An 88014-nucleotide genomic window follows, 5' to 3' on the forward strand; every position below is an offset into this window, starting at 1 on the left:
TAAAAATTAATAAAACTAAATGCCAATCTAACCATTTAATCTTCTTCCGGCTTCCAACTCTTGATTCCTGGCTCTTCTTGCACCAAAGTTTGAACAAAATTTCTATTGTACGGGCAGTAAGGGCCTATAATACTCTGCATTGTAACCAGCAGCCCGCAAATGTGTCAACGGAAAAGGACAAAGTTAACTCTCTCCATTCATCCATCCGGATATCCCTATCTTTGAAATATTCTCCAAATTCATCATTATCTTCTCCCCTCCAAGTAGTGCTCCTCAAATTAATTCACTTGAAATTAAACCAATTGTTAACTATAATAGCGTCTTATATATATGTAAGGTCTTAAAAATGAAGGGGATAGTTAATGGACTGTAAGTTTATATTTGTCACTGGCGGAGTCGTCTCGTCGTTAGGCAAGGGACTGGCGGCAGCCTCGATCGGCTGCCTGCTGGAAGGGCGGGGGTTGAAGGTCACTTTACTCAAATTTGATCCGTACATCAATGTGGATCCGGGAACCATGAGCCCTTTTCAGCATGGGGAAGTTTACGTCACCGATGATGGGGCGGAAACAGATCTCGATCTGGGGCATTACGAGCGGTTTACCAGGACAAATATGAGGAAGGCGAATAACGTCACTGCGGGCAGGATTTATTACTCGGTGATTACCAAGGAACGAAGGGGGGACTATCTGGGAGGAACTGTGCAGGTGGTTCCGCACATCACCAACGAAATCAAGGATTCGATCCTGCGGGTGGTCGATGGTGCGGATGTGGTCATTTGCGAGATCGGAGGTACGGTGGGAGATATCGAAAGCCTCCCGTTCCTGGAAGCGATCCGGCAGTTCAGAAAGGATCGGGGGCCGGAAAATGTTATCTTCATTCATGTGACCCTGGTTCCCCATATCGCGGCTGCCGATGAATTAAAGACCAAGCCCACCCAGCACAGTGTCAAGGAACTGCGGGAGATCGGAATCCAGCCTGATATCCTGCTCTGCCGCACCGACCGGTTCCTGCCGGATAATATTAAATCCAAGATCTCCCTCTTTTGCAATGTGGACAAGCGGGCCGTTATCACGGCCAAGGATGTGGATCTGATCTATGAGGTTCCTCTGGTTTTCCGCAAGGAGGGGCTGGACGATATAATCCTTGAGTTACTGCATGTACGGGACCCCCAGGATATCGACCTTTCGGATTGGAAAGAGATTGTCGAGCGGCTGCAGAATCCTGAGCAGGAGGTCAATATCGGCATTGTCGGCAAGTATATTAACCTCCAGGATTCCTACAAGAGCCTCGGAGAGGCTCTGGTGCATGGAGGGATCAAGAACCGGGCCGCGGTTCATCTGCACTGGATAAGCACCCAGGAGGTCGAAGAGACCGGACCGCAAAAGTGTCTGGCTGATTTTGACGGCATCCTGATCCCCGGCGGATTCGGCGACCGGGGGATAGAGGGCAAAATCGAATCGATCGCTTATGCACGGAAAGCCAATATCCCATTTTTGGGAATCTGCCTGGGCATGCAGTGCGCAGTTATCGAATTTGCCCGGAACGTCCTTGGTCTTCCTGAAGCCAACAGTGCTGAATTTGATCCGGATACCCCGCATCCGGTGATCGGCCTGTTGGAGGAGCAAAAGCACATTGCGGGGCTTGGAGGGACCATGCGGCTGGGGGGATATCCCTGCCGGTTGAAGGCAGGGTCCCGGGTTTTTCAGGCCTATGGTCAGGAAGATGTCGTCGAGAGGCACCGCCACCGGTTTGAATTCAATAATACCTATCGCTCGGCTTTTGAGGAGCGGGGGCTGACCATGAGCGGGCTTTCCCCTGACCAGAGCCTGGTTGAGGTCATCGAAATACCGGATCACCGCTGGTTTGTGGCCTGTCAGTTTCATCCGGAGTTTAAATCCCGGCCACGGGCACCTCATCCTTTATTTACGGCCTTTATCGAGGCTGCCGGCCGGTTCAGGAAAGAGCGGGAACAGGGATGCTGAGCCGAAAGATCGATGTTGGTGAGGTGAAGATCGGGGGGCAGGCTCCCCTGGCACTGATCGCCGGGCCCTGTGTCATCGAGTCCGAAGATCATGTCCTTCGGATGGCCGGACTGCTGAAAGATATGGCTGTACGGTTATCTCTTCCCTTGATATTCAAGGCTTCCTTCGACAAGGCCAACCGCAGTTCATCCGCTTCCTTTCGGGGGCCCGGTCTGCGGGATGGTTTGAGGGTGCTGCACAGGGTGCGGGAGGAAATCCGGGTTCCTGTTCTGTCCGATGTTCATGAGGCGGGGCAGGTCGATGAAGTGGCTCAGGTCGTGGATGTCCTCCAGATCCCGGCTTTTTTATGCCGCCAGACAGACCTGGTGATGGCGGCGGCAAAGACCCTCAAGCCGCTGAATATTAAAAAAGGGCAATTTCTCTCCCCCTGGGAGGCTGGTAACATCATCGACAAGGTCACATCCTGCGGGAATGACAATCTGATGATCACCGAGCGGGGGGTATGCTTCGGGTATAACAACCTTGTGGTGGATATGAGATCGCTGCCGATCCTGCGGACATTCGGTTATCCGGTAGTATTCGATGCTACCCACAGTGTGCAGTTACCCGGCAAAGGCGGCCATTGTTCAGCCGGAGAGCGGGAATATGTGCCGATACTGGCACGGGCTGCCGTGGCGGCCGGCTGTGATGCCCTCTTTATGGAGGTCCATGACCAGCCGGATCAGGCACTCTGTGATGCCCCCAATATGCTTTCCCTGGAAGCGCTGGCTTCCCTGATGCCGGTTTTGCAGCAGATTGATACTATTGTAAAATCTTAACAGCAGGAGTGAATACAAGAACTATGGTTGATCGAGATGCTATTTTGAAGCAGGGCAAGGAAGTGCTGAGAAAGGAGGCTGCCTCGATTCTGAAGGTCGAGGAGCAGCTTGGGGAGGAATTTGTTCAGGCCGTGGATATTCTCTATCAGTGCAGCGGCCGGGTGGTAACCACCGGCATCGGCAAGTCCGGCCTGATTTGCAAGAAAATTGCCGCCACCCTTTCGAGTACCGGGACTCCTTCTTTTTTCATGCATCCTGCTGATGCGATTCACGGAGACCTGGGCATGATCGTTCCGGGGGATGTGGTGGTGGCCATTTCCAATAGCGGGGAAACGAGTGAAATCAAGCAGTTGATCCCCTTTATCCAGCGGTTCATGATTAAATTGATTTCCATTACCGGCAATCCCAACTCCACGCTGGCCCGCTTCAGTGATGTTGTTTTGCGGGCCGAAGTCGAGGAGGAGGCATGTCCCCTGAATCTTGCCCCCACGACCAGCACCACGGTGGCTCTGGTCATTGGCGATGCCCTGGCCATGTCGCTGATCCGCAAGCGGGGATTTCGGGCAGAGGAATTCGCCCAGTTTCACCCGGGGGGAAAGCTGGGCAGGCGGCTGTTAAAGGTCAAGGACCTGATGCATTCCGGCAGTCAGATGCCCATAGTGGGGGAGTGGCAGCCCATGAAGGAAGCCATCTACGAGATCTCCGGCAAGCGCCTGGGGATGACCTGCGTGGTCAATCAGCAGGGTGAAGTGACCGGGATTGTTACTGATGGAGACATCCGGCGGTTGCTGGAGAAAGACATCAGCTTTCTCACCAAACCCGTAGGCCAGTGCATGAGCCTTCATCCCAAAATGATCGATCCTGATTCTCTTGCCGAGCATGCAGTCCAGGTCATGGAGACGCATTCCATTACCTCCCTCCTGATTACGGACCAGGGGAAAAAGCCGATGGGGGTCATTCACCTGCACGATCTTCTCAAAGCGGGGGTAGTCTGATGCCGGACCCTGCTTCGGGCAATGAACTGGCGGTCAGAGGTCAGCGGATCCGCCTGATAGTCATGGACGTGGATGGAGTTTTGGCTGAAAGCAGGCTTATCTATACCGACCGGGAAGGAGAGGTCCGCGCCTTCAGCGTCAAGGATGGCATGGGCATAACCCTGGCCCGGCAGGCCGGGTTGAAAATAGCCCTGATCAGTGGCCGGGAATCGGCAGTGGTAGCCCGCAGGGCTGCCGAGCTGCAGGTTCCGGATGTATACCAGGGCGTTATCAGAAAGCACGAGCCGTTTTGCCATCTCCTGCAAAAATATGGCCTTGACCGGGAACAGGTCTGCTATATCGGTGATGACGTCAATGACCTGCCCGTCCTGCGAGATGCCGGTTTGGCTGTTGCTGTGGCCGATGCGGTGGAAGAGGTCAAGCGGATCGCTCATTATGTGACTTTAGCACGGGGTGGAAATGGCGCTGTCCGTGAGATCATTGACCATATTTTGCATCTTCAGGACCTTTATGAGGAGGCAATACAGGCCTTCTGCTGAAAGCACCTGGTATCGAACCATGAAAAATGTTAATTTTTCTCCAACAGCACGGCATCGAGCCGGCAATTACCGCTGGGGAAAGAAGTTTGTCCTGGCCGGCATGCTGCTCCTTCTGTGTCTGGGGGGGGCGGCGTTGTGGTATGATTACCGATATCTGCCATATCATCGGTACGATCATGCCGTCAGGATGATGGCTGAAAAGTTTGAAAATCTCAGGAAGAAGGCTGAAGGAATTCAAAAAGGAGGGATTCCCTCATCCGAGGACCAAACGGTGAATAACGATCAGCCAGTCACTGAAAAGAAAGATCAGCCTGAGAGGAGCGATCAAACGGATTCTCCCGTCTCCCCGGCAGAAGAAACCCTAGCGGTCGAAAATGTACCGCTGGAAACTCCTGCTGCTGTCCCGGAGAGCCCTTCCCGGCAGGCTGTCTCTCCCCAGGCTGTTGAGGAAAACAGCCCGGAGAAGATAACCATTCAGGTCGATAAGGAGACCGAGGAGCAATTTGCAGGATATTTCGTGAAAGTATATTCCAGCATAATGAAGAATGAAGCGGAAAAAGCAGCCGCTCGCCTTGCCCGGATGAACTATTTGCCGAGAATCGTTCGAGAGCCGGGCTTTGAGGTCATGAAAAATGTCTATCTGGTTACGGATTCTTCGAACATTCAGGAGATATCTGACCGCCTGACCAGGGACGGATTTTCGGTCTACCTCCAGGAAGATCAGAAAAATCAATATACTATCAGGGTCGGATCATGTTATTATCTGGAAAGTGCAAAAAGTCTTCTAAAAAGTTTGAAACATAAAGGATATTCTGGTAATATAGTACAGGAAAAAACTGCGGTGAAATTTTACTCCGTCTTTGTAGGGAGATATTCCCGGTTTGAGGCAGCCCAGGAAGATCAGAGGCAGTTGAGCATGAAAGGGTTTCCCATGGCCACCGTAACTGCGGGAATTCCTGCTTCGGACGATCAGTGAAATGGTGACCTTGAGGCGGGAAACCGGTGGAGCTGACGGAAAGATGAAGGAAGAAGTTCCGGGGAAAACCGGACAGAAGAGGGAATTCCCGGAGAAAATGTTTTATAGGATCGGCGAAGTCAGCCAGATTCTTGAGGTAAAGCCTTTTGTAATTCGCTATTGGGAATCGGAATTCAAACAGCTGCGGCCTGCCAAGAATGAAACGGGGCAGCGTGTTTACCGGAAAAAAGATGTTCTGATCCTGCTCAGGATCAAGGAATTATTATATGAGGAGCTTTATACGATTCCCGGAGCCAGAAAACGGCTGGAGCGGGACCGCCTTGAAGCCAGAAAACCGAAATCTCCCGATGAAGAATACGGGCAGATTCGGGAAATATTACAGAAGCATAAAAGAAAATTGATAGAAGTCAAACACTTCCTGGAAAGCTATCCAGGTTAAGGAGTGAGAATTCAGGAGTAAGGAGTCAGGAATAGACAGATTCCTGATGAGGCAAGTGACCAGATAATTCCGGGGCGTAGCGCAGCCTGGTAGCGCACTGGCATGGGGTGTCAGTGGTCGGAGGTTCAAATCCTCTCGCCCCGATCAGCTTGATCAGTTATTCGAACGGGAAGGGACATGAATCATGTCCCTTCTGTGTTTTAGCAGGCAGGAGATATGCATAAAGCTAATACTGAGGGTGGTGAGCGGTGCTGTGAATGTCCCTCTGATGCCGAAAGGCAATGAGCACAAAAAGTATGATGTTATTATCGTCGGTACTGGACCGGCGGCAATCTTTACCGCCCTTGAACTGGCCGATAGCCGGGCTAAGGTTTTAATGCTGGAGCAGGGCAAGGATATCGGCCAGCGGCAATGTCTGGCTGCCGAGCAGAAGATCACCTGTAACCGGTGTCAACCCTGCTCTTTGCTCTCCGGGTGGGGTGGAGCCGGGGCTTACAGCGATGGGAAATTGACGCTCTCCTCCGAGGTTGGAGGATTTCTGGATGAGTATTTGTCCCCGCAGGAGCACAAAGAGCTGATTGACTATGTTGACCAGCTCTACTGCCGGTTCGGCGCTCCGGATTACGTCTACGGCACCGATACTGAAGCCATTGTTCAACTTCAGCGAAAGGCGACGCTCCACGATCTGACATTGATCCCATCCCGCATCAGGCATATGGGCACTGACCAGTGCCTGGAAATTCTGAAGACTTTCCGGCAGCATCTTGATTCCAGAATAGATATGCTTTTTTCCACATCCGTTCAGGAAATCATGGTCCGGGAGGAATCCGCCGTGGGGGTTCGTACTACAGGCGGGCAGGAATTTTTTTCGGACTTCGTTGTCGTGGCCCCGGGACGGGTGGGAGCGAACTGGCTGAAACGGGAGGCCGATCGGCTGCATCTTGCCACCCTGAAAAATCCGGTGGACATCGGGGTGCGGGTGGAGGTTCCGGCGGCAGTGCTGGAGCCGCTCACCCAGATTACCTATGAGCCGAAGCTCATTTTCCACAGCCGGCGGTTTGATGACCGGGTGCGGACCTTTTGTATGAATCCCTATGGAAAGGTGGTTATTGAGTACTGCCAGGGGGTTCATCTGGTCAACGGCCACAGTTATGCCAGAAGCAAGACGGAAAATACGAACTTCGCTCTTTTAGTGAGCACGAAATTTACCGAACCCTTCGATCGTCCGATATCGTATGGCCGCTACCTGGCCCGTCTGGCCAATTTTTTAAGCGGCGGAATCATTGTCCAGCGCCTTGGGGACCTTGTAATGGGCAGACGTTCGACTCCAGATCGAATACGAAGGAATGTGATTGTGCCTTCTCTGCCGGAGGCAACGCCGGGAGACCTGAGCTTCGCCCTGCCGTATCGGTATCTGTCAAACATCATCGAGATGCTGGAGGCCATGAGCAATCTTGCCCCGGGCATCAATTCACGGCATACACTGCTCTACGGCCTTGAGGTCAAGTTTTATTCCCTGCGCCTGCAGCTTACAAGCTCGTTTGAAACACCTATTCACAACCTGTATGCTATCGGTGACGGAGCTGGATTGACCCGCGGGCTGATGCAGGCTTCCATCTCGGGAGTAGTGGCAGCGCGAAGCATTCGGCAAAGGATGACGGGAACCGGCTGAAAATGCCAGGCAATACCTGAAATCGATTCGCTCATATGGGATAGATGGCACACATCCGATGGTACGTATTAAGGATGGAAGAATGCTCTCCCGCAGAGACGCAGAGGCGCAGAGAATGACTGAAAATCATATCCTCGGCGTCTCAGCGTCTCTGCGGGAGAAATACACCACTGCCGTGTCGTCTTTCCCATAAGAGCTAATCGATATTATGGAGAATGGAAAAGCTGTGGATTATCAGATTCAGCGGGAGAGGATGGTTCAGGAGCAGTTGATAGCCAGGGGGATCAAGGATAAGGATGTCCTGCAGGCCATGCGGAAAATACCACGGCATCTTTTCGTAGAGGATGCATTTGCCCTGCGTGCCTATGGAGACCACCCCCTGCCCATTGGTGAAAAACAGACCATTTCCCAGCCCTATATGGTTGGTTACATGGCCGAAGCCCTGGCAGTGAATAAAAAATCCCGGGTGCTGGAAATTGGCACCGGCTCAGGGTATCAGACCGCGGTCCTTGCGGAAATCTGCCAGAAGGTTTATTCCGTCGAGCGGATCAAGAGCCTGGCGCAAAAAGCCCAAAAGCTTCTGGAGCAGCTAGGGTATCATAACTTTCAAATCCTGGTCGATGACGGCAGCAGGGGGTGGCTGGAAAAGGCCCCTTTTCAGGGAATCATTATTTCAGCCTCGGCGCCCAGTGTCCCTCTCTCCCTGTGTGAGCAGCTCGAAGAGGGTGGACGGATGGTAGTTCCTGTCGGTACGGAAAAGTCCCAGATATTACGCATAGTCCATAAAAAGAACGGCCGGATCATTGAGGAGGAAAAACTCCATTGCTCATTCGTAAAGCTTATCGGTGAATACGGATGGAGTGAGTAGGAAAAAGGCAGCAGCCAGGAGACAGAAGTCAGGAGCCAGGAGAAAAAAGGTATTTATTCTGGCTTCTGACTCCTGAATTCTGACTTGTGGCATTAATTATACTTGAGAAAATTTTCAATTTCTGGTAGGCTTTAGTATCTATCCGCCATTAAAATCGGGGCGTAGCGCAGCCTGGTTAGCGCGCCTGCTTCGGGAGTAGGAGGTCGGAGGTTCAAATCCTCTCGCCCCGATTTACCATATAGTCAGTGAAATTATCTTCCTGCGTTTGAGAATTCTAAGCATTTAATCCGATCTCTTGCCTGCCCCAGTCGATAATACTATTAAGGAAGCAGATTTTCATCCGATTGTTCAACTGGAAGAAGGATACTATAGTGGAAAAGTTCTTTGCTGGTGATTTGGATGAGGATACCCTGCCTGAATTCGATGACGAGGGACTGCTCACCGGGCGCGGAGAATCTTCTGGTTATGAGGAAGATTCGGAACAGCAGGAGCAGGAGGGGAGGAGAGGCAAAAGAAAGGCCTGTTTTGATCCTGTCCAGAAATATTTCAGTGATGTCAGCCGGTTGAGTGTTTTGACTGCGGAAGAAGAGTTTCTCCTGGCCAAGAGGGCCTGCCAGGGTGAATTTGAAGCCCGTGCAGAGATGATCAAGGGGAACCTTCGGCTGGTCATCAGTATTGCCAAGAGGTATGTGAACCGGGGACTCCCGCTGCTGGACCTGATCGAAGAGGGAAACTTAGGGTTAATTAAAGCCGTCGAGCGATACGATCCGGATAAGGGGTATCGGTTCAGTACCTATGCCACCTGGTGGATCAAACAATCCATTATCCGGTCTCTGGCCAAACATTCGGGTACGATCCGCCTGCCGATCAATGTTGCCGAAACGGTTAACCGTTTTGTTCACGTACTGCGGAGCATGGCTCAAAAACTGGGCAGGGATCCGACCTGTTTAGAGCTGGCTCAGGTAATGGATATGCCTCTCGGTAAGATAAAGGAACTTCAGGACTTGCTGCAGAAGAGCATATCGCTGGACTCCCTTTCGGAAAGCAGGGGAAATACTCCCATCAGGGATTTTCTTGAGGATACATCCACTCTTCCGCCGGACGAATCGATTGATGTGTTTGAGCAAAAAAAATATATTTCCATCCTGCTCAGTCTGCTGAACGAAAATGAAAATGAAATCATGCGGTTGCGCTTTGGACTCGATGGAGGAGGCGGAATGACCCTGGAGCAGATTGGTCAGATCTACGGAGTAACGCGGGAAAGGATCAGGCAGATTGAGGGGGCTGCCGTGCGAAAATTACGGAAATTTTTGCGAAGGGAAGAATAAAAGGCTTGACAGATGCGGCCGGGATGGATATACTATATCTCGGAAATCAAATCCGCAAGATGTAGGATATCTCCACCTACCCAAAGGAACTTTTATCTAACCCAACAAAACTAATTTTAAGGTTTACTTATCCACGATAAAATTTGCTGAAAAAATACGTGATAAAGAGTAATTACCACACACTTTAGGTAATTTATGGAAGTTACAGGGTTTTACGAGGTTGATGGTCGAGTAGAGCCGGTCTTCACAATTAATCGGAAACCCTGAAAGAAGTCGTTATCAGATTTTCTGCCGATAAGAATAGTGTAGTGATTTTCGGATAGTATTTTGCCTTCCTAGACGCAGTAAAAAATCGAAGTAACTATCAGAAATACTTTTGTTATTTCATGTTCGGCAGGAGGGTGAAACCAAGGGTGAGGCAAAGGTGGGGCGATTCACAGCCATTTATGGAAAGGAAGGTACTATTTTTTCAGGAAGACTATTTATAAGGGATGAGCGCTAATGAATATCGCTGAGCTTAAACAGAAAAACATGGGCGAATTGAGTGATGTGGCTAAGGAGTTAGGAGTATCATCAATCAGCAACTTACGCAAGTCGGAGCTGATTTTTAAAATTTTACAGACCCAGACAGAAAAAAACGGGCTCATTTTTGGTGAGGGGGTTTTGGAAACCCTGCCGGACGGTTTTGGTTTCCTGCGTGCTCCGGATTATAATTATCTTCCGGGGCCTGACGATATCTATATTTCTCCATCACAAATCCGTAAATTTGACTTACAGACCGGTGATACGGTTTCCGGCCAGATACGGCCTCCCAAAGATAACGAGAAGTATTTTGCTCTTCTGAAGGTGGAAGCGGTCAACCGTGAAAACCCGGACATGGCCAAGCAGAAGATACTCTTTGACAATTTGACCCCTCTTTATCCTAACAAGCGCCTCTGTCTGGAAACATCCTCCACCGAACTGTCAGGCCGGATAATGGATTTACTGACTCCTATCGGCAAGGGGCAGAGAGGTCTGATCGTATCACCTCCCAGGACCGGGAAAACCATGCTTCTTCAATCAATTGCCAACAGCATTACTCAGAACCATCCGGAAGTGTTTCTCATTGTGCTCCTGATCGATGAGCGCCCGGAGGAGGTGACCGATATGCAGCGTTCCGTCAAGGGAGAGGTTGTCAGCTCAACCTTTGACGAACCGCCGGAGCGGCATATCCAGGTTGCACAGATGGTCATTGAAAAGGCCAAACGGCTTGTGGAATACAAGAACGATGTCGTTATTCTGCTCGACAGTATCACCCGGTTAGCCCGGGCCTATAACGCCATTATTCCTTCCAGCGGGAAGATTCTTTCCGGCGGTATCGACGCCAACGCCCTTCAGTGGCCAAAGCGGTTTTTCGGTACAGCCAGAAACATCGAGGAGGGAGGAAGCCTGACTATTATTGCCACGGCCCTGGTTGATACGGGGAGCCGGATGGATGACGTAATTTTTGAAGAGTTTAAGGGCACGGGAAATATGGAGATTCATCTGGATAGAAAGCTCGTGGATAAGAGAGTCTTTCCTGCACTTGATATCGATCGTTCGGGAACTCGAAAGGAAGAGCTGCTGCTGAGCCAGAATCAGTTGAATCGGGTGTGGATACTCAGAAAGATTCTTTCCCCTCTGAGCGTGGTTGAAAAAATGGAATTCTTGCAGGAGAAACTGCGGCAAACCAAGAGTAATGAAGAATTCCTGAACTTTATGAACAAGATGGAAGACTAATCCAAAAAATTTTTATTTGACCTCCCTCTTTTCCCCTTGCCTAACGTGTAATATTAGATTACAATCTAAAGTCTTGTCGAAGTATCTACGGCTAAACTTATTTGCAGGAGAGAAAAGGAGTTAGACAATGAAGAAGGGAATTCATCCTCAATACCAGGATGCTGTTATTACCTGTGCCTGTGGCGAGGTTATTCATATCCGCTCGACCAGGCCGCAGATGCATGTTGAAATCTGTTCCAAGTGTCATCCTTTTTATACGGGAGCCGGTGAACAAAGATTGGTTGACACTGCCGGTCGAATTGAAAAATTCCGGCAGCGGTATGAAAAAAGTCAGAAGAAAGAGAAATAATCTGGCGGGAAACCGGGCGGCACATCATAAAAATTCAGGCGGAAGGCAGCAGAGGTATCAAGATGGCCTCGGGCAGGGAGTAAGAGCAGAAGATGTTTCATAAGTTGGCTGAAGTAGAAAAGAAATTCAACGAGTTGAACAGGAGGCTCAGCGATCCCAAAGTGATTTCGGACCAGGAGACCTTTCGCGACTACTCAAAGCAGCATGCGGAAATCGCCGGCATCGTTTCCAAATATCAGGAATACCAAAAGATATGTGCGGATATGGAAGAGGCCAGGGAGATTATCAACCGCAGCAAGGATGAGGAACTGCGGGAGCTGGCCAAGCTTGAGATGGAAGAATATCTGGGCCGCAAGGAGCTCCTTGAACAGGAGCTTCGTATCCTGCTGCTGCCAAAAGATCCAAACGATGAAAAAAATATCATCCTGGAAATCCGGGCAGGCACCGGAGGTGAGGAGGCTGCCCTTTTTGCTGGAGATCTGCTGCGGATGTATCTCAAATACGTGGAAATTCAGGGATGGAAAGCGGAGATCCTTGATACCCACACAACAGGGGTCGGCGGATACAAAGAAGTGATCATTGGCATCCGGGGTGAGAAGGTGTACAGTCAGTTGAAGTTCGAGAGCGGTGTGCATAGGGTTCAGAGAGTGCCGGTTACGGAAGCTTCGGGAAGAATTCATACCTCTACGGTAACTGTGGCCGTATTGCCGGAGGCGGAGGAAATTGATATCGATATCGATCCCAATGAGATCCGGGTGGATATCTTCCGCTCCTCAGGTCCGGGCGGGCAAAGTGTGAATACTACCGATTCTGCGGTCCGAATTACCCATATCCCGACGGGTATTGTTGTTTCCTGCCAGGATGAGAAGTCCCAGCATAAAAATAAGGCCAAGGCCCTGCGGGTTCTTCGCTCCCGGCTGCTGGACAAGCTGCAGAAAGAGCAGCAAAGCGAAATTTCGCAGAACCGGCGTCTCCAGGTTGGGTCGGGAGAGCGAAGTGAGAAAATCCGCACCTATAACTTCCCGCAAAACCGAATCACCGACCATCGAATCGGGCTGACCCTCTACAAACTGGACTCGATTCTTGCCGGGAACCTTCAGGAAATCATCGACCATCTTATTACCTCGGCTCAGGCGGAAGAGCTTAAGCGGGTCGCCTGAAGCTGATTAACTTGCCTTATGAAATCTTCCCTTTTCAGGCCGGATATACCGGGAAAACCTGACGTCCGGCGGTCTCTCCCTGCAATCCTGGAGGAGGCTGCACGTCAACTTGATAGAGCCGGAATCGAGAATTCCCGGTTAGAGGCTGAAGTCCTTCTGGCTCATCTTCTCAAAATCAGCCGTATCGAGCTTTACACCCGGTGGGATGAAGAGCTCCCGGAATCCGTAAGCCGGGAATTGCAGACACTGCTCTCCAGACGAATTGGCCGCGAGCCGCTGGCCTATATCATTGGCCGGAAGGAGTTCTGGTCGCTGTGCTTTATGGTGGCCCCCGGTGTGCTGATTCCCCGTCCGGAGACGGAATTTGTAATCGAGGCGGCGCTGCGGCATGCTCAAGACGCAGTCAGGATCATCGATGTCGGCACCGGAAGCGGAAATATCGCTGTCTGCCTGGCTCAAGAGCTTCCCAATGCCCGTATCTATGCGGTAGACATTTCCGAAGCAGCGCTGCGGGTGGCTCGCCGGAATGCGGCTTATCACCAGGTAATTGAGAGAATCATCTTTCTTCAGGCAGATATGCTCTCGGCCTTCGCGCCTGACATCCCCTCAGGATTTATTGATTGCATTGTTTCAAACCCCCCCTATATTTCATCAGCGGAAATATCCACGCTGGCCCCGGAAGTCAGGGTTTTCGAACCCCGGGTCGCTCTGGAAGGCGGAATTGACGGCTTGGGCTGCTACCGCCGGTTGATCCATGAGAGCACGGCGATTTTGAAAGCCGGAGGCAGGATTATTCTGGAAATGGGCTATGGACAAAAAGATGCCCTGGTCCGAGAGCTTCAGAGTCAGGGGTATGAGGTGCAGGAGATCGTGGTCGATTATGCAGGTATCGATCGGGTGATTGCAGCCAGGTTGGGATGAATACTTAAAAAATAAAGGAGGAACCATGAAAATTCTTACCACGCAGCAGGGCAATTTTGCCGGGGAGATAAACCGACTGATCGACCGCTTCTCACTGGCGGCTGAAGGGATAGAGGAAAAGGTCAGGGGCATTATTCAGAGAGTGCGGCAGGAAGGTGATCAGGCACTGCTCGATTACAGCCGGGAGTTTGACGGTGTATCCTTGAGCCGGGAGGACCTTCTGGTGAAGGAGACTGAAATTGAGGATGCCTACAAGCTGGTGAATGATGCTGAAATTTCATCGATGAAATTAAGCATCGTAAGGATTCGCGAATTTCACCGTCATCAGAAGAGTAAATCCTGGTTTTACTCTGAAGAAAACGGTACCGTATTGGGTCAGCTCATCACGCCGATCGAGAAGGCAGGCATTTACGTACCGGGCGGCAAGGCTGCCTATCCGTCATCGGTGATCATGGGTGTGGTACCTGCTCAGATTGCGGGCGTTAAGGATATTTTCATTGCCTCTCCCCCTGGTAAGGATAAGAAATTGTCTCCGTATACCCTGGTTGCCTGCGATCTTCTGGGAATTAAAAAAATCGGGAAAGTTGGCGGCGCTCAAGCCGTTGCAGCCCTTGCTTATGGTACCGAGAGTATACCCAGAGTGCAAAAAATTGTTGGTCCGGGTAACATTTATGTAACAATGGCCAAAAAGCAGGTTTTCGGGCTGGTAGACATTGACATGCTGGCTGGCCCCAGTGAGGTATTGATCCTGGCTGACAAGACTGCTCATCCGGTATACATTGCTGCTGATCTGCTTTCCCAGGCGGAGCATGACGAGCGGGCCGTGACGATGGTTGTGAGTCCGGAGGATTCGATCATTCAGGAGGTCGAGCGTCAGGTTGCAGCCCAGGTGGAGCAGTTGTCCAGAAAAGAGATCGCCGGACGTTCCCTGCAGGATTATGGTTATCTCATCCGCACCGGTGACATGGAGGAGGCCATCGGTCTGGTCAACCATCTGGCTGCCGAGCACTTGATACTGGCAGTAGATAACCCTTTTGCCCTTCTGCCCAGGATACAAAATGCAGGCTCTATATTTTTAGGCCATTTTACCCCGGAAACCATGGGAGATTATCTGGCGGGACCAAACCATGTCCTGCCGACTTCCGGAACAGCGCGATTTTTCTCTTCCCTTGGGGTGGATACTTTTTGTAAACGATCCGGTTTTATGCACTGGACCCGCAGCGGTTTGGAAGAACTGGGTCCCCAGGCGATAATATTGGCAGAAATCGAGGGGCTGACAGCCCATGCCGGGGCTATCCGGCGAAGGTTGTCTCAAGATTAGGGGCAGAGATTTGGTTAGGGAGAGAGGGTTTTTGAGGTTATATTCAATCCGGCTATTCATCCCCGTATGCTTATTATTGCAGGTCCAATTTAGTGAGAGCCTTCTCCTGCCATTTTTTCAAAAATAATATATTATTCAATTATATTATCTATTTACCCAGGTAGTTTGACAATACTAATTTATAAGTGTTATAATTTATTTACATCTCTCGGCAATATACGATATCTCTGCTTCGAAGTAGCCTGGATGGAATAAGCAGGGTATGAGAGAAAGTGTATTCTCAGTGATTTGGATACGGAAAATCAAAAACTCAGCATCAAGTTAGGTAATCATTTGCATATTATGAACAGATATGCACACTCTTTTTTCTTTGATATAGGGGAAAATGGGAAATATCGGATAAAAGAGAAGGTGTGGGTAAAGGAGAGGGACGGAATTATTAAGAGAACAGGCAGGAAGTTAGGGTATCTTTCTATTACCGGATCAAATGGCATCTGATTTGCTTATAATTCAATCCAAGGTGTAATTTATTTTTTCAGGGGGGTAGAGGTATAGCATTGATAAGCATAGCCTTTTTGGATGAAAAATCTTTCAGAAATTTAAGCGGTTTTTTTTGTGTTTGGCGAAAGGGGGTCCTCATTTATGGAATTTATTAAAAGCAGCAGGATAACCTGCCTTTTTCTCCTGGTAGGCATGATCTTTCTTTCAGCATCCGGCTGGGCTTTGGAGCCAACCGTCACCGATGTAACTACCCGGTCTTTCAGTGTAGTTTGGACGGAAAGCACCGGCGGTTTAGGTAGTTGCAGCCTCCAGGTCAAAAAAAGCGGTGGCGGATTCGTGGACAGCAGTCAGATTCTTCTCGAATCTGATGAGGATGCGCTGGCCCGCGGGGTGATAAAGTTTGAAGTCGTCGGATTGGATTACGGCGCTACCTATACCTATTCGGGAACCAGAAGAAATGGAAGTAGTTTTAACGGTTCAAAATCAGTAACTACTGCTCTCTTTAAGGGACTGGTCTCGCTTGATCCGGAGGCCAACGATATTGTAACCAATGATATTTTTCATGTGGCTGTTTACAATGCCGATGGGAAAACACCGGCTCTGGGTGCTCTGGTGATGGGTGAAATTTATGCGGATGCAAGCTGCACGACCCTGAAAAGCGCTTACCCTCTGACCGGCTGGGTTGGATCCGGCATGCCGGGAAATCCCCTGACTGCGGATTATGCGGGTAAGACATTCGATCCCAATAATGTTTCGTATAAAGAATATGCAGCCTTAAATTTGAACAACCTGTTTGCGGATGATCCGAAAACATCGGCAGTGGACCTCTTTCCCCTTCAGTTAACCGGCGATGATCCGGTTACGAGCACTGTAGTGGAAGGTGATTATATCAAGGTGACGGTGATTCCAGGCCTGACTGCCACAGCCGGAGATGCGGTACAGATCATGCCGGTTCCGGGCATCACCAGGGTGGGAACCCAGGAAATCAGCTCAGCCAAGGCAGCCGTGAAGGTCATTTTACAGGCTGGAATGAATACCTTCTCCTATCCGTTTGAAGTGCCTGCCGGCTATACCATTAAAAAGCTGGTGGAAGCGATTTACGCAGCAGGAGGGAAAGTCAAGCAGGTCAAACGCTATGACAAGGGCAGTTGGCCGGTGGCAAGCGTTGTGTATCTTTCCAGTGGACCCAAGATCAATCCTGCGGCGAGCGGGGAGGTTGCGATCATGCCTGGCGAGGGATATCTGGTCATTATGGATGGTACCGCCTTACCACAAAATTTTTATATTAGCGGTTCTCCAACGCCGACCACAATCACTCTTCGTGGTGGCATGAATGTTGTTAATTTCACCCAGATTCCAAGCTTCTATAAAATTGTCGACCTGGTCAAGGCAATTTCTGCAGCCGGAGGGAAGGTCAAGCAGATTAAACGCTATGATAAGGGCAGTTGGCCGGTGGCAAGTGTTGTTTATCTTTCCAGTGGCCCCAAGATTAACCCTGCGGCGAGCGGGGAGGCTCTCATTGAAAGAGGAAAAGCCTATTTAGTCATTATGGACTCAGCTACTCAAGGTACATTAACAGTTGATCCGCTTGTAACCAAGTGAAAAAAAAGAGAAGATTGGACTTTGCATAATACTAAAGATGTATATAGCGAAAGGAGGAGCTTGACATGCCCAAGTTTTTAAAACGGTTTTTATTGACTTCCTTATCCATTGGGTTTTTTAGCCTTTTCTGGTTAATAGCACCTCAGTTTGCCGGTGCATTTTCCATAAACGGAGATGCTGTTACCTATGATGTAACCTTTAGTTCTTTTTGTGTGGTTTGGGAAGGCAAAATTGACGGAACGATATCGTCCTATGAAGTCATAGTTTATAACGATCAGGCTGGAAGCAGCCGAAGTGAAGGTTTCGTGTCGAATCCGATCGGTCTGAAAGATAACGGAGTTATGGCGGTTCAGGTGACCGGACTGGCCGCTCAACAGACATACTACTACCAGATTAAGGTTGTGGAAAATGGCACTGAGTATTACTATCCCTCCACGCCGCCCTTGAAAGAAGTTACAACCCAGTTTGATGAAGGAGCAGCAGGTAATACCCCTCCTCCCAACCCTTCAGTAATTTTTCGCGTATATTTAGGGGACGGAGCGACCCCGGCTGGAGGAGCTTTTGTTTATATGGAAGTGGCTGGCGCAAGCTACCCCGTTGCCGGCAGTACGGATTCCGGTTGGGTTGATGCTGAATATGGCGATGGAACGATTAGCCTGGGTGGTGGAACACTTTTCAGTCAAAGTACCAAGAAATATTTAACCCTGAATGGTGGTGAATCCATTACTGTCAAGTGCCTGGGTGGAAGTTATGGCAGCAAGGCAGCAACAATCGCAAGCTTTGATCCCAGCCTGATGTGTCAGGTTGGATTTGAATGTGTCGATGAATATGCAAACAAGATCGTATTAGCCCTCAATTCACCACCGAAGATCGACTCTCTTGCCAAAGCTTCCGGCTCTGATATCCGAGAGGCTAATGGTAAATATGTGATTAAACCCGGCCAGCAGTTTACCCTGGATGTTTCAGGCTCCGATCCGGATGAGGGAGAGAGCATAAGCTCATGGGCCCTGAAAAATGCTCCGGATAACAATATGGTAATTACCAGAGATGCAGGAGATTCAAATAAGGCCAAAATAACCTGGAGCCCGGTAAGCAGTACTCTCGGTGAAACTACGGTCACTATCGAAGCCAGCAACGACAAGACCGGGTCAAGAACCTTCATCGTTCTGGTTACCGATGGAAAACCCAGCGCCCCGACGTCGGTTTCCGTGGCACCGGCCAGTCCCAAGACCGCTGATGACCTTACCTGTACGGTTACCGGCGGCGTCGATCCTCTTGGAGACAATGTAACTTACGTTTACACCTGGTCGAAAAATGGATCAGTACAGAGTGATCTTACCGGAAGCAGCGTACCAAGCAGCCGCACCGCCAAGGGAGAGACCTGGTCCTGTTCGGTTACAGTCAAAGATACTCCCTTTGATGGCGAGAGTGCACCCAAGGCTTCAAATACGGTAACTATCGCCAACACCCCGGCCACAGGGACTCCGAGCGTGAGCATCAGTCCTGCCAATCCGGCCGCAGGTACCAACCTGGTTGCTACCGTGAGCACCACAGGATGCACGGATGCGGATGGCGACACTTTGGGTTATAGCCTTAAGTGGTTTAAAAATGGTCAGGAAACCAGTAACACTGATCTGACGCTGCCCGGCAGTCAGACCAGGAAGGGCGAGAGCTGGGTATGCAAAGCCACCCTGACTGAAGGTGGTGTCAGCACCAGTAACATCGGTACATCCAATTCCCTGACTATCGCCAACACGCCGCCTTCTGCTCCCGGCAACATTTCGATAGAGAAAGTTGCCAATGGCATCAAGTGTACTGTGGGACAGCAGGCCACTGATTCTGATACCAATGACACGGTACAATATATCTATAAATGGATATGCACTATAAATGGCGCTATTCAGCCTGCGGTGACCCAGGGGCCTACTGCCGAGCGCAACCAGATATTATCTTCTGGATTGGCCAAGAATCAGACCTGGCACTGTGAGGTTGCTGCTACTGATGGTACGGCCACAACGGATTATGTGCGAAGCCCTGCTTCCCAGGATTATACCATTGTCAATAATCCACCGACCAAGCCGGTCGCTTCGACGACTCCTGCCAGCCCTTACAGGGACGAGTCCCTGGTGTGCGCTGTGACCACCCAAAGCACCGATCCGGACGGCGATACGGTACGCTACACCTATGAATGGTTCAAGGATGGACAGGCAATCCCCGGCAGCAGTACGACGAATACCTCCGCACTCAGCTCTACGCTGCCTTCAAGCGCAGGCCTGGTGCAGGGATCTCAGTACACCTGCAAGGTTACTCCTTCCGATGGACAGACCGATGGACCGGCCCATACGACAGCAGCCGTAACTATTGGCAACCGTCCTCCTACCATTGTCATTAAAAGGGGCGGGCAGACAATCGCGGCAGATGTGGTCAGCGTTAATGAAGCCGAGCCTGTTACCCTTGAAATCGTTGGCAGTGATGCGGATAATAACGGGTTGACCTGCTCCGCAATCACGCTCCCGGATAGTTCAGCTACCTTTGCCAACAATATCTTAAGCTGGACTCCTGCGGTAGGGGCCTCGGGTGTAAACCAGGGCATGTATCCGGCTACTTTTAAGGTTGAGGAAACCGATGGTAAACCGACGAACCTGTCTGTTACCAAGAGCATCCAGATTCAGGTAATTTATCCTTCCCAAATGGTCGAAGACTTTGAGTATTTAGCGAGCAGTCCAACGCCGGAGCAGAATGGATGGTTCCGCCTGCAAGGCCAGGGGCAGATGAGCGTGTTAGAGGAAGCACTTGATGACAAGACCAATCACTACCTGAAGACGGTTACCTCGCATGCGGATCCTAACTCCATAACAGCTACAGCGCAACTTCAATATATTGTTACCAAGTGGCTCAGCAATTTTCTCGATACCCAGGACTTTCCTGAACTGCAATTCAAGATTGCAGACCGCAACACCTATTATGTAGAGGTATGTATTCATGCAATCGATAACAGCGGGCAGGGCAGGAATTACTTCCTGCGCTACATTCCTCAGGATCCAGTGAACAATAAGGAATTTGAAGTCAAGGGACTCTATATCACCTGGTCCATCGGCAGGCAATATATCAATCCAGATGGGGTTCAGATTACCCGGAATATGGAAAAAGACCTTAACCTGGCCATTGCTGCCACGCAGCAGGAGCAGGTCCACTATGATTACCTGATGGGTATTGTTCTGCGTGGGGATATCGACTATTTAGACGATATTTCCGTGGCTAAAGGGACTCCTGATTTCACACCTCCCAAGGATGTTCAAAACCTGACCGCTATTGCCAAAGATAAGGCGGTTGTCCTCTCCTGGACTATCCCCGCTGATCAGACGAGCGATACCATAGGCTACCTGATTGAGACCGCAGATGCTCCAAGCAAGGTTGTTAAGGTACCATCTCCGGCCACATCCTATACGATTACCGGATTAACCAATGGCAAAAATTACACATTCACGGTTAAAGCCTATGACAATGCCCCGGTAAAGGACAAAACCGGCAAGGAAATAATCGGTAACCTCAGCAGCGGTGTTTCCACTTCCATTCAGCCTCAGAGGGATACTATTGCTCCGGTTTGGCCGGCCAATGCCCTTACCGCTACATCACAGAATAAGGCGGTTCTGTTGAGCTGGACTCGTCCGAGCGATGCTGATCTGGATTTCTTTGAGATTTTCCAGGATGGGAGCTCCATCAAGGTAGTGGATAAAACCGTTACCAGCTACCGGGTCGCTAATCTGGAGAATGATAGGCCCTACAGCTTTACCGTAAAGGCATATGACAATGCAACACCTTCAAATGCCTCAACGGTTTCAGCCACAGCAATTCCAGCACCACCGATCGAGATCATGGTGGATGGTTTTGATTATTCCGGTACAGAGAAACCAACGGACCACGGCTGGTTCCGTTTGCAGGGTACCGGCAGTATCAACCGTGTAACTCAAGGTGGAGACAGCTATATGAACCTGGCCACAACGGCCAGCAATAAGCTGAACTTCATCGTTACCAAGTGGATGGATAATCCCGAGGAATGCAACAATCCGGAGCTTCATTTCGACCTGAGGTCCAGCGGGCAGTGCCGTGTCGAATTTTACATCCTGGCAAGCGATAATAATAAATATTTTCTGAGTTACCAGCCGGATGTCACGAAGGAGTCTGATTATTGTGAGACTCCGGATAAGGTTCGACAAGGGCTCTATATTACTCACTATCTTGGATGGAAGGGGAGAAATGCAAATAGTGACTGGCGCACCATAATCAGGAACCTGAGCAAGGATATTCAGGATGCCCAGGGCCTTGAGAATGTAACCTTTAAGTATCTTCTGGGAATCATCATCCGGGGTGAATGTGATATCAACAATATCCGGTTGGAAAAAGCCATTCCTGATGTCGATAATCTGATAGCCAGGCCGGACAGCGGTTCGGTAGAGTTGAGCTGGAGCAGTCAGAACCCGGACGAAGTTAAAGAATTCCATCTCTCTGTTGATGGAGGGGCAGTGGTTGTTATTCCGAATCAACCTAATGCTGGTACAACCAACGAGTACAGTTACCAGGCAACTGGCTTGACTAATGGCATTCCCTCAACCTTCACCCTTACCCAGGTCATGGACGATGGGCTGGAAAGCAACGGAGTTGAAATTTCAGCCGTACCACGGCAGTTCACCTATCATGACGAGTGCAACAATGTGAATAGCTGGGATGACAATGTCGCTGAACTGGGAGATATCGCCACGATCTATGATCCCCAGGTTCATAGTGATGTTATCTCTATTGTTCCAAACGCCGATTTGGCTTCTCCTGCCCGCTACATGGCGACAACAAGTATTGATACTGCAGGCAAGATTGTAACTTTGCGTGTCAAGTCTGATGGCGAGTTTATACTCTGGTTCAAAGTAAGGGATAGTTTCTACGTTGAGTATAACTTCCTCTATGCTACCGGCGGAGCAGTAAATACCGGAGCTTCAATTGGAACCTGGGCTTATAGTTATCTGGGCCAATCCTACACGGATGGCAAATGGCATACGCTGACATTGAATCTGGAAGACCTCATGCAGGTATACTACGGCGATGTTGAGCTCACCGGTATTGACGGTGTGGTCATCGGCGGGAATGTTTTGATCGATGATATAATGGTTTATTAATAACGCCAATAGATAGTAATAAGCCAGGCTTACGCTTGCTGTTGAAGGGGTGATAAGGTCAAATGACCTTATCACCCCTTTTCATTTTTTTATTTTACTGAATTATACTGCCTGATAAAGGATGCATTGAGCATTAGCTCGTTACATCTTGAGAATAAGGTTCCTTCTCCGGCGTTTTAGCATAATCCTTGACAGAAATCACAAAGTCAAATATCATTTTTATAGTAAAGTGTGGATTATTCATGAGTGCATTTCGGGATTCTGGAAAATATTATGTGGGTAAATCCCAATCGCTCATATATGGTAGCCATCACACTGTTTGGATCTGATGCCTTTAGCGAAGTGAAAATCCTATAGAGGGGATTTCCCGCAGAGACGCAGAGGCGCAGAGGTAAAAAAGACAAATTATTTTCTCTGCGCCTCTGCGTCTCTGCGGGAGAAATATTACTGTGTTGTCTTACCAATATGAGCGATCCCAATAACAGAAAGGATAAAAAAATGTTAAAAGTTGATGAAATCAAGACAGCCATTGAATCTCTTCCTGATGTTGATTTCGTCCAACTCCGAAAGTGGTTCTTAGGAAAGGACTGGGAAAAATGGGACAAACAAATTGAGGCTGACTCAGAGTTAGGGAAATTAGACTTTCTAATCAAAGAGGCGCGTGATGAGAAAAGCAAGGGGAGTTTGAAGGATCTATAAATGCATCGGACAACCACTCGTTTCTGGAAATGTTTTGAGAAGCTGCCGGAAGCAGTTCAAAGAATTTCGCGGGAAAACTTTCACCTCTTGAAAATGGACCCTTGGCATCCATCACTTCATTTTAAGAAGATAGGTAAACTGTGGTCAGTCAGGGTTGGGTTAAACTACAGAGCTCTTGCAGTCGAAGATAATGGGGATTTCATCTGGGTTTGGATTGGCACCCATGACGAATATGAACAAATGATCAGACAAGTAAGTTAATCTTTGCTACGGCCAAGTTTATTTTTGCATTGGATATTGGATATAGGTTACGCAGACATACATTAGAATCCATCATCAAAAAGAGGCCTCCACAAAATTTTGTGGAGGCCTCTTTTCGTGTGCTTATGGCGCCATAAGCAGGCAATCTCGCACAACGCCTGGTCTTGGCGTAAGGTTACATATAATGCTTACGGCATTGGTGCGGGTGGTACCATAGGAGGAGCGGATGGGCTTGCCGTATTGACCAGCTTCATATTTTTGGTGATGGTGGCCTTGGATTTTAGCTGCTCGATATATCCGGTGATTTTTTGCTCCCGTTTTTTATACAGCAGGGTGGGTTCGATGATATCTTTGAGATCCTCAAACTTGTTTGCACCAGCCGCTTTTTTATCGGTAACGGAGATAATATCATAGAGCTTCCCCTGTCCACCGCCAAAGTTATTTCTCTCAACTTTTTTTACTTCTCCAACTTTGGTGGAAAAAGCCGCCTCTTCGAAAGCATGGTCCATCCTGCCACGCTGTATATACCCAATGTCACCGCCCTTCTCGGCCGAGAACTGGTCGATTGAATGCTGTTTTGCCAGGGCAGCAAACTTTTCACCTTTTTTCAAACGGGCTATAATATCGTCGGCCACTTTACCATCACTGACCAGAATATGACTGACCCTGACCCGTTCGGGAATATTCTTGAATTGAGGATCGTCCTTATGTTCATTATAGTAAGCGCGGTATTCATCATCTGAGGCCTTAATGTCTTTGCAGAGCACATCCATGGCAAACTTATTGGCCAGAATACCATCAGCAAAGATTTGTGTCCGTCTCACGAATTCAGGATCCTTATCCATGCCGATACGTTTGGCTTCCATGACGAAAAGCATGTTTTTAATCTTGTCTTCAACCATGTTCTTCAGGAAGGAAGGGTTCTTCAGGAGCGGGCTGTCAAGAGGATTACCGTAGTTGGCCTGCCCGCCGACAAGGTCATTCAGAATTATCGGGGTGCCGTTTACTTCTGCAACCTGGATTTTCAGCAGGCTTTCATCCCTGGTCTTTGCTTCTTCAATTTTCGTCAGATTTTTATCAAGTATCTTGACATTAGCCTTGGAGCGCAAACTCTCGAGCAATGAACTGGTAATTTGATCGGTTTTCTCTTTAGCCATTTTAAACTGGAGATAGTTCTTCTTGCTTTCCAGTTCCTTGCTGGTCAGCTCTTTCCTCTCAATAGCTTTAAAGAGAGCGTATCCTTCCCGTGTTTTAATGGGCTCACTGACCTGGCCGTCTTTCAATTTGAAAATGACCGCTTCAACCTCTTCCGGAAAAACATTGGTATTGATGATGACAAAGTCGATATCTCCGCCCTTGTCGGCATTTCTGCCTATGGACTTTTCCTTGGCCATTTTTTCAAAACTGGCTCCCTGCTTTATCTGCTTGAGAATGTTTGCAGCTTCTTCCTTGGTTTGGGTAACGATCTGCTGGAACCTGACCTTTTGCCGTTCATTGGGAGGTATCAGATTATTCAGTTCCTTGTCAGACAGTTTCGTCTTATCAGTAACCTTTTTCTGATAAAAAAACAGAGCCAGTTGCTGTTCATTGATCAGCTTGAGCTGTTGCTGGACCATGGGGTCTTTATCCAGATTCTGCTTTCTCGCTTCCTGAGCGAGCAGCATGCTGGCGATTATCTGTTGAAGTAAAGTTTCACGGTCTGTCCGGCCCTGTGCAATCTCGTTGAATTCGGCAAGTGTGATTTTTGTCCCGTTTACTTCAGCAACGGTCTGCTGGGAATCATCAGCCCAGGACTGATGAGTACTCAAAAGGCATAGAGAGCAAAGGACAACAAACATAGCGGTAATTCTTTTCATTTTTTCCTCCTTAGAGAGATTATAAACAAAAAAAACACATAGATTGTAGGGCCACAGCCTCTGTGTTAAGGCGAAGAGAGATTTTTGACAGGTTTGCTGTTAAATATACAGAATTACTTGCCGGATGTCAACTTTCTCCTCTCCAATTTTTAGAAAAATACAGACATTTTCCTGCTTGCGTCATGAGTTGTTTCCTGGTATTTTCCGATTATTGCTCTTTTTGAGCTATTTCATTAATGAGGTTAGTTAACTTTATTTTTCATCGGCAGGTAAAATTGTTGGCATCGTAAGCTTTGCGGCCTGTGGAATCGATCAGCAGGCAGGGAGAGGGAATTCGATGAGATTTTCGTATACCTGAACACAGGGAACGAAGAGAAGAAAAGAGCATGCGATGAGGGAAAATATGATTGTCATTGGAATAACCGGAAGTATCGGTTCTGGAAAAAGCACTGTCAGCAGGATGTTTCAGGAACTGGGAGCCAGTGTCATTGATGCAGACAGAGTCGCCCGGCAGGTTATGGCTCCATTCGAGGCCGGCTGGTGGGCAGTTTACGAATATTTTGGTCAGGGCATAATCTGTCCGGCTACATCTGAAATTAACCGGGCCAAGCTTGGCGAGCTCGTTTTTGAAGATGCTTTTTTGTTACGGAAGCTGAACTCTCTGATTCATCCGTCAATTATCACCAGGATACAGGATTGCCTGCGGCAACTTTCTGGTCAGGGGGTGAAAATAGCCATCGTTGACGCTCCCCTGCTGATTGAGGCCGGGCTGCATCGTGATGTTGACCTGGTTGTGGTTGTCTCTGTAGAGCAGGATATCCAGATAGCCAGGCTGCAAAGCCGGGATTCGGGATTAACGAGGTCGAAAATTTTACAGCGGATTGCCAGCCAGATGAGCCTGGAGGACAAAAAGAAATATGCTGACTATGTGATCGATAATAATCAATGCCTTGAAAAAACCCGTCAGCAGGTGTATTTGATCTTTCGGGAGGCGGTTAAAAAGGAAGGGCGATCGAGAGAATAGTTGATTTCAATGATTGATTATGCTATTATTTTAAAATCTGAACTCTGGTAAGACGAGGATACTTATTGAATTTGCGTACTTTTGATCATATTTTGGTAACAGAAGCATTTCAACCATACTATTTACGAAATAAAGCTTTCATGGGAGGAAAACAGTTGATTTATTATGAAACATTACTGATTATCAACCCAAACCTGTCTGAAGAGGAAGTGGAGACTCTGGCCCAAAAAATAAAAAAAATCATGGAGGACCTGGGGGCGTCGATAATCCAGGCGGAAAACTGGGGTAAAAGACGTTTGGCCTACGAAGTAAAAAAGTTTAAAAAGGGATATTACCTGGCTTATGATTATAAGGTCGAAGCAAGTGATATGTTAAAAAAGCTGGATGCCGCTCTCCGATATGACGAGCAGGTTTTGAAATATATGACCGTCAATATGAAGGAATCCAATATTGGCAAAGGAACTCCAATGGCCACAGCCAAGGAAGGTTTCCGGGAATCGGGGGTGGCGGAGGGTATTGAGTAATGGCTTCTTATAATAAAGTTATTTTAATGGGAAATCTGACAAAAGATCCTGAGCTGCGCTACACCTCAAACGGCCTGGCCGTAGCCCATCTGAGCCTGGCGGTAAACCGCAGATTTACCGCCAAGGAGGGAGAAAAAAAAGAAGAGGTGGACTTTTTCGATATCGAAACCTGGGATAAACAGGCAGAGCTGTGCAGTGAATATCTCAATAAGGGAAGCGGCGTCCTGATCGAGGGGCGGCTGAAACAGGACCGGTGGGAAGACGAGACCGGCAGCAAGCGGTCCAAAATCAAGATTGTGGCGACAGCAATCCAGTTCCTGCCCAAGCGGTCTGGTGAGGAAATCGGAGGAGTGAGTGATGGAGGTGATTTCCCGGACAGTGGAAGCGGATTTGAGGGGAAGAACAACGCTCCATTCTAGGATTCAAACAGAGGGGGTTTGCCGGCAAGTGGGCGGGCACAGTGCTCAATAGTTTATTGAACCATTCTTGTTGAATGGGTATTTTTTCCATGGAGAGTTTATGAAAGCAAAAATGCTGACTCGATTTAGAAGAAGAAAAATTTGCAAGTTCTGTGAAGGGAAAATGGATTTTATCGATTTCAAAGACACGAGAAGGCTTCGCAGCTTTATGACGGAAAGAGGCAAGATCATTCCCCGCCGGATCTCGGGAAATTGCGCCAAGCATCAAAGAGAATTGACCCAGGCGATCAAGAGAGCCAGGAACATCGCACTTTTGCCATTTCTGGCTGAATAGTTTTCCCAATTCCCTCACAGTCATCATCCGTAAAGATGCTTTGAGGGCTGCCTGATACCAGATGTGCTCAATGTGCAGACCAGGGAGTTGAAGATTCCTTGAGCAGTAACCAAGAAAGACATGACGATGGCAGTAATTCGAAAGATTATCATGCTCTCAAGAAGACCCCTGCTATTTTGGGATCTATCCTCTTGATTATAGGCCTGTTCCTCATATCTCAGCTTTTTCTGATCGCTTTAGTGCCCATTCCCTTGACCTTCATTATCCTGCGGCGGGGAAAGATTCAATGGGTAATTGGCGCTTTCCTCCTGGCAGGAACGGTCGCAGTTTTTGCCAAGCCGGATGTGAATCCGTTGTATCATGCTCTGATTATCCTGGGCTGGCTGAGTTTTGTCTTTGCGGAGCTTTTTGAACGGGGATTGTCGAGCGAGCGGATCATTCTGACAGGTTCAGCGGTCTCGATCATTCTGCTCTTTTTTTTCCTGGGATTGTATTCCTTCAGAGCTTCCACGGCCCCCGATGCGTTCTTACGCCATGAAATAGACCAATCGATGAGTAAAATCATCGACATCTACGAACAAGGGGGGATGGAACCTGACCAGGTAGCGATGCTGAAAAAAACATCGCCGCAGATAGAAGAAAGCCTGATCAGTGTATTCCCGGCTATTCTTATTGTCATCCTCATTTCGGTTGTGCTGATCAATTATTTCCTGCTCCGGCGATGGCTGCAATTTATGGAATTTCCGGTTGAAGACCGAAGGCCGTTTTGGCAATGGATCGTGCCGGACTGGTGGGTCTGGCTATTTATTGTATCGGGAATACTCTGGTATTTCCTCAAAGTGCCGCTTCCATCCAGGATTGGTTTGAACTTTCTGGTTGTGGCCAGTTATTTATACCTGATTCAAGGAGTGGCGATTATCATCTATTTTTTTCAAAAGGGTCGGATACCTTCATTTTTCAGGTATTTGGGATTAGTGGTGGTCCTTTTCATTCCAGGCAGTTACATCTTCCTGACTCTTGGGGGACTGTTTGACAACTGGATTGATTTCCGAAAGCTCCGGGTCAGGTCTCAGGAAACCGGTGCCTGAAGTACGAGCGCTCTGATTTGCCAGGATTTGAGTGAAAAATTACAAGGAGAAAACGTATGGAAATAATTCTTCAAAAAGATGTGCATAACTTGGGACTAATCGGTCAGGTAGTTAATGTATCTCCCGGTTATGCCCGCAACTACCTGATTCCGAATAAATTGGCTATCAAGGCAACACCCAAAAACCTTGCTCTGATGAAGAAGCAGGAGTCCCTCATCAAGGCTGCTCAGGAAAAGGCCAGAAAGGAATATGCTGACCTGGCGGTGCAGTTGGAAAAACTCTCTTTCACCTTTGCCAGAAAATCGGGAGAAAACGACAGGCTTTTTGGCTCGGTCACCAATGCTGACATTGCTGAAGCTTTAAAAGGCGAGGGGTTTGAGATTGACAAGAAAAGAATCATCCTTGAGGAACCTATTAAAGCCCTGGGAATCTTCAAGGTCCCGGTGAAGCTCCACCCGGAAATCATTGCCCAGCTCAAAGTATGGGTAGTAAAAGATGAGCCGGTGATTAAGAAGGAGACCCCTGCTGAACAGGAGGAAGATACTTCTTCGCAGGAGTAATCCGGGGGGATGGTAGGATACTATCATTTTAGAGTATGGGGGCTGGAAAAAAAGCAGGTTGCAGTATGAAACCGGAAAGCCATTCGGGAGAGGGGATAGCATTACGGCAGCCGCCGCAGGATCGCGATGCGGAGCGGGCTGTTCTGGGGGCAATCTGTCTTGAACCGGAATCTATTACTAAAATTATTGATATCATTCAACCGGACAGATTTTACGATCCGGCGCATCGCAAGATTTTCACCTCGATGCTCGACCTGCACAATCGCGGAATACTCCCTGATTCGGTGACACTCAAGGATGAGTTGATCAGCCGCAACGAGCTGGATGAAGTCGGCGGAGTAAGCTATCTGATGACTCTGATGGATTCAACGCCGACAGCAGCCAACATCAAATCCTATGCCCAGATCCTGCATAAAAAATTTCTGGCCCGGCAGTTGATCGCCGCAGCCACGCAAATAGCTCAGCGGGGATATGAGGAGCAGAAGGAAATCGAAAACCTTTTGGATGATGCCGAGAGATTGATTTTCAATATCTCGGAGACCAGGGCACATCAGGGCGTCCAGTCCATCCGGTCCATCATCTCCAACAGTTTTCAGTTGATCGAAAAGCTCTATGAGTCCAAAACACGGGTAACCGGCCTGCCGACCGGCTTTGTCGATTTCGATAGCATGACCTCCGGGCTGCAAAATACGGATCTGGTTATTATTGCAGCCCGGCCATCGATGGGAAAGACCAGCCTGTGTCTGAATATTGCTCAGCATGTGGCCATAGAAGCGGGAGTTACGGTGCTGATATTCAGTCTGGAGACAGCGAAAGAGCAGATGGTGCTGCGGATGCTGTGCTCTGAGGCTGAAGTCAGTGGACACAAGCTGCGGACAGGCTACATGGGAGAGCGGGACTGGGAGCGGATGGTGGCGGCTGCGGCTAAATTATCTGAAGCCAATATCTACATCGATGACTCTGCCTCCATAACCGTCATGGAAATGAGGGCCAGAGCCCGTCGGCTCAGGAAAGAGGCGGGGCTTGGCCTGATCATTGTGGACTACCTGCAACTGGTCCAGGGACATGGCAGGCAGGAAAGCCGGCAGCAGGAAATTTCCGGGATCTCCCGCAGCCTGAAAGGCCTGGCCAAAGAGATGAATATTCCGGTGATTGCCCTGTCGCAATTGAGCCGGGCAGTTGAGACCCGCGATAAAAAAGATAAACGCCCCATACTTTCGGACTTGCGGGAATCAGGGGCCATTGAGCAGGATGGCGATGTGATCGCCTTTCTCTACCGGCCTGAGCTTTACAATCCGGAAGATGATCCCGGCGTGGCCGAGCTGATCATCAGAAAGCAGCGTAATGGCCCTATCGGGACAGTGAAATTGGCCTTTCTCAAAGATTATACGAAATTCAAAAACCTGGCCAGGGAAGATGGTTTCTTTTAGATGACCTCTGATTACCGGCCTACCATTGCAGAAATACATCTCGATGCCATTCGAGCAAATATCCGTCAGATCCGGAAAATGGTCGGCCCGACAAGAAAAATAATGCCTATCGTCAAATCAAACGCTTATGGGCATGGAGCGCTTCCGGTGGCCAGGGCCCTTGAGCCGGAGATCGACGCTTTGGGGGTGGCCTTTGTCTATGAGGGGATTGAGCTGCGAAGAGGGGGAATCCGCTGTCCTATCCTGGTTCTGGGCGGGGGGCAGGATGAGTGCCTGAAACCCGCTCTGGAGGAAAATCTGACCCTGGCTGTAGGGAGCATGGACATGGCCCAGACCCTTTCGCAGGCAGCCCGGCAGGAAGGGCGGGAAGAAAGGGTGGCCAGGATTCATATTGAAGTCGATACCGGCATGGGAAGGCTGGGAATATCCTGGCGTGATGCAGCCGGGGAAATCGCCCGGATAAAGGAATTGCCGAATGTTGAGGTTGAAGGGATATTCAGCCATCTGGCTACTTCCGATCTCCGGCAGGATGCCTTCACCTTTGTGCAACTGGAGCGGTTTGAACATGTCCTGACGGAGCTGGACCGGCACAACATTCACATTCCCATCAGGCATTTGGCCAACAGCGGCGCCATCCTGCAATATCCGCAGACCTGGTTCGACATGGTGCGGCCAGGGCTTATGACCTATGGCCTGTATCCGGCAAAACACCTGATGGATGTTATCCCCTTGCAGTTCCCGCTGGCCGTGAAAACCCGCATCCTGCAAATTCACGAGCTGATGGAAGGAGACAGCATCAGCTACGGGAGGACCTACATCTGCCGGGAACCCAGGCGAATTGCCGCCATTCCGGTCGGATATGCGGACGGTCTTGGCCGGGTTTGTTCCAATAAAGCGGATTTCCTGGTCAGGGGACACAAGGTGCGGGTTGTGGGCACGATCTGCATGGACCTGTGCATGATCGATATCACCCAGGTTCCGGGGGCTGAAGTCGGAGACGAGGTGATTTTACTGGGAGGCGAGGAAGGCCAGGCATCGGTGGAACAACTGGCCGGGCTGATGGGCACTATTTCCTATGAGGTTTTATGCTCCTTTGGCCGAAGGGCCAGGCGGGAATATATCGACCGGGAGGCAGGGGAGAACCCTGGAGATGAGAAAAATTCTCGATAAAATAGGGAGAAAAGTTACCGGTATTTTTACAGAGGCGGGGAGGTTGAGCATTCTCTTTGTCCAGGCATTGATCGGTATCTTTCATCCTCCTTTTCGCCTTGACCAGAGCCTGAGTCAGATGGAAGAGGTGGGGGTCAATTCGGTTTCGGTCACCCTGATTACGGCTGCCTTTACCGGAATGGTGCTGGCCTTGCAAAGCCACATAGGATTCAAGCGCTTCAATGCCGAGTCCCTGGTTGGAACAGTCGTTGCCCTGTCCGTGACGCGGGAGCTTGGTCCGGTTTTGACCGGGCTGGTAGTTGCGGCCCGCGCCGGATCTTCGATAGCTGCCGAACTGGGAACAATGCGGGTCACCGAGCAGATTGATGCTCTGACCACTCTGGCGGTCAATCCGATCGAGTATCTCGTTTCTCCCCGCCTTCTGGCCGGATTGCTCATGCTTCCCCTTTTAACCGCCCTGGCTGATATTGTGGGCATTCTGGGCGGATATCTGGTCAGCGTTTTTATTTTAGGAGCCAATTCAGTGGTATATATCCGGCGTACTTTTGACTATCTGGTGCTTCAGGATATCTACAGCGGCATCTTTAAGGCAGCCGTGTTCGGCGTCATCATCACCGTGGTTGGATGTTACAAGGGGTTTTATGCCGAAGGAGGCGCTCATGGAGTCGGGAATGCGACCACCGGTGCCGTGGTCATGGCGTACATGCTTATTATCGTTTCCAACTATATCATGACAGCCCTGTTCTTTTGACTATGATTCAGCTCGTTGATATCCATAAATCATTTCGAAACAAACAGGTTCTGAAAGGTGTCAACCTTCAGATCCGGCAAGGGGAATCGATGGTGGTCATCGGCGGGAGCGGGTGTGGAAAAAGTGTGCTGATGAAGCATGTCATGGGCCTGATATGGCCTGACCGGGGCCGGGTTTTGGTCCAGGACCGGGATCTGGCCTCATGTTCCCGCAGAGAGCTGAACGATATCCGGAAAAAGTTTGGCATGCTGTTTCAGGGAGCGGCACTGTTCGATTCCATGACTGTCGGACAGAATGTCGGCTTTGGCTTGAAGGAGCATACCTCGTTGTCGAAAGAAAAGATCAGGGAAAAAGTGCGGGAAAAACTTCAGATGGTGGGGCTGCCCGGTATTGAAGACCTCAGACCGGATGAGCTCAGCGGCGGAATGAAAAAGAGGGTGGGTCTGGCCAGAGCCATAGCCATGGAGCCTGAGATATTGCTCTATGATGAGCCGACAACGGGCCTTGATCCGATTATGGCCGATGTTATCAATGATCTGATCATCAGGATGAAAGAAGTCTACAAGGTTACTTCACTGGCCATTACCCATGATATGAAAAGCGCTTATAAAATTGCCGACCGGATCGGCATGCTGTATGATGGCCGGATTATCGAGGTAGGCACTCCCGAAGAGATCCAGAATACCCAAAATCCCGTGGTTCGCCAGTTCATTACCGGCAGTGCCAGGGGGCCGATTATGGAAGGGGCGTGTGTGTGACATGAAGCTCTTTGCACGGGAAGAAAAAGTCGGGCTGTTTGTGATTTTAGCCCTGGCATCATTGGCTTACCTGACTGTTAAGGCCGGGAATCTCTCGCTGGGGAAGAAAAAGGGGATGCTGCTCTATGTGAGCTTCAGTAATACCAGGGGACTGGATGAAGGGGCTCAGGTCAGGGTTTCCGGCGTTGAAGCAGGAAGGGTCGAGGATGTGTCCCTGATCGAGGGAATTCCCCGGATGACGCTCCTGATTTTTCCCGGAATCAAGATCCATCAGGATGCTGTGGCCAGCATCGAGTCGCAGGGGTTTATGGGGGAAAAGTATGTCGAAATTTCGCCCGGAACACCGAATACCCCATATCTTGAAAGCGGCGGCACTATCCGGACCGGTGAGGTAAGCAAGGACTTCGAGCAGGTAGCTCAGCAGATATCCCTCGTGGCCCAGGATTTAAAGAAGATAACCGAAGCTATCAGAGAAACCATTGCCACGCCTGAAGGAAAGCTGGCCATGAAGCAGAGCCTGGCAAATCTCCAGGCAATAACCGACCAATTCAAGAATCTTCTGGAGCAAAACGCGGAGCAGATTCATGCCACCGTGAGTAATTTTCAGCAGCTTTCCAGCAACCTCAACAGGGTGATAGTCAGGAATGAGGCTGAAATCTCCCAAATTATTCATGAATTTCGGTTATTCGCTGAGGTTTTGCGCAAGGAAAGCCCGCAACTGGCCGAGCGGTTTCAATCAGTGGCTCGAAACCTCGATGAGATTATTGCCGAAAACCGTGACAGCCTCCATCAGGGAGTGGTGAATGCCAATCAGCTCGTTGTGAAACTCCAGGGCGCCACGGATAAGGTCGACAGCCTGCTGACTACCGTGAATGAGGGAAAGGGAACGATCGGCAAGTTAGTCAAGGATGATACCCTGTACCGTGATGCACAGGAAACCCTGTCCGGCCTCAAAACCACCCTGGCCAAGGCGGATGCCTTTCATCTGTACCTGGGCTACCGGGGCGAATATCATACCCGCTTTGATAGGTCGAAGAGCTATATATCCCTGAAGCTCCAGCCGCGGCAGGATAAGTATTATCTGGTCGAGCTGATAGATGATTTTCAGGGTATCACCACCACCAAGGAAACCAGCACCTATACTGATGGCAGCGGGCCGGTTAACGAACGGGAGGAAACTACTGAAGAGCAGTTTAAATTCAGTGTCCAGATTGCCAAACGGTTTCAGGATGTTGTCTTGCGGGGAGGGCTGCTCGAATCGCAGGGAGGAGTGGGGGTTGATTACCTGTCCTTGAATGACAAACTTCAACTGCATTTTGATGCCTGGGATTTTGCGGCCGATAAGCCGCATCTTAAGCTTAATGCGGATTATCATTTTGGCAAATATTTTTTAGTTAATACCGGCGTTGATCATCTGGCGGATGATGATCGCCTGAGCTATTTCCTGGGGGCAGGATTCTCCTTTGAGGACGAGGACCTTAAATACCTTCTGGGGAAGATCCCGATCCCGGGGTTATAATAAAAATTATGAAAACAGCATTTTATTGTGAATCATGTGGCTTTTATTCACCCAAGTGGCTGGGAAGATGTCCGGAATGCCAGGAATGGAATTCCCTGGTCGAAGTCAAAGAGGAAGATACCAAAAAAAATTCCGGACGCTCGATCGGGACAAGCACAGCGCCCATTCCCCTGAGCCGTATTGAGACTGCCCAGACGACGAGGATCCGGGCTGGCATCGAGGAATTTGACCGTGTGCTCGGAGGAGGGATTGTCCCTGGATCAGTGGTTTTGATCTGCGGTGATCCGGGCATCGGAAAATCCACACTGCTTTTGCAGATCTGCCAGCAACTGGCCCAGACCAGCAAGGGGATTCTCTATGTATCCGGTGAGGAATCCATTCATCAGATCAAGGACCGGGGAATGCGGATTGGTTCGAATTCCGAAAATATCTATCTGGTATCAGAATCTCATCTTGAGAATATCGAGCAGCACATTCAGGAGGTCCAGCCGCAGATTTTCATTCTGGATTCCATTCAGACTACCTATACCTCACTGATGCAGGGGCTGCCGGGAAGTGTGGGGCAGATCCGTGAAGTGGCTTCACGGCTCATGGTCAGGGCCAAAAGCCAGAACATTTCCACGTTTCTCGTTGGTCATGTTACCAAAGATGGCTCGATCGCCGGGCCGCGGGTGCTTGAGCATATTGTAGACACCGTTCTCTATCTGGAAGGAGAGCGGTATCATACCTATCGAATCCTGCGGACGATCAAGAACCGGTTCGGTCCGACCAACGAGATCGGTGTTTTTGAAATCAAGGAAGGCGGGCTGCAGGAGGTTGCCAACCCATCGGCCCTTTTTTTGACCGAGCAGACGCTGGGAGTGTCAGGATCGATAGTCGTCTCCAGCCTTGAAGGGACCAGGCCGATTCTTTCCGAGCTCCAGGCACTGGTTACCCCTGGCAGCATCGGTTTTGCCCGCAGGACAGCGATCGGCGTCGATCCCCAGCGGGTGTCTTTGCTGTTGGCTGTTCTGGAGAAGCGGATCGGGCTCCGGTTTCAGGATCAGGATGTCTATGTCAATGTAGCAGGCGGATTGAAGCTGAACGAGCCGGCCATAGACCTTGGCATTACCATGGCTATTGTTTCCAGTCTGTGGGAGAAGGTCATTAACAAGAACATGGTCATTTTCGGGGAAGTCGGTCTTTCCGGAGAGGTCCGGGGAGTAAATCAGCCGGAATTGCGGATCCGCGAGGCCCTGAAATTGGGTTTTGACCACTGTGTTCTTCCAGCCAGTAATATCAAATTACTCGATTCCAGGCTGCAAAAGAATTGCTGTGGGGTTCGGCGTGTTCAGGAGGCGATCGATCTTTTGTTTGCGTAGGGAGAGCAGAGAGGGCGAGGGAGATGGAGGGAGAAAATTTGACTTGAAGTTCAAAGTATAGTATAATGGATTCTATTTCTTGGAGGATCAGATATGTTTGAGGTGGGAGATAAAGTTGTTTATCCACTTCAAGGGGTTGGTGAGGTTTTGGCCATCGAGGCTAAAATTATCCTCGGAGTAGAGCAACGATATTATATCTTAAGGATCCTCAGCAACGGCACAACCATCATGGTTCCTATCGATAATGCCGATGATGTCGGCCTGCGGGAATTGATCGGCCTGGATGAGGTAGAAAAGGTGGTTGATGTTCTCCGGGGGAAAGGAGATCCGATGTCCCCCAAATGGAGCAAACGATACAAAGATAACATGGATCGTTTGAAAACCGGATCGATTTTTCAATTGGCCTCCGTGCTGCGAAATCTGGTTTTGATGAATCGGAAAAAAGAGCTCAGCTTCGGTGAGAAGAAAATGCTGGACAGTGTCAAGTCGCTGATTGTGGATGAAATTTCTTATGTCCTGAATGTTCCCAATTCCAGTGTCGAAGCAGAGCTGGTCCAGATTTTCAGTGAAGCAAGACAATAGAGCATAATAGGGTAGGGCAGCATGAAGACCATAGCCTTGGTGGCAGCCGCAGGTGTTGGAATCCGGTTGGGGGATGGATGCCCCAAGCCATACCGCTGCATTGGACAGCATCCGATGATTTCTTACACTTTACGGGCGATGGACAATTGCCCCGAGATTGACCGGGTGGTCGTCATCGCGTCTTGCGAAGAGCGGCAATTGTGTGAGCGGGAGATCGTGCCAGCCTGCTGCCTCCACAAGCCATATCAGGTGATAGTTGGCGGAGAGGAGCGCCAGCAGTCGGTATTTCAGGGGCTTTTGGCCGTCAGGGGGGAAGCGCAGATTGTCGTCATCCATGATGCAGCCCGTCCGTTTGTATCCTGGCAATTAGTGCAGCAGTCCATCCACGAGGCGAAAAAGTACGGTTCAGCCATTGCCGGTATTCCGGTGCGGGATACCCTGAAGAGGGTCAATGCCGAGGGACTGGTAGCGGAAACGGTTCCCCGGACGGGGCTCTTTCTGGCTCAAACTCCGCAGGCTTTTCAATTCGATCTTCTCTGGGCAGCCCATCAACAGGCCCTGGAGGATGGATTTCAGGGGACGGATGATTCCGTTCTGGTCGAGCGTATCGGAATAGCCGTGAGAATGATCCAAGGCTCCCTCATGAATATCAAAATCACCTATCCTGAAGATCTGGAACTGGCTGAAAAGTGGCTGGCTGGCGGTTGAGATGAGGGTTGGTCTGGGATTTGATGTACATCCTCTGGTGTCGGGAAGAAAGCTGATTCTTGGCGGAGTCGAGATTCCTCATGCACTCGGACTGCTGGGGCATTCAGATGCGGATGTTCTTATTCATGCCCTGTGTGATGCGCTTTTGGGTGCCCTGGGTGAGGGAGATATCGGCGAGCATTTTCCCGATACGGATGCCCGCTATAAGGATATTCCCAGTACCCGGCTGCTGCAATCGGTTCTGGCCTTAATGCGGTCACGGAAGTACCGCATCATGAATTGTGATCTGGTTATTATCGCTAATCATCCCAGATTGTCTCCCTATAAAGAAGATATAAAAAAGTCGCTGGCCCGGGAGTTGGGGGTTACGGAATTCCAGGTAAATATCAAGGCCTCGACAACCAATGGATTACCCTTGTGGGGCAGCCAGGAGGGAATAGCGGCCTATAGTGTGGTTTTATTGGAAGAGTATTTGGAAAAGGAACCCTAGTGGAAAAGATACGAGTAAGATTTGCACCCAGTCCAACCGGGTATCTGCATATCGGCAATGCCAGAACCGCTCTGTTCAATTGGCTGTTTGCCCGGCATTCCGGAGGGACATTCATTCTGAGGATTGAAGATACCGATACTGACCGGCACGTGGCCGAAGCCGAAGGACTGATCCTCCAGGACCTGGCATGGCTGGGGCTGGACTGGGATGAAGGCCCGGACAAGGGAGGAGAGTACGGCCCTTACCGGCAATCGGACCGGCTGAAAATTTATCAGGATTATGCACGAAAGCTCGTGGACTCAGGACGGGCGTACCATTGCTACTGCACACCGCAGGAGCTTGAAGATTCACGGCAGGCGATGCTCAGCCAGGGCCAGACGCCGCGATATGACGGCAGGTGCCTGCACCTTTCCGAGGAGCAGAAAAGATCTTTTGAGCAGGAGGGCAGGCGGCCTTCGGTGCGGTTTCGGGTGCTTGAGGATACGGTGGTGGTCAAAGACCTGATTCGCGGTGAGGTGTCGTTCGACGGCCAGACGATCGGGGATTTTATTATCCTGCGCTCGGATGGCCGGGCAGCGTACAACTTTGCGGTGGTCATCGATGATATCCTGATGAAGATTACCCATGTTTTGCGCGGTGAGGATCATCTGTCCAATACCCCCCGGCAGGTATTGATTTATCAGGCCCTTGGAGCGGTCCCACCGCAATTCGGGCATATGCCGATGATTCTTGGGCCTGACCGTACGCGCCTGAGCAAGCGGCATGGGGCAACGTCGGTCATCAGCTACCGGGAAAAAGGGTACCTTCCGGAAGCAATCAGTAACTACCTGACTCTTCTGGGATGGTCCTCCCCTGACGAAAAGGAAATCCTTCCGAAAGAGGAATTGATCCGTAAATTTACGGCTGACCGGATTAACAAAAGTGCAGCTATCTTTGACCTGACCAAGCTCAACTGGATGAACGGATGCTATATCCGGGAAGCTGAACCGGGTCGGATTACCCGGCTGAGCATCCCCTTCTTGCAGGAGCGGGGCTATGTGGCACAGAATCCATCGCCGGAGGATATGCCCCGCATCAGGGAGATTGTGGCTTCGCTCCAGAGCAAGATGTCATATCTTGCGGAAGTGGCTGACCTTGCGGCTGTGTATTTCGAGGATAAGCCTTCCGTTGATAAGGAGAGCCAAATCTGGCTGAAAACCCCTGAGTCGATCGCAGTTATCCAGGCACTGGCGGAAGTGCTTGAGAACTCCTCGATCGAGGAATCGGCAGATGGCCATGCGGTAATCGAAAAAGTCCAGAAGAAAACCGGCCAGAAGGGGAAAAAGCTGTATATGCCCATCCGGGTTGCATTGACAGGGAAAACCGGAGGGCCGGAGATGGTGGCAATTTTTTCTCTTGTAGGGCGAGACCGCTGCCTGCGCAGGGTCAGGCACGTTCTATCGCTGGTGGAGCAAGTGACAAGTCATGAGTGAAATTCGGATCTATAATACCTTAACCGGCCAGAAAGAAAAATTCCATCCCCTGGTTCCGGGAAAGATCGGGATGTATGTCTGCGGAGTAACGGTCTACGATCATTGCCACATCGGCCATGCACGTGGAGCAATGATCTTTGACGTTATCCGGCGTTATCTGGAGTACCGGGGATTTGCCGTAAACTACATCCGCAACATTACCGATATCGACGACAAGATCATCAAGCGGGCTCAGGAAGAGGGATGCACGGCCCAGGAGATAGCCCAGAAGTACACTGCCGATTACTGCCAGGATATGGAGTATTTGGGAGTCAGGCCAGCGAGCAGGGAGCCGAAGGCTACTGAGCACATCACGGACATCGTCGATTTGATCAGGCGTCTTGAGGAGCGGGGATATGCTTATCGGGTCGAGGGTGATGTGTACTTTGACATCAGAAAGTTTTCCGATTATGGCAGGCTCTCCAAGAGAAGCCTGGACAGTATGCAGGCCGGGGCCAGGGTAGAGGTCGATACCCGGAAGAAAGACCCGCTCGATTTTGCCCTCTGGAAGAGTGCCAAAGAGGGTGAGCCTGCCTGGGAAAGCCCCTGGGGACCGGGGCGTCCGGGGTGGCACATCGAGTGCTCGGCCATGTCGATGAAGCATCTTGGTGAAACCTTCGACCTTCACGGCGGAGGGGAGGATCTGATCTTTCCCCACCACGAGAATGAAATCGCCCAGTCTGAGGCTGCTACGGGAAAGCCCTTTGTCCGCTATTGGCTGCATAATGGCTTTGTGAACATTAACCAGGAGAAGATGTCAAAATCCCTGAAGAATTTTTTCACCATCAAGGAAGTCCTGGCCCGGTACAGCAGTGAAGCCCTGCGCTTGTTTCTGCTGTCCACCCACTACCGCAGCCCGATCAATTTCACCGATGCAGGGCTGACCGATGCGGCCAGAGCGCTTGAGCGGGTTTATAATACCTTTGACACGGTGGAGCAGCTTTTGAAGGGCAGGAGTCAGGAGTCAGGAGTCAGGAGCCAGGAGCCGGGAGTGATGAACAACCTGAGATCCTCCTTTGAAAGCGCGATGGACGACGATTTTAATACGGCTGAAGCCATTGGCAGACTATTTGAGGGAGTGAAGGAAGTGAATATCTTTATCCAGGATCACCCCTCGATGGATGATGACCAAAGGCGCTGTTTGCGGGAGATGGTGGATATTATCAAAGAACTGGGTGGTGTCCTGGGACTTTTCCAGCAATCCGAAGCTCTAACCAAATCAGCCGATGATGATAACATGGTTAATGATTTAATGAAAATTATCCTGGAGATTCGCAATACCTGCCGGGCTAAAAAAGAATGGGCTTTGGCTGATCAGATCCGCTCGCTGTTGCAGGAAAAAGGAATTACGATTGAGGACCGCAAGGAAGGAACGGTTTGGAAGAGGAAATAAAGAAGCATACAAAAAGATGGCCTGATCAAGTACTCATAGGAATTGCATGGCCGATACCCTGATCTACGGAAGAAATAGTGTTCTGGAAGCTCTGCTGGCAGGAAATCGGAAAATCACCGGCCTGGTAGTATCCGAAACCGCTGGCAGCCGGAAAATAGAAGAAATAAAAAAGCTCGCCTCCCGGCAGGGAATCGCGGTTCAGTACCGAACGCGCAGGGAGATGGATGAGCTGTGCGGCAGCGGGCAGCATCAGGGAGTGGCAGTATTTATCGAGCAGATGCGAGAGTCCGACCTTGACGACATCCTCGATCATGCCGCCCGCAAAAGGGAAGCACCCTTCCTGCTGGTGCTCGACCGGGTGGAGGATCCGCGAAATCTGGGGTCGCTGATCCGCACGGGTGAGGCTGCGGGGCTGCACGGGGTGATTATTTCAAAGCACGAGAGCTGCGGGCTGACACCTGCCGTAGCCAAGGCGGCCAGTGGTGCGCTTGAGTATGTGCCGGTTGTTCAGGTATCGAACCTGGCCATGACCTGTGAAAAATTAAAGAAAATGGGTGTCTGGCTTTTTGGGGCCAAAGCACAGGAAGGGCGCTCCTGGAGTCAGGCTGATTTTACCCTGCCTCTTGCCCTCCTTTTGGGGAGTGAAGGAAAAGGTTTAAAAAACATACTGGAAAAAAAATGTGATTTTTTTGTCTCTTTGCCCATGAGAGGGCACATTTCTTCACTGAATGTTTCGGTAGCTGGTGCGATTCTCATGTATGAAGTTGTAAGGCAAAGAAATTGGCAGAAATTGGTAGGTTGACAAAGATTATCATTTATAGTACAATCAAATCTACGCTCAATAGCGCTTATTTGTCTTAATTCAGCATTGACTTATAAGTGTTTAATGAATAGTATGTTCGTTCATTGTCGCTGGCGTAGCTCAGTCGGTAGAGCGGCTGATTTGTAATCAGCAAGTCGGGGGTTCAAGTCCCTTCGCCAGCTTCTCTTGACAAGAATCAAAAATGGTGGGGTTCCCGAGCGGCCAAAGGGATCAGACTGTAAATCTGACGGCGATGCCTTCGGAGGTTCGAATCCTCCCCCCACCACTTTTGTTAAATATGAGCGGGAATAGCTCAGTTGGCTAGAGCATCAGCCTTCCAAGTTGAGGGTCGCGGGTTCGAATCCCGTTTCCCGCTCCAGATTTTCAGTTACTGCCTGGCCCACGTAGCTCAGTCGGCGGAGCACTTCCTTGGTAAGGAAGAGGTCACCGGTTCAAATCCGGTCGTGGGCTCTAAAGAAAGGAGCGATTGGAGGAAATAAGGAATGGCAAAAGAGAAGTATGAAAGGACGAAGCCGCACGTAAATATAGGGACAATCGGGCACGTAGATCATGGGAAGACCACCCTGACCTCTGCCATAACCAAGGTATTGGCCAATAAGGGTCTGGCAGAGTATCGGGCCTTTGATCAGATTGACAATGCCCCCGAGGAAAGAGAGCGGGGGATCACCATTGCCACGGCCCATGTGGAGTATCAGACCGAGAGCCGCCACTATGCTCATGTTGACTGTCCCGGTCATGCAGACTATGTGAAGAACATGATCACTGGAGCAGCCCAGATGGATGGGGCCATTCTGGTGGTTTCAGCCGCGGACGGGCCCATGCCTCAGACCAGAGAGCATATTTTGCTGGCCAGACAGGTTGGTGTGCCCTATATCGTTGTTTTCCTCAACAAAGTGGACATGGTCGATGATGAAGAGCTGCTTGAGCTGGTAGAGCTTGAGGTCAGAGAGCTGCTGAGCCAGTATGAGTTTCCCGGAGACGAGATTCCGGTAGTCAGAGGCTCTGCTCTGAAGGCGGGAGAGTGTGGCTGCGGCAAAGATGGCTGCCCCAATTGCAAGGTGGTCTATGACCTGATGAAGGCAGTGGATGAGTATATCCCCCTTCCCAAGCGGGATATCGATAAACCCTTCCTGATGCCGGTAGAGGATGTGTTCAGCATTTCGGGGCGTGGAACTGTGGCTACCGGCAGAGTAGAGCGGGGCGTTATCAGAGTGGGCGAGGAAGTGGAAATCGTCGGCATCAAGGAAACGCAAAAGACGGTGGCCACCGGGGTTGAGATGTTCAGAAAGCTGCTGGACGAGGGGCAGGCTGGAGACAACATCGGGGTTCTGCTGCGGGGCAAGAAGCGGGAAGAAATCGAGCGGGGAATGGTTTTGGCCAAACCGGGCAGCATCACTCCGCATACCAAATTCAAAGCCCAGGTGTACGTACTGTCCAAAGAAGAAGGCGGAAGGCATACCCCGTTTTTTAATGGTTATCGGCCTCAGTTTTTTGTGCGGACAACGGATGTGACCGGAACCGTTCAATTGCCGGAAGGTGTGGAAATGGTTATGCCGGGCGATAATGTTGTGATCGTCGGCGAGCTGATTACTCCGATCGCCCTGGAAAAAGAGATGCGCTTTGCCATCCGGGAAGGCGGCAGGACCGTGGGTGCCGGCGTTGTCAGTGAGATCATCGAATAAATTTTAAGCAGGTGAAATCGTGGAATCGCAACGAAGCTGATTCTCAACCACAAGGGACAGGATAAGGAATGAGAGATATCGTAATTTTGGCTTGTTCGGAGTGCAAACACAGAAATTATAACACCACCAGGAATAAGAAAAAGACTCCGAATAAACTTGAGATAAAGAAGTATTGTCGATTCTGTCGATCCCATACTGTTCATCGAGAAACGAAGTAGGCCAGTAGCTCTAACGGCTAGAGCACCGGACTCCAAATCCGGGGGTTGGGGGTTCGAATCCCTCCTGGCCTGCTGAGTCATTTCTCAGATGACGTCAAGAGAGATAACCATTGCCGTATGAATGAGAACTGATAAGAGCAGGTAGCGCACGATGATTGGAAAAGCGATTCAGTTTATCAGAGAAGTAAGATTAGAGATGAAGAAAGTCACCTGGCCGAGTAAAGCCGAGGTAACAAGCTCAACGACTGTGGTTCTGGTGACGACAACAATTATTACTGTTTTTTTATACCTTTGTGACGTAGGGCTGGCACGGGTTATCAGTACGCTGATTAAATAGAACCTGAGCAGCTCCGTTTTCTAGGATACCTGGCTTAAGGCAGATTGAAAGTCATGGGATCGAAGAGTTCACGGAAAAGAATCCATGATAGGTTGAAAGGTTGAGCAAGGGCTAAACATGGCAAAGGCTTGGTATGTAATACATACCTATTCGGGCTACGAAAATAAAGTCAAGACAAGCATCGAACAGCGGTTGCACCATCTTGGGATGGGTGAAGTGGTATCTCAGATTCTCATACCAACCGAAGATGTTTTTGAGCTGAAAAAGGGTCAAAAACACGTCACCAGTAAAAAGTTCTTTCCGGGGTATATTCTGGCAGAGATGGAGATGAACGATGATATCTGGTACATCATCAAGAATACCCCAAAGGTGACTGGCTTTGTCGGAGCAGGATCAAGGCCGACCCCGATGAGTGAGAGAGAGGTTGAGACCATCCTGGAGCAGATGCGGACCGGGGCTACACGACCCAAGGCTGAGGTCCTGTTCGGGAAAGGGGAACGGGTCAAAATCATTGACGGACCGTTTACCAGTTTCACCGGGCAGGTTGATGAGATTAACGAAGACCGGGAAAAGGTACGGGTTCTGGTAAGCATTTTTGGTCGGTCTACCCCGGTAGAGCTCGATTTTGCACAGGTTGAGAAGATATAAGATTGCACAGATAGGGAGCATGCATTTATGGCAAAGAAAATAGTTGGCTATGTAAAGCTTCAGGTTCCGGCAGGGAAAGCGACTCCATCTCCTCCGGTAGGGCCGGCTTTGGGTCAGCATGGTGTGAACATTATGGAGTTTTGCAAAAATTTCAATGAGCAGACGAGGGGGCGGGAAGGTCTGATTATTCCGGTAGTGGTAACAGTGTATGCGGATCATTCCTTCACTTTTGTCACGAAAACACCTCCGGCCGCTGTACTGTTAAAACGGGCTGCTGGAATTGCCAAAGGTTCAGGGACGCCGAATAAAGAGAAAATTGGCAAGGTTACTAAAGAACAGATTAAAGAGATTGCCACGACCAAAATGCCTGACTTGAACGCGATTGATATCGATAGTGCCATCAGGATTGTAGAGGGAACGGCCAGAAGCATGGGTATCGAGGTCGTAGGATGATGGAGGGGCAATGAACGCGGGAAAGAACTATACCAATGCGGCAAAAAAGATTGATCCATCTAAACGGTACGATCTGGACGAGGCAATGGTAGCTGTTAAGGAAGCTGCTTTTGCCAAGTTTGACGAGACCGTAGATATGGCTGTCAGACTTGGGGTAAACCCGAAAAAGTCTGATCAGATGGTAAGAGGATCGGTCGTATTGCCCTACGGCACAGGCAAGAAGGTAAAGATACTGGTTTTCGCTAAGGGAGAGAAGGAAAAGGAGGCACAAGAGGCAGGGGCAGACTATGTAGGAGGAGATGAGCTGGTTGAGAAGATCAAAGGGGGATGGATGGATTTCGAGCGTGTGGTTGCCACGCCGGATATGATGGGGAGTGTTGGAAAGGTAGGCAAGATTCTCGGTCCCCGGGGATTGATGCCCAATCCAAAAACCGGGACTGTTACCTTTGACGTTGCCCAGGTAGTAGGTGATATCAAAAAAGGTAAAGTTGATTTTCGGGTTGAAAAGGCCGGTATTGTCCATGTACCGATCGGCAAGGTTTCGTTCAGCCCGCAGCAGCTTAAGGATAATGCTTCCGCCTTCCTCGAGACTTTAGTCCGTCTCAAACCTCCTGCTAGCAAAGGCCAGTATCTCAAGGGCATTGCCATTTCCTCAACTATGGGGCCGGGAATACGTTTGGATGCAGCCAAAATCCGAAATGCATTCAGAAGGTAATTGAATAAATCCATCAGCCCCTGTAAAGTCAGCAGTCGGGTCGTACACATTTTCACAAAATAATCGCTTTATGTATCTTTACTATTATAAAGAGGGGTGTGTCAGTCATTGATCAGGACGGAAAAAGAAAAGCAGGTAGATGAAATAGGAGAAAAACTTCAAAGGGCAAAGGCCGCCGTATTCAGTGACTTTTGTGGTCTGAAGGTCAAGAATATGGAGGAGCTGAGGCATCGGCTTCGGGAGCAGAAGGTTGAATTTAAAGTATTTAAGAATACTTTAATTCGAAAAGCTTTCAAAGGACAGGAGGGGATAGATGACTTCCTGCGGAATCCTACAGCTTTGGCCTTTGGTTACGTTGACCCGGCGGCAGTGGCTAAAATTTTAATCACCTATGCCAAGGATAATCCTGCCTTAAAGATCAAGGGTGGAGTTGTTGAAGGCAAGGTTATGAATGTTGCCCAGATCACTTCATTGGCTGAGCTTCCGCCGAGAGAGGTTCTTCTGGCGAAGGTGGTCATGGGCATCCAGTCGCCATTGCGCGGTTTTATGAACGTGCTGAATGGTCCGCTAACTCAATTGGTGATGGTATTAAAAGCGATTGAAGAGAAGAAAAAGAGTCAATAGCTTACTAAAATAATAGATGAAGGGAGATTTTTAACATGCCAGAGATTACCAGAGAAGCAGTAATTGATTACATAGCCAATATGACGGTTTTGGAGCTTTCGGAGTTGGTAAAAGAGTTAGAGGGGAAATTCGGTGTTTCCGCGGCTATGGCCCCGATGGGTGTGATGGCTGGCGCGGCTGCTCCGGCAGCGGCAGAAGCAAAACAGGAAGAGCAGACTGAATTCACTGTTACTCTGCTCAACGCGGGTGACAAGAAAATTCAGGTCATCAAAGTAGTCCGGGCTTTGACCGGCCTTGGATTGAAAGAGGCTAAAGACCTCGTTGACGGCGCTCCCAAACCGGTTAAAGAGCATATTCCAAAGGAAGAAGCTGAAAAAATCAAGGCCGAACTGGAAAAAGAGGGTGCCAAAGTCGAGATTAAATAATTAGTTGAAACATTATTCACGATTTATAGTTAGTACCATTGTTTATAGGAAATTTTATGGATAACCATAAGAATAGACCCTTAAGAAGGATACGAAAGGATTTTGCTCGAATCCCTCAAATCATGGAGGTTCCGAATCTCATTGAGATTCAGAGGAAATCCTACGAACAGTTCCTGCAGGCTGATGTTCCTCCTGAAGCGCGAAAGGATGAAGGCCTCCAAGGTGTATTTACCAGCATCTTTCCAATCACTGACTTTGGAGATAACTGCTCGCTGGAGTTTGTCTCCTACAGCCTGGGGGAGGCGAAATATACCGTAAATGAGTGCCGGCAGCGAGGGATGACCCATGCAGCCGCTCTGAAGGTTGTGGTCAGGCTGATTGTCTGGCAGAAGAACAAGGAACGGCAGACAAAGACCATCAGGGACATTAAAGAGCAGGAAATTTATTTGGGAGAGATACCCCTGATGACCGAGCATGGAACATTTATTATCAATGGTACGGAAAGAACCATTGTCAGCCAGATGCACCGGTCGCCTGGTGTCTTTTTCAGCCATGATAAAGGCAAAACCTATTCGAGCCAAAAGATATTATACATTGCCAGAATCATACCGTATCGCGGATCATGGATTGAATTTGAAGTCTGTACCAAGGATGCATTGTATCTGCGGATTGATCGGCGAAGGAAGATTCTGGCTACGGTTCTTCTTCGTGCCCTGGGTTTTAAAGAAGATGAGGAAATCCTGAAGGCATTCTATGCTACCGAGAAAATTATCCTGGAAGGGGAGGGATATAAGCTCCTTAATCCTGACGTTCACGGAGGCGAAAGAGTACCGAAGGATATTATAGACCCCGCGAGCGGCCAGATTCTGGTCAAAGCTGGAAGCAAGCTTAACCGTGGTATTCTGAAGCGGATGGAAGAAAGTGGAATCAATCGGCTTCCGATCGTGATGGAACAGATCGTGGGCAGATATGTTGCCAGGGATGTTATTGATGTCGAGAGCGGCGAAGTTCTCCTGGAATGCAATCAAATAATCACCGAGGAGAAACTGACGATTCTCCGGGAGAAAAAAATCCCTTCCATTGAGCTTTTGATTATCGAGGAAAGCAATATTGGTTCGTCCCTGCGTGACACGCTGGAAAAGGATCCTATCAAGACTCAGGAGGATGCCTTAGTTGAGATATATAAAAGGATGCGCCCTGGGGATCCGCCAACCCTGGAGAGCGCCAAGGCTCTTTTTCACAGCCTGTTTTATGACTCCAAGCGGTATGACTTGACCAAGGTCGGACGGTTGATTATCAACCGCAGGCTGGGGCTCGATATCGATATAGAAAACCGGCTCTTGCAGAAAGAAGATTTTGTTGCTGTTATCCGGTATCTCCTCCAGTTGACAAACGGGGTCGGATACGTGGATGACATCGACCACCTGGGAAATCGCAGGGTCCGGGCGGTAGGAGAGCTTCTGGAGAATCAGTTCCGGGTAGGCCTTGTCAGGATGGAACGGGCCATTAAAGAACGGATGAGCATCCAGGATATGGAAACCGTGATGCCGCATGATATTGTGAATTCCAAACCGGTGTCGGCGGTAATCAAGGAATTCTTCGGCAGCAGTCAGCTCTCTCAGTTTCTGGATCAGACGAATCCTCTGTCCGAATTAACCCATAAGCGCAGGCTGAGTGCTCTGGGGCCGGGAAGCTTGAGTCGGGAAAGAGCGGGTTTTGAGGTGCGCGACGTGCATCCTACCCATTACGGACGCATCTGTCCTATCGAGACACCGGAAGGCCCCAACATCGGTCTTATCGCTTCACTTTCGACCTATGCGCGGGTCAATGATTTCGGTTTTATCGAAACCCCGTATCGGAAAGTTGTCGATGGCCAGGTTACCGACGAGATAGAATATCTGACCGCATCTCAGGAAGAGCAGTATTCCGTGGCTCAGGCTAATGCACGGGTTGACGAAGAAGGGCGGTTTATTGATTCTCGAATAGCAGCCAGGACCGGCGGTGAGCCCCGTAAGGTTCTTCCTGAACAAATCAACTATATGGATGTTTCTCCCAAGCAACTGGTCAGTGTCTCCGCCTCGCTGATTCCCTTTCTGGAGCACGATGATGCCAACCGCGCCTTGATGGGGTCCAACATGCAGCGGCAAGCCGTTCCTCTACTGCGGCCCAATGCGCCGTTGGTCGGTACCGGAATGGAATCCGTTGTGGCTCGAGATTCAGGAGCGGTAATCCTGGCTAAAAGAGATGGCGTGGTTGAACGGGTTGATGCCACGAAAATCATTGTCCGGGTGGATAATGGAAGCGATCTGAAAGGTGAAGAGCCTATCATCGATGTTTATGAACTGGTAAAATTCCAGCGAACCAATCAAAACACCTGCCAGAATCAGCGTCCAATTGTCAGACCGGGCATGCAGGTAAAAAAAGGTGATATCATAGCCGATGGCTCCTCGACAGAGTTAGGCGAACTGGCCCTGGGCCAGAATGTCCTGGTGGCTTTTATGCCCTGGGGCGGATACAACTTTGAGGATGCTATCCTGATGAGTGAGCGCGTGGTCAAGGAGGACCGGTTTACCTCCATCCATATTGAAGAATTTGAAATCGAGGCCCGGGATACGAAGCTGGGCCGGGAAGAGATCACCCGTGATATACCGAATGTCGGCGAAGATACTCTGCGCAACCTCGATGACAGCGGTATTATTCGAATCGGTGCGGAGGTCAAGCCGGGTGATGTTCTGGTCGGCAAGGTGACACCAAAGGGTGAAACGCAACTGACACCGGAGGAAAAGCTTCTGCGGGCCATTTTTGGAGAAAAAGCCGCTGATGTCCGGGATGCCTCTCTGGTTGCTCCTCCGGGAGTTGAGGGGATTGTAGTTGATGTCAAGGTCTTCTCCCGCAAGGGAGTCGAAAAAGACAAACGGACCACGGAAATTGAAGAGGACGAAATCGGAAAGCTGAAGAAGGATTTCGAAGATGAAACCAAGATCGTCGAAGAGTCCAAGCAACGAAAAATCCTGGAACTGATTAAGGACGGGCATGTGGAAGAGATCGAGCCTGAAGAGCTGGAAGATAATGCGGTCATGGATAAAATCATTGGCGATCCTCTTCTTGAGCCTCAGATCGATGAAATTACCGATTGGGCTGAGCGGCAGAAAGAAGAGCTGCAACTGGAATTTGAAGATAAGATCTCCCGTTTGGAAAGGGGAGGGGAGCTTCCGCCGGGAGTTATCAAACTGGTAAAGGTTTACATCGCTATCAAGCGGAAATTGTCTGTTGGCGATAAGATGGCCGGACGGCATGGAAATAAGGGAGTTGTCTCCAAGATACTTGCCGAAGAGGATATGCCGTATCTCTCTGATGGAACACCGGTGGATATCGTTCTCAATCCTCTCGGTGTACCTTCCCGAATGAATGTCGGCCAGATTCTGGAAACTCATCTTGGCTGGGCAGCTAAAGCGCTGGGACTGCATGTATCAACACCGGTATTCGATGGCGCCACTGAAGCTCAGATCCGGGCAGAGCTCAAGAAGGCAGGGCTTCCTGAAGCGGGGAAAACCACGTTACGGGATGGCCGTACCGGTGATCCGTTCCGCCAGGATGTCACTGTCGGCTATATCTACATGCTCAAGCTGGCCCACCTGGTTGATGACAAGATTCATGCCCGGTCAATCGGTCCCTATTCGCTGGTAACTCAGCAGCCGCTGGGAGGAAAAGCCCAATTTGGCGGTCAGCGATTCGGAGAAATGGAGGTATGGGCACTGGAGGCCTATGGGGCCGCTTATACCTTACAGGAGGTCCTGACAGTAAAATCTGATGATGTAACCGGAAGAACCGATGTCTATGAGGCAATCGTCAAAGGTGAAAACCTGAACGAACCGGGAATTCCGGAATCGTTCAATGTTCTGGTCAAAGAGCTCCAAAGCCTGTGCCTGGATATTGAACTGGTAAAAAGCAGTAACTAAAAAGTAATATTTTTATAATATCAATACTCTAAAGGAGGGGACTCCTTGAGGACCTTTAGAAGCTTTACTGAAAGAAAATCTGAACGGGTTGAATTTGACTATTTGAAAATCGGCATTGCCTCACCGGATAAAATCAGGTCATGGTCTCATGGTGAGGTCAAGAAGCCGGAGACGATTAATTATCGGACCTTCAAACCCGAAAAAGATGGTTTATTCTGCGCCAAGATCTTTGGGCCAACCAAAGATTGGGAGTGTAATTGCGGTAAATATAAACGCATGAAGCACCGGGGGGTGGTGTGCGATAAATGCGGCGTTGAAGTAATTCAATCCAAGGTGCGACGGGAGCGCCTGGGCCATATAGAGCTTGCCTGTCCGGTATCCCATGTCTGGTTTTTCAAGGGATTGCCGAGCCGGATCGGTCATCTTCTCGATATGACCCTGCGCGAATTGGAAAAAATACTCTATTTTGAAGCCTATGTAGTCATTGATCCGGGTGATACGCCGCTGCAAATGCATGAATTGTTGACCGAAGAAAAATACCGTCGGTGTGTTGAGGAATTCGGGGACAGGTTTAATGCCGGTATGGGAGCAGAGGCCATTAAGGAGCTGCTTAAACGGCTCGATCTTGAAAAGCTTGCCGGGGACCTTCGAGAAGAAATGAAAGCCACCAGCTCAGCCCAGCAGCAGAAGAAGGTGGCCAAACGGCTCAGAGTTATCGAGGCATTCCTGCATTCTGGAAATAAGCCGGAGTGGATGATCCTGGACGTTATTCCGGTCATTCCTCCGGAGCTTCGCCCACTGGTGCCTTTGGATGGCGGGCGGTTTGCGACCTCCGACCTGAATGATCTGTACCGCCGGGTGATTAACCGGAATAACCGCCTCAAGCGCTTACAGGAGCTTCGGGCTCCGGAAGTCATTATCAGGAATGAAAAAAGAATGCTTCAGGAATCGGTGGACGCGCTGTTTGACAATGGACGCAGAGGCCGGGTGCTCAGGGGACCGAACAATCGCCCCCTGAAATCCTTGAGTGACATGTTGAAAGGCAAGCAGGGGCGGTTCCGCCAGAACCTTCTCGGCAAACGGGTCGATTATTCGGGCCGTTCAGTTATCGTGGTTGATCCGCAGCTGAAGCTTCATCAGTGCGGATTACCCAAGAAAATGGCTCTTGAGCTGTTCAAGCCGTTCATTTATCACCGGCTGGAAGAAAAAGGCTATGTAACCACTATCAAGAGTGCCAAGAAGATGGTGGAAAAGGAAAAGGATGAAATCTGGGAAATTCTGGAAGAGGTGGTCTCGGAGCATCCCGTTCTGTTAAACCGGGCACCGACACTTCACCGATTGGGAATCCAGGCGTTCGAGCCGCTGCTGGTTGAGGGGAAGGCAATCCGGATTCACCCGCTGGTTTGTGCAGCCTTCAATGCTGATTTTGATGGAGACCAGATGGCTGTACACATTCCCCTGTCGGTGGAAGCCCAGACCGAAGCCCGGATATTAATGATGTCAAGCAATAATATCCTCTCACCGGCCAATGGTGAACCTCTCACGGTCCCTACCCAGGATATTGTCTTGGGTTGTTATTATCTTACCAAGGAGGGAAGAAGACAGCGGGAGGAAAAGCGGATATTTTCCAATAGTAATGAAGCCATCATGGCTTATGAATGTGGTCAGGTCGATTTACAGGAAAAGATAAAGCTGCGATTGAATAAAAAAATTATCGAGACGACCGTGGGAAGAGTAATATTCAATGAGATACTTCCCTCCAATATTCCTTATACGAATAAGGTTCTGAGCAAGAAGGAATTGACAAAACTCATCGGCATCTGCGTACGGCAGTGCGAGCATGATGAAGTCCTTCGCCTGCTGGATGATCTGAAAGAGCTTGGCTTTCGGTATGCAACCAAAGCCGGCATATCGATCTCGATTGATGATATGAAAATTCCGTCGCGGAAAGATGAGCTGATCCGGAAAGCTGAAAAAGAAGTTATTGAAGTTGAGCAGCAATACCTTGATGGAATTATCACCGATGGTGAGCGGTACAATAAAGTGGTCGATATCTGGTCCAGGGTCACCGAGCAGGTTTCCGATGAGATGTTCATGGAGCTCGAAGCCGAGCATGCCCTGGAACAGGCAGGAAAATCGGCAGGCAATGAATTCAATCCTATCTACATGATGGCTGATTCAGGGGCCAGAGGAAGCAAGCAGCAGATCCGGCAGCTGGCCGGAATGCGAGGACTGATGGCCAAGCCATCGGGAGAGATTATCGAAACTCCGATTACGGCCAATTTCCGTGAGGGATTGACTGTTTTACAATACTTTATCTCTACTCATGGTGCCCGGAAAGGGTTAGCTGATACAGCCCTGAAAACCGCCGATTCGGGTTATCTCACCAGACGGTTGGTCGATGTTGCCCAGGATGTCATTATTACTGAAGAGGATTGCCGGACCATTGACGGTATCATGGTTACGCCGATCGTTGAAGGTGGAGAGCTTATTGCTTCGATCAGAGACCGTATCCTTGGCAGGGTAGCACTGGAGGAGATCAGAGATCCAATTACCAACGAGTTACTGGTTGATGCCAATGTGGAGATTACCGAGGAAATTGCGGCTGAAATTGAAAATTCCGGCATTAAGAAGGTTAAGATTCGATCGGTGTTGACGTGCGAGGCCAAACGCGGAGTGTGTGCCAAGTGCTATGGCCGTAATCTGTCTACCGGACAATTGGTTGAACTGGGAGAGGCAGTTGGAGTCATAGCCGCTCAATCCATCGGTGAACCCGGAACGCAGCTCACCATGAGAACCTTCCATATCGGTGGTACGGCCAGCAGGATTGTCGAGCAAACAACCCTGAAAGCCAAAAATGCAGGTACTATTCAGTTTCACAATATCAATACGGTCCGGAATAAAGAGGGCTTTCTGGTGGTCATGAACCGCAACGGCAGTATCGGCATTCAGGATGAATCGGGAAGGGAGCGGGAACGGTATCCGGTCGTGTATGGAGCCACCCTGAAAATTGTCGAAGGCCAGAAGGTTGAAAGTGATCAGAGCCTGGTCGAATGGGATCCGTATACCATCCCCATCCTGACTGAAGTGGAAGGAAGGCTTCAATATCGAGATGTGGTTGAGGGAATTACCATGAGTGAGGAGGTCGATGAGGTAACGGGTCTTTCTCAAAAGGTCATTATCGAGCATCAGGATGAAAAGCGCCAGCCCCGTGTCCATATTAAGGATGAGGCTTCCAATAAAGTATTGGCCACCTATCTTTTGCCTGCTCAGGCCCACCTGATGGCTGTTGATTCGGCTAAGGTTTTCCCGGGCGATTTGATTGCCAAGATTCCCCGCGAAACCACCAAAACCAAGGACATCACCGGAGGCTTACCCAGGGTGGCTGAGCTGTTTGAAGCTCGAAAACCGAAAGAGCATGCCACGATTGCTGAAATTGATGGAGAAGTTCGCCTTGGTGGTGTAGTCAAGGGGATGCGCAAAGTATATGTGAAGAACGATATGGGGGTTGAAGAGGAATATCTGATTCCCCGCGGAAAGCATATCAATGTGCATGATGGTGACAGGGTCAAGGCCGGGGAGCCGCTCATGGATGGATCGCCCAATCCGCATGATATTCTGCGGGTTTTGGGAGACAAAGAGCTGCAAAAATACCTCGTCAATGAGGTGCAGGAAGTTTATCGGCTTCAGGGTGTCAATATCAATGACAAGCATATCGAGGTCATTGTCCGGCAGATGCTTCGATGGGTCAAGATAGAAGATGTCGGGGACACGGACTTCATTATCGGAGAGCAGGTTGACCGTTTCCGTTTTCTTGAGGAAAATGAGCGGGTCAAGGCTAAAGGCCTGCGGCCCAGTACCGGCAAACCGTTGCTGCTTGGCATCACCAAGGCTTCCCTGAGTACGGAAAGCTTTATTTCGGCCGCTTCGTTCCAGGAGATGACCAGAGTACTTACTGAAGCCAGTGTTTGTGGCAAAGTTGATGAGCTCCGAGGGCTCAAAGAGAATGTTATTGTCGGGCGATTAATCCCGGCTGGTACCGGTTTACGGAGTTACCGGCAAATTAATGTTATTCCTGAAAAGCAGGTTCCGGAGAAAGGGAGCGTGATCGAGGAGCTGGAGCTCGAGGAGAAAAAGGTATTGACAACTGGTTAACAGTATAGTATATTCGGAACTCTTTTGCATATAACTATGGTAAGAAAGGGAAAGGAAGAATGCCAACTATTAATCAACTGGTGAGAAAGGGTCGAAAAAAGGTCTTCAAGAAGAAATCGGCTCCTGCATTGGATTCTTGTCCGCAAAAGCGCGGGGTTTGCTTAAGGGTGTATACGGTTACTCCGAAAAAGCCAAACTCGGCACTCCGGAAAGTGGCGAGGATCAGGTTAACCAGTGGAAAAGAAGTCACCGGCTACATACCCGGGGTGGGACATAATTTACAGGAACACTCGATTATTCTGCTTCGAGGAGGCAGAGTAAAGGATTTGCCTGGTGTTCGCTATCACATTGTCCGAGGAGCGCTGGATACGGTCGGGGTTCAGGACAGGAAAAAAAGCCGGTCACGATACGGGGCCAAGACACCGAAATAGGGAGTTTGATTTATATGCCGAGAAGAGGGATCGTATCCAAAAGAGAATCAATACCAGATATCAGGTATAATGAGGTCATAGTCACCAAGTTTATTAATACTCTGATGAAGCAGGGTAAAAAAAGCACTGCTGAGAGTATTTTCTATGGGGCGATGGATATTATTCAGCAAAAGACCGGCCAGGAGCCTTTGCAGACTTTCAAGCAGGCCCTGAGCAATGTCAAGCCAATTATCGAAGTAAAATCCAGGCGGGTCGGAGGATCAACGTATCAGGTGCCGGTGGAAATTCGGTCCGAGCGTCGGATCAGTCTGGCCATTCGCTGGATTGTGGACTTCGCCAAGAAGCGGAACGAAAAAAATATGCGGGAAGCTCTGGCAGGTGAATTATTGGATGCAGCCGGCGGCAAGGGCTCTTCGGTAAAGAAGCGGGAAGATACGCATAAGATGGCTGAAGCTAATAAGGCTTTCGCGCATTACAAATGGTAGGTGTGGAGAGTGTCTAAAAAGTTTCCTCTCTCCAAAATACGGAATATCGGAATTATGGCTCACATTGATGCCGGAAAGACAACGACCACTGAACGGATCCTCTATTATACGGGAATTACCTATAAGATGGGCGATGTGGATGAAGGCTCTACAGAAATGGACTGGATGGAACAGGAAAGGGAGAGGGGAATAACCATTACATCTGCGGCCACTACCTGCTACTGGCGTGATCATCGGATAAACATTATTGATACGCCAGGTCATGTGGATTTTACTGCCGAAGTTGAACGTTCTCTGCGAGTATTGGATGGAGCGATTACCGTAGTTTGCGGAGTAAGCGGGGTTCAGCCTCAAACGGAAACTGTCTGGCATCAGGCCGAACGGTATCATGTACCCCGGATTGTGCTGGTTAATAAGATGGATAGAATCGGAGCGGATTTTTTTGCCAGCACAGAGTCAATCGAAAAAAAACTGCATACCAAAACTGCTCTCTTACAAATACCTCTCGGAAAAGAGAGTGATTTTCGGGGGGTAATAGATCTGATCACAATGCGAGCCATTATCTACGATACTGATGAGCTTGGCGCAACCTATCGAGATGATGTAATTCCTGATGAATTCATCAGCCTGGCCCAGGAATACCGGAGCAGGCTGCTTGAAGTGGTAGCTGAAGAAGACGAATACCTTACGGAAAAATATCTTGAATCAGGAGAATTAAGTGAATCGGAGCTGCGGGGAGGAATTAGAAAGGGAACCTTAAGCCTGGCTTTTGTGCCGGTTTTGTGCGGTTCAGCTTTTAAAAATAAGGGAATTCAACCCTTGCTTGATGCTGTTGTCGATTATCTGCCAGCACCGACCGATGTTCCGGCAATAGAAGGAATTAATCGGAAAACAAATCAGAAAGAAAAACGAGAGGCTTCCGAGAAGGGACCTTTGGCAGCACTTGCCTTTAAAATCTGGAATGATCCCTTTGTCGGGCAACTGACTTTCTTTCGGATATATTCAGGAAGCCTGCACAGCGGGGCATATGTTTACAACGCCAGTAAGGATTACCGTGAACGGATCAGCCGGCTGCTGCATGTGCATGCTAATAAATGGGAGGATATTCCTCAAGTTTCTGCGGGAGATATTGCCGCTGCGGTAGGTTTCCGCAAGACAGGAACGGGAGATACCCTCTGTGATGAGCAAAAGCCCATTATTCTGGAAAGAATGGAATTTCCCGATCCGGTCATCTATGTCGCCATCGAGCCGAAGACCAAAGCCGATCAGGAGAAACTGTCTTCGACGCTGTATAAGCTGGCGCAGGAGGATCCGACATTCAAAATACATATTGACAATGACACCGGCCAGACAATCATTTCAGGGATGGGCGAGCTTCATCTTGAAATCATTACCGAACGAATGCTTCGGGAATTCAAGGTGCAGGCCAATATTGGTAAACCTCAGGTAGCTTACAAGGAAACGATACGGAAAAAGCATGAAGGCGAGGCAAAATTTATCCGGCAGACCGGAGGCCGTGGACAATATGGGCATGTTAAATTGATGGTCGAGCCTCGTGAGCGCGGAAGCGGCTTCGAATTCGAGAATGCCCTGGCAGGTGGAATTATTCCCAAAGAGTTTATTCCGGCAATCAGGGAAGGGATAACCCAGGCAATGGAGACAGGGATTCTGGCTGGATATCCGATGCTGGATATTAAGGCAACCCTCATTGATGGATCTTTCCATGAGGTTGATTCTTCGGACATCGCCTTCAAAATCGCGGGTCTCATGGCCTTTCAGGACGCTGTCAAGCAGGCAGAGGCAATATTGCTTGAGCCGGTTATGGAAGTTGAAATCGTCGTCCCAGATGAATTTATGGGAGAGGTAATTGGAGATGTCAATGCCCGCCGGGGCAGAATAGAAAATCTGAGCTCAAAGAGTGGTGTTCAGATAATTATGGCCAAGGTCCCTCTGGCTGAGATGTTTGGTTATTCAACCAGCCTCCGGTCAATGAGTCAGGGAAGAGGCACTTTTACCATGGAATTTCGGGAATACGATGAAGTCCCTAATACCATCTCTGAACAGTTACTGGCCAGGATCTATGGGCACTGATTTGCAGGGGCCATAGGTTGACTGATTGAGAGCTCCGTTGGTGACGTAAATTAAAAAGGAAAAATCGGGAGGAAATAAGGAATGGCAAAAGAGAAGTATGAAAGGACGAAGCCGCACGTAAATATAGGGACAATCGGGCACGTAGATCATGGGAAGACCACCCTGACCTCTGCCATAACCAAGGTATTGGCCAATAAGGGTCTGGCAGAGTATCGGGCCTTTGATCAGATTGACAATGCCCCCGAGGAAAGAGAGCGGGGGATCACCATTGCCACGGCCCATGTGGAGTATCAGACCGAGAGCCGCCACTATGCTCATGTTGACTGTCCCGGTCATGCAGACTATGTGAAGAACATGATCACTGGAGCAGCCCAGATGGATGGGGCCATTCTGGTGGTTTCAGCCGCGGACGGGCCCATGCCTCAGACCAGAGAGCATATTTTGCTGGCCAGACAGGTTGGTGTGCCCTATATCGTTGTTTTCCTCAACAAAGTGGACATGGTCGATGATGAAGAGCTGCTTGAGCTGGTAGAGCTTGAGGTCAGAGAGCTGCTGAGCCAGTATGAGTTTCCCGGAGACGAGATTCCGGTAGTCAGAGGCTCTGCTCTGAAGGCGGGAGAGTGTGGCTGCGGCAAAGATGGCTGCCCCAATTGCAAGGTGGTCTATGACCTGATGAAGGCAGTGGATGAGTATATCCCCCTTCCCAAGCGGGATATCGATAAACCCTTCCTGATGCCGGTAGAGGATGTGTTCAGCATTTCGGGGCGTGGAACTGTGGCTACCGGCAGAGTAGAGCGGGGCGTTATCAGAGTGGGCGAGGAAGTGGAAATCGTCGGCATCAAGGAAACGCAAAAGACGGTGGCCACCGGGGTTGAGATGTTCAGAAAGCTGCTGGACGAGGGGCAGGCTGGAGACAACATCGGGGTTCTGCTGCGGGGCAAGAAGCGGGAAGAAATCGAGCGGGGAATGGTTTTGGCCAAACCGGGCAGCATCACTCCGCATACCAAATTCAAAGCCCAGGTGTACGTACTGTCCAAAGAAGAAGGCGGAAGGCATACCCCGTTTTTTAATGGTTATCGGCCTCAGTTTTTTGTGCGGACAACGGATGTGACCGGAACCGTTCAATTGCCGGAAGGTGTGGAAATGGTTATGCCGGGCGATAATGTTGTGATCGTCGGCGAGCTGATTACTCCGATCGCCCTGGAAAAAGAGATGCGCTTTGCCATCCGGGAAGGCGGCAGGACCGTGGGTGCCGGCGTTGTCAGTGAGATCATCGAATAACCAGCAATCTCAGAAAGCGGCTTTTATTCACAATCTCTGAAGCGGTAAAAGCTATGGAGAGGACAACCCCTATACGGTGGTTGAGCCAGCGAGGAAGTGATGGAAGGTCAAAGGATAAGAATTAAATTATGTGCATATGATCATCAGATTTTAGACCAGTCAGCCGGTGAGATTGTCGAAACGGTGAAGCGGACGGGGGCAAAGGTATCAGGTCCGATACCTTTTCCAACCCGAAAAAACCGCTATACTGTGCTCAGATCCCCGCATATTGATAAAAAGTCCAGAGAGCAATTCGAGATCCGGACTCACAAACGGATTTTGGATATTCTGGAACCGACACCGCAGACCGTGGACGCTTTAATGCGCTTGGATCTTCCCTCCGGCGTTGATGTAGAGATTAAGCTATAACCTTGGATGTAAGATACAAGAAAAAGTTGCGTGAAAAGAGATGATAAGCTTAGATATCTATAACACTAATAACGAGAAGATCGAACAGATGGAAGTACCGGAATCAGTATTTGATGTACCGGTCAAGGAGCATCTTTTGCATGATGTTGTCTGTTATCAGCAGGCTAAGAGAAGGAAAGGGAATGCCAGTACCAAGACCCGCGCCGATGTGTCGGGAAGCGGGACAAAGCCCTGGAGGCAAAAGGGGACTGGGAGAGCCCGGGCAGGATGCAAAAGATCGCCCTTGTGGATAGGAGGAGGCGTTGTCTTCGGACCTCATCCGAGAAGCTACGAGTTCAAGGTAAACAAAAAGGTTTTAAACTATGCTCTTCGGTCAGCATTATCAATGAAACGGAAAGAAGGAGATTTACTGGTCCTGAAGGAGTTTGATCTTGAGCAACCGAAGACACGACTGGTAAAGGATATTCTTGACCGCCTGGAGATTCGGGAAAAAGTTTTACTCGTAATTGATGGTGAGCAGCATGCAAATTTGAGATTAGCTGCCAGGAACCTTGCACAAGTAAAGGTCATTGACACCGATGGGTTAAATGTATATGATATCCTCCTATTCAAAAAACTGATCCTGTTACGGTCAGCAGCTCAAAAGATCGAGGAGAAATTAAGCATATGAAGTCTGCATATGAGATCATTAAAGGGCCCATGATTACGGAGAAGAGCACTGCTCAAAAGAAACTGTTCAATAAAGTCTCCTTTGAGGTCGACAAGCTGGCCAACAAGATTGAAATCAAGCAGGCTGTTCAGGATATTTTTAACGTTAAGGTAGATAAGATATCGGTCATTCATCTCATGGGCAAAAAAAGGCGGCTTGGTGTACATCAGGGTAAGAGAGCGGACCGGAAAAAGGCAATTGTAACTCTTGCCGAGGGAGAAACCATCGAGCTTCTGGAAGGGCCTTAACGTCACGGGATAATCACGGCAAAGGTAAAGGATTATTATGGGGATAAAGGATTATAAGCCAGTTACACCGAGTTTACGAACCCAGACCGTCTCTACTTTTGAAGAGATTACCAAGGAGGAGCCTGAGAAATCGCTTCTGAGGAAGATGACTAAAACCGGCGGCCGGAATAATGTCGGTCGGCTGACTTCCCGGCATCGGGGTGGTGGTCACAAAAGACGGTACAGGATTATTGATTTCAAGAGGGATAAATTTTCGATTCCGGCCAAGGTTGTCAGCATCGAGTATGATCCCAATAGAAGTGCCCGCATTGCGCTTTTACATTATGCAGATGGTGAAAAGCGTTATATTCTGGCTCCGAACTCACTGGAAGTGGGAGCAAAAGTAATGTCAGGGCCTGAGGCTGAGATTCAGGCAGGAAATGCTCTTCCCTTGAAAAATATTCCGGTTGGAAGTGTTATTCATAATATCGAGTTAAAAAAAGGCAAGGGAGGACAACTGGTTCGCAGCGCGGGCACCAGTGCACAACTGTTGGCCAAAGAGGGCAGCTATGGACACGTACGGTTAACCTCCGGTGAAGTCCGGCTCGTTCATCTGGATTGCCTGGCAACTATCGGCCAGATAGGGAACATGGATCATGAAAATATCTCTCTCGGCAAGGCAGGTCGAACAACCTGGCTTGGCAGGAGAAGCAAGGTCCGGGGAGTGGCCATGAATCCTATTGATCATCCTATGGGTGGTGGCGAAGGTAAATCTTCCGGCGGGAGACACCCCTGTACTCCGTGGGGAAAGCCGACCAAGGGATATAAAACCAGAAGTAATAAACAAACCACCAAGTATATTATCAAAGGCAGAAAGAAGGGGAAATAGGAGGAAATCGTGGCACGGTCAATAAAAAAAGGGCCATATATTGATCATAATCTTTGGGAAAAGGTTGATAAGATGAATAAGGCCTTGGAAAAAAAAGTAATTAAAACCTGGGCACGGAACTCAACTATTTTCCCTGAGATGGTAGGGCACACTATCGTGGTGCATAATGGACGAAAATTTATCCCGGTATACATTACGGAAAATATGGTTGGACATAAGTTAGGCGAATTCGCACCTACTCGGACATTTCGTGGACATGGGTCCAAGAGCGAAAAATCAACTAGGGTAAAGTAGACAATGAAAGTAAAAGCTGTTACCAAACATTTACCGACAACTGCGCGCAAGGCCAAGCTTGTAGTTGACCTTATCCGGGGAAAGGGTCTTGAGGAGGCGATTAACATTCTAAAGTTTACTCCGAGGGCCGCATCTCCCATGATCGAGAAGGTTCTGCGGTCGGCCATGGCTAATGCCAAACAGAACAATGAGATTAAAGACGTCGATAAGCTTTATGTGTCTGAAATCAGCGCTCAACAGGGGCCGACTCTGAAACGATTCCAGCCAAGGGCCCGTGGACGGGCATTTCGGATTAAAAAAAGGACCAGTCATATCTCAATAGTACTGGATGAGAGATTGTAGGAGGAATAGGTATTGGGACAAAAAGTACACCCTCTTGGATTCAGATTAGGATATACCAAAACCTGGGAATCAAAATGGTATTCAAAGAAGGAATACCGGAAAAACCTGCTTGAAGATTTGCATATTCGGGCATTTGTCAGAGAAAAACTCAAAAACGCCGGGGTTTCCCGCGTTGAAATCGAAAGAGCCTCTGACAGGGTAAAAATTAATATCCATACCGCACGACCCGGTATCATCATCGGGAAAAAGGGAACGGAAGTTGACAAATTAAAAGATGAAATTCAGGCCCTTACCCATAAGCAAATCTACATTAATATTCACGAGATACGGAAAGCGGAGATTGATGCCCAGTTAATAGCTGAAAATGTAGCTATGCAATTGGAACGAAGAGTCGCTTTCCGAAGAGCGATGAAAAAGAGGGTTACTGCTGCCCTGCGCTTCGGGGCTGAAGGAATTCGAATCTCCTGTTCAGGAAGATTGGGAGGCGCTGAAATGGCGCGTCGTGAATGGTATCGGGAAGGCAGGGTTCCGCTTCATACCTTACGTGCTGATATCGATTATGGAACGACGATTGCACGAACTACCTATGGGGTAATAGGAGTGAAGGTATGGGTTTTTAAAGGTGAGGTCCTGTCAAAAGAGAAACCAGAGGGAGAGCAGTTAGACAGCGTCACCTATAACGTTTGAGAAAACAAGCTGGAGTAATAAGTCATGTTAATGCCGAATAAAGTAAGGTACCGGAAAGTCCAAAGGGGCAGAATGACCGGGAAAGCCTATCGTGGTTCAAGACTGGTTTTTGGTGATTATGGTTTAAAGGCCCTGGAGCCGGGGTGGATCACCAATCGGCAGATAGAGGCGGCTCGAATCGCGATCACCCGCTATGTGAAGAGAGGTGGAAAAGTCTGGATCAATGTTTTTCCCAGCAAACCGGTCAGCAAGAAACCTGCCGAAACAAGGATGGGAAAAGGAAAGGGTGCTCCGGAATTTTGGGTCGCGGTCATAAAGCCTGGTAAAATTCTCTACGAAATGGAAGGGGTGGCACCTGAAGTAGCCCGTGAAGCTATGAGATTAGCTGCCCATAAGCTGCCAATTAGAACACGGTTTGTAGCCAGATAGGTTTTAGGACTATGAAAGCAAAAGAACTGAGAGATTATAGTGATGAAGAATTAGGACAAAAAGAGGCTGATTTACGTGAAGAGCTTTTTAAGCTCCGGTTTCAAGCCGCTTCCGGTCAATTAGAAAACTATATGAGAATCCGTCAGGTCAGGAAAGATATTTCCAGAGTGTTGACTGTATACCGGGAAAGATTGGCCAACAGGGAGAAACAGGGTGCAGGGGAATAGTTCCATGAAGAGCAGGGGACAAAGGAAAAAAAGAACTGGTACCGTTGTCAGCGATAAAATGGATAAGACGGTAGTTGTAGAAGTCAAAAGAACTATCATTGATCCTACGTATAAAAAGGTTGTTCAGAAACGAAAACGGTATAAAGCGCATGATGAGGAAAACAAGTATAAAGTCGGCGATAAGGTTGTAATTATGGAAACGAGGCCATTGAGCAAAGATAAGCGGTGGCGGGTGGTAGCACCGTTATCCTCGAATTGAATATCAGGGGAATTGAGGGTATAATATTATGGTTCAACTTCAAACAATGCTTGATGTAGCGGACAATACGGGAGCCAAAAGGGTGATGTGTATCAAGGTGCTGGGTGGATCCCGGAAACGATATGCTACGATCGGTGATGTCATTGTCGTTACCGTGAAAGAGGCTGCACCCACCTCGGCAGTGAAAAAAGGAACGGTCAATAAGGCTGTTCTGGTACGAACAGCCAAAGAAGTACGCCGTCCCGATGGCTCGTATATAAAATTTGATCAAAATGCTGCAGTACTCATTAATAACCAGGGAGAGCCGATAGGGACACGAATTTTCGGACCGGTAGGCAGGGAATTGCGTGGCAAGAATTTTTCAAAGATCGTTTCCCTGGCTCCAGAGGTTCTATAAGGAAGCATGACTGATGAATCCGAAGATGAGCAAAGAAAAAAACAAGGGACGGTCAAATAAAATTCGAAAGGATGATCTAGTCACCGTAATTGCCGGAAAAGCAAAAGGAAAGACAGGTCGGGTGCTTGGCGTTTTGCCGGAGAAACATCGGGTGATTGTTGAGAAACTGGTGATAGTGAAAAGGCATACTAAACCGAGTCAACAGCAGCAGCAGGGTGGGATTATTGAGAAAGAGGGCACGATTAACATCAGCAATGTCATGGTGAAATGTGGCAAGTGTAATCATCCTACCCGTGTTGGCTTCATTCGTCTTGAGAATGGAGAAAAAGCCAGGATATGCAAAAAGTGCAAAGAGGTAATGGGCTGAAAACTGTCTGCCTCTGGTAATGGATAGGAAAAGGGCTATGGTTCGTTTAAAACAAAAGTACCAAGAAGAAATTTTACCTGCTCTCTGTCAGGAATTTGAATATAAAAATGTGCTCCAGGCTCCCAAGGTAATCAAGATTGTTATTAATATGGGTGTAGGAGAGGCGATTCAGAATGCCAAGGTTCTCGACTTTGCCTGTGAAGATCTTGCAAAAATCACGGGGCAAAAACCCATGGTTACCCGGGCCAAGAAATCTATTGCCGGCTTCAAATTGCGGGAAGGAATGCCCATCGGCTGTCGGGTGACTTTGAGGGGGGCAAGAATGTATGAGTTTCTGGATAGACTGTTATCTGTAGCTCTGCCACGAATCAGAGACTTTAAAGGAATGCCCGACAAATCTTTTGACGGACAGGGAAATTATAATTTTGGGCTTTCCGAGCAGGTAATATTTCCTGAGATCGATTATGATAAGGTTGATAAGGTCAGGGGTATGAATATCACGGTTGTAACGAGTGCCAAGACTGATAAAGAGGCACAGTCGTTACTCAGAAGGTTTGGGCTCCCGTTTCGGGGGGAGCGGGCAGAATAAAAAAGACTAGAGAGATGAGGTAGAGTCTTGGCAAGAAAGTCAATGATTATCAAAGCAAATCGAAAACCGAAGTTTTCCGTACGGAAATATCACCGGTGTGGAGTATGTGGGCGGCCGCGAGCTTACATGAGACGGTTTGGTATCTGTAGAATCTGTTTTCGTCAGCTCGCCTTGCGGGGAGAAATACCAGGCGTTATAAAGTCAAGCTGGTAAGATTGAAAGGAAGAATCATGGCCTTAACGGATCCTATTGCTGATATGCTAACAAGGATTAGAAATGCTAGCATGGCAAAATTCCAGGCAGTAGATATTCCATCCTCACGCTTGAAGCAGGAAATTATCCGTATCTTCAAAGAGGAGGGGTATATCAGAGCTTACAAGATAATCGAGGACCAAAAGCAGGGAACAATCCGGGTATACTTGAAATATAGTGAAGATAATCGACCGGTTATCAGCAACCTTCAGAGGATCAGCAAACCCAGTCGAAGGGTATATGTAAAAAAGGATGAGATTCCCAAAGTTTTGGGTGGCATGGGGATAGCTGTCCTCTCTACCTCTCAGGGAATCATGACGGATAAAACCACCCGGCGGGCAGGATTGGGTGGCGAGGTTCTGTGCTACGTTTGGTAAAAAGGATGATCCATGTCGAGAATAGGAAAACAGCCAATAGTTATACCCAAAGGGATCAACGTTCAAATTGATAAAAATATTCTGTCAGTAAAAGGCCCCAAAGGACTGACCGAGCTTAACCTGCATCCCCATGTCAATGTCGAGATGGAGGGAGAGGAGATCAGAGTGAAGCCAAGATTGCAGACCAAGGCGGCACGGTCAATTTATGGCTTAACCAGAGCTTTGATATTCAACATGGTCCAGGGGGTTAAAAATGGTTTTGAAAAGAAGCTTGAGATTGTAGGTATCGGATATAAAGCGAATGTTTCGGGGAAAAATTTAGTTCTGAACCTCGGCTATTCACACCCGATTGAATATCCTATCCCGGATGGCATTGAAATACAGGTTGATAAGCAAATCAATATTGTTGTCAGAGGAATCGACAAGCAGAAGGTTGGACAGGTTTGCGCTGAAATCCGGAATTTCAAGCCGCCAGAACCATATAAGGGTAAAGGTATCCGTTATGAGGGTGAGGCGGTGAGAAGAAAGGTCGGAAAAACCGGAGCATAGGATCAATTGAAGGAGAAAAATCCGTGAAAGGAAATGAAAGTCAGATATCGAGATCAATCCGCCATGCGAGAGTGCGGAAAAAGATTCAGGGGAGATCAGACCGGCCCCGCCTTGTCGTTTTTAAATCTTCCAAGCATACGTATGCTCAAGTGATCGATGACGTGCAGGGGAATACGTTAGCTTCAATATCGACTCTGTCTTCGAAGTTTCGGGAAAGACAACGGTATGGGGGAAATATCTCTGCTGCCAGGGTAATTGGTGAATTAATTGCCAAGGAATCTCTTCATAAGGGAATCAAGAAGGTAGTTTTCGATCGTGGCGGGTATCAATACCACGGAAGAGTCAAGGCCTTGGCAGAAAGTGCCAGAGAAGGGGGATTGGAGTTCTAGCATGATGGAGGGAAGCGTTTGGCCAAGGTAAATCCAGATCAATTTGAATTAGTGGATAAGGTAGTCCATATTAATCGGGTTGCCAAAGTTGTCAAAGGGGGACGAAGGTTCGGGTTCAGTGCTCTGGTAGTGGTTGGAAATGCTGATGGCTACGTTGGAATCGGATTGGGTAAGGCCAATGAGGTCCCGGAAGCCATCCGCAAAGGAGTAGAGAGGGCAAAGAAGAACCTGGTGAAAATTCCGGTTACCAAAGGAACCATCCCGTATATGGTCATGGGACACTATGGCGCAAGCAAGGTTATGTTGAAACCGGCTTCTGAAGGGACCGGGGTTATTGCCGGAGGAACGGTGAGAGCGGTCATGGAGGCGGTCGGTGTAAAAAATATCCTTACCAAGTCGATTGGATCCAGTAATCCCCACAATGTTATCAAGGCAACCATGGCCGGATTGATGAGCCTTCGAAATCCGGAAGAAATCATCAGAAATCGTGGTTTAATACGAGAAGAGGCAGGGTGAAAATGGGAAGTCAGATCAAAATCACGCTGATAAAAAGCGGGATCAGCAGATCCTGGAAGCATCGGGAAATATTAAAGGGGCTGGGTCTGACCAAGTTAAACAAGACAGTTTACCGGCCCAATAACCCTGCAATCATGGGAATGGTAAAGAAGGTCGAATACCTGCTAGACTATCAGATTACAGAAGGATAGATGGATGAATTTAAGTCAATTAAAACCCGCGGAAGGTTCAAAAAAATATCGGAAACGAGTGGGTAGAGGGTCCGGGTCAGGGCACGGCAAGACGAGCTGCCGGGGGCACAAGGGCCAGAACGCACGAGCTGGCGGTGGTGTACGCCGGGGATTTGAGGGTGGTCAAATGCCTTTGCAGCGAAGGCTGCCGAAGCGGGGATTTCACAACCTCTTCGGAAAGGAATATGCTCTGGTTAATGTATCAGCTCTCGAAGGCTTTGAGCAGGGAACAACCATCACGCCGGCAGAGTTAATACAGAAAGGCCTGGTTAAAAAGATCCTGAATGGAGTCAAGATACTGGGAGATGGCGAGTTACACAAGTCATTAAAAGTCAAAGCCCATAAATTTTCAAAAACCGCTATTGAAAAGATCCGCACCGCAGGTGGAGAGGTCGAGGTGATTAGCCCTTGATTGAAAGTTTCCAAAATATCTTTAAAGTACCTGAATTAAAAAAGAGAATTCTATTTACCTTTGGTCTTTTGGCTGTCTTTAGAATCGGGGCTCACATTCCAACTCCAGGAATTGATGGCGCAGCTTTGAGCGCTTTTTTTTCTCATGCGAAGGGAACTCTTCTGGGATTTTTTGACATGTTTTCTGGAGGAGCGTTATCCAAACTGACGGTTTTTGCCCTTGGAATTATGCCCTACATCGATGCTGCTATTATTCTGGAGCTGTTGACAGTAGTCATTCCCCATCTGGAGCGGCTTTCAAAAGAAGGTGAACAGGGAAGAAAGAAAATCACCCAGTACACCCGGTATGGAACGATTCTGATTGCAGTCATACAATCTCTGGGGATAGGCTTTGGTCTGGAATCCATGAGGAGTCCGACCGGGGCACCTATTGTTCCATTTCCCGGCTGGCCATTCCGACTGCTGACCGTAATTACCCTTACGGCAGGAACTGTGTTCCTGATGTGGCTCGGTGAGCAGATAACCGAACGGGGAATCGGAAACGGGATTTCTCTCCTTATCTTCGCTGGTATTGTCGTTCGAGGGCCAGCGGCGGTAATTAATACTGTGCGGCTTTTGCGAACGGGAGAAATGTCGTTTATCCTGATGGCCCTTATCGCTGTATTTATGGTGGCGGTATGCGCCTTTATTGTTTTTGTTGAGACTGGAGAACGAAAGATTCCGGTGCAATATGCCAAACGCATGGTTGGAAGAAGGATGTATGGAGGGCAGAGTACCTACATCCCCTTGCGGGTAAATACTGCCGGAGTTATTCCAATCATTTTCGCTGCATCGATTATCATGTTTCCGGCAACCATAGCCAGGTTTATTAATCATCCATGGATGATTCATATTGCCGATGCTCTGGCCCCGGGTGCGCCACTGAATACGATTCTCTATATTGTTTTAATTGTGTTTTTCTGTTATTTTTACACAGCTATTATTTTCAATCCGGTTGACGTTGCTGATAATATGAAGAAGTATGGAGGTTTTATTCCGGGAATTCGGCCTGGTAAAAATACTGCTGAATATATCGATAAAATCCTGTCGAGAATCACCCTGGTCGGAGCAATCTACCTGTCTCTTATTTCTATTTTACCTACGTATTTGATTAAATTCTTTAATGTTCCTTTTTATTTTGGCGGTATAGCACTCATAATCATCATTGAGGTTGGCCTGGATACGGTTCGCCAGATAGAATCTCATTTAATCATGAGAAACTATGAAGGCTTTATTAAGAAATCGAAGGTCAGTAGGCAAAGGATCGGATAAATCGGATAAAAAGGATAGGCAAGGGATGAATCTCATACTTTTAGGGGCACCGGGAGTAGGAAAAGGAACACAGGCTAAGTTACTGATGAAAAGATACCAGATTCCTCAGATATCGACAGGCGATATTCTGCGGGAAGCGGTACGTGAGCATACTCCGCTCGGCCTCAGGGCACAGGAGTTCATGAACAAGGGACTTTTGGTACCCGATGAAATTGTTATTGGTATCATCGAGGATAGACTGAAAGGTCAGGACTGTAGTCATGGCTTTATTCTCGATGGATTTCCCAGAACCATACCGCAGGCTGAAAGTCTCGGTGAAGTCATAAATAAACTGAGCATGAAACTTGATCATGTCATCAATTTTGAGCTGGATGAAGAGACTCTGATCAAAAGGCTGGCTGGAAGACAGACTTGTCAAGGTTGCGGAAATATGTATAATATATATTTTAATCCTCCGCGAAAGGAGGGGATCTGCGACCAATGCGGTGAAAAACTCTTTCAACGGAAAGATGATAACCCCACAACAATACAGGAAAGGTTATCTGTTTATCGGGCTCAAACAATGCCGCTCATTGGATACTATCAGGCTCAGAGCAAACTGGTTACGATAACGTTAAGTAATAGCGAAGGACCGGATCAGATTTTCGATCGCCTTCGTATGATGTTGGAAAGTTAGATATTGTGGTTATCCTGAAATCTCCTGATGAAATAGAGAGGATGAGAATTTCCGGACATATTGTGGCCGAAGTGCTTGAATATCTGAAAGAGTTGGTACAACCGGGTATTACCACTCTGGAGCTTGATCGGGAGGCGGAAAGGGAAATATACCGCAGAGGCGGAGAACCAACCTTTAAGGGATACAAACGATTTCCTCATGATTCTCCTTTTCCGGGGTGTATTTGCGTCTCTATCAATGAAGAAGTTATCCACGGGATACCTTCACAGAGAAAATTACTCCGAGGAGACATAATCAGTATTGACATTGGGGTCAGGGCAGAAGGATTTTGCTCTGATTCAGCCATTACGGTTGGGGTAGAGAGCATCAGTAAGGAAGCTGAGAAATTGCTCAGTACTACCGAAGAATCTTTGTACCGGGGAATTGGAAAGGCTTATCCGGGAAACAGGCTTCAGGATATCTCGTATGCAGTTCAGCAGCTTGTTGAAGAGCGGGGATATTCTGTAGTGCGTGATTTTGTCGGACATGGAATCGGACGATCTCCCCACGAAGATCCCCAGGTTCCCAATTTCGGAAAGCCTGGGCGGGGAAGACGATTAGAAGCAGGAATGGTTCTGGCCATCGAGCCGATGGTTGTCATGGGCAGTTATAATGTTGATGTGCTGGAAAATGGGTGGACAGCAGTGGCTGTCGATCATAGTCTGTCGGCTCATTTCGAGCATACGGTAGCCATCACTGGCAGCGGGCCGGAAATCCTAAGCAGGATTGAATGAGGAGATAATAACTTATGTCAAAGGAAGGGGCGATCGAGGTAGAGGGGGTAGTCGTAGAGCCCCTCCCCAACGCTATGTTCCGGGTTGAGCTGGAAAATGGCCACAGAGTTCTCGCCCATATTTCTGGAAAAATGAGAAAAAATTTTATAAGGATCCTTCGTGGTGACAGGGTGCTGGTAGAGCTTTCTTCTTATGACTTAACCAAGGGTAGAATCATTTATCGATTCAAGTAAAGGTCAATAAATCTATGAAGGTGAGAAGTTCCGTAAAGGCAATTTGTAAAAAATGCAAGATTATTCGGCGAAGGGGTATCATCCGGGTTATTTGTGAAAATCCTCGGCATAAGCAGAGACAGGGCTAAAAGGCCGGTATTTTTGCCGAAACGGGATGATCACATGGTAAGTGATATGGGTAGAGAATTTCATGATAAAATTTTAATTTTATTCCAGGGAGGAGTGTCTTGGCACGTATTGCGGGTGTAGACTTACCAAAAAATAAAAGAGCCGAGATCGGACTCACATACATCTATGGAATCGGAAGGTCACGATCCCAACTCATTCTTGAAAAGGCACAGGTATCGAAGGATACAAAGATTGGAAAGCTTACTGAGGAGGAAATCACCCGGATACGGGATCAGATCGCCAATTTCAAGGTTGAAGGAGATTTGAGAAGAGAGATTTCCATGAATATCAAAAGACTCATGGACATCGGATCTTATCGCGGCATGCGTCATCGTCGATCAATGCCGGTAAGAGGGCAGCGAACCCATACCAATGCGAGAACGAGAAAGGGTCCGAAGCGAGCCACAGTCGGTGGAAAGAAAAAAGCAACCAAGAAATAAATCATAAGCTGGAAATCGAGCCGATGGTTATTATTCCGGTAAAGGAGGTAGCATAACATGGCCCAAGTTAAGAAGAGAGGCCAAAAAAAAGAAAAAAAGAATATCCCGGTTGGCGTAGCTCATATTCAGTCAACCTTTAACAATACCGTTATCACTATTACTACCGTTGAGGGGGACGTATTGTCTTGGTCCAGCGCAGGAAGCCTGGGGTTCAAGGGTTCTCGGAAAAGTACACCATTCGCTGCGCAAATGGCTGCTGAAGCTTGTGCCAAGAAAGCTATGGAGCAGGGCATGCGACAATTGGAAGTCAATGTCAAAGGTCCTGGTGCTGGAAGAGAGGCAGCTATTAGAGCCTTGCAGGCAGTTGGCCTTGAAATAAGCTCGATAAAAGATGTTACCCCGATTCCGCATAATGGGTGCAGACCTCCCAAAAGGCGGAGAGTGTAGAAAGGAGAAATTGGAAATTGGCTAGATATCGAGGCCCTGTTTGTCGTTTATGCCGTCGTGAAGGCATGAAACTGTTTCTCAAGGGAGACAGGTGCTATACTGATAAATGTGCGATTGAAAGAAGAAATTATCCACCTGGGCAGCATGGACAGGCAAGACCCAAAAGCTCCGGGTATGGATTACAATTAAGAGAAAAACAGAAAGCTAAAAGAATATATAGCATACTTGAAAGTCAATTCAGAAGTTATTTTCATAAGGCAGAAAGGAAGCCGGGTGTCACCGGCAAGTACCTTCTAACCTTATTAGAAACGCGGTTGGATAATGTTATCTATCGGCTTGGATTTGCTTCCTCCAGAAATGGAGCCCGGCAATTGATCACTCATGGTCATTTTACGGTCAATGGCCGAAAAGTGAATATTACCTCCTATCAACTAAAGCAGGGAGACACCATTGAGCTCATCGAAAAGAGCAGGAAAATCGAATGGATTAAAGAATCGATGGACTCGGCGGCACATCGCGGCATCCCTCAATGGCTGGAGGTCAACCCTGAAAAATTTATTGGAATAGTAAAAAGTCTTCCAAGCCGAGATGATATTACACTGCCAATTCAGGAGCAGTTAATCGTAGAATTATATTCAAAATAAAGCTACGGAGGGCAAGACTTAATGCTGCAGTTTAAAGGTTTACAAAAACCAAAAAGGCTAGAGTGTGATTTAAGCACACTAACAAACACTTATGGTGAATTTTCTGCAGAACCCTTCGAGCGGGGATTTGGCGTAACCATTGGGAACTCTTTACGAAGAGTACTATTGTCCAGCATTCAGGGTTCTGCGGTGACAGCGGTCAGAATCGAAGGAGCCCTGCATGAATTTTCTTCGTTATCGGGGGTTATCGAAGATGTCACCGAAATTATTTTAAACATCAAAGAGCTTCGAATAAAGTGTCATGTCGATCGTCCAAAAACGATTACTATTCGAAAAATCGGCCCCCACGAAGTGACTGCTGCTGACATCGACCATGATGCAGATGTTGAAATCCTGAATCCTGAGCTTCACATCGCTGATCTCGATAAAGATGGCGTTTTGAACATGGAACTATTTGTTAAACAGGGAATCGGTTATTTCCCGGCAGAGAGAAATAAAGAGGAAAATCAGCCGGTAGGAGTTATTCCCATAGATGCCATCTTTTCACCGGTAAGGAAGGTTAACTTTCAGGTCGTGAATACTCGTTTAGGACAGTCTACTGAATACGAGAAACTGAAGCTGCAAGTCTGGACTGACGGAAGTATCGCTCCTGCCGATGCTGTCGCTCATGCCGCAAAAATATTGAAGGATCATTACAGTATCTTTGTTAACTTCGAAGATAAAGAGGAAGAAATTTCCAAACCCGAGGAAGAAGTCAAAGCCAAGGAAGAGCCCAAGTTCAATGAAAATCTCCTGAAGAGTGTAGATGAGCTGGAACTTTCAGTAAGGGCTTATAATTGTCTCAAAAATGCTAATATTCGGACAATTGGGGAATTGGTGCAGCGGACTGAAAGTGAAATGCTGAAAACCAAGAATTTTGGAAGGAAATCACTTAACTCCATCAAGGGAATTCTCGCGGACATGGGATTGCACCTGGGCATGAAACTGGATAATTTCCCGCCTGTCGAGAGCAAAGAGGAAAAAGTTGATAAAAGTGAAGAGACTGAAGTCGAATCATCCTGATAACAGGAAATAGCAGAGGATCTGAAGATATGCGGCATAAGCTTGATAAAAGGAAACTGAATCGTGATTCCAGTGCCCGTAAGGCAATGCTCAAGAATCTCGTTACCTCGCTCCTTGATCACAATCGGATCGTGACTACGGAAGCCCGGGCCAAGGAAACGCGAAGAATTGCAGAAAAAATTATTACTACCGCTAAAAGCGATACCTTGCATGCCCGCAGGATGATCCTGCGGTTTGTTACCAAAAAGGAAGTCGTGAAGAAACTGTTTAAAGAGATTGCTCCCTATTACCGGGAAAAAGCTGGTGGATATGTCCGTCTGATTAAAATCGGGCCAAGAAAGGGCGATGGCGCGTTTATGGCTATGGTCGATCTCCTTGGCCTGGGTGGAAAAGAACAGGCGGAAAAGAAGGAAACCGAGGCCTAATAAGACTGGAAAGCCAGCAATCAGCCCTGCACGTTTGATACAAGGTGAATAAACAAAAAAAGCAGGATATTCCTGCTTTTTTTGTTCACCAGATACTGCTTATCATGATTTTTCTCATCACCTTCCAGCCATGATTTGTCTTCGCCAGGTAAATCACTCTTATGCCGGGCCGATGGGTCAAAAAACCCTGGCTCTCGAAGATATCAATCTGGCTATCCCGACGGGAAGCTTTACCGCCATTGTCGGGCCGAACAATTCAGGTAAAAGTACCCTGGGGCAGATCATATCCGGGCTGTTAACCCCATCGTCAGGTCAGGTTTTAATCGAGGGATTGAATCTTGTTCACTGGGACCACAAACTGCTGACCAGGACGATCGGTTTGATCTTTTCCAATCCCGAAGATCAAATAATTTTCCCAACCGTGGAAGAAGACCTTACGTTCAGTCTGGAAAGTTTACCGATCGATGCTTTTCAGATTGAAAAAGAAGTTGCGGATATTCTGGAATTTTTGGAAATGAAGGACTACCGGCAGTTTCCCATCCATCATTTGTCCGGCGGCCAGAAACAAAAAATAGCCCTGGCGGCGATGATAATCCGGGGTCTGCGGTATCTGGTTGTGGATGAGCCGATCTCTTATCTTGATGCTCAGGGGAAGAGGGAAGTATTAACCCTGATCCATCGCCTCCACCAGGCGGGTACGACTATTATATATCTTGCTCAAGGCTTCGAAGAGCTTACCATAGCCGAGCGGATTGTAGCCTTATCTGCTGGAAGAGTTATCTGGCAGGGTTCCTTTGTGGAGCTCTTGCAGAGGCCGGATGATGCAGCTCAATGGGGTATTGAAGTTCCCCCGGTTGTCAGACTGGTAAAGGTGTTGCAGGAGGAAGGTATTGCGATTGCCCATCCGGTTTATACGGTTGACCAGTTACTTCAGGCTCTGAAAAAGATAAAAAATGAAAGTTGAGGCACGTGGCTGTTCCTACCGGTATCAGCATTGCCTGAAAGGGCACGAATACGCACTTTCCGGTATTTGCTTAGAGGTTTTGCCATCTCAAATTTCGGGTATTGTGGGTGTAAACGGGGCGGGAAAATCTACTCTGGCCAATCTATTGGCCGGATTATCGAAGCCTTCTGAGGGAACTATCCTGGCTGATGGAAAAAATATATACGCTTCCAAAACGGTCCTGGCAGCCTATCGAAAAGCTGTGGCTCTGGTCCCCCAGTTTCCTGAAGATCAGTTTTTTACCGGCTCTCTGTACCAGGAATTATCATTCGGCTTGGAAAGATGCGGAATTGACAGGGAAATAATACACCGGAAGATCGGAGATACAATCAGGGAACTGGGATTGAACCTGGATGAAGAAAGCCTTGTCCATCGATCTCCCTTTGAATTGGGAGGAGGAGAAAAACGACTGATAAGTCTGGCTGCGGCTTTGATAATGGAGCCGAAAATCCTCATTCTGGATGAGCCGACAGCCGGACTGGATATCATGGCAAGTCAGAGGATCTGGAATCTCATTCATGGGCTTCGGCAGCGATTCAAGCTCAGCATTATTGTCATCTCGCACGAGGTGGAAAAGTTAGCTCTCCTGGTAGATAGGCTGATTGTTGTGCATCAGGGAAAGATCGCTTGTCAGGGCACTCCCTATGAGGTTTTTGCCAAGCCGACGGATCTGTTGTCCTTTGGCCTGGAATTGCCTCAGATAACGGTTTTGGGTTATAACCTGGAACTGCTGGGAATCAAACCTGATCATCGGCCAATTTTCGAAGTTGACGAAGCTGCGGCCTTGATAAAAAAATGGTTCACAGGAACTATGAAAGCTCATTGACAAAAAATGAATAGTTCAATACAATAATCAGATTATTTAAGAGATATCTCTGTAAGATGACTGGAACAAGCTGCGCTTGATGGAAAACCTGGTGCTTGAGAGTTAGCTTTGATTGTAAAACCAATGAGGGTTGCCTTTATTCTTTCCCTGTGCCTCCATGCGGCCTTGGCTGGAATGAGTTCACTTTTAAAACCGAAAGCGAAGATGCGACGTCCAACCTTCTACGCCGTAGCTCTCATTCAACAGAAAGCGCCGGCAGGAAGCAGGAAGGTGCACCCTGACGAGATAAAAGTGAAGAAAGTGTCACCGAAGAAAGAGCCCCAAAAGGTAGCTGCCAAGAAGCCTGAAACAATAAAGGTGCCCAAGGAAAAAGTGAAGACTGCTGCTCCGCTCAAGAAAGAAAAGGTGAAAGCTCAAGACCCTGCCCTCGACTACAAAGAGGTGCAGAAAGCTATTGCTCAGTTGAATCAGGAAGAAGACCAAAAAAAGGCAGCGGAGTCGGTGCGGGCATCGGTGGACGAGATCAAGAAAAAGCTGCTTCAGCAGAAGGCCACTGAGCTTGAGCAGGAATCTGCGGAAGAAGAACTGATTGATGAGCGGATCAGCTTCCTGTCCCAGGGATTTGCGAGCAGCCGGGAAAGCGAGTTATATCGGGCGCAAGTTTGGTCATTAATCAAGTCGCACTGGTCTATTTCCGATATCGCTTTCGACCGTGAGAAAGAAATGGAAGTCCGGATTGTGGTGCACCTTGCAAAAGATGGCTCCATTCTGGAGATGGAATTTGTGAAAAGCTCCGGAAATTCGGCATTCGACAATTCTGCCTGGCTGGCAATCAAGCGAGTCGGGCACTTTCCTCCCTTCCCTTCAGAAATGGATGTTGAGTCGGAGGAGTTTGAAGTTTCATTCGTTCCCTGAGAAACTGATTGACGCAGGAAGAGGAATGTTTTATAGTTTGCAGAATCTCTGGATAAAGAAAGCTTTTGGGCTTCTCATCGTGGTTTGTGCCTTCCTTTTACTGATGTATCCGGGATATGGCCAGGGGAAGGTTTACCTGGATACTATTACGAATCCGGAACTTGCTCCTTTTCCCATTGCAGTGGCTGATTTTGCTTCTCCCCAAAAGATAGACGGTGAACGGGAGATTGCCCAGAGTATCCAGCGGGTGGTGATGAATGATCTTACGCTGTCTGGATTTTTTCGGGTCACCGCGCCAAAAGATTTTCCAGCCCAGGCTCAGGTAACCAGGAGTTTTTTGGAACGCTCCGAGTTTGATGTCTGGGACGGGAGCGGAGTGGATGCCCTGGTTACCGGCAGTTTCCGGGTATCAGGAAACTCTTTGATGGGGAGTTTTCGGCTCTATGATCTGGTGGAAAAAAAATTCATCAAGGGTACCCGCTATGAGGGAAAGATATCTGAATGGCGTCGTATTGCCCATCGAATCGCCAACGAGATTGTCTTTCAGATTACCGGAGAAAAGGGCATATTTGATACCCGAATTGCTTTTGTTTCAAAAAAGACGGGAAATAAGAAAATTTATTTGATAGATTTCGATGGGGAAAACCTCCAACAGGTTACCCGCAATAAGTCAATTAATATCTTACCCCGGTGGACACCGGATGGCAAGAGATTACTCTATACTTCCTTTATCAAGAGGAATCCTGATCTTTATGCCATTGATCTTGCCTCAGGGAGAGATTATCGAATTTCCTATCGGAATGGAATAAACGCCTGCCCAACCTGGTTTTATGACTCCGATGGTGAGAAGATGATACTCATGTTGAAGCAGAATGACCGATCACATCTTTTCCTGACCAAGGTTGGAGAGAAAAGTGCCATTCCCCTGACATCGGGGTCAGCTAATCATGCTTCGCCTTCATGGTCACCTGACGGAAGCCAGGTGGCCTACGTGTCTGACCAGACGGGGGGGCCGCAGGTTTATATCATGACTATCAAGGGAAAAACTACCAGGAGATTGTCTTACCAGGGGAGATATAATGTCTCTCCTGCCTGGTCTCCAAAAGGAGACTGGATTGCTTATTGTAGTCGTCACAATGGATCTTTTAAGATCTTTCTGGCTACGCCTGACGGAGAACAGGTCCGACAATTAACCCAGGGACCGGGTAGTTACGAGGATCCTGCCTGGTCTCCGGACGGGCGGTATCTTGCCTTCAGCTCTACAAAGGAGGGAGGGGCGGCTATCTATGTCATGAGTATTAATGGTACCTATCAGAGGAAATTGACAGTTTTTCGGGGGGAGTCAACCAACCCCGCATGGTCACCACATTTGGAATAAGTCAGGCTTAACTGAAGATAAGTAGAGTAGTGCCATATTTATATTTTAATCAGTTATTATAACATTTTTACCTTATGAGAAGGAGGTCTTTTTATGCTAAGAGAGGATGCTTTTATTATGAAAACGGTGAGAGGGTACTTGAGTCTTTTGGTTGTAGTTTGCCTGTTCAGTCTGTGTGGAGCTTGTGCCAAGAAGATCAAGACAGAAGCCCCCGTAGCTCCCGAAGCCGAAGAGGTAGCTAAACCAACTGAAGCTAAACCTGCCGAGGAACAGCCTGCACCAGCTCCGGAAGGAGAAATCAAAGAGGGTGAGCTCGAGAAGACTCTTACCAGGAGTGAGCAGCCAGGGATTGAAGGTGCAGTTTTGGAAAGCTCCGCACTCAAAGATGTCAACTTCGATTTTGACCGCTCTGAGCTTACCGACACTGCCCGTGAGATTTTGAATGCCAATGCCGAGCTGTTGAAAAAATCTCCCGAGGCAAAAATTCAGGTCGAGGGACATTGTGATGAGCGGGGCTCCACAAGCTACAATCTGGCTCTCGGTGAAAGAAGGGCTGCCAGTGTAAAGGATTATCTGGTTTCCTTGGGAATATCCGCCGATAAAATCTCCACGATCAGCTACGGAGAAGAAAGGCCGCTCGATCCAGGGCAAAATGAGGAGGCCTGGGCAAAAAACCGTCGTGCTCATATCGTCATCCTTCCCTAAGTTAGGGTGAATCCTGCACGATTAGGACCAAAAGGGAAGAATTTATTATGATATCGTGGGACAGAAAAAGTTTCATAGTGTTCTGGTTCGGCTTAGGATTGTGGGGCTTATTTTTCGTGAATGGCTGCGCTACCCAGCAGGAGGTTCTGGACTTAAAACCCCATGTTAATAAGGCGATCCTTCAGGTCAGTGAGCTGTCCAATCAGGTTTATGATCTTGAGAATCGCTTGAAGCAGTTGGAGAACAGGGAAGGTCAGATTCCAGACCATGTCAGACGGTTAGCGGATTTGGAAGCCAGGCTCAACAATCTGCAAGAGGAGGCTCGCTCCCATATTACGGCTGAACAGGAAGATATGAACCTGTGGAAAAAGTTTGATCAGAGATTTCAATATCTGTCCCAGGAAATCGAGAGTGAGAGAAGGAAATTTATTCAATTTCAGGAAGAGACCAGGAAAAAATTCGAGGAATTATCTCCTCGATCAGCGTTGACCCCTCCGGGAGAGGAACTGGAAAAGACGAATACTTCCGAACCAGTTCCTCTCCCGGATTCATCCGGTAACCCTCCTGCTGTCTCTTCTCCGGAACAACCTGAAAAAACTGACGAAAAAGGTACCTACGAGGAAGCTCATCAGGCTTTTGTCCAGCAGGATTGGCCGGCAGCCCAAAGCAAGTTCCTGGCATTTTTGGATCATTTTCCCAAGAGCAAGCTGGCGGATAACGCTCAATTCTGGATTGCGGAATCTTTCTTTAACCAGAAAAACTATGAGAAAGCGATCCTGGAATACGAGAAGGTAATTCAGAATTACCCCAAGGGAGACAAACTGACAGCAGCATTGTTGAAGCAGGCTCTCTCTTTTCATGCTATCGGCAGGATAAAGGAGGCTAAGATCCTTCTTAAGCAGGTAATCAAGAAAGCACCTGATTCCGAACAGGCCAGGATAGCTGAAAAGAAATTGAAATCCATAGATAAGGAAGAAGGAAGCCAATGATAAGAGCTTGATTGAATAGGACTTTCGATGTTTCCCTGAAAATCGTTATTCTTACCCTTTTCCTGGTTTATTCCTTCCCCAAATTTCTCCCCTCAGAAAAATCATAAGGGAATAGCGAAAATAACGTCTATAAAAACATTTATAATGACTTTATTTTTCATTCCATCATTATAAGGAGGGGGAACTCAAGATGGAAGGTCAGGTCAGTACGGAAAACAGCGACTCCACGAGTGGAAAAATCAGTGAGATATTAGAAGCCATCTGTGGATTGAACTGTGGGGATTGTCAATTTTACAAAGATAAATGCCTTGGTTGTCCAAAGCAAAAGGGAATCATGTTTTGGGGCAGATGTCCGATTTTTCGCTGTTGTGTTTATGAAAAAGGATTAGAATCCTGCGCTGTTTGCAGTCAGTTTTTATGTCAGAAATTCCTGGATCAAATCACGACCAGTATTGGGTTATAAGTTTTAATCAAGGGCTTTGGAAAACAGCTCATCAGTTAATGGTGCGGGCTTACCTTCACCATCCCGCTTTTTTTCTTTTCACTATTATCACACCTTTTTCACCGAATCGGAAAAGATAAAAACCAATTTTTAGTGGCCTGAATCTTTTTCGTGATCACCTTGGTAAAAATCTACCGAAATTTTAATATTGAACCTGATTATGCAATAAAACCTGTTTTGGTGATTTCGATTCAAGGTATTTACTACAGAAGTATCTGAGGTTGGGGAGGCTTGTCTATGAATGAAATCGAGGTAGAAGGCAAAGGCGGGAAGTTCGAAGTTAGCTGCTCATATATGGAAAGAGTTTTCTATGATTTATTTTATCCTCAAAAACCTTTGTTCTTTCCCCGGAAGAGAGGATGGTATCCTTTTACCAATGTCTATGAATTGAGCTCTGAGGTCATTATCGAAGTGGAATTGGCAGGACTCAGCCAACGTGACATTCAGATCGGGTACAAAGATGATTGCCTTGTGGTCTGGGGGCAGCGGAAGGAGAGAATGAAAGGGGAAAATGTCCTTTATCATCAGTTGGAAGTTGAATATGGCGTTTTTGAGCGGGTTATTCATATTCCCTTTAAGATTGACAGGGATGGAATACGGGGTTACTACGAAGACGGTTTTTTAACCATACGACTGCCAAAAGAATGTAGCAGAAAGCTGCACGAGAGTACGACTACTATAAGGGTTGGGGAGTAGCGTTGAGTGAAAGGAAGGTGTATAATAGTAAAAGCATAAATAATATCAAAGACTAAGATATCAGTATCCGAGGAAATGGACTCATGGAAATAAACGATATAGAAGATTATCACTTTGGTAAGATTGGCAGGGTAATCCCGGTTCAGCCATTAAAAAATACTATTGTTTTGCCGTATACGGCTTCACCCCTGGTGATCGGCAAGAAGAAGTCTGTAGCCGCAGTGCAGTCAGCTATGGAAAGAGACCGGATTATCGGAACGTTTTTAATCAAAGCAGAATCCTCCAAGGGAGAGGAAGTCGGTTTTGATGATGTCTATCATATAGGAACTGCCGTCGGCATTCTGAAACTGGTGAAAATGCCTGATTCAAGCCTCCGGCTTTTGGTTCAGGGGTTAAAAAAGATCCGACTGGGAGAGATTACTCAGACAGAGCCGTATTTGGTCGGCCAGATTGAAATCATCGAAGAAACCTACGTGAAGACCAATCGGACCGAGGCCCTGCTTCGGAACTTAAATGATAACTTTCAGCGGATCGTTGCCTTGAGCTCATATCTTCCTGATGAGCTGGGATCTGCGGTTTCCAATTTGGAAGACCCTTTCTCGATTGTTTACATGATCGCTTCCATTATCAACATCAAGGCCGAGGAGAGACAGCGGATACTGGAAACTGAGGGTCTGGAGTTGAAGCTCCAGCAACTATTGGCCTTATTGAACAAGGAAATACAAATTCTGGAACTGGGAGGAAAAATCCAGTCCGAAGTGGCTGACGAGATTTCCAAAAGCCAACGGGAATACTTCCTGCGGGAGCAGATGAAAGCCATTAAGAAAGAGCTTGGGGAAAGCAGTGCTCAGGAAGCGGAAGTCAAGGAATTGCGAGACCGGCTGGATGCTTTGGATCTTCCGGATGAAGTGCGGAGCGTAGCCGAAAAGGAATTAAGCCGGATGGAGACTATCCCCAGTGCAGCCCCGGAATATGTCGTGATTCGGACCTACCTTGACTGGTTGATGGACCTTCCCTGGCGGATATCGACCCAGGATAATTTGAATCTGGAAAGAGCCCGGCAAATTCTGGAGCATGACCATTATGATTTGAAGGAAGTCAAGGAACGGATGGTTGAATACCTGGCTGTACGCAAGCTCAAGCAGGATATGAAAGGGCCGATCCTGTGCTTTGTCGGTCCGCCGGGAGTAGGAAAGACTTCTCTTGGTCAGTCAATTGCCAAGGCCATGGGCCGCAAATTCATCCGCATGTCGCTTGGCGGTATACGGGATGAAGCGGAGATCAGGGGACATCGGAGAACCTATATTGGAGCCATGCCGGGAAAAATCCTGCAGAGCATCAAGCGGGTTGGAACAAATAACCCGGTTTTTATGTTGGATGAAATCGACAAGGTAGGGGTGGATTTTCGGGGTGATCCCTCCTCAGCCCTGCTGGAGGTCCTCGATCCGGAGCAGAATGTAAGTTTCATGGACCACTATGTCGATCTTCCCTTTGATCTGTCCGGCGTGCTGTTTATCGCTACTGCCAATGTACTGCAAACTGTTCATCCGGCTTTACTGGACCGGATGGAGGTTCTGCGGCTGCCTGGCTATATCAATGAAGAAAAGATCAATATTGCCAAAAATTATCTTATTCCCAAACAAATCGAGGCTCATGGTATCAAGGAGGAAAATATCTCGTTCGAGGATTCAGCCATTCAGGAAATCATTACCAGCTATACCCAGGAGGCTGGAGTGAGGAATCTGGAGCGGCAGATTGCCAGGGTTTGCCGCAAGGTAGCCTACAAGATAGCTACACGGGAGAACGGATTTCAACAGGAATTCATTAACCAGGAAAAGGTCCGGGAATATCTGGGGTCACCGAGAATTTTCCCGGAGGCCGCCCGGCGGACTTCTACGCCGGGAGTAGCCACTGGCCTGGCCTGGACCGAAAGCGGTGGAGATATTCTTTTTATCGAAGCCTTACGAATGCCCGGCAAGAAAGGATTGACTATTACCGGACAACTTGGCGAGGTCATGCAGGAGTCAGTCAAGACCGCATTATCGTATGTCCGATCCATTGCCAGCCGGTATGGAATCAAGGAGAACTTTTACGATCAGAGTGATCTGCATATCCATGTGCCAGCAGGTGCTATCCCGAAAGATGGACCTTCAGCCGGAACCGCCATCGCTACCGCTATTGCTTCTATCTTAAGCGGCCGCCCGGTGAAAAAAGAGGTGGCCATGACCGGAGAGGTCACTCTTGCCGGTCTGGTTCTGCCGGTTGGCGGCATTAAAGAGAAAGTCCTCGCTGCCAAGCGGGCAGGTATCAGGATGGTTGTTCTTCCTTTCCGGAACCGGGTCGATGTGGAGGAGATTTCTCCACAACTGATAGAAGGGATCGATTTTAAATACGTTGATCGAGTGGATGAAGTTCTGGACATCGCCCTGAGCGAGTGACGTAAGAGAACCACTCTCAAGCCGGAGGAGATATGCTCAAAGCAATCTCTCTTGCATTTGTCCCCATTTTTGTGGCTATGGACGCTGTGGGTGTATTGTCCGTGTTCATCGCCCTGACCCGAAGGCTGGCGAGAGCGGAGAGGCGTAAGATTATTCTTGAATCGATGATTACCTCTCTTGGGCTCTGCCTGGGGTTTATCTTTCTGGGAAAGGCGCTTTTCGCCTGGCTCGGCATCACCGGAGGGGATTTCATGGTGGCCGGTGGAATCATCCTTTTCATTCTGGCTATGGATGGCCTGATAACCCATGACAGGAGACGGGGAGTCCCGGTGGCAAAATATTCGGGCGTGGTTCCCATCGGCACACCTCTTATTGCCGGCCCTGCGGTTTTGACTACCCTGCTGATTCTGATGGATACCTATAGATTATCGGTAGTGATCAGTGCCGTAGCCCTCAATATCGCTTTAGTAGGCGTAGTCCTTGCCCTCTCGGACGTGATTCTATCGGTGATCGGCGAGGCAGGAGCTGAAGTTCTCTCCAGGATTGTCAATCTGTTCCTGGCAGCCATGGCCGTGATGATGATCAGGAAGGGTGTCAGGGAGCTTATTCTGCTTTCACGGTAGAAAATATCGACAACCAGGCAAGAGACTCACGTCACCGAAGGCTCGCTCTATTTTACCTGCTGGTTTCCAAGCTCTTCTTCAGATATGGTGTATGAGACACATTTACTTTTCTCGTTAGATATGGTTAATTAAGCGCTTACAGAGTAATGTGTATGTTCAAGTTATTCCCTTGAAATTACTTAAAACATCCAGTACACTATTTAATATTACTCCATTCTTAACAACTATGACGATGTCTGATATTGATATCCTCATCCTCGACCAGATGATTAAAAGTTTCGCCGGGAGGTATGACCAGCCCGAAAGAATGCTGAAGATAGACTGGCCCAGCTACCTCCAGTTCAACCACCTTGCGGGAGCCTGATTATGAGTGAAGAGAGAAGGATGTTGAACAAACTTGAAGTGTTGAACTTCCTTTCAGAACATAAGCAGGAGCTTATGGAGCGCTTTTCGGTTCGGAAGATCGGGCTGTTTGGGTCCTTCTGTCGTGACCAGGCCACCGAAGCCAGTGATATCGATATTCTGGTGAACCTTGACCAACCCACATTTGATCATTACCTGGATTTGAAGTTCTACCTTGAAGATAACCTGGGGCGGTCCGTTGACCTCGTCCTGGCTGATTCAGTCAAACCCCGCCTCAAGCCGGTTATCGCCCGTGAGGTAGTTTATGCGTGATTTCCGGCTTTATCTCGACGACATAATAGAAGCTATAAAACAAATTCGTTCCTACGTGCAGGATATGAGCATGGAGGCTTTTTCGAAGGATAGGAAAACGCAGGACGCCGTGGTTTGAAATCTTGAAATCATTGGTGAAGCAGCAGGCAAGCTGCCCGATGAAGTTTTGAAAAACGCCCCCCAAATCGAATGGCGCAAGATCAGATCGCTCCGCAATATCCTCGCCCATGAATACTTCGTGATCAACCTTACCATTGTCTGGGACGTGGTGCAAAACAAGCTGGGGCCGCTGGAAGCTGCCAGCCGTGGATTGTCGGCGAAAGCCTCGGAAACGGATGCGCCTTGAGGATTTGTAAAGGATTCATAGACAATGGCGAATTCAAGCAATCGAAGACAATTACCTATGTTCGGAGATAAAAAGCCGGAGTCACAGGAAGAAATCCTGGTACGTTAAAATGACCAAAAGATTCTACCTTTACGGAATTGGCGTCTGGTTTATCCTCCTGATACTGACGGTCATGTTCGGAGCATTCAGGGAGGCATTCTTTATTCCATACACCGGCATGAACGGCACCGTTGCACGGGCGATACTGCTGCCTGTGGCAATTGCATACACTCTCATAGTGACCTATCTGTTCTTGAAAAGAGCAAAAGGCTATACACAGAAAGATACGGTAATTCTTGGTCTTATGTGGCTGGTTCTGACTATAGGCTTTGAGTTCCTGTTCGGGCATTATATAATGGGCCATCCCTGGGAAGCACTGCTTGCGGACTATAATATCCTCGCAGGAAGGACATGGGGGCTGTTTCTTGTGACGATTGCTGTTGCTCCGGTGATTGTGCATAAGCACCTGATTAAGAGAGTATAAACCCTACAGGGTATTACCGGGAAAAGGTTTATTAATTCTTTAAAGGAATTGGCTTATTTATGACGTCTTTCAGGCTTGCTGCAATAAAAATTCTCAGGGAAGCAAAAGAGCCTCTGCATTATGAAGAGATAACAAACAGGGCCTTGGAGCAGAACCTTATTGAGACTTCCGGCGCTACTCCTGAAGCTTCCATGAACGCCCAGATCAGCACTGATATAAAGAACAAGAATGAAAGGGCTGCCTTTGTAAGGACTGGCAAGGGTTATTTTTCAATCAATCCCAATTATACGGAAGAGGAGCAGAAAGAGGAAGAGGAAGAGCAGGAAGAAATAGTAAAGGAAGACACAGAGAAGGTGAGTAGCTTGTATATTGGAAGAGCTGGCGAGCACCTTGTCGTCAGTGAACTTCTTTTCCGGGGCTATAATGCAAGCATAATGAGTGTTGATGAGGGCCTTGATATTGTGGCAACAAAGGAAGAGCGGCTATATAACATCCAGGTCAAGACCTCTACCGAGAACAAGTTCAATTATTATGTCTTTGACCTGCGCATAAGTTCCTTTGAAAAGCACAATAGAAATAACACATTTTATATCTTCGTCCTGAAAGGGCAAGCGACACATTTCCTGGTCCTTCCTTATGTTGAGATTCAGAAAAACATTGACCAGAAGAATATCCTGACCGTAAATAAAGGAACCAGGTACAGGGTTAATATCCGCATCAGGGATGAAAAGCTTTATCTGGGCAATATGGGGAATGAAATGGCTTACTATATGAATAATTGGGGATTGATAAGGTAAGGGATCAATTAAATTTTTGTGAGGGTGCTTTGAATGGCCAACAATAACAACGGAAAAGTCGAACTGGATTTTGTCCACAAGCTCTGGCAGGCAGCGGATAAGCTGCGGAACAACATGGATGCTGCTGAGTATAAGCATGTTGTCCTTGGGCTGATATTTCTGAAATATATCTCGGATGCTTTCGATGAGCTGCACAAAAAACTTACCGCTGATATGGTGAATGGGGCAGACCCTGAAGACCCCGACGAGTACAAGGCAGAGAATGTCTTTTATGTTCCACAGATAGCACGATGGTGTTATTTACAGAAGAATGCAAAACAGCCTGAGATTGGAAAGTTCATTGATGATGCAATGGACGAGATTGAAAAGGATAATACTACCCTGAAAGGTGTCCTGCCGAAAAATTACGCCCGGCCTGCACTTGACAAGCAGAGGCTTGGAGAGCTTATTGATTTAATCGGGACAATCGGCCTTGGGGATTCTGAGAACAGAAGCAAGGATATCCTGGGCAGGGTTTATGAGTATTTCCTGGGCCAGTTTGCTGATGCGGAAGGTAAAAAAGGCGGCCAGTTCTATACTCCAAGATCCATAGTCAAGGTGCTTGTCGAGATGCTTGAGCCTTACAAGGGCAGGGTCTTTGATCCCTGCTGCGGCTCCGGCGGGATGTTCGTCCAGAGCGAGAAATTCATCGAGGCGCACGGCGGCAGGATCGGTGATATCTCCATTTTCGGCCAGGAATCAAACCAGACCACATGGCGGCTGGCCAAAATGAACATGGCAATCAGGCGGATTGATGCAAATATCCAATGGGGGGATTCCTTCCATAATGACCTGCACAAGGATTTGAAGGCAGATTTTATCCTTGCCAATCCCCCCTTCAATGACAGCGACTGGAGAGGGGATTCTTTAAGGGAAGATATCCGGTGGAAGTATGGTGTGCCGCCTGTCGGGAATGCCAACTTTGCCTGGGTACAGCAGTTCATCTATCATCTTGCTCCGACCGGGATAGCTGGGTTTGTCCTTGCCAATGGCTCAATGTCCTCGAACACCTCAAACGAGGGCGAGATACGGAAAAACATAATCGAGGCTGATATTGTCGATTGTATGGTAGCTTTGCCATCGCAGTTGTTTTTCAATACCATGATTCCTGCCTGTCTCTGGTTTATTGCCCGTAACAAACAGAACCATAAGTTCAGGGACAGGAGAGGTGAGGTCCTTTTCATCGATGCCCGGAACATGGGCCAGATGGTTGACAGAAGGCACAGGGAGCTTACTGATGAGGAAGTGGCAAAGATTGCGGGGACTTATCATGCCTGGAGAGGCGAAGGCGGCAAGGAAGGCGTCGAATATGAGGATGTGCCGGGATTCTGCAAGGCTGCCAAACTGGATGAGATAAGGAAGCATGGACATATCCTGACTCCCGGCAGGTATGTCGGGGTTGCTGAGGAAGAGGAAGATGATGAAGTCTTTGAGGAAAAGATGAAGCGCCTGACCTCGGAGCTTGCGGAGCAGATGAAGGAGTCGGTGAGGCTTGATGAGGAGATAAGGAAGAACTTGGAGGGGATTGGGTATGGGGTTTAACATGAATGGCACTTACATAAGAATTAGTAATTCTCCCGCAGAGACGCTGAGACGCAGAGGATATCATTGAAAAGTAAAAGTAAAATAAGTTCCTCCTTGTGCCTTTTTACTTTTTGCTTGCTTCCAGG

96 protein-coding genes, 7 tRNA genes and 1 pseudogene are annotated in these 88014 nt (G+C 48.5%); 103 read left to right on the top strand and 1 reads right to left on the bottom strand.

Annotated features, from left to right (window positions below; genetic code table 11):
- Positions 1–362 precede the first annotated feature (362 nt).
- The 20 genes from AB1611_04030 to AB1611_04125 all read left to right on the top strand — a co-directional run bounded on the left by AB1611_04030 (position 363) and on the right by AB1611_04125 (position 23096).
- The gene (locus AB1611_04030; protein MEW6378763.1) at positions 363–1982 is read left to right on the top strand and encodes a CTP synthase; all 1620 of its coding nucleotides are present in this window, start codon (positions 363–365) and stop codon (positions 1980–1982) included.
- A complete protein-coding gene (gene kdsA / locus AB1611_04035) occupies positions 1979–2800 on the top strand; it encodes a 3-deoxy-8-phosphooctulonate synthase (protein ID MEW6378764.1) in 822 nt (273 codons plus the stop codon). Before AB1611_04030 ends, kdsA begins: the two co-directional genes overlap by 4 nt.
- Before the next feature lie 23 nt (positions 2801–2823).
- Entirely contained in the window at positions 2824–3795 is a 972-nt protein-coding gene (locus tag AB1611_04040; protein ID MEW6378765.1) for a KpsF/GutQ family sugar-phosphate isomerase, read from the top strand.
- Positions 3795–4334 (top strand): HAD hydrolase family protein, encoded by a 540-nt coding sequence (locus tag AB1611_04045; GenBank protein MEW6378766.1) that lies wholly within the window; start codon positions 3795–3797, stop codon positions 4332–4334. Before AB1611_04040 ends, AB1611_04045 begins: the two co-directional genes overlap by 1 nt.
- Positions 4335–4353: 19 nt before the next feature.
- The gene (locus AB1611_04050; GenBank protein MEW6378767.1) at positions 4354–5310 is read left to right on the top strand and encodes an SPOR domain-containing protein; all 957 of its coding nucleotides are present in this window, start codon (positions 4354–4356) and stop codon (positions 5308–5310) included.
- Between the two features lies 1 nt (position 5311).
- Positions 5312–5749 (top strand): MerR family transcriptional regulator, encoded by a 438-nt coding sequence (locus AB1611_04055; protein MEW6378768.1) that lies wholly within the window; start codon positions 5312–5314, stop codon positions 5747–5749.
- 70 nt (positions 5750–5819) lie between these two features.
- A tRNA-Pro gene (locus AB1611_04060) sits at positions 5820–5893 on the top strand.
- Between the two features lie 124 nt (positions 5894–6017).
- The gene (locus tag AB1611_04065; protein MEW6378769.1) at positions 6018–7421 is read left to right on the top strand and encodes an NAD(P)/FAD-dependent oxidoreductase; all 1404 of its coding nucleotides are present in this window, start codon (positions 6018–6020) and stop codon (positions 7419–7421) included.
- A gap of 226 nt (positions 7422–7647) precedes the next feature.
- A complete protein-coding gene (locus tag AB1611_04070) occupies positions 7648–8289 on the top strand; it encodes a protein-L-isoaspartate(D-aspartate) O-methyltransferase (protein MEW6378770.1) in 642 nt (213 codons plus the stop codon).
- 155 nt (positions 8290–8444) lie between these two features.
- Positions 8445–8519: transfer RNA gene (locus AB1611_04075), tRNA-Pro, on the top strand.
- A 141-nt stretch (positions 8520–8660) separates the two neighbouring features.
- A complete protein-coding gene (locus tag AB1611_04080; GenBank protein ID MEW6378771.1) occupies positions 8661–9617 on the top strand; it encodes a sigma-70 family RNA polymerase sigma factor in 957 nt (318 codons plus the stop codon).
- A gap of 501 nt (positions 9618–10118) precedes the next feature.
- On the top strand, positions 10119–11375 hold the full coding sequence (gene rho / locus AB1611_04085; protein MEW6378772.1) for a transcription termination factor Rho: 1257 nt from the start codon (positions 10119–10121) through the stop codon (positions 11373–11375).
- Between the two features lie 127 nt (positions 11376–11502).
- Positions 11503–11724: a 50S ribosomal protein L31 gene (gene rpmE, locus AB1611_04090; protein ID MEW6378773.1), complete on the top strand. Its 222-nt coding sequence runs from the start codon at positions 11503–11505 to the stop codon at positions 11722–11724.
- A gap of 92 nt (positions 11725–11816) precedes the next feature.
- Positions 11817–12884 carry a peptide chain release factor 1 gene (gene prfA / locus AB1611_04095; protein ID MEW6378774.1) on the top strand — a complete coding sequence of 356 codons (1068 nt, stop codon included), beginning with the start codon at positions 11817–11819 and terminating at the stop codon, positions 12882–12884.
- A gap of 18 nt (positions 12885–12902) precedes the next feature.
- Positions 12903–13805, top strand: a complete 903-nt coding sequence (gene prmC / locus AB1611_04100; protein MEW6378775.1) for a peptide chain release factor N(5)-glutamine methyltransferase — start codon at positions 12903–12905, stop codon at positions 13803–13805.
- A gap of 25 nt (positions 13806–13830) precedes the next feature.
- Positions 13831–15126, top strand: a complete 1296-nt coding sequence (gene hisD, locus AB1611_04105; GenBank protein MEW6378776.1) for a histidinol dehydrogenase — start codon at positions 13831–13833, stop codon at positions 15124–15126.
- A 342-nt stretch (positions 15127–15468) separates the two neighbouring features.
- A complete protein-coding gene (locus tag AB1611_04110; protein ID MEW6378777.1) occupies positions 15469–15624 on the top strand; it encodes a hypothetical protein in 156 nt (51 codons plus the stop codon).
- Between the two features lie 144 nt (positions 15625–15768).
- Positions 15769–17229, top strand: coding sequence for a hypothetical protein (locus tag AB1611_04115; GenBank protein MEW6378778.1), 1461 nt, complete (start codon positions 15769–15771; stop codon positions 17227–17229).
- A gap of 65 nt (positions 17230–17294) precedes the next feature.
- Entirely contained in the window at positions 17295–22397 is a 5103-nt protein-coding gene (locus AB1611_04120; GenBank protein MEW6378779.1) for a fibronectin type III domain-containing protein, read from the top strand.
- 498 nt (positions 22398–22895) lie between these two features.
- Positions 22896–23096 (top strand): hypothetical protein, encoded by a 201-nt coding sequence (locus AB1611_04125; GenBank protein ID MEW6378780.1) that lies wholly within the window; start codon positions 22896–22898, stop codon positions 23094–23096.
- Positions 23097–23545: 449 nt separating this feature from the next.
- Here the strand turns inward: AB1611_04125 and AB1611_04130 are convergent, their stop codons facing one another.
- Positions 23546–25213, bottom strand: a complete 1668-nt coding sequence (locus AB1611_04130; protein ID MEW6378781.1) for a peptidylprolyl isomerase — start codon at positions 25211–25213, stop codon at positions 23546–23548.
- A gap of 391 nt (positions 25214–25604) precedes the next feature.
- Here AB1611_04130 and coaE point away from each other — a divergent pair, with 391 nt between their 5' ends.
- From coaE to AB1611_04545, 83 genes and pseudogenes are all read left to right on the top strand, one after another.
- Positions 25605–26237, top strand: a complete 633-nt coding sequence (gene coaE, locus AB1611_04135; GenBank protein MEW6378782.1) for a dephospho-CoA kinase — start codon at positions 25605–25607, stop codon at positions 26235–26237.
- 155 nt (positions 26238–26392) lie between these two features.
- Entirely contained in the window at positions 26393–26761 is a 369-nt protein-coding gene (gene rpsF / locus AB1611_04140; GenBank protein MEW6378783.1) for a 30S ribosomal protein S6, read from the top strand.
- Complete coding sequence (locus tag AB1611_04145; GenBank protein MEW6378784.1) at positions 26761–27180, top strand: single-stranded DNA-binding protein; 420 nt, start codon at positions 26761–26763, stop codon at positions 27178–27180. Before rpsF ends, AB1611_04145 begins: the two co-directional genes overlap by 1 nt.
- 112 nt (positions 27181–27292) lie before the next feature.
- The gene (gene rpsR, locus AB1611_04150) at positions 27293–27514 is read left to right on the top strand and encodes a 30S ribosomal protein S18 (GenBank protein ID MEW6378785.1); all 222 of its coding nucleotides are present in this window, start codon (positions 27293–27295) and stop codon (positions 27512–27514) included.
- Positions 27515–27612: 98 nt separating this feature from the next.
- Positions 27613–28602 (top strand): YybS family protein, encoded by a 990-nt coding sequence (locus AB1611_04155; GenBank protein MEW6378786.1) that lies wholly within the window; start codon positions 27613–27615, stop codon positions 28600–28602.
- A gap of 56 nt (positions 28603–28658) precedes the next feature.
- Entirely contained in the window at positions 28659–29162 is a 504-nt protein-coding gene (gene rplI, locus AB1611_04160; protein MEW6378787.1) for a 50S ribosomal protein L9, read from the top strand.
- Between the two features lie 65 nt (positions 29163–29227).
- The gene (dnaB, locus tag AB1611_04165) at positions 29228–30592 is read left to right on the top strand and encodes a replicative DNA helicase (protein ID MEW6378788.1); all 1365 of its coding nucleotides are present in this window, start codon (positions 29228–29230) and stop codon (positions 30590–30592) included.
- Positions 30593–31762, top strand: coding sequence for an alanine racemase (alr, locus tag AB1611_04170; GenBank protein MEW6378789.1), 1170 nt, complete (start codon positions 30593–30595; stop codon positions 31760–31762). It begins immediately after the preceding gene.
- Positions 31743–32513 (top strand): ABC transporter permease, encoded by a 771-nt coding sequence (locus AB1611_04175; protein ID MEW6378790.1) that lies wholly within the window; start codon positions 31743–31745, stop codon positions 32511–32513. The genes alr and AB1611_04175 overlap by 20 nt, the downstream gene beginning before the upstream one ends.
- A 2-nt stretch (positions 32514–32515) precedes the next feature.
- Complete coding sequence (locus tag AB1611_04180; GenBank protein MEW6378791.1) at positions 32516–33271, top strand: ABC transporter ATP-binding protein; 756 nt, start codon at positions 32516–32518, stop codon at positions 33269–33271.
- Between the two features lies 1 nt (position 33272).
- Entirely contained in the window at positions 33273–34790 is a 1518-nt protein-coding gene (locus AB1611_04185) for an MlaD family protein (GenBank protein MEW6378792.1), read from the top strand.
- 8 nt (positions 34791–34798) lie between these two features.
- Positions 34799–36151 carry a DNA repair protein RadA gene (gene radA, locus AB1611_04190; protein MEW6378793.1) on the top strand — a complete coding sequence of 451 codons (1353 nt, stop codon included), beginning with the start codon at positions 34799–34801 and terminating at the stop codon, positions 36149–36151.
- Positions 36152–36244: 93 nt separating this feature from the next.
- The gene (locus AB1611_04195; GenBank protein MEW6378794.1) at positions 36245–36733 is read left to right on the top strand and encodes a CarD family transcriptional regulator; all 489 of its coding nucleotides are present in this window, start codon (positions 36245–36247) and stop codon (positions 36731–36733) included.
- 21 nt (positions 36734–36754) lie between these two features.
- On the top strand, positions 36755–37441 hold the full coding sequence (gene ispD / locus AB1611_04200; protein ID MEW6378795.1) for a 2-C-methyl-D-erythritol 4-phosphate cytidylyltransferase: 687 nt from the start codon (positions 36755–36757) through the stop codon (positions 37439–37441).
- A 1-nt stretch (position 37442) separates the two neighbouring features.
- On the top strand, positions 37443–37931 hold the full coding sequence (gene ispF, locus AB1611_04205) for a 2-C-methyl-D-erythritol 2,4-cyclodiphosphate synthase (protein ID MEW6378796.1): 489 nt from the start codon (positions 37443–37445) through the stop codon (positions 37929–37931).
- Positions 37931–39403 (top strand): glutamate--tRNA ligase, encoded by a 1473-nt coding sequence (gene gltX / locus AB1611_04210; protein ID MEW6378797.1) that lies wholly within the window; start codon positions 37931–37933, stop codon positions 39401–39403. Before ispF ends, gltX begins: the two co-directional genes overlap by 1 nt.
- Positions 39396–40835 carry a cysteine--tRNA ligase gene (gene cysS, locus AB1611_04215; GenBank protein MEW6378798.1) on the top strand — a complete coding sequence of 480 codons (1440 nt, stop codon included), beginning with the start codon at positions 39396–39398 and terminating at the stop codon, positions 40833–40835. The genes gltX and cysS overlap by 8 nt, the downstream gene beginning before the upstream one ends.
- A gap of 46 nt (positions 40836–40881) precedes the next feature.
- A complete protein-coding gene (gene rlmB, locus AB1611_04220) occupies positions 40882–41637 on the top strand; it encodes a 23S rRNA (guanosine(2251)-2'-O)-methyltransferase RlmB (protein MEW6378799.1) in 756 nt (251 codons plus the stop codon).
- Positions 41638–41746: 109 nt separating this feature from the next.
- Positions 41747–41819 (top strand) — tRNA-Thr (locus AB1611_04225).
- Positions 41820–41841: 22 nt separating this feature from the next.
- Positions 41842–41923, top strand: a tRNA-Tyr gene (locus tag AB1611_04230).
- A gap of 16 nt (positions 41924–41939) precedes the next feature.
- Positions 41940–42016 (top strand) — tRNA-Gly (locus AB1611_04235).
- A 19-nt stretch (positions 42017–42035) separates the two neighbouring features.
- Positions 42036–42108 (top strand) — tRNA-Thr (locus AB1611_04240).
- A gap of 32 nt (positions 42109–42140) precedes the next feature.
- Positions 42141–43340 carry an elongation factor Tu gene (gene tuf / locus AB1611_04245; protein ID MEW6378800.1) on the top strand — a complete coding sequence of 400 codons (1200 nt, stop codon included), beginning with the start codon at positions 42141–42143 and terminating at the stop codon, positions 43338–43340.
- Between the two features lie 68 nt (positions 43341–43408).
- Positions 43409–43558, top strand: coding sequence for a 50S ribosomal protein L33 (gene rpmG / locus AB1611_04250; GenBank protein ID MEW6378801.1), 150 nt, complete (start codon positions 43409–43411; stop codon positions 43556–43558).
- A tRNA-Trp gene (locus AB1611_04255) sits at positions 43557–43630 on the top strand. Before rpmG ends, AB1611_04255 begins: the two co-directional genes overlap by 2 nt.
- A gap of 79 nt (positions 43631–43709) precedes the next feature.
- Positions 43710–43895 (top strand): preprotein translocase subunit SecE, encoded by a 186-nt coding sequence (secE, locus tag AB1611_04260; protein ID MEW6378802.1) that lies wholly within the window; start codon positions 43710–43712, stop codon positions 43893–43895.
- A gap of 117 nt (positions 43896–44012) precedes the next feature.
- Entirely contained in the window at positions 44013–44543 is a 531-nt protein-coding gene (gene nusG / locus AB1611_04265; protein ID MEW6378803.1) for a transcription termination/antitermination protein NusG, read from the top strand.
- Between the two features lie 27 nt (positions 44544–44570).
- Positions 44571–44996 (top strand): 50S ribosomal protein L11, encoded by a 426-nt coding sequence (rplK, locus tag AB1611_04270; protein MEW6378804.1) that lies wholly within the window; start codon positions 44571–44573, stop codon positions 44994–44996.
- A 10-nt stretch (positions 44997–45006) separates the two neighbouring features.
- The gene (gene rplA / locus AB1611_04275; protein ID MEW6378805.1) at positions 45007–45711 is read left to right on the top strand and encodes a 50S ribosomal protein L1; all 705 of its coding nucleotides are present in this window, start codon (positions 45007–45009) and stop codon (positions 45709–45711) included.
- 96 nt (positions 45712–45807) lie between these two features.
- Positions 45808–46335, top strand: coding sequence for a 50S ribosomal protein L10 (gene rplJ, locus AB1611_04280; protein MEW6378806.1), 528 nt, complete (start codon positions 45808–45810; stop codon positions 46333–46335).
- 35 nt (positions 46336–46370) lie between these two features.
- On the top strand, positions 46371–46760 hold the full coding sequence (gene rplL, locus AB1611_04285; protein ID MEW6378807.1) for a 50S ribosomal protein L7/L12: 390 nt from the start codon (positions 46371–46373) through the stop codon (positions 46758–46760).
- A 56-nt stretch (positions 46761–46816) separates the two neighbouring features.
- The gene (gene rpoB, locus AB1611_04290; GenBank protein ID MEW6378808.1) at positions 46817–50719 is read left to right on the top strand and encodes a DNA-directed RNA polymerase subunit beta; all 3903 of its coding nucleotides are present in this window, start codon (positions 46817–46819) and stop codon (positions 50717–50719) included.
- Positions 50720–50764: 45 nt separating this feature from the next.
- Entirely contained in the window at positions 50765–54874 is a 4110-nt protein-coding gene (gene rpoC, locus AB1611_04295; protein MEW6378809.1) for a DNA-directed RNA polymerase subunit beta', read from the top strand.
- 59 nt (positions 54875–54933) lie between these two features.
- The gene (gene rpsL / locus AB1611_04300) at positions 54934–55305 is read left to right on the top strand and encodes a 30S ribosomal protein S12 (GenBank protein MEW6378810.1); all 372 of its coding nucleotides are present in this window, start codon (positions 54934–54936) and stop codon (positions 55303–55305) included.
- A gap of 14 nt (positions 55306–55319) precedes the next feature.
- Complete coding sequence (rpsG, locus tag AB1611_04305) at positions 55320–55790, top strand: 30S ribosomal protein S7 (protein MEW6378811.1); 471 nt, start codon at positions 55320–55322, stop codon at positions 55788–55790.
- A 9-nt stretch (positions 55791–55799) separates the two neighbouring features.
- The gene (fusA, locus tag AB1611_04310) at positions 55800–57881 is read left to right on the top strand and encodes an elongation factor G (protein MEW6378812.1); all 2082 of its coding nucleotides are present in this window, start codon (positions 55800–55802) and stop codon (positions 57879–57881) included.
- A gap of 81 nt (positions 57882–57962) precedes the next feature.
- A complete protein-coding gene (gene tuf, locus AB1611_04315) occupies positions 57963–59162 on the top strand; it encodes an elongation factor Tu (GenBank protein MEW6378813.1) in 1200 nt (399 codons plus the stop codon).
- Positions 59163–59261: 99 nt separating this feature from the next.
- Positions 59262–59570 carry a 30S ribosomal protein S10 gene (gene rpsJ / locus AB1611_04320; GenBank protein ID MEW6378814.1) on the top strand — a complete coding sequence of 103 codons (309 nt, stop codon included), beginning with the start codon at positions 59262–59264 and terminating at the stop codon, positions 59568–59570.
- Between the two features lie 40 nt (positions 59571–59610).
- The gene (rplD, locus tag AB1611_04325; GenBank protein ID MEW6378815.1) at positions 59611–60240 is read left to right on the top strand and encodes a 50S ribosomal protein L4; all 630 of its coding nucleotides are present in this window, start codon (positions 59611–59613) and stop codon (positions 60238–60240) included.
- Entirely contained in the window at positions 60237–60527 is a 291-nt protein-coding gene (locus AB1611_04330; protein ID MEW6378816.1) for a 50S ribosomal protein L23, read from the top strand. Before rplD ends, AB1611_04330 begins: the two co-directional genes overlap by 4 nt.
- A 37-nt stretch (positions 60528–60564) precedes the next feature.
- On the top strand, positions 60565–61395 hold the full coding sequence (gene rplB / locus AB1611_04335; GenBank protein MEW6378817.1) for a 50S ribosomal protein L2: 831 nt from the start codon (positions 60565–60567) through the stop codon (positions 61393–61395).
- 9 nt (positions 61396–61404) lie between these two features.
- A complete protein-coding gene (gene rpsS / locus AB1611_04340; GenBank protein ID MEW6378818.1) occupies positions 61405–61689 on the top strand; it encodes a 30S ribosomal protein S19 in 285 nt (94 codons plus the stop codon).
- A gap of 3 nt (positions 61690–61692) precedes the next feature.
- The gene (gene rplV / locus AB1611_04345) at positions 61693–62031 is read left to right on the top strand and encodes a 50S ribosomal protein L22 (GenBank protein ID MEW6378819.1); all 339 of its coding nucleotides are present in this window, start codon (positions 61693–61695) and stop codon (positions 62029–62031) included.
- 12 nt (positions 62032–62043) lie between these two features.
- Positions 62044–62718, top strand: coding sequence for a 30S ribosomal protein S3 (rpsC, locus tag AB1611_04350; protein ID MEW6378820.1), 675 nt, complete (start codon positions 62044–62046; stop codon positions 62716–62718).
- 24 nt (positions 62719–62742) lie between these two features.
- On the top strand, positions 62743–63147 hold the full coding sequence (rplP, locus tag AB1611_04355; protein ID MEW6378821.1) for a 50S ribosomal protein L16: 405 nt from the start codon (positions 62743–62745) through the stop codon (positions 63145–63147).
- Between the two features lie 11 nt (positions 63148–63158).
- Positions 63159–63374, top strand: coding sequence for a 50S ribosomal protein L29 (gene rpmC / locus AB1611_04360; protein ID MEW6378822.1), 216 nt, complete (start codon positions 63159–63161; stop codon positions 63372–63374).
- A gap of 4 nt (positions 63375–63378) precedes the next feature.
- Positions 63379–63633, top strand: a complete 255-nt coding sequence (rpsQ, locus tag AB1611_04365) for a 30S ribosomal protein S17 (protein MEW6378823.1) — start codon at positions 63379–63381, stop codon at positions 63631–63633.
- Positions 63634–63661: 28 nt separating this feature from the next.
- Positions 63662–64030 (top strand): 50S ribosomal protein L14, encoded by a 369-nt coding sequence (gene rplN / locus AB1611_04370; GenBank protein ID MEW6378824.1) that lies wholly within the window; start codon positions 63662–63664, stop codon positions 64028–64030.
- A gap of 25 nt (positions 64031–64055) precedes the next feature.
- Complete coding sequence (gene rplX / locus AB1611_04375) at positions 64056–64397, top strand: 50S ribosomal protein L24 (GenBank protein MEW6378825.1); 342 nt, start codon at positions 64056–64058, stop codon at positions 64395–64397.
- Positions 64398–64434: 37 nt separating this feature from the next.
- Positions 64435–64986, top strand: a complete 552-nt coding sequence (rplE, locus tag AB1611_04380) for a 50S ribosomal protein L5 (protein MEW6378826.1) — start codon at positions 64435–64437, stop codon at positions 64984–64986.
- A 27-nt stretch (positions 64987–65013) separates the two neighbouring features.
- Positions 65014–65199, top strand: coding sequence for a type Z 30S ribosomal protein S14 (locus tag AB1611_04385; GenBank protein MEW6378827.1), 186 nt, complete (start codon positions 65014–65016; stop codon positions 65197–65199).
- Positions 65200–65216: 17 nt separating this feature from the next.
- Positions 65217–65615: a 30S ribosomal protein S8 gene (gene rpsH / locus AB1611_04390; GenBank protein MEW6378828.1), complete on the top strand. Its 399-nt coding sequence runs from the start codon at positions 65217–65219 to the stop codon at positions 65613–65615.
- A gap of 12 nt (positions 65616–65627) precedes the next feature.
- Positions 65628–66164 carry a 50S ribosomal protein L6 gene (gene rplF / locus AB1611_04395; protein ID MEW6378829.1) on the top strand — a complete coding sequence of 179 codons (537 nt, stop codon included), beginning with the start codon at positions 65628–65630 and terminating at the stop codon, positions 66162–66164.
- 23 nt (positions 66165–66187) lie between these two features.
- On the top strand, positions 66188–66553 hold the full coding sequence (gene rplR, locus AB1611_04400) for a 50S ribosomal protein L18 (protein MEW6378830.1): 366 nt from the start codon (positions 66188–66190) through the stop codon (positions 66551–66553).
- A gap of 18 nt (positions 66554–66571) precedes the next feature.
- On the top strand, positions 66572–67069 hold the full coding sequence (rpsE, locus tag AB1611_04405; protein ID MEW6378831.1) for a 30S ribosomal protein S5: 498 nt from the start codon (positions 66572–66574) through the stop codon (positions 67067–67069).
- A 2-nt stretch (positions 67070–67071) separates the two neighbouring features.
- Complete coding sequence (gene rpmD / locus AB1611_04410) at positions 67072–67260, top strand: 50S ribosomal protein L30 (GenBank protein MEW6378832.1); 189 nt, start codon at positions 67072–67074, stop codon at positions 67258–67260.
- 4 nt (positions 67261–67264) lie between these two features.
- Positions 67265–67711, top strand: a complete 447-nt coding sequence (rplO, locus tag AB1611_04415) for a 50S ribosomal protein L15 (protein MEW6378833.1) — start codon at positions 67265–67267, stop codon at positions 67709–67711.
- Positions 67708–69021, top strand: coding sequence for a preprotein translocase subunit SecY (secY, locus tag AB1611_04420; GenBank protein MEW6378834.1), 1314 nt, complete (start codon positions 67708–67710; stop codon positions 69019–69021). The genes rplO and secY overlap by 4 nt, the downstream gene beginning before the upstream one ends.
- 25 nt (positions 69022–69046) lie before the next feature.
- Positions 69047–69697 carry an adenylate kinase gene (locus tag AB1611_04425; protein ID MEW6378835.1) on the top strand — a complete coding sequence of 217 codons (651 nt, stop codon included), beginning with the start codon at positions 69047–69049 and terminating at the stop codon, positions 69695–69697.
- 5 nt (positions 69698–69702) lie between these two features.
- Complete coding sequence (gene map / locus AB1611_04430) at positions 69703–70470, top strand: type I methionyl aminopeptidase (GenBank protein ID MEW6378836.1); 768 nt, start codon at positions 69703–69705, stop codon at positions 70468–70470.
- A 14-nt stretch (positions 70471–70484) separates the two neighbouring features.
- Positions 70485–70703, top strand: a complete 219-nt coding sequence (gene infA / locus AB1611_04435) for a translation initiation factor IF-1 (GenBank protein ID MEW6378837.1) — start codon at positions 70485–70487, stop codon at positions 70701–70703.
- 14 nt (positions 70704–70717) lie between these two features.
- On the top strand, positions 70718–70831 hold the full coding sequence (gene rpmJ / locus AB1611_04440) for a 50S ribosomal protein L36 (protein ID MEW6378838.1): 114 nt from the start codon (positions 70718–70720) through the stop codon (positions 70829–70831).
- 99 nt (positions 70832–70930) lie between these two features.
- The gene (gene rpsM, locus AB1611_04445) at positions 70931–71311 is read left to right on the top strand and encodes a 30S ribosomal protein S13 (protein MEW6378839.1); all 381 of its coding nucleotides are present in this window, start codon (positions 70931–70933) and stop codon (positions 71309–71311) included.
- A 57-nt stretch (positions 71312–71368) separates the two neighbouring features.
- Positions 71369–71758 (top strand): 30S ribosomal protein S11, encoded by a 390-nt coding sequence (rpsK, locus tag AB1611_04450; GenBank protein ID MEW6378840.1) that lies wholly within the window; start codon positions 71369–71371, stop codon positions 71756–71758.
- 17 nt (positions 71759–71775) lie between these two features.
- A complete protein-coding gene (gene rpsD, locus AB1611_04455) occupies positions 71776–72402 on the top strand; it encodes a 30S ribosomal protein S4 (GenBank protein ID MEW6378841.1) in 627 nt (208 codons plus the stop codon).
- A 21-nt stretch (positions 72403–72423) separates the two neighbouring features.
- Positions 72424–73464 carry a DNA-directed RNA polymerase subunit alpha gene (locus tag AB1611_04460; protein MEW6378842.1) on the top strand — a complete coding sequence of 347 codons (1041 nt, stop codon included), beginning with the start codon at positions 72424–72426 and terminating at the stop codon, positions 73462–73464.
- Between the two features lie 29 nt (positions 73465–73493).
- Positions 73494–73889 (top strand): 50S ribosomal protein L17, encoded by a 396-nt coding sequence (gene rplQ, locus AB1611_04465; protein MEW6378843.1) that lies wholly within the window; start codon positions 73494–73496, stop codon positions 73887–73889.
- Positions 73890–74061: 172 nt separating this feature from the next.
- A complete protein-coding gene (locus AB1611_04470) occupies positions 74062–74853 on the top strand; it encodes an ATP-binding cassette domain-containing protein (GenBank protein ID MEW6378844.1) in 792 nt (263 codons plus the stop codon).
- Positions 74843–75718, top strand: a complete 876-nt coding sequence (locus AB1611_04475; GenBank protein ID MEW6378845.1) for an ATP-binding cassette domain-containing protein — start codon at positions 74843–74845, stop codon at positions 75716–75718. Before AB1611_04470 ends, AB1611_04475 begins: the two co-directional genes overlap by 11 nt.
- 204 nt (positions 75719–75922) lie before the next feature.
- Positions 75923–76633 carry a TonB family protein gene (locus AB1611_04480; protein MEW6378846.1) on the top strand — a complete coding sequence of 237 codons (711 nt, stop codon included), beginning with the start codon at positions 75923–75925 and terminating at the stop codon, positions 76631–76633.
- A gap of 25 nt (positions 76634–76658) precedes the next feature.
- The gene (gene tolB, locus AB1611_04485; GenBank protein MEW6378847.1) at positions 76659–78011 is read left to right on the top strand and encodes a Tol-Pal system beta propeller repeat protein TolB; all 1353 of its coding nucleotides are present in this window, start codon (positions 76659–76661) and stop codon (positions 78009–78011) included.
- 93 nt (positions 78012–78104) lie between these two features.
- Positions 78105–78716: a peptidoglycan-associated lipoprotein Pal gene (gene pal, locus AB1611_04490; protein ID MEW6378848.1), complete on the top strand. Its 612-nt coding sequence runs from the start codon at positions 78105–78107 to the stop codon at positions 78714–78716.
- A gap of 47 nt (positions 78717–78763) precedes the next feature.
- On the top strand, positions 78764–79705 hold the full coding sequence (gene ybgF / locus AB1611_04495) for a tol-pal system protein YbgF (protein ID MEW6378849.1): 942 nt from the start codon (positions 78764–78766) through the stop codon (positions 79703–79705).
- Between the two features lie 190 nt (positions 79706–79895).
- Positions 79896–80168, top strand: coding sequence for a DUF3795 domain-containing protein (locus AB1611_04500; protein MEW6378850.1), 273 nt, complete (start codon positions 79896–79898; stop codon positions 80166–80168).
- Between the two features lie 276 nt (positions 80169–80444).
- Positions 80445–80903: an Hsp20/alpha crystallin family protein gene (locus AB1611_04505; GenBank protein ID MEW6378851.1), complete on the top strand. Its 459-nt coding sequence runs from the start codon at positions 80445–80447 to the stop codon at positions 80901–80903.
- A gap of 83 nt (positions 80904–80986) precedes the next feature.
- Entirely contained in the window at positions 80987–83341 is a 2355-nt protein-coding gene (lon, locus tag AB1611_04510; GenBank protein MEW6378852.1) for an endopeptidase La, read from the top strand.
- 32 nt (positions 83342–83373) lie between these two features.
- A complete protein-coding gene (locus AB1611_04515) occupies positions 83374–83964 on the top strand; it encodes a MarC family protein (GenBank protein ID MEW6378853.1) in 591 nt (196 codons plus the stop codon).
- Positions 83965–84190: 226 nt separating this feature from the next.
- Positions 84191–84328, top strand: a complete 138-nt coding sequence (locus AB1611_04520; protein ID MEW6378854.1) for a hypothetical protein — start codon at positions 84191–84193, stop codon at positions 84326–84328.
- Positions 84329–84330: 2 nt separating this feature from the next.
- Entirely contained in the window at positions 84331–84639 is a 309-nt protein-coding gene (locus AB1611_04525; GenBank protein ID MEW6378855.1) for a nucleotidyltransferase family protein, read from the top strand.
- Positions 84632–84985 (top strand): annotated as a pseudogene (locus tag AB1611_04530) (DUF86 domain-containing protein). Before AB1611_04525 ends, AB1611_04530 begins: the two are co-directional and overlap by 8 nt.
- Positions 84986–85094: 109 nt before the next feature.
- On the top strand, positions 85095–85508 hold the full coding sequence (locus AB1611_04535) for a hypothetical protein (protein MEW6378856.1): 414 nt from the start codon (positions 85095–85097) through the stop codon (positions 85506–85508).
- Positions 85509–85567: 59 nt separating this feature from the next.
- A complete protein-coding gene (locus tag AB1611_04540) occupies positions 85568–86305 on the top strand; it encodes an HTH domain-containing protein (GenBank protein MEW6378857.1) in 738 nt (245 codons plus the stop codon).
- Positions 86306–86338: 33 nt separating this feature from the next.
- Complete coding sequence (locus AB1611_04545; protein ID MEW6378858.1) at positions 86339–87886, top strand: class I SAM-dependent DNA methyltransferase; 1548 nt, start codon at positions 86339–86341, stop codon at positions 87884–87886.
- Positions 87887–88014: the final 128 nt, after the last annotated feature.

The organism is bacterium (assembly GCA_040755755.1).
In the GTDB taxonomy this organism is placed as follows: Bacteria; SZUA-182; SZUA-182; order DTGQ01; family DTGQ01; genus DTGQ01.

Excerpts from the sequence above, each read along its gene's own strand:
- rplD (MEW6378815.1), top strand. The coding sequence starts at position 59,611 with ATGATAAGCTTAGATATCTATAACACTAATAACGAGAAGATCGAACAG.
- AB1611_04115 (MEW6378778.1), top strand. The coding sequence starts at position 15,769 with ATGGAATTTATTAAAAGCAGCAGGATAACCTGCCTTTTTCTCCTGGTA.
- rpsR (MEW6378785.1), top strand. The coding sequence starts at position 27,293 with ATGCTGACTCGATTTAGAAGAAGAAAAATTTGCAAGTTCTGTGAAGGG.
- rpsK (MEW6378840.1), top strand. The coding sequence starts at position 71,369 with ATGGCCCAAGTTAAGAAGAGAGGCCAAAAAAAAGAAAAAAAGAATATC.
- AB1611_04145 (MEW6378784.1), top strand. The coding sequence starts at position 26,761 with ATGGCTTCTTATAATAAAGTTATTTTAATGGGAAATCTGACAAAAGAT.
- AB1611_04425 (MEW6378835.1), top strand. The coding sequence starts at position 69,047 with ATGAATCTCATACTTTTAGGGGCACCGGGAGTAGGAAAAGGAACACAG.
- nusG (MEW6378803.1), top strand. The coding sequence starts at position 44,013 with ATGGCAAAGGCTTGGTATGTAATACATACCTATTCGGGCTACGAAAAT.
- rplO (MEW6378833.1), top strand. The coding sequence starts at position 67,265 with ATGAATTTAAGTCAATTAAAACCCGCGGAAGGTTCAAAAAAATATCGG.
- AB1611_04065 (MEW6378769.1), top strand. The coding sequence starts at position 6,018 with ATGCCGAAAGGCAATGAGCACAAAAAGTATGATGTTATTATCGTCGGT.
- ispD (MEW6378795.1), top strand. The coding sequence starts at position 36,755 with ATGAAGACCATAGCCTTGGTGGCAGCCGCAGGTGTTGGAATCCGGTTG.
- AB1611_04540 (MEW6378857.1), top strand. The coding sequence starts at position 85,568 with ATGACGTCTTTCAGGCTTGCTGCAATAAAAATTCTCAGGGAAGCAAAA.
- tolB (MEW6378847.1), top strand. The coding sequence starts at position 76,659 with ATGTTTTATAGTTTGCAGAATCTCTGGATAAAGAAAGCTTTTGGGCTT.
- lon (MEW6378852.1), top strand. The coding sequence starts at position 80,987 with ATGGAAATAAACGATATAGAAGATTATCACTTTGGTAAGATTGGCAGG.
- rpmE (MEW6378773.1), top strand. The coding sequence starts at position 11,503 with ATGAAGAAGGGAATTCATCCTCAATACCAGGATGCTGTTATTACCTGT.
- AB1611_04460 (MEW6378842.1), top strand. The coding sequence starts at position 72,424 with ATGCTGCAGTTTAAAGGTTTACAAAAACCAAAAAGGCTAGAGTGTGAT.
- rpmG (MEW6378801.1), top strand. The coding sequence starts at position 43,409 with ATGAGAGATATCGTAATTTTGGCTTGTTCGGAGTGCAAACACAGAAAT.
- AB1611_04500 (MEW6378850.1), top strand. The coding sequence starts at position 79,896 with ATGGAAGGTCAGGTCAGTACGGAAAACAGCGACTCCACGAGTGGAAAA.
- rpoB (MEW6378808.1), top strand. The coding sequence starts at position 46,817 with ATGGATAACCATAAGAATAGACCCTTAAGAAGGATACGAAAGGATTTT.
- AB1611_04055 (MEW6378768.1), top strand. The coding sequence starts at position 5,312 with ATGGTGACCTTGAGGCGGGAAACCGGTGGAGCTGACGGAAAGATGAAG.
- rplK (MEW6378804.1), top strand. The coding sequence starts at position 44,571 with ATGGCAAAGAAAATAGTTGGCTATGTAAAGCTTCAGGTTCCGGCAGGG.
- AB1611_04110 (MEW6378777.1), top strand. The coding sequence starts at position 15,469 with ATGAACAGATATGCACACTCTTTTTTCTTTGATATAGGGGAAAATGGG.
- coaE (MEW6378782.1), top strand. The coding sequence starts at position 25,605 with ATGAGGGAAAATATGATTGTCATTGGAATAACCGGAAGTATCGGTTCT.
- alr (MEW6378789.1), top strand. The coding sequence starts at position 30,593 with ATGACCTCTGATTACCGGCCTACCATTGCAGAAATACATCTCGATGCC.
- AB1611_04470 (MEW6378844.1), top strand. The coding sequence starts at position 74,062 with ATGGGTCAAAAAACCCTGGCTCTCGAAGATATCAATCTGGCTATCCCG.
- AB1611_04050 (MEW6378767.1), top strand. The coding sequence starts at position 4,354 with ATGAAAAATGTTAATTTTTCTCCAACAGCACGGCATCGAGCCGGCAAT.
- cysS (MEW6378798.1), top strand. The coding sequence starts at position 39,396 with ATGAGTGAAATTCGGATCTATAATACCTTAACCGGCCAGAAAGAAAAA.
- rpsH (MEW6378828.1), top strand. The coding sequence starts at position 65,217 with ATGGCCTTAACGGATCCTATTGCTGATATGCTAACAAGGATTAGAAAT.
- rho (MEW6378772.1), top strand. The coding sequence starts at position 10,119 with ATGAATATCGCTGAGCTTAAACAGAAAAACATGGGCGAATTGAGTGAT.
- rpsQ (MEW6378823.1), top strand. The coding sequence starts at position 63,379 with ATGAAGAGCAGGGGACAAAGGAAAAAAAGAACTGGTACCGTTGTCAGC.
- AB1611_04525 (MEW6378855.1), top strand. The coding sequence starts at position 84,331 with ATGAGTGAAGAGAGAAGGATGTTGAACAAACTTGAAGTGTTGAACTTC.
- rplQ (MEW6378843.1), top strand. The coding sequence starts at position 73,494 with ATGCGGCATAAGCTTGATAAAAGGAAACTGAATCGTGATTCCAGTGCC.
- AB1611_04475 (MEW6378845.1), top strand. The coding sequence starts at position 74,843 with ATGAAAGTTGAGGCACGTGGCTGTTCCTACCGGTATCAGCATTGCCTG.
- tuf (MEW6378800.1), top strand. The coding sequence starts at position 42,141 with ATGGCAAAAGAGAAGTATGAAAGGACGAAGCCGCACGTAAATATAGGG.
- rplN (MEW6378824.1), top strand. The coding sequence starts at position 63,662 with ATGGTTCAACTTCAAACAATGCTTGATGTAGCGGACAATACGGGAGCC.
- rplL (MEW6378807.1), top strand. The coding sequence starts at position 46,371 with ATGCCAGAGATTACCAGAGAAGCAGTAATTGATTACATAGCCAATATG.
- AB1611_04180 (MEW6378791.1), top strand. The coding sequence starts at position 32,516 with ATGATTCAGCTCGTTGATATCCATAAATCATTTCGAAACAAACAGGTT.
- rpsG (MEW6378811.1), top strand. The coding sequence starts at position 55,320 with ATGCCGAGAAGAGGGATCGTATCCAAAAGAGAATCAATACCAGATATC.
- rplV (MEW6378819.1), top strand. The coding sequence starts at position 61,693 with ATGAAAGTAAAAGCTGTTACCAAACATTTACCGACAACTGCGCGCAAG.
- AB1611_04185 (MEW6378792.1), top strand. The coding sequence starts at position 33,273 with ATGAAGCTCTTTGCACGGGAAGAAAAAGTCGGGCTGTTTGTGATTTTA.
- AB1611_04040 (MEW6378765.1), top strand. The coding sequence starts at position 2,824 with ATGGTTGATCGAGATGCTATTTTGAAGCAGGGCAAGGAAGTGCTGAGA.
- prfA (MEW6378774.1), top strand. The coding sequence starts at position 11,817 with ATGTTTCATAAGTTGGCTGAAGTAGAAAAGAAATTCAACGAGTTGAAC.
- rplE (MEW6378826.1), top strand. The coding sequence starts at position 64,435 with ATGGTTCGTTTAAAACAAAAGTACCAAGAAGAAATTTTACCTGCTCTC.
- rpmC (MEW6378822.1), top strand. The coding sequence starts at position 63,159 with ATGAAAGCAAAAGAACTGAGAGATTATAGTGATGAAGAATTAGGACAA.
- rpsL (MEW6378810.1), top strand. The coding sequence starts at position 54,934 with ATGCCAACTATTAATCAACTGGTGAGAAAGGGTCGAAAAAAGGTCTTC.
- prmC (MEW6378775.1), top strand. The coding sequence starts at position 12,903 with ATGAAATCTTCCCTTTTCAGGCCGGATATACCGGGAAAACCTGACGTC.
- ybgF (MEW6378849.1), top strand. The coding sequence starts at position 78,764 with ATGATATCGTGGGACAGAAAAAGTTTCATAGTGTTCTGGTTCGGCTTA.
- AB1611_04195 (MEW6378794.1), top strand. The coding sequence starts at position 36,245 with ATGTTTGAGGTGGGAGATAAAGTTGTTTATCCACTTCAAGGGGTTGGT.
- AB1611_04515 (MEW6378853.1), top strand. The coding sequence starts at position 83,374 with ATGCTCAAAGCAATCTCTCTTGCATTTGTCCCCATTTTTGTGGCTATG.
- AB1611_04480 (MEW6378846.1), top strand. The coding sequence starts at position 75,923 with ATGCGACGTCCAACCTTCTACGCCGTAGCTCTCATTCAACAGAAAGCG.
- dnaB (MEW6378788.1), top strand. The coding sequence starts at position 29,228 with ATGAAACCGGAAAGCCATTCGGGAGAGGGGATAGCATTACGGCAGCCG.
- secE (MEW6378802.1), top strand. The coding sequence starts at position 43,710 with ATGATTGGAAAAGCGATTCAGTTTATCAGAGAAGTAAGATTAGAGATG.
- ispF (MEW6378796.1), top strand. The coding sequence starts at position 37,443 with ATGAGGGTTGGTCTGGGATTTGATGTACATCCTCTGGTGTCGGGAAGA.
- hisD (MEW6378776.1), top strand. The coding sequence starts at position 13,831 with ATGAAAATTCTTACCACGCAGCAGGGCAATTTTGCCGGGGAGATAAAC.
- AB1611_04175 (MEW6378790.1), top strand. The coding sequence starts at position 31,743 with ATGAGAAAAATTCTCGATAAAATAGGGAGAAAAGTTACCGGTATTTTT.
- rplP (MEW6378821.1), top strand. The coding sequence starts at position 62,743 with ATGTTAATGCCGAATAAAGTAAGGTACCGGAAAGTCCAAAGGGGCAGA.
- rlmB (MEW6378799.1), top strand. The coding sequence starts at position 40,882 with ATGGCCGATACCCTGATCTACGGAAGAAATAGTGTTCTGGAAGCTCTG.
- AB1611_04030 (MEW6378763.1), top strand. The coding sequence starts at position 363 with ATGGACTGTAAGTTTATATTTGTCACTGGCGGAGTCGTCTCGTCGTTA.
- rplF (MEW6378829.1), top strand. The coding sequence starts at position 65,628 with ATGTCGAGAATAGGAAAACAGCCAATAGTTATACCCAAAGGGATCAAC.
- AB1611_04045 (MEW6378766.1), top strand. The coding sequence starts at position 3,795 with ATGCCGGACCCTGCTTCGGGCAATGAACTGGCGGTCAGAGGTCAGCGG.
- rplX (MEW6378825.1), top strand. The coding sequence starts at position 64,056 with ATGAGCAAAGAAAAAAACAAGGGACGGTCAAATAAAATTCGAAAGGAT.
- rplB (MEW6378817.1), top strand. The coding sequence starts at position 60,565 with ATGGGGATAAAGGATTATAAGCCAGTTACACCGAGTTTACGAACCCAG.
- rplI (MEW6378787.1), top strand. The coding sequence starts at position 28,659 with ATGGAAATAATTCTTCAAAAAGATGTGCATAACTTGGGACTAATCGGT.
- AB1611_04535 (MEW6378856.1), top strand. The coding sequence starts at position 85,095 with ATGACCAAAAGATTCTACCTTTACGGAATTGGCGTCTGGTTTATCCTC.
- pal (MEW6378848.1), top strand. The coding sequence starts at position 78,105 with ATGCTAAGAGAGGATGCTTTTATTATGAAAACGGTGAGAGGGTACTTG.
- AB1611_04125 (MEW6378780.1), top strand. The coding sequence starts at position 22,896 with ATGTTAAAAGTTGATGAAATCAAGACAGCCATTGAATCTCTTCCTGAT.
- rpmJ (MEW6378838.1), top strand. The coding sequence starts at position 70,718 with ATGAAGGTGAGAAGTTCCGTAAAGGCAATTTGTAAAAAATGCAAGATT.
- rplA (MEW6378805.1), top strand. The coding sequence starts at position 45,007 with ATGAACGCGGGAAAGAACTATACCAATGCGGCAAAAAAGATTGATCCA.
- AB1611_04120 (MEW6378779.1), top strand. The coding sequence starts at position 17,295 with ATGCCCAAGTTTTTAAAACGGTTTTTATTGACTTCCTTATCCATTGGG.
- tuf (MEW6378813.1), top strand. The coding sequence starts at position 57,963 with ATGGCAAAAGAGAAGTATGAAAGGACGAAGCCGCACGTAAATATAGGG.
- radA (MEW6378793.1), top strand. The coding sequence starts at position 34,799 with ATGAAAACAGCATTTTATTGTGAATCATGTGGCTTTTATTCACCCAAG.
- AB1611_04520 (MEW6378854.1), top strand. The coding sequence starts at position 84,191 with ATGACGATGTCTGATATTGATATCCTCATCCTCGACCAGATGATTAAA.
- rpsJ (MEW6378814.1), top strand. The coding sequence starts at position 59,262 with ATGGAAGGTCAAAGGATAAGAATTAAATTATGTGCATATGATCATCAG.
- AB1611_04505 (MEW6378851.1), top strand. The coding sequence starts at position 80,445 with ATGAATGAAATCGAGGTAGAAGGCAAAGGCGGGAAGTTCGAAGTTAGC.
- AB1611_04130 (MEW6378781.1), bottom strand. The coding sequence starts at position 25,213 with ATGAAAAGAATTACCGCTATGTTTGTTGTCCTTTGCTCTCTATGCCTT.
- rpmD (MEW6378832.1), top strand. The coding sequence starts at position 67,072 with ATGGGAAGTCAGATCAAAATCACGCTGATAAAAAGCGGGATCAGCAGA.
- infA (MEW6378837.1), top strand. The coding sequence starts at position 70,485 with ATGTCAAAGGAAGGGGCGATCGAGGTAGAGGGGGTAGTCGTAGAGCCC.
- AB1611_04330 (MEW6378816.1), top strand. The coding sequence starts at position 60,237 with ATGAAGTCTGCATATGAGATCATTAAAGGGCCCATGATTACGGAGAAG.
- AB1611_04545 (MEW6378858.1), top strand. The coding sequence starts at position 86,339 with ATGGCCAACAATAACAACGGAAAAGTCGAACTGGATTTTGTCCACAAG.